Origin of the sequence: Agromyces tropicus, from assembly GCF_039531345.1 — a bacterium.
GTDB classification, from domain to species: Bacteria; Actinomycetota; Actinomycetes; order Actinomycetales; family Microbacteriaceae; genus Agromyces; species Agromyces tropicus.
On record NZ_BAAAPW010000001.1, the window covers coordinates 628,683 to 744,025 of the forward strand.

Consider the following 115,343-nt stretch of genomic DNA (forward strand, 5'->3'; position numbering starts at 1 on the left):
GCCGGCGCGCACGGCTCCGCGGACTCCGGCCGGCAGCAGCAGGATCAGCGCGACGCCGAAGCCGATGAGCCCGACCTGCAGCCACTGGGCGGCGACGGTCCGCGCGCCGGCGCCCGGCCCGAGTCGGGCGTCGGGGTCGCCGTCGGGACGCCCGGTCGCGCCCGGCGTCGCCGCGGGCCCCGTCGGGATCACGCCCTGGGTGTCCTGGCCGGCGTTGGGTCGCGAGTAGTCCGGCACGCTGCCGCGTCCGGGTGTGGGCTCGAACGGCACCCAGCCGACGCCCTCGAAGTACAGCTCCGGCCAGGCGTGCAGGTCGTGCGAGTCGACCTCGATCACGACCTCGCCGTCGACGCGCCCGTCGCCCGGCGTGCCGGAGGTGTACCCGATCGAGATCCGCGACGGGATCCCGACCTCGCGGGCCAGCACCGCCATGGTGGAGGCGAAGTGCACGCAGTAGCCCTTCCCCTGCTCGAGGAACGCGGCGATCGCGTCGAAGCCGGCGCCGTCGTAGCCGTCGACGACGGGGGCGCTCTCGGAGTACTCGAACGCGGAGGACCGCAGGTAGCGCTGGATGGCCACGGCCGCGTCGTAGCGGGTCGCCGCCGACGCCGTCACCTCGGCGGCGGTCTCGGGGATGATCGGCGGGAGGTCGTCGGGCAGGCTCCGGGTGTCGTCGGCGACCGCGCCGGGCGCGGGCGGCGGTGCCGCGCGCAGCTGGCCCACCTCGGGCCGGATGTCCAGGTGCACGAGCCGGTAGTCCTGGCCGAGCGTCGTCGCGTCCACGCTGCGCACGTTGAGCGTGCCCTGGTCCCAGAACCACGAACCGTCCACGCCGTCGACCTCGGTCGACGGGTACGGCAGCGGGAGCCACGCCGTGCGGACCTGGTCGACCTGCACCGCGATCCGCTTGGCCTCCGCCGGCACGTCCGCGGCGAGGCCGTCGGGCGTCGGGATGCTGCCGAGCGTGTGGTCGCCGTCGACCGCTCGGTCCGTGCCGGACCAGACCTGGCCCTCGAGCCGCTCCACGGTGAGCAGCGTGAAGTACGGTCGCACGCCGTCCGGTGAGACGTACGAGAACGCCGGAACGGGGTCCGGCCGGCGCAGGTCGCGCCCGAGGTCGACGTACGGGCTCACGCCGCGCGCGAAGAGCGTGCCCGGTCCGCCGGTGCCGATCAGGAAGCTCGTCGACACGCTCGGCGTCGCGGCCGCGATGACGGATGCGGCGACGAGGCCGACCGCGGCGAGCCCGAGCGACGCGCCCATGGTCGACACGAGCGGCGCGCGGTGGGGAGCGCTCACGATGGGCGCGTCGGCGCGATCGTCCTCCTGCAGCAGCTCGGAGGCCCTCCGGACGCGCACGTCGACGCGCAGCAGCAGCAGGTACACGGCCGCGGTGAGCACGATCGCGGGCGCCTCGGCGCCCTCCTCGATGAAGAGCCCGGGCACGAGCACGGGCACGATGACCGGGATCGCGGCGAGCGCCGGCACCCGCACGGTCTGCACGAGCAGGTCGAGCAGGGCCGCGATCAGCCCGACGCCGACGGTGATCGCGAAGACGAGGGCCGGCACCGGGATGGCCGGCACGGACTGCTGCTCGATGGTGCGCTGCGCGCCCTGCGCGAGCTCGCCGAACACCGCGAACGTATCGAAGGTCGGGATGACCAGCGCGATGCTCGTCGATCCCCCGAACAGGAGCGTGAGCGCGAGCAGCATCGCGACCAGCTCGAGCGGCGGCACCAGCGACGGCGGCGTGCGCACGGCGCGCAGCGCCGCACCGCCGCCGATGACGGCGACCGCGACGACCGCGCCGGCCCACCACCATCCGCTCCCCGCGATCAGCGGGCCGAGTGCCGTGGTGGCGACCAGGATCAGCAGGAGGCTGGCGCCGGAGAGCGCGAGCGACTGCGGACGGCTGAGGGGGAAGCGTTCAGGCACCGCGACGGCCCCCCGATCGGACGGACTCCCGCGCGGACCGCCAGGCGTCCTGCCACGCCGCGGGCAGGTCGGCGGCGCGACGGAGGCGGAGCACCCGCCAGTCGGCGTCCTCGAGCCGCTCGACGAGCTCGCGGGAGACCGTCTCCGCGGCGAACGCGATCGCGGGCTCGACGGACGTGCGGAGCGCCACGAGCGTCTCCGCCGCGGCGTCCGACGGGTCGACGATCACCGCGATCGCCGGCATCCGGGCGTCGCGACGGGCGGCGGTCGGCGCCACGGATCGCACCGGCGGAGCCGTGCCGCGGACCGGGTCGCGACGCGGCGGGTCGAGGCGCGCGAGGTCCTCGAGCAGCGCGACGTCGCCGCCCGCGGCGCGGTAGCCCCCGGCCTCGGGCGTGATCGGCTCGACGACGCCGCCGGGATCGTCGATGGGATCGACGCGCACGCGGAAGCCGCGCGCGAGCAGGTGCACGCCGAGCGAGGCGGCGACCTCGACGCCGAACTCGAACGCCGGGTCGAGCGGATCGGCACCGTCGCGGGCGGAGCCCGCTCCGGGATGGTGCAGCCGCCCGCCGAGCGTCGTGTCGAGCAGGATCCGGAGCTCGGGATCGCCGCGCTGCTCCTCGTCGCGCACCATGAGCTCGCCGCGGCGGGCGGTCGCCGCCCAGTGCACCCGACGGAGCGGGTCGCCGTAGCGGTACTCGCGCGCGATGAGCTCGTCGCTGTTCGGGTGGGTGCGGCGCTGCAGGGCGTGCACCGTGCCGTCGACGCTCGCGACGAGGCCGACGGCGGGCTCGAGGGCCGTGATGCGCGGCGTGACCACCAGCTCCCGGGCGCCGCCCGCGACGCGCGCGATCCGGGCGAGCCCGAACGGGTCCGTCACCGACACCCGGAGCGGCCCCACCTCGAACACCCCGCGTCGCGGCGTGCGGAGACGGTACTCGAGGCCGACCTCGTCGTCACCCGACCGGAGCACGCCCTCGGCGCGGCCGATGGCCGGCATGATCGCCTCGGCCGGGGTCCGGAGCGCCGTCGACGCGAGGTCGCGCCAGTGGGCGCCGTCGAACGCTCGGCGGCTGCGGTTGCGCACGCGCAGGCGGACCGAGGCGGAGTGCCCGGCGCCGACGACCGGCGGCTCGAACGTGCGATGCACGGTCAGCGCGGGCGGGCGCACGGCGAGGTAGCCGAGGGCCGCGATCGGCATCGCGAGGCCCACGGCGGCCAGGAGCAGGATGTCGCGCAGGTCGTACCACAGGGCCACCCCGAAGAGCACGCCGCCGAGGACGAGGAGGGCGATGCCGCGCGTCGTCAGGCGCGGACGCGCCGGGTGGCGTGCGCGACGGCTGCGCGGCATCCCGATCACTCCCTCCGAGCGCTGCCGACCGGGACCGGCGTCTCCGCGAGGATGCGGCGCACGATCTGGTCGATGAGCGGTCCCCCGTCGTGGTCGTGGCCGCCGACGGCGCGGCTGGTCGGCACCAGGCGGTGCGCGAGGACGGGCACGGCGAGCGCGTCGACGTCGTCCGGCAGGACGAAGTCCCGGCCGTGCATGGCCGCGTGCGCCTTCGCCGCCCGGATGAGCTGGAGCGTCGCGCGCGGGCTCGCGCCGAGGCGGAGCTGGCGGTCGTCGCGCGTCGCGCGCGCGAGCTCGACCGCGTACTGCTTGACGGGCTCGGAGGTGAACACATGCTGGACCGCGACGATCATGGCGCGCAGCTCGGCGAGCGAGACGACCGGTTCGAGGGTGTCGAGCGGGCTCGCGGTCTCGCGGTGCGCGAGCATCGACAGCTCGTCGGCGGTCGCCGGGTAGCCCATCGAGATCCGGGCCATGAACCGGTCGCGCTGCGCCTCCGGGAGTGGGTAGGTGCCCTCCATCTCGACGGGGTTCTGCGTCGCGACGACCGTGAACGGCTGCTCGAGGCGGTAGGTGGTGCCGTCGGCGGTGACCTGGCGCTCCTCCATGCACTCCAGCAGCGCCGACTGCGTCTTCGGGCTCGCGCGGTTGATCTCGTCGCCGATGACGAGGTTCGCGAACACCGGTCCCGGCTTGAACTCGAACCGGCGCGACACCTGGTCGAACACGGAGACCCCCGTGACGTCGCTCGGGAGCAGGTCGGGCGTGAACTGGATGCGGCTGACCGTGCAGTCCACCGAACGTGCGAGCGCCTTCGCGAGCATCGTCTTGCCGACGCCGGGCACGTCCTCGATGAGCAGGTGGCCCTCGGCCAGCAGCACCGTGAGGGAGGCGGTGACGGCCTCGCGCTTGCCGCTGATCACGGCTTCGACGTTGCGGACGATGTCGGCCGCGCGGGCGCCGACCTCGTCGATCCCCATCGCCGGCGCGGTGCCGACCAGGCCCTCGGTCTCGCTCACGGACGCATCGCCCCCTGGAGGTACCGGGCGACCGGGCGCGGCACGTACGGCGCGACGTCGCCCCCGAGCGCGGAGACCTGGCGGACGAGGGAGCTCGACACGTGCGCGTTCGCCGGGTCGGGCAGCAGGAACACGGTCTCGACGCCCGCGAGGTGCCGGTTCACGATGGCCATGGGCGTCTCGTACGCGACGTCGACCTGCGAGCGGATGCCCTTGACGAGCACCGAGGCGCCGACGTCGGTGCAGTAGTCGACGAGGAGGCCCATGCTCCACGAGGCGATGACGATGTCGCCGGTGATGCCGGCGTCGGCGATCGACTCCTCGATGAGCGCGACGCGCTGCGCGATCGGCAGCAGGGCCGACTTGTCGGGGTTGTGCACGACGACGACGTGCAGCTGGTCGTAGAGGCCGGCGGCCCGCTCGATCACGTCGAGGTGGCCGCGCGTGACGGGGTCGAATGATCCTGGGACGACGGCGATCCGCTGCATACGAGCCAGCGTAGTGCCGGATCCGGCCTCCCGGACGGCTGCCCGAGAGTCTCAGCCCCTGCTCAGGAACTCGCTCGTCTCGTCATCGAGCCGGCGACGCACCGCGGCGGCGAGGGCGGGGTGGGCGGCGAGCCTCGGGTCCTCGGAGAGGACGGCCGCGGCGGCGTCGCGGGCGTCGGCGATGAGGTCGCCGTCGCGCGCCACGCGCAGGAGCTTCAGCGACGAGCGCCCGCCCGACTGGATCGCGCCGAGCACGTCGCCCTCCTGCCGGAGCTCGAGGTCGACGCGCGCGAGTTCGAACCCGTCGAGGGTCGCCGCGACCGCCTCGAGTCGCTCGCGGGCGACGCTGCCGGGCTCGGCGTTCGTCACGAGCAGGCACAGGCCGGGCACGCTCCCCCGGCCGACGCGGCCGCGGAGCTGGTGCAGCTGGGAGACGCCGAACCGGTCGGCGTCGACCACGACCATCGTGCTCGCGTTCGGCACGTCGACGCCGACCTCGATGACGGTCGTGGCGACGAGCACGTCGAGCTCGCGCGCCGCGAACGAGCGCATGACCTCGTCCTTCTCGTCGGCGCCCATGCGACCGTGCAGCGGCGCGATGCGGGCGTCGGCGAGCACGGGCAGCTCCCGGAGCTCCGCCAGCACCGAGGCGACGGATGCGGCGGGGCCGGCCGCCGGGGCGGACTCGCCCTCCGCCGGCTCGCCGTCGTCCTCGACGGCCTTCGGGTCGATCGCGGGGCAGACCACGAACCCCTGCCGGCCCTGGGCGAGCTCCTCCGCGAGCCGCTCCCAGACCCGCGCTCGCCACCCCGGGCGCTCCGCGAGGGGCACGAGGTGCGTCTCGATGCCCGCGCGGCCCGCGGGCAGCTGCCGGATGGTGCTGACGTCGAGGTCGCCGAACACGGTCATCGCGACCGTCCTGGGGATCGGCGTGGCCGTGAGGACGAGCACGTGCGGATGCCGCCCCTTGAGGCGCAGCGCCTCGCGCTGCTCGACGCCGAAGCGGTGCTGTTCGTCGACGACGACGAGGCCGAGGTCGGCGAAGGTCGTCGCGTCGCCGAGCAGCGCGTGGGTGCCGACCACGATGCGGGACTGGCCGGCGGCGACGCGCAGCGCGGCCTTCCGCCGCTCGGCGGCCGCAAGCTGCCCCGTGACGAGGGTCGGCATGACCTCGGCCGACAGCTCGGGCCCCAGCATCTTCGCGATCGAGCGCAGGTGCTGGGCGGCGAGCACCTCGGTCGGCGCGAGCAGGGCCGCCTGGCCGCCCGACTCGGCGACGGCGAGCATCGCGCGCAGGGCGACCACGGTCTTGCCCGAGCCGACCTCGCCCTGCACGAGGCGGTTCATCGGCACGGCCGCGGCGAGGTCGGCGAGGATCTCGCCGGCGACCTCCTGCTGGTCGTCGGTGAGCGCGAACGGCAGGGACGCGTCGAAGCGCTCGAGCAGGCCGCCGGGCCGGGGCTCGCGCCGCACGGCCTCGTGCGCGCGCGACGCCGCCCGGCGTTCGAGCAACGCGGTCTGCAGCACGAACGCCTCCGTGAAGCGCAGCGTGCGGCGCGCCGCCTTCCAATCTTCGTCCCGTTCAGGGCGATGGGCGTGCTCGAGCGCGTCGCGGTGACCGAGCACGCCACGCTCGCGGCGCACCGACTCCGGCAGCGGATCATCGAGGGGGCCGAGCCCGTCGAGCACGACCCCGATCGCGGTCTGCAGCTGCCAGCTCGAGAGCGACCCGGTCGCCGGGTAGATCGGGATGGGCGCCGTGGCCCAGCGGACGGCCGCGGCATCCGCCCCCGACGTCGGGGCCGCATCGTCGAAGAGCTGGTAGTCGGGGTGCGCCAGCTGCCGCGCCCCGCGGTAGTCGGAGACCTTGCCGGCGAACATGCCGCGTACCCCCGGGGTCAGCTCCCGTGAGCGCCACGCCTGGTTGAAGAAGGTGAGCGTGAGCACGCCGGTGCCGTCGGAGATCTTGGCCTCGAGGATCGAGCCGCGCCGGGAGCGCATCGTCCGCTCGCGCACCTCGAGCACCTCGGCCACGATCGTCACGTTCTCGTCGAGCGGGAGCGACGCGAGCGCGGTGAGCTCGCCGCGTGCGGCGTAGCGGCGCGGGTAGTGCGCGAGCAGGTCGCCGACGGTCGCGTAGCCGAAGGCGCGCTGCAGCGCCTGCGCCGTGCGGCCGCCGAGCGCACCGGTGAGCCGGCTGTCGAGGGTCAGCGCGCCCTCGGCCGCGCGTTCGGCCGTCATGGCTCGATCGTAGGCTCCGCCTCCGTCGCCGACGGCGCGAGCGCCTCGAGCTCGGCCCGCACGTACGGGTCGTCGGGGCGCGCGAGCGCGAGCTCGCGCTGGATCTCGAGTGCCTCGTCGGTGCGCCCGAGCGTGCGCAGCGCGCGACCGACCGACCAGCGCGCGACGTGCTGCTGCCCGGGCGTGCCGTAGCGGTCGGCGGCTTCGACGGCCTTCTGGAAGTGGTACAGCGCGGCCTGCGCGTCGGCGCCGTCGTGCTTGGTCCAGCCGAGGTTGTTGTGCAGCGCGACGCCCCAGCGCTTCAGGCGCGGATCCCGCACGCCCTCGAGGATGTCGAAGCCCTCGGCCGCCCACTCCTCCTCATGCCCCACGTCGTTCAGGGCGAGCATGTGCAGCGCGTCGAGCACGAGGAACGTCGAGCCGGCCACGGCCGCCTCGCGCACCGCGCGCGTGAACTCGGGCACGGCCTCGTCGCGCCGGTCGGCCGAGGCCGCCATGCGTCCGCGCTCGAGCGAGATGCGGGCCCGCAGTTCCGCCGCCTCCTCCTCCGAGTCCTCGCGATCGGCGGACTCGAGCTCGTCGAGCACGGCGAGCGCGTCGGCCTCACGCCCCTGGAGCCCGATCGCACGGGCCAGCTGGGTGGCCATCACGGCCCGGCCGTGCGTGCTCAGCGTCTCGTCGGCGGCGGCCGCGCGGAAGCGCTCCTCGCTCACGCCGGGATCGGCGAAGTCCCACATGCGGTCGATGGCCTGCTGCTCGTGCCCCCCGTGGTGGGCAGGATCGGCGTGCAGGGCGTCGGTCGTGTCTTCCACCAGTCCATCATGGCAGCGCGCGAGGACCGGCCGTTATGCTCCCGAGACATGACGCGCATCATCGCCGGCTACGCCGGCTCGCTCTCCCTCGCCGTGCCCCGCTCCGGCACGCGCCCGACGAGCGACCGCGTGCGCGAGGCGATCTTCTCGGCGCTCGAGGCCCGCGACGCCGTCCACGGCGCGTCGGTGCTCGACCTCTACGCCGGCTCCGGCGCGCTCGGGCTGGAGGCGGCGAGCCGCGGCGCGGCCGAGGTGGTGCTGGTCGAGAAGGCGCGTCCCGCGGCGGACGTGTGCCGCCGGAACGCCGCGGCGCTCGCGAAGGCGGCGCGCGGCCGGCCCGCGCCGCGCATCCGGGTCGAGGCGCGCAGCGTCGGCGCGTACCTGGAATCGGCGGCGGCGGGCGTCGACCTCGCGTTCATCGATCCTCCGTACGACCTCGGGGAGCGCGAGCTCGCGCGCGACCTCGAGCTGCTGGCGCCGCTGCTCGGCCCGGATGCGGTCGTCGTCGTCGAACGCAGCAGCCGCTCCCCCGAGCCGTCATGGCCCGAGGGCATCACGCCGGAGCGTCGTCGCGACTACGGCGAGACGACGCTCTGGTGGGCGTCCGCGACGGCATCGGGCGAGGACGACCCGGACTCCGGGGAGCCGGACGGGGACTGAACGCAGCCGACCCCGCGTCGACCTCGACTCACCCCGCTCCGCCGTCCCAGCCCGTGTAGGGGTCCCAGCCGCTCGTGTCGACGGGCTCGCCGTCGAGCGTCAGGCGCCCGGCGTGCCCGTCGACGACGCCGATCACCTCGAACGGCCGGGGCGGGACCGTGCCCGGCGGGAACGCCGCGAGCAGTCCGTGGTCCTCGGCGCCCGCGAGCGCGGTCATCGGGTCGTCGCCGAGCGCGTCGCGGCGGAACGCGAGCCCCACGCCGCTCGCCTCGGCCAGGCGCCGCGCGTCGCGCGCGAGGCCGTCGCTCACGTCGAGCATCGCCGTCGCGCCCGCGGTCGCCGCGAGCACGCCGGCCGCGACGGGCGGCTCGGGCGCGAGCTGGGCGCCGACGAGGTGCGGATGCCGTGCCCGCACGTCGTCGGCGAGGGCGGCGTCGGGCTCGCCCGACCCGTCCCTCGCCTGCGCGAAGAGCAGCGCGAGCCCGCGGGCCGCGTCACCGCGCGCCCCGGCGTGCGCGAGCACGTCGCCCGGTCGGGCGCCCGAGCGGAGCACGGGTGCGCGCCCCTCCAGGTCGCCGAACGCGGTCACCGCGATCATGAGCACGGACGACGCCGACAGGTCGCCGCCGACGACGCCCGCGCCGGGCGCGAGCGCGACGAGCGCGTCGCGCAGGCCGTCGGCGATCCCCTCCAGCAGGTCGACCCGGGTCGTCGGCGGCGCAGCGATCGAGACGACGAGCGCCGTCGGTCGCGCACCCATCGCGGCGACGTCGGTGAGGTTCGTGGCGGCGGCCTTCCAGCCGAGGTCGTGCGGGCGCGACCAGGCGAGCCGGAAGTCGGGCCCGTGGACCATGAGGTCGGTCGTGACGACGTAGCGGCCGTCTGGCGCCGCGACCACGGCCGCGTCGTCGCCCGCGCCGAGCAGCGCCGAGTCTCCCGGGTCGAGCCGCGGGAGGATGCGGGCGAGCACCGCCGACTCGCCGAGCGCTCCGATCGTCTCCGCGGAGGGCTCGCGTGCAGGGTGCTCCATGGCTCCCACGGTAGCCTGATCGACGATGTCCGCTCCCCGCTCCGGTCGCCCGCCGCACCGGCTCGCCCGGCGCCTCGCCGCGGCCGCCCTCGTCGCGTTCGCCGCGCCCCTGCTCGCCGCCTGCACGCCCGCCGTCCCGTTCGACCCGGCGCCCGATGCGACCGACCCGGACTGCGCGTCGGTCGTCGTGCGGCTCCCGGACCAGGTCGCGGGCCTCGACGCCCGCGAGACCAGCGCGCAGGGCACGGGCGCGTGGGGTTCGCCCGCCGCAGTGCTCCTGCGCTGCGGGGTCGAACCGCCCGGTCCGACGACCCTGCGCTGCGTCAGCGTCGACGACGTCGACTGGATCATCGACGAGTCGGACGCACCGCGCTACCGGTTCCTCACCTACGGTCGCACGCCGGCGGTCGAGGTCGTCGTGGACAACGACGCCGTCTCGGGCACCACGGCGATCTCCGACCTCTCGGGCGCCGTCGGCGCGATCCCCGCCGACGGCGGCTGCACCGACTTCGAGGACCTGGGCGGGCTCACGGACGAGGGCTGAGCGCCCCGCCCGCGAGCCGCGCGTGCGGCGCCGCTATCGCGACCCGCGCGCGACCCCGAGCTCGATGAGCTCGGTGATCAGGTCGGGGTAGGTCAGTCCGGAGTTCATCCAGCACGTGGGGAACATCGAGATCGGCGTGAAGCCGGGCAGGGTGTTCACCTCGTTCACCACGAACCCGGCCCCGTCGAAGAACACATCGACGCGCGCGAGTCCCTCGCCGCCGATGGCCTCGAACGCGCGCTGCGCGACGCGCTGCAGCTCGGCGCTCTCGCCGTCGCCGAGGTCGGCCGGGCAGACGAGCTCGACCCCGGGGGCGTCGAGGTACTTGCCGTCGAAGTCGTAGAACTCGCGGTCGTGCAGCACGATCTCGCCCGCGACGCTGACGCGTGGCGCGCCGCCGTCGCGCGACTCGAGCACGCCGCACTCGATCTCGCGCCCGGCCACGGCCGCCTCGACGAGCACCGTCCGGTCCTCGGCGAACGCGACGTCGAGGGCCGCGTCCAGGTCGCCCCAGTCGGCCACCCGGCTCACGCCGACGGACGAGCCGCCCCGGGCCGGCTTGACGAACGCGGGAAGCCCGAGGCCGCGCACGCGGCGCTCCCACAGCTCGCGGTCGCGGTCCCAGGCCGCACGCGTGAGCGTGACCCAGGGCGCCACGGCGATGCCGGCGCCCTCGAGCACCGTCTTCGTCACGTGCTTGTCCATGCCCATCGCCGAGGCGAGGACGCCGTTGCCGACGTACGGGAGCCCGATGAGCTCGAAGAGGCCCTGGACGGTGCCGTCCTCGCCGAACCGGCCGTGCAGGATCGGGAAGACGACGTCGACGTCGCCGAGCGACGACGTCTCGCCGCCGGCGGTCGCGACCGTGAGCTCGCGCGACGCCGCGGACTCGGGCCAGTGCACGCGCGTGCCGTTGTCGTGGACCTCGGGAAGGTGCTGCGGGTCGAGCGCGAACCGCTCCGGATCGTCCGCCTCGAGGACGACGGCGCCGTCGCGGGTGATGCCGACCGGGATCACCTCGAAGCGATCACGGTCGATCGCCCGGAGCACTCCCCCCGCTGTGGCGCAGCTGATCGAATGCTCGCTTGACCGCCCGCCGAAGAGCAGAACCACCCTGAGCTTGTCCATCCATCGTCCTTTCGCCCTGGGGCTCGTCATCGGTCGTGAGGTGCGGCGCGATGTCCTTCGGCTCGAGCGTGCCGGCCAGCACCTGGCGGACCTGCTCGACGATCGGCATCTCGACGTCCTTCGCGCGCGCCAGCTCGAGGATCGGCCCGACGGATGCGAGCCCCTCGGTGGTCTGCTGCATCTGGTTGACGACCTCGGGCAGCTTGTAGCCCTGGCCGAGCAGGCGCCCCGCGGTGTTGTTGCGCGAGAGCGGCGACTGGCACGTCGCGATCAGGTCGCCGAGGCCGGCGAGGCCCGACAGCGTGTCGCGGTGCGCGCCGTACGCCACGGCGAAGTCGGTCATCTCGACCAGGCCGCGCGTGATGATCGAGGCCTTGGTGTTCTCGCCGTAGCCGGCACCGTCGACGATGCCGATGGCGACGGCGATGAGGTTCTTCAGCACCCCGCCAAACTCCGTGCCGATCACGTCGGTGTTCACGAAGGAGTGGAAGTACCGGTTGCGCGAGACGGAGGCCACCGACTGGGCCGTCTCGAGGCTCGTCGAGGAGACCACGGCGGCCGTCGGCTGCTCCCGCGCGATCTCGAGGGCCAGGTTCGGGCCCGAGATGACCGCGATCTTCGACTCGGCGACCGGCAGGATCTCGGCGATGACCTCGCTCATGCGATGGCCCGTCGACTTCTCGACGCCCTTCATGAGCGAGATGATCGTCGCCTCGGCGTGCAGGTGCGGCTCGGCCGCGATGAGGTTCTGCCGAAGCGTCTGGCTCGGCACGCAGACGTACACCTGCTCGGCCCCTGCGAGGACCAGGTCGAGGCGGCTCGAGGCCCGCAGCCCGATCGGCAGGTTGATGCCGGGCAGGTAGTCGCTGTTGCGCTTGGCCTCCTGGATCTCGCGCGCGAGCTCGGGGCGACGGGCCCAGAGCATCACGTCCGCGCCGCCGTCGGCGAGGATCTTCGCGAACGTCGTGCCCCAGCTGCCGGCGCCCAGGACCGCCACGCGCTTGCCCGGCGGGCGGCGTCCGGCCCTAGCCATCGAGGCGTCCCGTCTCCTTCTGGCCGTGGGCCAGCGGGTCCCAGCGCTCCGCGGGCGGCTGCTCGCCGCGGAGTTCCCCGACCAGCGCCGCGATGGCGTTCATGAGGTCGTTGGTCGCGGCGGTCAGCGTGGCCTGGTCGAGCGGCTTGCCCTCGTAGGGCGAGAGGTCGAGCGGCTCGCCGATGATGACGTCGACGGTCTTGCGCGGGAAGAAGCTGACCTTCTTCGCGTAGCGGGGCATGATCTGCTGCGTGCCCCAGTGCGCGGCGGGGATCACGGGGATGCCGCGCTCGAGCGCGATGCGCATCGCGCCCGTCTTGCCGCGCATCGGCCACATGTCGGGATCGCGCGTGAGCGAGCCCTCCGGGTACACGATGACCATGCGGCCCTTCTCGACGAGGTCCTCGGCGGCGCGGAGTGCGGCGTGGCTGCGGTTCCCGGCCCGCTCGACCGGGATCTGGCCCGACGTGCGCAGGAACCAGCCGAGGACGGGGTTCTTGAACAGCGACGCCTTGGCCATGAAGCGCGGCAGGCGACCGAGGTGCCAGGACGCGACGCCCATGACGAGCGGGTCGATCTCGCTGTAGTGGTTCGGGGACAGCACGAAGGCGCCGGCCTGCGGCATCCGTTCCGGGTGGTGGAAGCGGTACTTCACGCCCAGGCTCCACAGCGGGAGGATCAGGGCGGCGAGCAGCCAGAAGAAGGACGGGCGGCGCTTCTCCGCGCCGTGCTTGACCTGGGGCGCGGCGGAGGGGTCACGTTGGGGCACTGACCCATTATCCTTCGAGCGCGAAGTCCGCTCCGAGCAGCTCCAGCTTGGTGATGAAGTTCTCGTAGCCCCGCGCGATGATGCCGACGTTCGAGACGGTCGAGCGGCCCTCGGCCGTCAGCGCCGCGATGAGGTGGCTGAAGCCGCCCCGCAGGTCGGGCACCTCGATGTCGGCGCCGTGCAGCTGCGACGGGCCGGAGATCACCGCGGAGTGCTTGAAGTTGCGCTGGCCGAACCGGCACGGGCGACCGCCGAGGCACTCCTTGTGCACCTCGATCGATGCGCCCATCTCGACGAGGGCGTCGACGAAGCCGAAGCGCTGCTCGTAGACGGTCTCGTGCACGATCGAGACGCCCTTGGCCTTCGTCAGCGCCACGACGAGCGGCTGCTGCCAGTCGGTCATGAAGCCGGGGTGCACGTCGGTCTCGATGATCACGGGCTTCAGCTCGCCGCCCGGGTGGAAGAAGCGGATGCCGTCGTCCTCGATCTCGAACGCGCCGCCCACCTTGCGGAAGATGTTCAGGAACGTGAGCATCTCGGGCTGACGGGCGCCGCCGACGAAGATGTCGCCCTCGGTCGCGAGCGCGGCGGCCGCCCAGCTCGCGGCCTCGTTGCGGTCGAAGAGCGCACGGTGCGAGTAGCCCTGCAGGCGCTCGACCCCTTCGATGCGGATCACGCGGTCGGTGTCGACCGTGATGATGGCGCCCATCTTCTGCAGGATGTTGATGAGGTCCATGATCTCGGGCTCGATCGCCGCGCCCGAGAGCTCGGTGATGCCGTCCGCGAGGACCGCGGTGAGCAGCACCTGCTCGGTCGCGCCGACGCTCGGGTACGGCAGCGAGACCTTCGCGCCCTTCAGCCCGTTGGGCGCCGACATGCGGATGCCGCTCGGCAGCTTCTCGACGATCGCGCCGAAGTTGCGCAGCACCTCGAGGTGGTAGTCGATCGGGCGGTCGCCGATGCGGCAGCCGCCGAGGTCGGGGATGAAGGCCTCGCCGAGGCGGTGCAGCAGCGGCCCGCAGAAGAGGATCGGGATGCGGCTGGAGCCGGCGTGCGCGTCGATGTCGGCCATGTGCGCGGTCTCGACCGCGGACGGGTCGAGCACGAGCTCGTCGGGCTCGGCGCCGGCGGTCACGGTGACGCCGTGGACCTCGAGGAGGCCGCGGACGATGCGCACGTCGCTGATGTTCGGCACGTCCTTCAGGACGCTCGGCGTGTCGCCGAGGATCGCCGCCACCATCGCCTTGGTGACGAGGTTCTTCGCGCCCTTCAGTTCGATCCGGCCGCGAAGCGGCTTGCCGCCGTTGATCGTGATCCGGTCGACCGGAAGGCCGACCGCCGTGCCATGCTGCTTCGCGTCATCCACGAGTGTGTTCACTCAGTTCCCTGTCTCTGCCGGCTCCCTGATGGGGAGTGTCTTCGGGCGCCACGCCTCACGACGCGACTCGAACTCGGCGATCGCCGGCTCGTCCCGGAGCGAGAGCCCGATGTCGTCGAGCCCTTCCAGGAGCCGCCACCGAGTGTAGTCGTCGATGTCGAACGGAACCGTGAGATCGCCGATGCTCACCGTTCGTGCAACCAGATCGACGGTCGCCGCTATTCCCGGCTGCGCCTCGACCTCCGCCCACAGGCGCTCGATGTCCTCGTAGGCGACGAGCGCCGCCAGCAGGCCCTGCTTGCCCGCGTTGCCGCGGAAGATGTCGCCGAAGCGGCTCGAGATGACGACCCGGAAGCCGTAGTCGCGCAGCGCCCACACGGCGTGCTCGCGGCTCGAGCCCGTTCCGAAGTCGGGACCGGCGATGAGCACCGAGGCGCCCTCGTGCGCGGGGTGGTTCAGGACGAACTCCGGGTCCTGCCGCCACGCGTGGAAGAGCGCGTCGTCGAACCCCGTCTTCGTCACCCGCTTGAGGAACACCGCGGGGATGATCTGGTCGGTGTCGACGTTCGACCGGCGCAGCGGGACCGCGACGCCGTCGTGCGTGCTGAACTTCTCCATCACTCGCCACCCTTCGCGCCGGCGCCGACCGGTTCGGCCGCGGCATCCTGTTCGAGGTCCCACGGGCTCGAGAGCGTGCCGCGCACCGCCGTCGCGGCCGCCACCAGCGGCGAGACCAGGTGCGTGCGGCCGCCCTTGCCCTGGCGGCCCTCGAAGTTGCGGTTCGACGTGGACGCGCAGCGCTCGCCCGGGGCGAGCTGGTCGGGGTTCATGCCGAGGCACATCGAGCATCCGGCGAAGCGCCACTCCGCACCGAACTCCTCGAACACCTTGTCGAGGCCCTCGGCCTCGGCCTCCAGGCGAACGCGCGCCGAGCCGGGCACGACCATGACGCGCACGCCGTCGGCCTTCGTGCGGCCCTTGATGATCGACGCGAACGCGCGGAGGTCCTCGATGCGGCTGTTCGTGCACGAACCCATGAACACCGCGTCGACCGGGATCTCCTTCAGCGGCGTGCCCGGCTCGAGGTCCATGTACTCCAGCGCGCGCTCTGCGGCGGCGCGCTCGTGCTGGTCCTCGATGGCGGCGGGATCGGGCACGCTCTCGCTGAGCGAGACGCCCTGGCCGGGGTTCGTGCCCCACGTGACGAACGGCTCGAGCTCGTCGGCGTCGATGAACACCTCGGCGTCGAACACCGCACCGTCGTCGGTGGGGAGGGTGCGCCAGTACTCGACGGCCGCGTCCCAGTCCTCGCCCTGCGGCGCGTGCGCGCGGCCCTTCAGGTAGTCGAACGTCGTCTCGTCGGGCGCGACCATGCCCGCGCGGGCGCCCGCCTCGATCGACATGTTGCAGATGGTCATCCGACCGTCCATCGACAGGGCGCGGATGGCGCTGCCGCGGTACTCGAGCACGTAGCCCTGGCCGCCGCCGGTGCCGATCTTCGCGATCACCGCGAGGATGATGTCCTTCGCGGTCACGCCGGGGCGGAGCGTGCCCTCGACGGTGATCGCCATGGTCTTGAACAGCTTGAGCGGCAGGGTCTGCGTCGCGAGCACGTGCTCGACCTCGCTCGTGCCGATCCCGAACGCCATCGCGCCGAATGCACCGTGCGTCGAGGTGTGGCTGTCGCCGCAGACCACGGTGATGCCGGGCTGGGTGAGGCCGAGCTGCGGGCCGACCACGTGGACGATGCCCTGCTCCTTGTCGCCCAGCGAGTGGATGCGGATGCCGAACTCCTCGGCGTTGCGCCGGAGGGTCTCGATCTGCGTGCGGCTCGTCGGGTCGGCGATCGGCTTGTCGATGTCGAGGGTCGGGGTGTTGTGGTCCTCGGTGGCGATCGTGAGGTCCGGGCGCCGCACCGGCCGCCCGGCCATGCGGAGGCCGTCGAACGCCTGCGGGCTCGTGACCTCGTGCACCAGGTGCAGGTCGATGTAGATGAGGTCGGGGGTGCCGTCCTCGCCCTTCTTCACCAGGTGGGCGTCCCAGACCTTCTCGGCCAGGGTGCGCGCGGGGGCGGGCTCGGTCGGGTACTGCTCAGTCGCTTCCGCGGTCATCAATTCGTTCTTCCTCGAGACGGGTGTGGCAGCCGACGACGGACTCCGCGACGGGGAAGGCCGTCAGAACGAGGCCCCGTCGCGGCGGAGAAGAAGAAGCCGGCCGCTGAGCACGTGGCAAGGCTACCATCCCGCCCGATGGCCGACCGCCGCGTGACGCCGCACGGCGCCCCGCCGGTCACCCCCGCGGGCGGGGCAGGCGCTCGGCCAGGAACGCCACGTCGCCGAGCAGCACGACCGCGTCGCGCGGGACCTCGGTCGGCACACCCGGCTCCAGGTCGATCGGCTCCGCACCCTCCGGCCACACGCGCACGCCGTTCGTGGAGTCCAGGTCGGTGGCGACCAGGCGACCGCCGTCGGCGGCCTCGAGCAGCGCGTGGGTCTTCGACATCGACCGCGACGGGTCGTCCACGACGACGGGCGTCGCTCCGGAGAGCCAGTTCGGCGGTCGCGGGTCGCGGCCCGCGACCACCCGCCCGTCGACGGGGATCTCGACGCCGTCGGCGCTGCGGAGCTGCCAGCGCTCGTCGACGCGGGCCGGCGGCGGCGAAGCCGACGGCGGGAGCGGGAGGGCCGACGGCGGGCGGATGCCGATCGGCGAGTGGAAGGACGGACGGGAACGCTCGGCGCGGACCGTGCCCTCGGGCTCCGCCGCCGCGGGCTCGGGCCGGTGGTCGGGCGCCTCGGGCTCCCGCGTGCGCTCGGACCGCCCCGCAGCGCCGGGCTCGCGGGCGGTCTCCGGCTCGGACGGGTCGTGGCGCGCCCGGTCGGCTCCGGGCTCACCCGGCACCAGCCCCGGAGGGGGCACGATGAACTCGGGCTCGCTCACGCCCCCAACCCTAGCGCCGGCGCCGGAGGCGGTACCGTGCGACCAGCCGCCGCAGGCGACCCGCGGCCGCGGCGACGACGGCGGCGGCGGCATCCGCCTCGGTCCACCGCCGGTCCACGGTCGAGTCCGCCACGTCGGCCTCGCCGAACACGTCGCGGTCCACCGTGGCCGCGAGCATCGAGAGCGGTGCCCCTCCCCCGGCCCGGACCGCACCGAGGCCCTGCTCGTCGAGCTGGCGTTCGAGCGCCCGCGCCGTCTGCAGCCGCGACGCGCGCTCGGGCGGCTCGAACCCGAGCTCCGCGTAGCGGTCGACGAGCTCCTCCCACGCCCCGGCGACCCTGCGGTCGGCCGGCCCACGGCGACGACGGCGGCGGCGGCGGCGCTTCGCCATCGCGACCACCAGCACGGGCAGGAGCGCGAGCACGGCGGGCACGCCGACGGACGCGATCACGACCCACGCCCAGCCCGGCAGCCGGAACGGCCGGTCCCGGTCGTCGTCGTCGGTGTCGTCGATCTCGGTCGTCGTGAGCAGCTCGTCCTCGGCCTGCTCGGCGCGCGGAGGCTGGCGAACCTGCGGCTGCGGCTCCGACTTCGGTTTCGGCGTCTGCTCCTGCGGGACGTCCGTGTCGTCCGGCGTCGGGTGGAAGGCCACCCAGCCGACGCCCTCGAAGGGCACCTCGACCCAGGCGGTCACGTCGGACCCGACGACCTCGACGGCATCCGCCCCCTCGGCGACCTCGGGCGCGTAGCCCATGACGACGCGCGACGGGTAGCCGAGGTGCCGCGCCATGAGCGCCATCGCGGCCGCGTACTGCTCCTCGTCGCCGACCATCTGCGTGCGCGTGAAGAGCTCGATCAGGCGGTCGGCGCCGTGCCCCGCCCGCGACGCCACTGCGTCGCTCGCGAGGCCGTGGCTGAGGAAGCCCTGCGTCTTCAGGCCGCGCTCGATCGCGCGCAGCTGCTCGACCGGACCGGCCGCATCGCCGGCGAGCTCCTCCGCCTTCGCCGCGACGACGTCGGGCAGGTCCTCGACGACGGGCAGTTCCCGCTGCGCCACCGGCACGTCGGCGAGGTCGGCGTCGTCGGGCTGGCGCTGCACGCGAGACTCGAGCCGGTAGCGCGTGCCCTCGCTCGCACCGCTCGTGAGCACGGCCGTGCCGGCGGCGGGGTTGTAGCGGACGTCGCCCGCCCGCTCGGCCGAGCCCCGGTCGAGGAGGTCGAGCTCGCTCCCGTAGCCCACGGTCGGCAGCCACACGTCGTCGTACGCCTCGACCTCGACCTCCACGGACCGCGCCGAACCGAGTTCGGCGAGGTCGGGAGGCGGCAGCGTCCCGCCCACGATCGAGTAGCCGCCGTCCGCCGACGCATCGCCCGGCCCGGCGACGTTCCAGAGCCGGCCGGTGTACGAGTCCATCGCCGCGAGGCGCAGCGTGTCGCCCGGCTCGAGCCCGGTGACGCGGAACAGCGGTGCGTCGGCCAGCGCCTTCGTGTACGCGCGGAACCCCGCGAGCGGGCTCGGGAACTCGACCGGATCGAACGGCGGCACCACGCGCTCGCGCAGCACGAACCGCTCGGGGGCCACGGGGGCGACGGCGAGACCGGCCAGGGCGCCGGCGGTGACGGCGCCCGCCACGACGACCGCCGATCCCGTCAGCCGGCGGCGACGCAGTCGGGCCGCGCCCTCGCCGCCCGCGCGCACGTCCGCTGCGCGGCGCCACGCGATCCACGTGAGCGCGATCGCGGCGAATGCGACCCCGCGGACCGCGGCGAGGAACGCCTGGTCCGTGCCGAGCAGGATGCCGGCGAGGAGCAGGAGCACCGGGCCGACGAGCACCGTGGCCGCCCGCCGCGGCGTCCGCCGGCTCGGCAGCCACCGCAGCACGAGCATGCCGCCCACGAGCGAGACGAGCCAGGCGGCGACGTAGGGCACCGCCGCGACGTGGTCCGGCGCCTCCACGGGGGCCGAGATCGTCAGGATGTCCGCCCAGCCGTGGACGGCACCGATGGCGAGGCCCGCGAGCGACCCGAGGGTCGGGAGCACCACCGCGTTCGCCGCGCCGGGCATCGCGACCGGCGTGCCCACGAGGAAGTAGCCGACGACGCCGAGCAGCGCCGTGACGAGCACGTTCAACCGCAGCAGCGTCCCGAGCACGGCCGCCGCGGTCCCCACCACGATGCCGGCCGTCGCGGCGGCGAGGAAGTCGAGGCCGCCGAAGCTCGTCTCGAACCCGGCGATGGCGAGCAGCGAGAGCAGGGAGAGCACGCCGAGATCGACGAGCGAGCCGGCCGGGATGCGCCTCACGGTCGGATCCTCCGCACGAGACGGGGCAGTTCCTCGAGCGCGCCGACCGTCGCGATCGTCGACCCGCCGAGGCGCGTGATGCGCGAGGATGCGCCGACCTCCGCACGCAGCGCGATGAGCTGCGTGTCCGAGCCGAAGACCGTCTCGACGGCGCGGAACTCGGCGAGCGGCGCGCGCGACCCTCCGACCACGACGACGACGCTCGGCGCTCCCGCGCGCCGGGACGCCTCGCGGACGACGTCGCGCATCGGGACCGCACTGCCGTCCAGCGACGCGATCCGGCTCGTCGCGTCGAGCAGCGCCGTCGGCGTCGCCGTGCCGAGCCGGCGGTCACCGGCCGCCGCCTCCAGGCGGGTGGCGTCGCGGACCACCTGCACGCCGATCGACGCGAGCACCGACACGGCCAGCTCGAACTCGTCCTCCGACGCGTAGTGCTCGGACGCCGTGGCCTGCACGAGGAGCAGCTGCGACCGCCGGGTCTCCTCGTACTGCCGCACCATGAGCTGCCCGGTCCGCGCCGACGTCCGCCAGTGCACGTTGCGCAGCGCGTCGCCGGGCTCGTACGCGCGGAGGGCGTGGAAGGAGATGTCGTTGTCGGTGATGGTGCGGGTGACATCGCCCTCGAGGTCGCGCACGAGGCCCGCGGCCGACGGTTTCAGCCGGGCGGTGACGGGGTGGACGAACAGTTCGACCGGCTCCGTCCAGCGGATCTCCCGCCGCAGCAGCCCCAGCTGGTCGCCGCGCACCGAGACCGCCGGCCCCGCGACGATCACGGCGCGACGCCGGGTCGGCACGGCGAAGAGCTCTTCGTGCTCGCCGCCGACGGGGATCGACGGCACGACGAACTCGGCGAGCCCGCGGCCGACGGGCAGCTCGAGCTGCGACGGCACGGCTGCCGCCTCGCCCGCGTTGCGCACGACGAGGCGACCGAGCGCGCGCTCGCCGGCGACCACGCGCCGCGGCTGCAGCTCGATCCGCACCTCGTACCGCATCCGGCCGAAGGCGAAGGGCACGGCGACGAGCACTGCGGCGAGGAGCGTCGCCCCGACGAAGGCGAGCTCGATCCAGCCGAGGAGCCACGCGAGCGACAGGGCGACGACGCTCGCCGCGAGCACGAGTCGGCCCGCCGGGGAGACGACCGAGGTCACCGGCGACGCGGCGTCGGCGACCGCGGCGCCGGCCCTTCGCAGCGCCGCGCCCGCGGAGGCGGCCGTCGCCGCCAGCGACCGGCCCGCGGAGCGCAGCGCGAGGCGCGCCTGCGAGGGCGGGGCTCCCGAGGGCGCGGTCGAGCCGGCCACGGGGGACGCCGAGCCCTCCACGGATGCCGCGGGCGGCTCGGTCGACGCCGACGCGGGCGCGTCGAGGCCGGAGCTCATGCCGCCCGGTACGCCGGCGGCGCGATCTCGACGACGACCGCGCGCACGATGTCCTCCGGGGTCACCCCGGCGAACTCGGACTCCGGGTCGACGATGATGCGGTGCGCGAGCACGGGCACCGCGAGCTCGCGGACGTCGTCCGGCGTCACGTAGGTGCGCCCGCGCGAGATCGCCCAGGTCTTCGCGGCCCGCGCGAGCGCGAGCGCACCGCGCATGCTCACGCCGAGTGCGGCGTCGCGGTGGTCGCGGGTCGCCGAGACGAGCTGGTTCAGGTAGCCGAGCACCGACGCGTCGACGTGCACCTCGGCGGCCAGGTGCGCCATCGTCGTCACCGAGCTCGCGGCGATGATCGGCGCGACCTTCGAGGCGCGCGCCCGGTTGGCCGAGTCGAGCAGCAGCGTGACGGCCGTGTCGTGGTCCGGGTAGCCGAGCGACGTCTTGACGAGGAACCGGTCGAGCTGCGCCTCGGGCAGCGAGTAGGTTCCGGCCTGCTCCACGGGGTTCTGCGTCGCGATGACCATGAACGGCGCGCCGACGTCGTACCCGACGCCGTCCACCGTGACCCGGCCCTCCTCCATGACCTCGAGCAGCGCGGACTGGGTCTTCGGGCTCGCCCGGTTGATCTCGTCGGCCAGCACGATGGACGCGAAGATGGGCCCGCGGTGGAACTCGAACTGCCCCTTGCCCTGGTCGTAGATCGTGACGCCGGTGACGTCGGACGGCAGCAGGTCGGGCGTGAACTGGATGCGCGAGTGCGTGCCGTCGAGCGTGTTCGCGAGCGCCTTCGCCAGCACCGTCTTTCCCGTGCCCGGGTAGTCCTCGAGCAGCACGTGCCCCTCGGACAGCATGGCGGTGACGACGAGCTCGATGATGTCGCGCTTGCCGAGGATCGCACGGTCGACGTTGTCGACGAGCTTGGAGAAGGCGTCCTGGAACCAGAGCGCCTGGTCTTGGGTCACGGTCATGGTGTGTCGTCCTCGTGGTGGTGGATGGTCAGAGCTGGCCCCAGTTCGCGACCTGGCTGTACACGGTGCCGCTCGGGCCGACGAACCTGATGCGGACCGCGGGGAACTCGGAGGGGTTCACGGTGCCGAGTCCGCTCAGGGTCTGGACGCTGCCGTTCCGCGACAGGGAGTACGTCGACGTGGACAGGTTCTCCCAGGGGTTGCTGGTGCTCCAGTGCTTGTACTGCACGGTGATCGAGTAGCTGCCTGCGGTGAAGTCCTGGTAGTCGCCGATCACGTACTTGCAGCCGTTGCAGTACGGCGCGTCGCCGCCCTTCCGGACCGTCGCGCTCGGGCTCGGCGGCGGCGGGTTCGAGACGCTGAACGACTTCGAGACCGCGGTGCCGGCCTTGCCGCTGCCGAGGTTGACGGCGCGGACGGCGACCGTGTGCGACCCGGCGCCGACGCCGGTGAAGCGGTGGGTGCGGTCCTGGCCGGAGTTCTGCCACGATCCGCCGTCGATCCGCACGTCGTACCGGACGGCGCCGCCGCCCGTGTTCGACGGCGCGTTCCAGCTCACGTCGACGCTCGTCGGCGCGTAGCCGTTGACCTGCGCGCTCAGCCCGCTCGGGGAGCCGGGCGTGCCGTACGGGGTGGCCGACGCGGACGCGGCCGACCACTCCCCCCAGCCGATGGCGTTGTGCGCGCGGACCGCGAAGCGGTACGCGGTGCCGTTCGTCAGCCCGCCGATCTGCTGGTTCACGCCCGCGGCGCCGGCGCCGAACGATCGGACGGCGCCGTTCACGTCGACCTCGTACCCGTCGATGGCCGAGTTGTTGCTCGCCGGCGCGGCCCAGCGGATGGTCACGGTCGCGTCGCCGGAGTTCTGGATCGTCGGCGCCACGGGGCGGTCCGGGGCGTCGCGGACGATCACGGTGACCCTCCCCTGGGTCTCGCGGGCCGGGTCACCGGTGCCGTCCTGCACGCGGTAGACGACGCTGAGGGTGCCGGTGAACGCGGCGCCCGTGTTCACGGCGAGGTCCGTGGCGGTGTGCGACACGGTCGCGTTCGCGCCGACATCCGCCTGGTCGATCTGCGCGGAGACCACCGTCAGCGGCGTGTCGGGCGCGAACGGGTTGAAGTCGTTGGCGAGCACGTCGACCGTCTCGGAGTCGCTCCGCGTCATCTCCACCGGGCCGTCGTCGTTCGCCTTCGGCAGCGCGCGTGTGGACGAGACCACCTCGACGTCGACGTACCCCGGGACGGTGAACCCGTTGAAGGCGACGTCGAAGGAGACCCGCGCCGTCGTCCCCGGCTGCACCCCGAGCGGCGCCGAGAGCCGGAGGATGGAACCCTCGACGACCTGCGCCGAGATGTCGGACGTCGCGCCCTGCAGGTTCCGGTACTCGACGCGGTCGATGTTGTCCGGGTTCGGGTGGTCGGTCGAGGAGCGCAGGTCGACGTCGAGCGGCGCCTCCCCGGCCTCGATCGTCTCGCTGCGCGGCGTGAACGTCGGCGGGGTGTCGTTGAAGTCGGGGTCGCCCACCGTGATCGGGACGGTGAGGATGGCGGAGCGGCCGACCGGGTCGTCGGCGCCCGCCCCGTCGGTGACCTCGAACGTCACGGATGCGGCGCCGCGGTAGTCCGCCGCCGGCACGTACTGCAGCGCGGTGCCGGAGACGAAGGCGGGCTCGGCGGAGTTCGTCGCCGATGCGGAGAGGATGAGGGCGGGGTTGCCGGACGGCACGACGACGAGGTCGTCGACGTTCCAGCTGATCCGGCCGTTCATCGGCACGACGACCTCGCCGAGGTCCTTCAGGTACGGCGCCGGGAACTTCGCCTTCTCCTCCTCGAGGAGCTCCTCGGGGGTCTTCGGCCGGGCGGTCTCCTCGACCGTGTCGTCGCCGCTCGGGACCGGCGGGACGATGACGAAGGCCATCGCCGAGAGGTCGTCGAGCTCGTTCGTGAGTCGGTACGCCACCGCGTAGCGCTCGCGGCCCGGTGTCACGGTGATCGTCCCGTCCGCGCCGACGTCGGCGCGACCCGCGTTCGGGCCCTCGGCGGCCACGGCGAGGTCGTCGACGAGTCCCCCGGGATTCGTGGCATCCGCCAGCGGGTCGATCGTGATCGGCTCGCCGTCGACGACCTGCTCGGGTTCGATGACCTGGTCCTCCGCCGTCGGCGGCTCGATCACGGCGTCCTCGGTGACGGCCACCTGCAGGAACGCGGTGTCCGCACCGCCGTGGCCGTTCGAGATCTCGTACCGGATCGTGTACGCGGCCTCCTGGTCCGGAGCCGTCACCACGACCCGGCGCCGATCGCGGACCTCGGCCTCGATGCCGTCGTCGACCTCGGGGAGGCCCGCGACGTGCAGCTGGTAGCCGCTCGGGTCGGAGTCGTTCAGGAGGACCTCGACCGACGCGGTGCGACCGGGCTTCATCTCGATCGCGTCGTCGACGGCCGTCGGCGGCAGCTGCACCTCGGGGCGCGGGATGACGCCGATCCGGATCGCGCCCTCGGCGGTGGCGCCGAAGGTGTCGCGCACCTCGTAGGCGAACGCGTCCGTCCCCGCCGAGCCCGCGAACGCCTCGTAGGTGAACGAGGTGCTGGTGCGCTCGATGATCCGGCCGAGGGAGGGCGCCGCGGTGATGCCCGTCAGGGTCACGGAGTCGCCGTCGGGGTCGAGCCGGTCGAGCGGGACGTCGACCTTCACCGCCGATCCTGCGAAGGTCCGGGACGTGAGCGGGGTCGGCAGGGGCGCACGGTTCTCGCCCGCGTCGCGGGCGACGACGGTGAAGCGCACCGCCGCGCGAGCCGTCTGCTCGTGGTCGTCGCCGATGGTGTACACGGCGGTGTAGACGCCGGGCTCCTCGGGCGCCTGGAACCGCACGGCGTCGCCGTCCACGAAGGCGAGCCCGTCGGGGGCGTCCACCTCGACGAGGTCGGGCAGCACGTGCAGCGTCGCCGCGTCGGGGTGCGTGTCGTTGGCCAGCACGTCGACCGTCACGATGTCGCCGGCACGGACCACGGCGCCGTCGTCGACCGCGATCGGCGGCTGGTGCTTGACGAGCGGCGGCACCGGCACGATCGTGACGCTCGCGGTCGAGGCGTTCACGCCGTCGGAGACGGTGTAGGCCACCTGCAGCTGCTCGTCGAGCGCTTGCGAGGCCGTGATGCGGAGCACGGTGTTCGTCAGGATCTCGACCGACACGAGCCCGTCGGCCGCGGCGTCGTCGACCGACTGCACGGCGAGCACGCGCCCGGAGGGCGACACGTCGTTCGCGAGCACGGGAACCGTGAGCGGCTCCCCGGCGCGGAGGTACGCGGTGTCCTTCACCGCGATCGGCGGCTGCGCGTCGGCGGGCTCGTCGACGACCTGCACCCGGACGAGACCGCGGCTCACGGCGGCGCCGGCCCCGAGCGAGTAGAGGAACACGTACTCCCCCGGGGTGCTGCTCGAGAACGCGATCGTGCCGCGGTCGGGGTTCGGGGTGATGGCCGCCCCCTCGGGCGCCTCCTCGATGCCGAGCAGCTCGAGGCCCGCGCCCGACGGCGACAGGTCGTTCGCGAGCGGCTCGATGAGCTCGGTCTCGCCGACGAACACGCGCGCGAAGTCCGGCGTGCCGACGGGGTTCAGCGTGCCGGTCGGCGAGACCTCGACGGTGAGGGTGCCCGCGGCCGTGGTGCGGCCGTCGGAGACGGTGTACTGCACCTCCTTCGTGCCCAGCTCCGCGGAGCGGTGCTCGAACGTGATCGTGCCGTCGGGACTCGACCGCACGGCGTCGCCGCCGGTCGGCGACGCCGACACCAGGTAGAGGTCGTCGCCGTCGGGATCGACCCAGTCGGCGAGCAGGCGGTACGTGAGCTGCTGCCCCTGCTCGACCGCGATGGCGCCCTGGCGGATCGCGACCGGGGGCGCGTTCTCGGTGTCGAGCACGATGCGGACGTCGACGGATGCCTCCGCCACGCCGCCGCGACCGTCGTCGACGCCGTACCGGAAGGACACGCTCCCCGCCGCACCCTCGGCGGGCGTGAACTGCAGCGCCCGGCCGCCGTCGATGCGCTCGAGCCGACCGGCCGCCTCCGGGACGTCGGACGTCGAGACGATCGTGAGGACGTCGCCGTCCGGATCCGTGTCGTTCGCGAGCACCTCGAGGATCGTCGTCCGCGCCGGCCGCACGCCGAACTCGTCGTCCCGGGCGACCGGCGGGCGATTGGCATCCGTGCGCTCGGCGAGGGTGTCCTCGAACGTCTGCTGGCTGGAGGTCTCGTCGCCCTCGAGCTCGTCGCTCTCCTCGGGGGGCGTGACCTCCTCCCAGTCGTCGATGAGGCGGAGGTCGGAGTCCACGAGCCACGAGTCGCCGTCGGTGAGGTCGTTCAGCACGATGACGTCGCGGTTGACGCGGAACTCGAGGCGCGACCCGGCCGTCGGCTGGTCGATGGCGATCGAGCGCGGGTCGTCGCCATCGCAGGCGAGCACGTAGCGGCCGGCCGCGCCCGCCCAGGCGCCGTGGGCGCAGGCCCCGAGCCGGACCGGGGCCGCGACCTCGCTCGCATCGGCCGCCGCCACGTCGCCGCCGTCGGGGATCGATCGAACCCCGCCGCCGTCGAGCGGCACGTCGAGCAGGCCCGTCGCGGTCGCGAGCAGGACGCGATCGCTCTCGGGCCCGGACTGCTGGAGGCGCAGCGCCGGCTCGGGCAGCTCGATCGCCCGTCCGTCGACCAGCACGGACTGCGCGTCGAGGTCGAGGACGACCGCCCGCTCCCCGACCGCGGCCACCCGATGCTCGCCCACCCTCGGCAGCTCGGCGGTCGTGGGATCCGTGCTGAGCCGCTCGAGGGTGACGAGCTCTCCCTCGCCGGGCGAGGTCGCGAGGACCGTGCCCTCGCGCGAGACCGCCACGTGGGCGCCCGCGCCGAGCTCGGCCACGGGGTCGGTGCCGCGGAAGTCGAAGGCGAGGTCGCCGTCGGCGGGCACGCGCCAGAGCTCGCCCTCGGGCGACAGCACCGCGAGCACGCCGCCGCCGTACGCCACCTCGGCGGCCGGCGGCACGTCGATGCGCTGGACGAGGGTCGTGAACGACGGGTCGATCCGCTCGATGGTGCCGGCGCCCGGATCGAACAGGAACGCGTCCTCGCCGTCCTGGAACACGTCGACCTCGCTCGACGCGGTCGCCACGGCCGCGTCGAGCTCCTCGATCTGCCGGTTGAGCCGGCCCGCGAGCAGGTCCTCGGCGTTCGTGACCCAGACGTCGCGCGCGCGGAGGTCGGGGTCGGTCACGGGGAAGCCCTCGTGCGCCACCGCGATGCCCACGGGCACGCCGGCCAGCACGGCGAGCGCGGCGGCCGAGGCGATGCTCCGGCGCGACCGCGCCCATGACCTCAGCGTGACCACAGCTCGTCTCCCCCGGGTGCGTTCCGTCGGTAGGGCGTCGGATGTCGCCGCCGGAGGACCGGCGGTCGCGGATCACGCTAACACGCCCCCGGAGCCCCCACGAATGGGGAGTGCTCCCCACGCGGACGCGCGCGTCGAGGGGCTCAGTCGCCGGGCGATCCGCCGGCGTCGGCGTCGAGCAGTTCCAGGTCGTCGGGGCTCACGAGACGCGTCGCGACGGCGTACTCGACGAGCCGCGTCCGGCGGTTGACGGCGAGCCGCCCGCGCCCGCCGCGCAGCCCGTCGACGCCGATCTTGTCGAGCTTCTCGCACACGTTGTCGAGCTTGCGGTTGAACGTCGTCATGCTCCAGCCCAGTCGCGCCGCGGCCTCGGCGGAGGAGGGCACCGTCGCCCGCCCGGCGGTCGGCTGCGAGAGCACGTGCTCGGCGAGCGCGACGATGAGCAGCCGCTGGCTCGTCGTGAGCGTCACCGGGAGGATCGTCGTGCCGCCCTCGGCGGGCGCGGCCGTGAGCGACGTGTTGTAGAAGTCCTCCTCCGCGTGGACCGTGAAGTCGTACGTGGTCGCGCCGGCCGAGAACATCACGTGCACCGTCTTGAACACGAGCGGCAGCTTGGCGCCCGGGGCCACCCACGACTGCACGCTGCCCGTGGCGTCCGACACCGTCGCCGAGAGCAGCTGCCCGACGTTCGACAGCCACCACAGCCCGAACTCGCTCGACAGCGTCAGGAAGGTGCGGTGCAGGTACGGGTTGTCGTCGATGGTGAGATCGGATTCTCGGCCGATCGTGAACGTCCGCTCGGGGTCCACGTCGTACCACTCGCCGCAGTACTCCACCCGCAGCGGCCTCACGACGCGCACCCCGTCACGGGCTCCGACGTCTTGCTGCCGCGCTGCACGCGGACCTCGATGCAGACCGTCTGCCCGGCGGCGACGCCCTCGACCACGATCTCCGGACCGTCGCCGACCGCCGTCGACCCGGATCCGTCGGCGCGGTGCCAGCGGTAGCGGTCGCCGTCCTCCGCCCCGTCGTGGTGCACCTCGAACACGGCGCGACCGTCGTCGACCGTGCCCGGGTCGACCTCGGGCGTCGGGACCGTCGCCGCGACGACGGCGTCCTCGGGCGCCTCAGGTGCGGGCTGGGGCCCTGCGGCCGGGACGCCGAGCACCCCGCCGGAGAGCAGCGCCGCGCCGACGGCCGCGACGACGGCCAGTCCGGCCGCGACGACGATGCCGGCGGTGAGCGCCCGACGCGCTCGTCCTCGGGGCGCCGGCAGCGAGGCGGACGTCCGGACGTCGTCCGCGGCCGACCGGTGCGCCGAGGCGGCGACCGCCCGCCCGTGGATCGGGTCGTCCGGGGCCATGCGCACCGGGGCGGCGCCGCGCAGCACCGTCCCGTCGTCGACGAGGCCGGACGGCGGGCCCGAGACCTGCGCCGCGACCTCGTGCACGCCGCGCGCCCGGGTCGGATCGGCCTCCGGCGCGTGGGTCGCGACGGGCCCGGTCGGGGCGGCCCCGCCGACCTGCGACGGCGTGGCCGCCGGCCCGGGCGGGAGGTCGACCGCCACCACGCGGACGGCACGGGCGCGGGTCGCGGGCTCGTCGCCCGCGTCGGGTTCGGCGACCGGCGCGTCGCGTCGGCCGGCCTCGGCGAGGTTCGGCACCTCGATGCCGGTCACGGCGTAGCCGAGTTCGAGCTCGATGCGCTGCAGCGCGCGGCCGAGGTCGACGGCGCTCTGGAACCGGTCCTCGCGACGCACGGCCATCCCGGTCGCGAGCACCGCCTCGAGGCCGGCGGGAACGTCGTCGCGGCCGATGGGCGTGATCCGGCCCCGCTCGATGCGGCCGATGAGGTCGAGCGGTCCGTTGGGCCGCCCCGGCACCTCGAACGGCGTGCGCCCGGCGAGGAGGGTGTGCACCGTAGCCGCGAGTGAGAACACGTCGCTGCGCGTGTCGGGGCGGGGGTCGTCCTCGAACATCTCGGACGGCGACCACGGCACGCTCAGGCCGATCGCGGCCCGGTCCGACCCCGTCCCCGAGCCGGTGGCCGCGGCATCCCCCGCGAAGGTCATGGTGTGCACGGGGAGGTCGCCCTCGAGGTCGCTCGAGATGCCGAAGTCGCTGAGCGCCGGCCAGCCGTAGTCGTTGGTGAGCACGTTGGCGGGCTTGATGTCGCGATGCAGGATGCCCGCCGCGTGCGCCGTCGCCACGGCCCCGGAGAGTCGGATGCCGGTGCGCAGCGCGTCCTCGACGGCGAGCGGCTGCCGCTTGTAGCGCTCCGACAGGCTCGGCCCGGAGCAGTACTCCATGACGAAGTAGGGTCGGCCGTCCGCGGCGACGTCGGCGTGGAAGATCGTGACGATGAACGGATGCGCCGACAACCGTGCCATGAGGTTCGCCTCGGCGACGAACTGGGCGCGCGTGGGCTGGTCGATGTCGTCCGCGAGCAGGACCTTGACCGCGACCCGGCGGCGGGGCAGGCGCTGCTCGTAGAGGAACACGTCGGCGAAGCCTCCGGACCCGAGCAGTCCGACGTGGGTGTACCCGGGCAGCTCCGGCGGCAGGGAGGGCGGTCGCCGCATCAGCGCGTCACCACCTGGATGCTCCAGCCGCCGCCGAGGTCGATCACGGTCTCGGGAAGGACGGGCGTCGGCTCGGAGGGACGCAGGCGCACGGGCGGCTGTCCGGGGGCCACCACCTGCGTGCCGTTGCGCGAGTCGAGGTCGGTGACGACGGCGGTGCCGCCCTCGACGCCGACGCGCAGGTGGGTGCGCGAGATGTCGGGGTCGCCCGCGCCGACGACGACCGGCCGTGGGACCCGGGTGCCCGTGACCCGGCCGATGGCGGGAGCACGGCCCAGCACGAGCTCACCGACGATCGGCTCGATGGACCCGTCGGGCATCCGCAGCGCGAGCGCGGAGTCGACGTGCCCCGCGAGGGGCGCGTCGGACGCGTCGTCATCGCGTCCGGCACGCAGCCGCCGCAGGTCGGCGCGCGCGACCGTGAGCCCGTCGTGGTCGCCGAGGCCGGTCGTCGTGGCGTGGTCGAGGAGCGCGGCGAGGCCGTCCTCGGGTTGCGCGGGTGCGGGCGGACCGAGTTCCGGCGGGGCGGAGCCGAAGTCCGGCGGGACGATCAGCGCGGATGCCGCGGGCTCGTCGGACGCCTCGTGCACCGTCGCGACGGCGGTGCGCTCGATCCGCGGCCGCTCCGTCCGGGAGACGCCGACGACGGTGTCCTCGGGCACCATCGTGACCTCGGCCGCGGTGGCCCGATCGTCGTCGGCGACCGCGTCGCCGGGCGTGCGCCCGAGCACCGCGGCATCCGCCTCGGACGCGGGTGCGACCGGGTCCCCGGCGACCTCCGCCGGCCAGTCGAGCGCGACCACGGCGACCACGCCCGCGACGATCGGGAGCGCGTCGCCTCCGGACGTGCTCGCCGGGGTCTCGACCCGCACGTCCGGCAGGCCGTCGAGCACGCGCTCGTGCCAGGTCGACACGTCGTCGCCCGACACGACGGCGTCGACCGTGCGGATCCGGATCGGGCCGCGCACGAGCACCTGCGTGCTGCCGCCCGCGCGGTCGCGGCGCACGACGGCGAAGCTCGGGGCGGCGGTGATCCCACCTGCCGCGAGTCGGTCGATCACGGCGGCGGCGGCCCCGGCGTCGCCGAGCACCGGCCACAGCGCGCGCACGTCGTCGGCGCGGTCGCCCGGGAGCACGAGGAGCGCGTCGTCGCGCACCGCCGCCAGCCAACGGCCGTCGTGGTCAGGCAGGTACTCCGCCACCCTGGTCCCCCTCCCGCGGCCTGGTCTGCTCCGCCGCGGCCGCGAGCCCCGCCTCGCGATCGCGCGTCGTCCCGTCCTCCTCGGCGTCGCCGCCGAGATCGGACTCGACGACGATCGCGGTGACGTTGTCCCGTGCCCCGGCCTCGAGCGCGGCCTCCACGAGGTCGCCGGCGAGCCCGGCGTCGTGCGCGCCGTGGCCGGCGAGGATGCGGCCGACGCCCTCGTCGTCGACCTCCTTCGACAGCCCGTCCGAGCACACGAGGAACACCTGGCGACCGGATGCCGGGATGAGCCACACGTCGGGCTCCACGTGGGCGTCGGCGCCGATCGCCCGGGTGATCACGTTCCGGTCGGGATGCCGCTCGGCGTCGTCGACGCTGATCATGCCCGCATCGACCATCTCCTGCACGGCCGAGTGGTCCACGGTGACCTGCTCGAGGCGCCGGCCGTCCCACGCGTACACGCGCGAGTCGCCGACGTTGAACACCATCCAGTGCACGCCGCGGCCGTCGCCGGCGTCGACGAGGGCGATGCCCGCGACGGTGGTGCCGGCGACCGCGGTGCCCTCGTCGCCCTCGTCGGAGAGCGCCCGCACGACGTCGTTCGAGCTGTGGATGGCGTCGAGCACCTGCTCCGGCGTCGACGGCGCTCCCTCGTGCAGGTGCCGGCGGAAGGTGTCGACGACGGCCCGGCTCGCGGCGTCGCCGCGCGCGTGCCCGCCCATGCCGTCGGCGACGAGGTACACGGGCGGCTGCGCGAGCAGCGCGTCCTCGTTCACCGAGCGCACGTTGCCGACATGGGTCCGGGCGCTGTGGACGATCCGCGCCGACCCGATCGGGGTGGGCACGACACCGCTGCCGTCACTCGTCACGGGCTTCGGGTCCTCTCTGGGCAGGGCAGGAGTCTGTCCGCGCAGGGCGCAGTCGCTCCACGCTAGCAAGCGTTCGCCCCGCCCGGTGTCCGCGACGGCGGACTGGGGACGGCGCGGCCGACCGTGAGGACGTCGGCCGCCTGCGACGATCGTCAGCGGTCGACGGACGTGCCGTCGGGGTCGCGCTCGGCCTCCTCGGTGAAGTGCGGGATCTCCTCGCCCAGCGTGTGGCCGCGACGACGCGCGTCGACGTTGGCCTTGACGAGGCTCGCGACCGTTGCGACGGCCATCGCCCCGAGGATGACCGCGAGCGACGTCCAGGTCGAGATGTCGGGCGCCCACTCGATGTGCTCGCCGCCGTTGATGAAGGGCAGCTCGTTCTCGTGCATCGCGTGGAACACCAGCTTCACGCCGATGAAGGCGAGGATGAACGCGATCCCGTACTTGAGGTACTCGAGCCGCTCGAGCAGGCCGCCGAGCAGGAAGTACAGCTGGCGCAGCCCCATCAGCGCGAACACGTTGGCGGTGAACACGATGAACGGGCTCTGCGTGATGCCGAAGATCGCCGGGATCGAGTCGAGCGCGAAGATCAGGTCGGTCGTGCCGATCGCCACGAACACAATGAGCATCGGCGTGAAGAAGCGCCGGCCGGCGATCGTGGTGCGCAGGCGCACGCCGTCGTAGTCGTTCGTGATCGGCAGGCGCCGGCGCAGCACCCGGATGAGCGCGGAGTCGCCGCCCTCCGCCTCGTGGTCGCCGAACGCCTGCTGGGCCGCGGTGTAGAGGAGGAACGCGCCGAAGATGTAGAAGATCCAGCTGAAGTTCGCGATGAGCTGCGCGCCGAGCAGGATGAAGATGCCGCGGAGCACCAGCGCGAGGATGATGCCCACCATCAGCACCTCCTGCTGGTACTTCCGGGGCACGGCGAACCTCGCCATGATGATCACGAAGACGAACAGGTTGTCGATCGACAGGCTGTACTCGGTCAGCCAGCCGGCGAGGAACTGCGCGCCGTGCTCGGCGTCGCCGATCACGAACATGAGCCCGGCGAAGACGAGCGCGAGCGTGATGTAGAAGACCACCCAGAGGGTCGACTCGCGGAACGACGGCACGTGCGGTCGCTTGATCACGAGCAGCAGGTCGGCCACGAGGATCAGCGTCAGGACGACGAGCGAGCCGACTTCGAACCAGAGGGGCAATGCGGTCACGCGGGAGCCTTTCGGAGGGGTGCGGTCACGGACCGAAAGTCTCTCCCCGCGCATCGTCTGCGCCGCCACGCCCGGAGCGGCATCGACGGCGCTCGTATTGACGATCGTGGCCCGGAACCTTCGGCTCCGGCGGGATACTCCCCTTCGCTCGGACGAGTCTAGCGACTCCCCCCGGGAAACGACGAACGCCCTCGCATGAGTGTGAGGGCGTTCGCCTGTCGTGGTGACCCCAGCGGGATTTGAACCCGCGCTACCGCCGTGAGAGGGCGGCGTCCTAGGCCGCTAAACGATGGGGCCTCGTTGCGACGTGTACGAGTATGACATACGTCTCGCGGGCATTCCAAATCGAGGCGCCCGGGCCCCGATGACTGCCGCTCAGGCGAAGACGGAGAGCGCGCCGGGCACCACCTCGACGTCGATGGGGAGCGGGCCGACCCGCTCGCCGTCGGCGTACGCGATGATGTCGTCGGCCTCCAGCCGCACGCGGCGCGCGCGGGTGAACTCGACCGCGGGATGGTCGACATGCTCCCCGGCGAATACGCGCGGGAAGACGCCGAGCAGGCCGATGCGCGAGAGGGGATGGACGATGAAGACGTCGAGGACGCCGTCGGCGAGGTCCGCGTGCGGCACGATCCGCATGCCGCCTCCGAGCGACGGCGTGTTCGCGACCGACACGAGCATCGCCGGCTGCTCGCGGCGCACCCCGTCGACCGTGATCACGTAGCGGCGGGGGCGGAAGGTCGCGAGCTCGCGCAGCAGCGCGAGCGTGTACCGGCTCGGACCGCGCGGGCGCGACATCCGGTTGGCCCGCTCGTTGACGACCGCGTCGAAGCCCGCCGACAGCACGCAGGCGAAGTACGTCCGCAGCCCGCCGTGCTGCATCGCCCCGAGGTCGATCGACTGCGGCGGCCGCCGGAGCGACTCGACGAGCGCGTCGATGCCGGCCTCCGGGTCGTCGTGCGGAAGCCCCAGCGCCCTGGCGAGGTCGTTCCCGGTGCCCGCGGCGACCAGCCCCATCGGCACCGGCGTGCCCGCGAGCACGTTCACGCCCAGCGAGACCATCCCGTCGCCGCCGACGACCACCAGGCCGTCCGTGCCGCGCTCGAACGCGGCCTGCACCTCGAGCCGGAGCAGCTCGAAGTTGTCCGCGCGCAGCTGGGTGACCTCGTAGCCCTCGGCCTCGAGTCGCCGCGCCGCGGCGGGTCCCACCGAGCGATTGCGACCGAACGAGGCGCTCGGGTTCACCGCGAGCAGGATGCGACGGGGGCCACGCGACATGGAGCGATCATGGCAGGGCAACCCGGTTGCGCGCACGACGCACGCGGTGTTGGCTCGGAACATGCGCGTCACGAAGCTCGAGCACGCCGCCCTCGTGGTGGAGCACTCCGGGGACCGGCTGTTCATCGACCCGGGCAAGTTCACCACCCCCATCACCGAGGCATCGGGGGCGCTGGCGGTCGTGATCACCCACCTCCACGACGACCACTGGACGCCCGAGCAGCTCGGCCGGATCCGCGATCGGAGCCCGGGTGTCCGGGTGTTCGGCCCGGAGGGCGTCGTGGCCGCGGCGGCCGAGGCCGGCCTCGAGGTCGAGCGCGTCGCCCCCGGCGACGAAGTGGAAGTCGGTCCGTTCCGCCTCCGGTTCTTCGGCGGCCGGCACGCCGTGATCCACCCGTCGATCCCGGTCATCGACAACGTCGGCGTGCTCGTCGACGACGCGCTGTACTACGCGGGCGACTCGTTCGCGGTGCCCGAGGGCGTCGAGGTCGACGCGCTCGCCGCGCCCGCCGGGGCACCGTGGATGAAGATCGCCGAGTCGATGGACTACGTCATGGCCGTGCGACCCAAGCGCGCGTTCCCGACGCACGAGATGGTGCTCTCGCGGGCGGGCAAGGACCTCTCCAACGTGCGACTGGCCTGGGCGACCGAACAGGGCGGCGGCGAGTACCTGCCGTTGGAGCCCGGCGACTCGTTCGACCTGTAGCGGGCCGCTCGCGGCATCCGTCGCCCTCGCGGGCGGCACCCGTCACCGCACGGGTCAGCCGCCCGGCTGACCGCCGTTGCCGTTGCCGTTCCCATTCCCGTTGTTGCCGCCGCCGGTCGTGCCGCCGTCGCCGCCGTTTCCGCCGCCGTTGCCCTGCGGTTCGGCGGGCGTACCCGGCTCGGGGGACGGCGTCGGGTCGGGCTCCGGCTCGGGCCGCACGAGGCGGCCGTCGGGGAACGATCCGGGTCCGGCGACCGGGCCGAGACCGGCGGTCGTGAACGCCTTGCCGCCGTACTTCGCCGACGCGACCGACATCACCTCGGGCCACATCCGGTGCCGGGCCTCCGCGGCGCGGCCGGTGTCGAAGTAGATCCCGCGCTGGTTGGCGTCGCCGTTCACGCTGACCACGGCGACCGCGGTCGCGACCTCGGTGCTGGCGCCCACCATCCAGGTGTCCTTGGCGCCGTCGGTGGTACCGGTCTTGCCGATGAGCGGCACGCTGGGCACCGTGCCGGCGTTCGATGCGACGCCGGTGCCCTGGGCCATCACCTGACCCATCGCGGTGTGCATCGCGGCCGCGACGGGCTCGGGGACGGACTGGCTGCACGTCGACTTCGGCGGCGGGATCTCGTTGCCCTCGCGGTCGAGGATGCGGTCGATCGCAATCGGGGTGCAGGTCTTGCCGTTGTTCGCGATGCCCGCGAACGCGACGGCCATCGAGATCGGCGCGACCTCGTTGGTGCCGATGACCGACGACGGACCCTGGACGAGCGGATCGCCGTCGGCGCGGTGCACGTCGAACGCCTCGGCGGTCTTGCGGATGCCGCAGAGGTCGAGCTCCTTGGCCATGCCGATGAAGCCCGTGTTGATCGACCCGATGGTGGACTCGAGCGCGCTGTAGTTCGAGCCGGACTCGTTCGCGTCGTTGCGCGGATTCCAGTCGCCGGCGAAGTGCGGCCCGAGGCAGCTGTCGTTGAACACGCCCCAGTTGCTCTTCGGCCGCGAGTCCACGCGCTCGGCGAGGCCGTGGCCCTCCTTCAGCCACTCGGCGAGCGTGAAGACCTTGTACGACGAACCGGGCTGGAACCCGCGCGAGCCGCCGTAGTCGAAGTCGGTGTTGTAGTTGATGCTCGTGTACTGCGGCCCGCGCTTCAAGACCTCGGGATCCTGGCTGTAGGCGCGGTTCTGCACCATCGCGAGCACGCGGCCCGTGCCGACCTCGACCGACGTGATCACGCCGCCGACGTCCCACCCCGGATACGTCGCGGGCACGTGCGTGGTGACCGCCTTGTAGGCCGCCGACTGCAGGTCCGGATCGAGGGTCGTGTACACCTCGTAGCCGCCTCGGCGGAAGTTGAGCAGCCGGGACGCCTCGTCCTCGCCGAAGACCGGGTCGTTCTGGAGGATGTGCTTGACGTAGTCGCAGAACCAGGCGCTGCCGCCGGCCGTCTGGCATCCGGTGCTCGGTTCGGTGATCGTCGGCTCGACCGGGGTCGCGATGGCCTCGTCGAACTCGGCCTGCGTGACCTTGTGCTCGCTGAGCATGCTGCGCAGGATGTAGTCGCGCCTCGCCTTGTTGGTGGCGTACCCGTTCTCGGCGCCGTTGTCCTCGCTCTCCGGCCGGTCGAGCCGGAACTTCGCGGGGTTGTTCACGATCGCGACGAGCGAGGCGGCCTGCGCCAGCGTCACGTCCTTCGCCGACGTGTCGTAGTAGTAGTTGGCCGCCGCCTCGATGCCGTAGACGGTCCCGCCGAAGCCCGCGATGTTCAGGTACCCGAGCAGGATCTGGCTCTTCGAGTACCGCTTCTCGACGCCGATCGCGAGCCGCATCTCCTTGAGCTTGCGGTCGATCGTGGTCTCGGTGACCGCGTCGTAGCACCCGTCGCGCTCGGTCTCGTCGACGGCGAGGCGCTCGCATTCCTGCACGCGCACGTTCTTCACGTACTGCTGCGCGATCGACGACCCGCCCTGGGTCTCACGACCGGTCGCCGTGGTGATCGCCGCGCGGATGGTGCCCTGCAGGTCGACGCCGTTGTGGTCGTAGAACCGCGGGTCCTCGCCCGCGATCGCCGCGTCCTTGACGTACTGGCTGACCTCGTCCCACGCCACCTCCACGCGGTTCTGGTCGTAGAAGGACGCCATGAGCCGGGGCTTGCCGTCCGGGCTCATGTAGTAGATGTTGCTCTTCAGCGACAGTTCGCCGATCTTGAGGTAGCTCGGCAGGTTCTCGAACAGCGAGATGGTGCCGGACGCCGCGACCCCGGCCGTGGCCAGCGCGGGCGTGACGGCGGCCGCGACGAGCACGGCTGCCGCGGCGCTCACGGCGACGAGACCGAGGAGTCCTCCGAGGACTCCGCCGAACGAGCGCGGCCGGGTCACCGCGCGATCGTGCGTGTCGCCGTACTCCATCGAACACCGGACCTTCCTGCGCCGCCCCCACGCGGGACCGGAGGCAGGGTGCCGGTCCGCGACGGCATCGCATTCCATCGAACCTCAGCGATGGCCCGATGTAAAGCGACCCTCCGGTTCGTTGCGCGACCGGTACGTCGCATGGCAGCGGACCGCGATCGCCCGCGGGTCCGAGCCGCCCGGGCCCACGCCGCGTCCCGCGTCGCGCCGTCGTTCACGCGAGTCCGGCAGGCAGCGGCTGCACGGTGCGGCTCCACTGCTTGGCGAGGCTCCGAAGGTGCGCTTGAACTCCCTGCTGAACTGCGACGGGCTCGCGGACCCGTGGTCGCCACACCGCTCCCCTCGCGGGAGTTCGTGCGACTCGCGAGGGTCGGCATGCGCGGGCGAGTCCTCGCCGTGTCGCACCATCGCGCTTCAGTGAATGCCTCGGCCGGCGAGCGGCGCAACGCCGTCACGATGATGCCGCGCGGTCGCCACGCCCGCCACCTCCACGACCAACTGTCGCAGCCACCGCTGGGCCGGGTCCGCATCGAGCCGGGGATGCCAGTACATCCCGTACGACAGGCCGGTGATCTCCGGGGGCGCCTCGGCGATCCGGATGGATGCGTCGGCGTGCCGCTCGGCGAGGCGGCGGGGCAGGACGGCGATGAGCTCGGTGCGACGTACGGCGGCGATCGCGGCCGTGAAGTACGGCACCCGCACCTCGGTCGTCGCGTGGACGCCGAGCCGCTCGAGCTGACCGACCACGATCGTCTGCTGCGGGAACATGCCCGCAACGGTCGCGTGCGGATGCTCGCCCAACTGGGCGAGCGTCAGGCGATCGGCCGTCACCGGATGGGACGCCGAGAGGACGCAGACGAAGTCCTCCGTGAAGAGCATCCGGCGGCGAAGGCTGCCGGGCGCGACGAGCGGCGTGAGCACGAGGTCGAGGCGCCCCTGGTCGAGATCATCGAACGTCGACGGCGCCATGGATGCGATGGAGAGCGACATGCTCGGGGCCGCTCGAGTGAACCGCGGAAAGAACTCGTCGCCGAGGATCGTGACCGCGAAGTCCGACCCGGCGATGCGAACGGTGTCCGCAGCGGTCGCGGGATCGAACGCACCGCCCTCGAAGAGCGCACGGAGTGTCGGCATCACGGTGGCGAGCTCGTCCTGGATCACCCGTGCGCGGGGGGTGAGCTGGTAGCCCGTCGGCGTGCGAACGAGGAGTTCGTCGTCGCACGCGACCCTGAGCCGTGCGAGCGCGCGACTCATCGCGGACTGGGTGAGGTTGGCTCGTGCCGCCGCACGCGACACGTGACGTTCGCGGAGGAGCAACTGCAGCGGCCGCAGCAGGTTCAGGTCGACCGCATCGATATGCATGCGCATCATAATAGTCGTGCACTGATATGCATTGGACACCTGTTTACCGCCATGCGAGCCTGATGCCACCCGAAAGAACGGAGCAGGTCGATGGTGACCGAGTCCCCCGTGATCGCACGCACGATCTCCGAGCGCACCCTCCTGGCACTGGCGTTCGCCCTCCTGATCCTCGAGGGATACGATCTCGCCGCGCTCGGCGTCACGCTGCCGTCGATGCTCGCAGACCCCGGTCTCGGGCTGTCGACGACTTCCGGCGGCATCGCCGGTGCGGTGACGGCGCTCGGCATGCTCGTCGGTGCGGCACTCAGCGGCATCCTGTCGCATCGCGCCGGCCCGCGACGGCTCCTCGTGGTCGCGATCGTGCTCCTTCCACTCGGCATGCTGACCTGTGCGGTCGCGCCGTCCGCCGGGATGTTCATCGCCGGGCGCGCCGTCGTCGGAATCGGGATGGGCATCGTGCCCCCGACCCTTCTCGCGCTCGTCACGGACCTGTCCGTGGTCGGGCGCCGGTCGCGCAACGTCGGGATCGCGATGGCGGGGATCGCGCTGGGCGGACTCTCGGCTCCCCTGATCGCCGCGGCCCTGCTGCCCGCCGCGAGCTTCCGCTGGATCTACGTCGTCGGCGCCATCCCCGCGCTGCTGGTGATCCCGTTCGTGATCAGGCTCCTCCCCGAGAGCCCCGTGCACCTGATCCGGGTGGGCCGGATCGACGAGGCGCACGACCTGACCTCGGCGATGGCCCTCCCCCTGCCGATCCTCGACGACGACGGTCCGCGCGGGTTCGGACTCCGCGCCCTGTTCCGCCCCGGGCTGCGCGCGGTCACCGTCCTGTTCTGGCTGATGGCGGCCTGCGCGCTGCTGCTCGTGTTCGGGGTCACGGCCTGGCTGCCGACGATCATGCAGACGGCCGGCTTCGAGCTCGACTCGGCGCTCCTCCTGACCGCCGTGGTCGCGGTCGGAGCCGGGGTCGGGATGGCGGTGGGAGGCAAGGTCGCCGATGCCGTCGGTCCGAAGCTCGTGACCGTCATCGCGTTCGGCGCAGGAGCTGCGAGCCTGGTCCTCATCGCCCAGGGGCCGCCGCTGTGGGCGCTGTTGCCCCTGATGCTCGTGTGCGGGTTCGGATTGAACGGGACGCAGGCACTGATCAACGCGTTCGTGCTGGCGAGGTACCCGGCAGCCCTCCGGGGAACCGGCTTGAGTTGGACGCTCGCGGTCGGGCGCACCGGCGCGATGCTGGGACCGATCATGGGCGCCGCCGTGCTGTCGTCCGGCATCGCGGTGCAGTGGAACTTCTACGCCTTCGCGATCGTCGGCGTCATCGGGGCGGGCCTCGCGCTGGCGATCCCCGCCACTGCTCGGGCCGACGCATCGGATCGGCCGTCCGCATGAGGGTCATCGCGCTCGAGGAGCACATGTTCCCGCGCGACGTCATCGAGTCCGCCGGCCTCGACTTCGGCCGCCGCGCGAGCGCGCGCATTCCACAGCTCGACGACCTCGACGAAGGTCGGCTGCAGGCGATGGACGATGCGGGGGTCGACGTCCAGGTGCTGTCCGCACTCGCCTGGACGGTGCAGGATCTCGCCCCAGCGGAGTCGGCCGACGTCAGCCGCACGCTGAACGAGCGTCTCGCCACCGCGGTCGCGAGGCATCCGGATCGGTTCCGCGCGTTCGCCACGCTGCCGATGTCCGACCCTCTCGCCGCGCGCGACGAGCTCGTGCGGTGCGTCGAGGAGCTCGGCTTCCTCGGCGCGATGATCCACGGCCAGACCCACGGCGTCTTCCTCGACGACCCGTCCGTGCGCCCCATCCTCGCCACCGCCGAGCATCTCGGCGTGCCGATCTACCTCCACCCGGCACCACCGCCGCCGGCCGTGCGGGCGACCTACTACTCCGGCCTCGACGCCGACGTGGCCGAGTGCCTGTCGACCTCGGGCTGGGGTTGGCACTCGGAATGCGCCATGCACGTGCTGCGCATGGTCGTCGCCGGCGTCTTCGAGGAGCTGCCGGGGCTCGAGCTGATCGTCGGGCACATGGGCGAGGGCCTTCCCTTCCACCTCGAGCGCATCGAGGACATGCTCACGCCAGTCGTGAAGCGTCATTCGCTGACCGTCGCCGAGACCCTGCGCCGCAACCTCTGGCTCACGACGAGCGGATACGACCACGACGCGCCGCTCCAGTGCGCGCTGTCGGCGTTCGGCGTCGAGCGCATCCTGTTCTCGGTGGACCATCCGTTCGCGAGCAGCAGCCGTGCGACCGCCCGCCTGCGTTCAGCGCCCCTGACGGAGCACGACCGCGCGCTCATCGCCCACGGCAATGCCGAGGCGCTCCTCGGAATACGATCCCCGCAGAGAAGGACAGCATGACCATCACCGACGCGGCGCACGCCCCGATCGCGACCTCCCACTTCATCGACGGACGCTGGTCGGATGCCTCGGGCGCGACCTTCCCGGTCCGCAATCCGCTCGATGACGCGCTCGTGGCCGACGCCGCCGCCGGCGGACGCGCCGAGGCCGAGGCGGCCGTGGCGGCGGCCTCGGCGGCGTTCCCCGCGTGGGCCGCACTGCCGCCGGCGCGGCGACAGCAGTTGTTCCTGACCGCCGCGGACATCGTCGATCGCCGCCAGGAGGAGATCATCCGGCTGATGGCCGTCGAAGGCGGCTCGAGCCGTGCGTTCGCCGCGTTCCAGATCCGCCTGTCCGCGGCGATGCTCCGGCAGGCCGCCGGTTGGGGCTACCTGCCGTACGGGGACGTCCTGCGCAGCGACGTACCGGGCCGCACCGCGACCGTCACCCGCGCGCCCCTCGGCGTGGTCGCCGGATTCACGCCGTGGAACGGCGCCTTCTACCTCGCCTGGCGCACCTTCCTCCTGCCGATGGCGTTCGGCAACACGACCGTCGTGAAGCCGTCGGAGGAGGCGCCCCTGACCGCCGGGCTCCTCCACGCCGAGATCCTCGCCGAGGCGGGCTTCCCACCGGGCACGTTCAACGTGGTGACCCACGCCCCCGGCGAGGCATCCGCCGTCGCCGATGTCTTCTTCGAGAGCCCGGCCGTGCGCTGCATCAACTTCACCGGTTCCGACCGCACGGCGCGCATACTCGGAGAACGCGCGGGCCGAGCGCTGAAGCGCATGGTCCTCGAGCTCGGCGGATTCAACCCGGTGCTCGTCCTCGACGACGCCGATGTCGAGGAGGCGATCGAGGCGGTCACGTTCGGCGCGTTCCTGCACCAGGGACAGGTGTGCATGAACACGCGCAAGGTGTACGTCGCGCGAGCACTCCACGACGAGTTCGTCGCCGGCCTGGCGTCACGCGTCGACGCGTTGAAGGTCGGAGATCCCACGGATCCCGAGGTCGTCATCGGGCCGCTCATCAACGACCGCGCTGTGGCCCAGGTCGAGGGGCGCGTGCGCGACGCCCTCGACCGCGGGGCGACGCTCGTCACGGGCGGAGAGCGCGACGGACGGCTGTACCGGCCGACCATCCTCACCGACGTCCCGAGCGACGCGGTGTGCACCACCGGCTGCGACGAGACCTTCGGCCCGCTCCTGGTGATCGAGGCGTTCGACGACCCCGAGCGGGCGCTCGCCGACGCGCAGGACACGCCGTATGGGCTCAGCGCGGCGATCATGACCCGGGATCGCGCGCGCGGCCTCGACCTCGCCGAGCGACTCCATGCCGGCATCGTCCACGTGAACGCGCCCACCATGGCCAGCGAAGCCGCGCTCCCCGTCGGCGGCGTGAAGGACAGCGGCTGGGGCCGGTCCGGGTACTACTCCGTGGAGGACTTCACCGAACTGCGGTTGCGGACGGTCAGCAGTCAGCCGGGTCGCTACCCGTTCTGACCCGCTGCGGCGCGGAAGGCGCCCCACTCCCGCCGGACGAACGCGGCGAACGAGGTCGGCTCGCGTCCCAGGAGCCAGGTCAGCACGTTGGCATTGCCGACGAAGTCGCTCGCGCTGTAGCGGGTGCTGATCGAGCGCAGCACGCGGAGTTCGTGCGTCGCGGTCGTCGGGTCGCGATCCCCGAGCCATGCCTCGGCGTAGGTGTCCGCACCGATCCGGCGCACGTCGATCGGCCGGCCCATCACGTCGCCGATCGTCCCGGCGAGTTCCACGGCCGTCCACCGGCCGGGTGCGACCAGCTCGTACGTGGCCGCGGCGTGGCGGGCGGAGTCGGTGAGCGCGGCGACGGCGACATCGGTGACGTCGTCGAGGTCGACGAGGCTCTGCCGCCGCTCGAGCGACCACGACAGCTCGAACACCCCGCGCGTGAAGGCCGGGCGGAGCTTCAGGGGCAGCATGTAGTTCGACGGCTGCAGGATCGTGAACTCGAGCCCCGAACCGAGCAGGTGCTCCTCGACGTCGCGCTTGATCTCGTGCTGCACGAGGTCGGTGATGATGGAATGCAGCACCGAGCTGAACACGAAGTGCTCCACGCCCTCGGCGCGCGAAGCGTCGACGAGGCCGATCCCCATCTCGCGCTCGCCCGGGCTGAGCGTCGCGCCGACGTGGTAGACGCGGTCGACGTCGCGGACGGCGCGACGCTGCACCGCCGGGTCGGCGAGGTCGCCGACCACGACCTCGTCGATGCCGAGTGCGCGCAGGCCTGCCGCGGAGGACTCGGACCGCACGACGGCGCGGACCGGCAGGCCGGCGCGCAGCAGCTTCGGGATGAGGAGCCTGCCCTGGTTGCCCGCCGCGGCGGTGACCAGGATCACGCGACGCCCACCACGAGCTTCCCTGCGATCCAGACGCCTCGGATGCCGCGCGTCGCGGCGATGTCGATCGTGGGGTCGGCGTCGAGCAGCACGAGGTCGGCGCGGAGGCCGGGCGCGATGCGGCCGCGATCGTCGAGCCCGAAGTGGTCGGCGGCCGTCGAGGTGGTGGCGCGGAGGGCCTCGACGGGGCTGAGGCCTGCCTCCACGAGCAGCGCGAGTTCCTCGTGGAGGCTCGTGCCGTGCGTCGGCGAGGCCGGAGCCGCCGGCGTCTCATTGGCGTCGGTTCCGGCGACGATCGGGACCCCGGCCGCGTGCAGCGCACGTACCGACTCGCGAGCCGGCTCGTAGGACGGACCCGGCGCGCCCGACGCCGCGAGCCGATCGACGATCCCCCGCATCATCGTGAGTGTCGGCACCACGACGCGGCCGTCGGAAGCCAGGCGCGCCGCCTGCTCCGCCCCGATCGGCCGGTCGAGGGGAACGTGCGTCAGTACGTCGACTCCGGCGCGTTCGGCCATGTCGACCGCATCCGATCGCGACGCGTGCGCCACCGTTCGCAGCCCGTGGTCGTGCGCGACCGCGACGAGGGCGTCGACGGTCTCCTGGTCGAATCCGGGGAGGTCGACGACGATCTTCAGGTAGTCGGCTCCCTGCGCGAGCCGACGCGCGACGGCGTCGGTCGCCTCGGCGGCGCCGGGTACATGGGTCTCCGCGGCACCGGGCACCGCCGACATCCGCTGCGCATGCGCGCTCGTCGGCGAGGTGAGTGCGAGCATGCCGCTGCGGATGTCGGTCACCCCGGTGCGTCCGCGCATCGCGGCGACGAGCGGCGGCGGCGAGCTCATGTCGAGCGCCGTCGTCACGCCCGAGGCGGCGAGCAGCTCCTGCGTCTGCGGACCGGCGAGGTGGATGTGCGCGTCGATGAGGCCCGGGATGAGGAAGCCGCCCTCGGCGGCGACCTCGGCACCGACGCCGGCCTGCGCGGCATCCGCGATCCTGCCGCCGATGATCACGAGGTCGGTCGGCTCGCCGAACCCGTCGCCGTCGAACACACGGACGCCGCGCAGCACGGTGGCCATGTCAGGCGACCGCGGCCTTCGCGACCTCGCGGGCGAAGTCGAGCTGGCCCTGCTGGAATTCGGCGCTCGGCGAGTGGAAGTCGATGCAGTGCCCCGAGCCGAGCTGCAGCTCGATGTCGACGGTCGGTGCAGCCGTGAATCCTGCGCGATACTGCTCGACCTCCCCCTGGTCGGTCACCCAGAGCGCATCGAACTCGCCCTGCCGGTGGTACACGGGAACGTCGACCTGCGCGCACATCTCGGCACGGCGCCCGATCCACCCGCCCGTGATGTCGAGCAGCTCGACCTTCGGCACCAGCGTGTTGGAGGGGTGGCTGGCCGCCGGCATGTCGTCGGCGAACGTGCCGGCGGGCCCGAACATGACCTGGTCCTTCATGGGAACGGGCAGGTCGATCATCGGGATCGGCGGCAGCGACTCCCAGGCGCCGCGCGATTCCTGCGGGACGCGCACGAGGCAGCCCGAGGTCGCCAGGCCGAGGAGGGGCCACGACGGGGCCGATGCGGCGATCGCCGTCGCCACTGCGCCGCCGATCGAGTGGCCGAGCAGGACGATGCCCGGGGATGCCTCGCCGTACTGCTCCCAGATGGAGCCGATCGCGTCGCCGAGCACGGCGGCGTTCGCGAGGATGATCGAGTCCTCGCTCTCGAGCGGGCTGGAGTCGACGTAGTTCGGGCGGTCGAGCGCGATGACCGGGATGCCCCGCTCGGTCGCGCGATCGAGCAGCGAGTAGCCGGGGATGTCGAAGTACTCGGAGGTGTAGGTCCCGCCGTGGAGCGCGATGACGAGCGGCGCGCCGTCAGCGCGCTCGACGCGGTCGAGGTTCGAGCGGCCGCTGTAGCGGCGGTCGCCATGGGTGTGGGTGAACGGAATGGACATCGTCGTCCTCTCGGGTTGTGGGTGGGTGGTCGATTCAGGCGGATGCCGTCGCCCGGTCGCGGGCGAGCGCCTCCCGCAGGTCCGCTGCGACGCCGCGAGCGAGTGCGGCGTCTCGGTGGTCGGACCGGAGCGTCAGGATGGACGCGCCCGCCAATGCCGGGTCGAGGTCGGCCGGGCGAGCGATGACGAGGAAGTGGAAGTGTCGGTGGTTCTCCCCGAAGCTGAGGAAGTAGACGCTCGGCGCGCCCGTCGCCGCCGTGAGCGCGGTCGCGAGCCGTTGCGACACCGGGCCGAACTCCGCGGCATCCTCGACGGTGAGGCCGTCCCAGCCTTCGGCGTGCCGTCGCAGTCGCAGGACGAACCATCCCGGAACGTCGTAGCCGGGGGCGACTTCGCACGCCCAGCGCTCGTCGCGGTAGGCGATCGCGGATGCCTCGGCGTGCTCGAGCTCGCAGGGCAGGCAGCCGCTCACGCGATCACCTCGGCGGGCTCCAGCACCTCGTCGAGGAACGATTCGATCGTTCGGGGCGGGCGTCCGAGTACCCGCTCGACCGTATCGGTCACGAACTCGGACTCCCCCGCCCGGAACAACTCGTACATCTCCGCGAAGTGGTCGGCCTCCCACTCCTCGGTGCCGCGCGCGATCAGCGACGCGCGCACCTGCCCCGGTGCGACGTCGACGACGTCGACCGGCATGCCGGTGCGCGCGGCGACGAGGTCCGCGATCTCGGCGTAGGTGACCGCACGGGGGCCGGTGAGCGACAGCGTCAGACCGTCCCATTCGTGGCTCGCGATGACCCGTGCCGCCACGGCGCCGACGTCCCGCGCGTCGATGAGGCTGATCCCGGCGTCGCCCAGCGGGTTCATGAGCGTGCCGCCGGCCTTCAAGCCGGGCAGCATCAGACGCTCGACGAGTACCTGGAGGAACGAGTTCGGCCGCAGGATGACGAACGGCTGGCCGCTCTCCTGCAGGACGCGCTCCACTTCCCAGTGCTGACGGCAGGCGTGGGGTCCGTCGGGGGTGATGGCAGAGCTCGTGCCCGACAGCTTGACGATGCGCGCCCCGCTGCGGCGCAGTTCGCGGATGACCCGCAGTTGCGCATCGGCCATCGCGAACGCGTGGGGCGAGAGCAGGAAGACCGTGTCGATCCCTTCCGCCGCGGCGTGGAGCGCCCCGGCGTCGCTCATGTCGCCGCCCACGATGTCGAGGTGTTCGCCCAGCTGATCGCGTGCGCGCTGCACGTCCCGGACCATCACGCGTGGAGCTTCGCCGGCGCCGACGAGCGCCGAGACGACATGCGGGCCGACGTTTCCGGTGGCGCCCAGGATGAGTGCAGACATCATTGTCCTTCGCTATTCGCTACGATATATCCTGCATGCTAGGCATCCGACCGTCTCGGACACAACCCCTGGGTTCAGAGTCGCTCGAGCGCCGCGATGTGCGTGCGGATCTTGGCCTCGTTCGCGGCGAGGTGGGCGCGGAGCAGTTCGACCATCGCATCCGGGTCGTCCGCCAGCGCCGCGTCGAGCAGCACGCGATGGGTCTCGTACCGCCTCGCCCGTTCCTCCTCGGTGATCTGCGTCGGGTCGAACACGAGGTGGGTGTAGCGCTCCGCAGCCATCCAGACGGTGTGCAGGATCCGCTCGTCCCACTCGTTGGCGGCGGGGTGGACCAGTGCCTCGTGGAAGTCGTAGTGGGCCTGCCAGGCCACCTCGGGGTCGTGGTCGCGGCTTCCCTCGAGCAGCGCTTCGAGCCGTGCGACCTCGGTCGGGGTCCGCTTGCCGGCCGACTCCCCCGCGAGTGGGAGCTCGATCACGTAGCGCAGTCGATAGATCGCCGCGAGGTCCGCACTGCTCAATGGGGCGACGCTCGCGCTGCGCGCCTGTCGGAGGATGATCAGCCCCTGCGATTCCAGACGACGCAGTGCTTCGCGGATCGGGATGTGACTGACACCCAGCTGGTCCGCGAGGTCGCGGATCGAGAAGTTCGCCCCGGGCGCGAGCGCGCCGGTGAGCACCGCGCGACGCACCTCCGAGGTCACGAGGTCCACCGCCGAGGCGTTGGCGCCCGCCACCGAGCGGACCTGGCGTTCCATCGTCATCGCACCCTCCACGGCGTCTCGACGTCCGCCCGGATCACATCGTGCCACGCGCGGCACCCGTCGCTTGCGATTCGAACGAACCCGTCGCTAGTGTATAAGATATATTCTAGTCGGAACAAGGAGGTCGCCGAAGTCGATGATGACGCGAGAGCCCGGGGTTCGTCGGCTCGAGACACTGCAGGCGATCGAGCGCAAGGTGTTGTGGCTCTCGACGGCGATCATCGACGCCGCGAACGCGGCGGGTCGCAAGGACCCCGACGGCCTGAAGGTCGGCGGTCACCAGGCCTCCAGCGCATCGCTGGCCACGATCATGACCGCCCTGTGGTTCACGACCCTCACCTCGGAGGACCGCGTCTCGGTGAAGCCGCACGCCTCTCCGGTGCTTCACGCGATCAACTACCTCCTGGGCGAACTCGACGCCGACCAGCTCGGCACGCTGCGCGCGTTCAAGGGGTTGCAGAGCTACCCCAGCCGGTCGAAGGACCCGGACACCGTCGACTACTCCACCGGTTCGGTCGGCATCGGCGCGACCGCGCCGGTCTGGGGCGCGATCGCGCGACGCTATGCGGCCGACATCGCCGGGAACCCGCGCAGCATCGGACGGCAGTACAGCCTGGTCGGCGACGCGGAACTCGATGAGGGGGCGGTCTGGGAGGCCGTGCTCGACCAGACCGTGTCGGAGCTCGGCGAGATCGTCTGGATCGTCGACTTCAACCGGCAGTCCCTCGACCGCGTGGTGCCCAACATCTCGGCGACCCGGCTCCAAGCCATGTTCCAGGCCGCCGGGTGGCAGGTGCTCACGCTGAAGTACGGGAGCTTCCTCAGTGCGCTGTTCGATTCCCCCGGCGGCGGCGCGCTCGAGCAGCGCATCGATGAGATGTCGAACCCCGAGTACCAGAGACTGCTCCGCTGCTCCGCGACCCAGCTCCGCGACCGGCTCCCCGGGGATGGCCCGAACGCCGATGACATCCGCGCCCTGCTCGCTCGCCTCGATGACGCGGAGGTCATGCGCGTGATCCGCGGCCTCGCCGGGCACGACATCCCGAGCCTCGTGACCGCGTTCGAGGAGATCGACGACACACGCCCGACCGTCATCTTCGCGTACACGATCAAGGGGCACGGCCTGCCGACCGCCGGGCATCCGCAGAACCACTCAGCGCTCCTCAAGCCGGAGCAGTTCGCACAGGTCGCTGCCGAGCTCGGCGAGAGCGTGGACGACCGGTGGCGACGGTTCGACGAGGGATCGGATGCCGCGGCGCTCTGTTCGCTCGTCGCCGAGCGCCTGCAGCGGCCGATCACGGCGCCTCCTGCGCGGGTCGACGTGCCCCGCGACTTCGGGCGCGGCATCGGCGGTCACGCGTCGACGCAGCAAGCGCTCGGACGGCTGCTGCTCGATCTCACGCGACGCGCGCCCGAAGCGGCGCGACGGGTCGTGACCGTCGCCCCCGACGTCGCCTCGAGCACGAACCTGGGCGGCTGGGTCAACAAGGCGGGTGTCTGGTCGCCGAGCGAGAAGCGCGACTGGTTCGCCGACGACGCCGAGACGATCCTGCACTGGGACGAGCGTCCGACCGGCCAGCACATCGAGCTCGGCATCGCGGAGGTCAACCTGGTCTCGCTGCTGGGCGAACTCGGAACCACCTGGAGCCGTTGGGGTGAACCCGTGCTCCCGATCGGCACGTTGTACGACCCGTTCGTCACGCGCGCCCTCGAGCCCTGGTCGTTCGGCGTCTACGGCGGAGGGCAGTCGATCCTCGTGGGCACGCCGTCCGGGGTGACGCTCGCCGCGGAGGGCGGCGCGCACCAGTCGATCATCACGCCGTCGATCGGCATCGAGCAGCCGGGCGTGGTCTCGTTCGAACCCGCCTTCGTCCAGGACTTCGAGTGGTGCATGCTCGATGCCCTCTCGCGCCTGGGTCGGCCCGACGGGTCGTCGAGCTACTTCCGGCTCACGTCGCGCGTGCTCGATCAATCGCTCGCCGCCGTACCGGTGGACCCTGCGGCACGCGAACGTCGGCGGCGTCAGGCGGTCGCCGGCGCCTACGCGCTGCGCCGCGTGGAACGGCCGGCCGTCACCCTCGTGGGCATGGGAGCGCTCGTGCCCGAGGTGCTCACCGCGGCGGACCGCCTGCACGAAATGGGCGTCGCAGCCGATGTCGTCTGCGTCACGAGTGCCGATCGCCTCTACCGGGCGGTGCGCGCCAGGAGCGGTCATGGCGACGGCGACGCGTCGATCATCGAGCAGGTGTTCCCCGCCGATCGAGCCACTCCCGTCGTCACCGTCCTGGATGGCCATCCCCACACGCTCGCCTTCATCGCCGGCATCCGGGGTGTCCGCAGCGTGAACCTCGGGGTGACCGAGTTCGGCCAGACCGGCACGCTGCAGGAGCTCTACCGGCTCCACGGCATCGGCCCGGACGCACAGGTCGCCGCGGCCCTCGATCTGGTCGACCCGTCGCCGGTAGGGTGACACGCGGAGGCTCCGCGATGAGGAATTCGCGTCTGGCGACGTCGCCGACGGTCCCGGCCGCGCCTGCCGTGCCGTGGCTGCGATTGCTCACGCCGAGCGCCGCCCAGCACTCGCTGGTCCCGGCCAGCAGCGGTGCGCAGTACGCCCGTGTCGTCGGTGAAGTCGGGACCGATGCCGCCCAATGGGCGGTGGAGGTCGGCCTCGAGGTCGCGGAGCGCGTGGCGGCCGAGATCCCGGGGCACATCGCCGAGGGCGGTCTCGATGTGCTGCGCATGGGCACCGAGTCCACGACGATCCAGCTGCTGCTGCTCCTGTCCGGCGCGGAGGTCGAGGGACCGGCGACGTCGGAAGCGCTCGGCGGCATCCCGGACTTCGTGCGGCGTCGGGTGAGCCTGGACGAGCTGCTCCGCGGCATCCAGCTGGGTCATTCGGTCATCGCCGGCGCCTTCCTCGCCGAGTGCGCGCGTCTCGGCGATCCCGAGCAGCGTCACGAGCAGATGCGCACCCTGTCGCAGCGCATGTTCGCGTTCTTCGACGCCTTCTCCACCCAGATGGCGTCGTCGTATCGCGAGGAAGAGGCCCGCTGGGTGAAGAGCGATGCGGCCTCCCGCCTCGCCGTGGTCGAGGACCTCCTGCGCGGCCATGACCAGCCCCTCGCGGTCGTCTCGCGGCGACTGCGCTACGACCTCGCCCGGAGCCACGTCGCCCTGGTGGTGTGGAGCTCCGCCCGGACGCTCGACGCCGATCAGACGGCCCTCTACGAGGCCGCCCGCGACCTGGTGCGCCACAGCGGCGCCGAGCAATCCCTCGTGCTCGCCGTCAACCTCGGAATGGTCTGGGCGTGGGCGACGCCGCGCAGCACTCCGGAGGAATTCGTGGACCGCCTCGCATCGATGACGCTGCCCGCCGACACGCACGCGGTCATCGGCGGCACCGGACGAGGACTGGCGGGATTCCGCGCCTCGCACGACGATGCACTGGCGGCATTCGGGCTGCGATCGTCGTCGACGTCGACGGCATCCGTCACGCCCTACCGTGATCTCGACCTCATCTCCCTGCTCCTCGCCGACCGCGACCGCGCGATCCGGTTCGCGCGTGCGGAGCTCGGCCCGCTCGCGGCGACCGATCCGGCCGCCGCCGACCTCCGCCGCACGGTGGCCGCGTACCTCGACCTCGGCGGAAGCCCGCAGGCCGCCGCGCAGCGACTGAGCGTCTCGCGCAACACGGTCACGTACCGCGTGCGCCGCGCCGAGGAGCTGCTCGGCCGGCCCCTGAGCGAGCGCAGGCAGCACCTGCAGGCCGCACTCGCGATCGTCGCCGAGACCGAATCGTTGGGCTGAACGCTCGTCGTGCGAAGTACATTGCGCACGCCGCACGGTTCACCCTCCCGATTTGTGCTGCCCGCACTATGCACCTGGTCTCGGGTCACGTTGAATCGTGATGGCTCGGAACGCCGCAGGCATCACGGCCCGCGGCATCCGCTCACACCCGAACGCCCGATCTCAAAGGAGAGACCCACATGCCCGAGAACCAGGCCACCCACTGGCCGGCGAACCCGCCGAAGCTGCACCACACCACATTCACCACATTGCGGATGAAGGAGATGGTGGAGTGGTACGGCCTGGTCTGCGGGCTTCGTCCGGTGTTCCAGAGCGACGAGGCGTCCTGGCTCACCAATGACGAGGCGAACCACCGCATCGCCCTGCTCTCCCCGCCCGGCCTCAAGCACCCGACCGACAAGGGCCACGAGACCGGCATCCACCACACCGCGTTCGAGTTCTCGACGTTCGACATGTGGCTGAACAACTACGTCCGGCTGCGCGACCACGACATCCTCCCGTTCCTGACCCTCGACCACGGCATCACCATGTCGGTGTACTACCAGGACCCGGACGGCAACGGCGTCGAGATCCAGGTCGACGGCTTCGGCGACTGGGCCGACTCCAGCGAGTGGATCGCCAACGCGAAGGAGTTCGCGGAGAACCCCATCGGCACCTACTTCGACCCCGAGAAGCTCGTCCGGGCTCGCGACGCGGGCCTGTCGTTCAAGGACATCCACGATCGCACCCGCGCCGGCGAGTACCTGCCAGCGGTCATCCCCGAGGACATCTTCCTCCCCGAGGTCTGGTGAGCACTCCGGCGCCCCGACCCGACCGGCCCGTCGCCGTCATCGGCGGCGGCCCGGTCGGGCTCACCCTCGCCCTGGAACTGGCCCACTACGGCGTGGCCTCGACGATCATCGAGCCGCGGGTGAAGGTCGAGCACTCCCGACCACGCGCGAAGACCACGTCCGCCAGGTCGATGGAGCTCTTCCGGCGCATCGGCGCGGCCCGGGAGATCCGCACGCGCGCGTCGATCCCCGTGTCCTGGTCGAAGGAGGTGCGCTTCTGCACGTCCGTCGCCGGACGGGACATCACCTGGATCTCCGACGTGCTCGGGCTCGAGCTCGAAGGATCGGCGCTGACCTCGGAGGCCGGCCAGCAGGTGACCCAGCCGGTCGTCGAGGAAGCGCTGCGCGCGCTGCTCGCGACCTCGCCCCTCGTCGAGACGCGGTACGGCAGCCGCGGGCTCGACGTCGACCTGACCGGCGACCGACCGAAGGTCACCGTCGAGGACGAAGCGGGCGAGGTCTCCACGCTCTCCGCCGAGTACGTCGTCGGCGCCGACGGGTCGCGCAGCATCGTGCGCGCCGCACTCGGCGCGCACTACGAGGGCGCTCCGGGCGGAAGACCGAACGTCAACATCACCTTCCGCTCGAGGACACTGGGCGCGATGGTTCCCGCCCGGAATGCGGTCCATCACTGGGTGCTCGACCCCGGCGCGCCCGGAATGGTCGGCCCGATGGGACGCGACGACCAGTGGTTCGCCATCTCGACGGGTACCGAGTCCGTCGCCGATGACGACGAAGCCGCGTCGATCGTGCGCGCGCTCGTCGGGGCCGACATCGACGTGGAGGTGCTCGCCACCGATCCGTGGCAGGCGCGGCTCCTGCTCGCCGACTCCTACGGCGCCGATCGCGCCTTCCTCGTCGGCGACGCGGCCCACCAGAATCCGCCGTGGGGCGGCCACGGCTTCAACACCGGGGTCGGAGACGCCGTCAACCTGGGCTGGAAGCTCGCCGCGGTCCTCAACGGATGGGCGCCCGACTCGCTCCTCGACAGCTACGAGGCCGAGCGCCGGCCGATCGCCCGGCAGACGATCGAGCTCGCGGCGAACAACATGAAGCACCTGTCGATCGAGCTCGCCTCCCCCGACCTCGTCGCCGAGGGCGCCCACGGCGATGAAGCCCGTGCGGCCGCCGCCGAGCGCATCCAGGCCACCAAGCGCGACGAGTTCCACGCTCTCGGGCTCGTCCTCGGCTACGGGTACGGACCGAGTGCGGCGGCGCAGGCGCCGACGACGCGGGAGTACATCCCGATCGCCGCACCCGGAAATCGACTCCCACACTCCCGGAACCCGGAGGGCGAGTCGCTCTTCGACCTCCTGGGCGCGGAAGTCACGCTCCTCGGCGCCGCTTCGTCGGCGTGGGCGGATGCCGCAGCCGCCCGCGGCATCCCCCTCGTCGTCGTCGACCCCGTCGCGCACGGCTTCCCCCCGGTCGCCGGCGACGACCTCGTCCTCGTGCGGCCCGATCAGCACATCGCGTGGCGAGGTCCGGTCTCGGCCGATCCGGGTGCCGCGCTCGACCTCGCCGTGCGCGGCTTCGCCGCGGCATCCTGAACCCTCGAAAGGCCCACCATGCGCATCGCCAACCTCGCCGACCGACTCGTGCTGATCAACGATCACCTCGCCGTCGATGTCGAGTCCGCCAGCGGCGGACGGTTCGGCCCCGATCCGGCCGCGGTCTTCGCCGCCTGGGGCGAGTTCGCCGCCTGGGCGTCGGCGATCGACGTGACGGCCCACCCCGACGCGACGTCGTTCCCCGACGAGGAGCTCGGCGCACCGTCGCCCCGGCCGCGCCAGGTCGTCGGCGTCGGGCTGAACTACGCCGACCACGCCGCCGAGGCCGGGCTCCCGATCCCCGATGAGCCGGTCGTGTTCACGAAGTTCGCCTCCGCCGTCACCGGGCCGGATGCCGACGTGACGCTGCCGGGGGCAACCGTCGACTGGGAAGCGGAACTCGTCGTCGTGATCGGGACCGGCGGTCGCGACATCCCCGAAGCCGAAGCGCTCTCGCGGATCGCGGGCTACACCGTCGGTCAGGACCTGTCCGAGCGAACCGTGCAGTGGCAGGCCACCCCGGCGCAGTTCAGCATGGGGAAGTCCTTTCGGGACTTCGCCCCCACGGGGCCGGCGATCGTCACCCTCGACGAGTTCGCGGACCCGGCGCGATTGGCGATCTCGGCGACCATCGTCGAGGTGGACGGCACCGAGACGCGGGTGCAGGACGGCTCCACCGAACAGCTGATCTTCGGCGTGGCCGAGCTCGTGTCGCGGCTCTCACGCGTCCTGGAACTGCTGCCCGGCGACCTGATCTTCACCGGAACGCCTCCGGGGGTGGGCGCCGGCATGGATCCGAAGCGCTTCCTGCGCGACGGCGAGACGCTCGTGACCGAGATCGAGGGCATCGGCGCGATCACCCAGCGGTTCCACGCATGACCGCGTGGACGGCGTTCGTCGACGTCGCGGTCGGCGGCATCGTCCTGGAACGAGATGGCTGACGACGTCCCGCGTCGTGGCGGACGCCCCACGGCCGGCGAGCCCCTGCTCGATCGGGCGTTCCGCCTGCTCGGTGCGTTCGACGACGCCGGCGGCGCACTGACGCTCCGCCGGCTGAGCGAGCGGTCCGGCATCCCCACGAGCACGACGCTCCGCCTCGCGCAACGGCTCGTGGCGCTTCGCGCCCTCGAGCGACGCCACGACGGCACGTACACCATCGGGCTGCGCATGCTCGAACTGGCGGCGCTCGCGCCGCGCGGTCACGGTCTGCGCGCCGTGGCGCTCCCGCACCTCGAGGAGCTGCACCGCGTCACGGGACACCACGTGCAGCTCGCGGTCCGCGACGGAGACGCCGCGGTGATCATCGAGCGACTCACCGCACGCGACGCGGCACCGGTGCTGTACAGCGTCGGCGGGCGTGTGCCGCTCTGCGCGACGAGCCTCGGGCACGTGCTCCTCGCCTACGCCCCGGCCCCGTTCCGCAACGCCTACCTGGCTCGCGAGCACGTCCTCGAGCCGGAGGGCGAGGTGATCGCCGCCGCCGCGCTGCGGTCGGGCATCGCCTGCGTGCGCCTCCGGGGTGCCGTCCAGTTCACCCGCCCGCTCCCGACGCCGGCGACCTCCGTGGCGGCACCGATCCGCGACGCGCCGGACGAGGTGGTCGCCGCACTGTCGGTGCTCGGCCCGGGACGCGGACGCATCAGCGCCGCGCTCGAGGAGACCGTCATCGCCGCCGCCCACGCCGTCTCACGCGACCTCCGGGCCTCGCGCTCGGCCGCATGACGTGGACGCCGCGACCCGAGGGTCGCGGCGTCCCGGTCGTCGGGATCAGGCTTCGACCGTGACATCCGGCTCCGGCTCCGACGCCGCCTGCGGCGCCGGATCGCCCGCCGTCCGGCGGATGACCGATCGGAAGACGATCGCCGCGACGAGGCCGAGGACGATCGATACCGGCCCGTAGACGGCCGCCGGGACCGCGATGACCGGGTTCGCCAGCACCACCTGGCCGATGACGAGCGCGATGGTCGCGTTGTGCAGCCCGATCTCGAGCGAGCTCGCGAGGGACTGCGCCGGGCTCACGCGGAACAGCCGCGGCACGAAGAACCCGACCAGCAGGCTCATCACGCAGATGAGGAGCGCGAGCAGCAGGAGCGGCCCGAGGTTGGCCGCGAGCACTGCGAGGTTCCCGATGACGGTGAGCGTGATCACCGCGGCAAGGATGATCATCGAGACGATCCGAACCGGCTTGTCCATGGCGAGCGCGAAGCGCGTCGCGAAGCGACGGATGAGCATCCCCAGGACGACGGGACCGAGCACCATCACCGTCACCTCGAGCGTCTTCTGGAACTGGAGTCCGATCTGTCCGCCGGAGGGGTCGAAGTAGGCGATCGACAGGTTGACGATCAGCGGGATCGTGAAGATCGCCGTCACCGAGTTGACGGCGGTCAGGCTGATGTTCAGCGCGACGTCGCCGCCGAAGATGTGGCTGAGCACGTTCGCGATGGCGCCGCCGGGTGCGGACACGATGAGCATCATGCCGATGGCCAGCAGCGGAGGCAGTCCGGACAGGGCGACGATGCCGAACGTCAGCAGCGGCAGGACGATGATCTGGCACGCGAGGGCGACGAACACCGCCTTCGGGAATCGGACGACGCGGGTGAAGTCGGCGAGGGTGAGAGTCAGGCCGAGTCCGAACATGACGATCGCGAGCGCGACCGGGAGGAGCGTTGAAGCGAGTGGCATCGAGGTCTCCTTCGACCTTGGGAATGCGGGACTCCCACAGCAGACCACCGCCGGACGCGGGCTGAGCCGCCGATTTCAATGGATGGCATCAACGAGCTGATCGGGGTCAGGGGACGACGAGTCGCAATGCCTCGGTGCGCCGCGACGCGGCCGCACGAGTACGTGACATCTGAGTTGGCGTGTCCTGCTTCCACGCACGGTGGCGGTCAGTCGGCGGCGGCCGCCTCACGGTCGCTGCCGATGACGAAGGGCTATGCGTCGCACGGAACGCCGGCCGCGACGAGGGTGATCGCGACGTCGACGCGCCGACTCACGATCGGGGCGGGGAGGGCGTCCATGGCGGCCGAGCGTTGGGGTGAGTTCAGGTAGGCCTGCTCGGCCCCCGCGAACTGCTCGGGCTCGCCCGGCGTGGAGACGGCCCATACGAATTCCCCCGTCCCCGGGAGCGCGCAGGCGAATTCGATCTCGAAGCCTGCCGCGCGGCGGGCAGGGACGAGGTGCTCGCGCCACCAATCGACGAAGGCATCGAGCGCGTCGGCGCCGACCTCGTACCGGCGCAACTGGACGGTCATCGTCCTGCGCCCTCCGCCATCGGTCGCACGCTGAGGCTGGGCCGATCGTTGAGCAGCGACGGGTCGAAGCCGGCGGCCTGCTTGTACTCGGCCGCGATCCGCTGCCGCTCGGCGAGTGGCACGACGTGCTCGATGTCGTCGAAGCCCTGCGGGGCGCGTTCGTAGGCGAGTTGCATGACCCGTTCCGGTCCGAGGGATCGGTTGCTGAGCGTGAGCGCCGCGGTGACGGGACGCCGAGTGTGCTCGTAGGCGGCGAGCGCCGCGGACGCATCGGCGGTGGTGGCGAGTTCGCGGGCGAGCGTGCGTGCGTCGAGGATCGCCTGGGAGGCGCCGTTCGAGCCGATCGGGTACATGGCGTGGGCGGCGTCGCCGAGGAGGGTCTGCGTCCCCCAGGTCCAGCGATCGACGGGGTCGCGGTCGACCATCGGGTACTCGAGCACCTGGTCGGATGCCGCGATGAGGCCGGGCACGTCGAGCCAGTCGAATCGCCAGTCGGCGAACATGTCGATCACCCGCGAGGGGTCTACGGCTCGGTTCCAGTCGGAGATGCCCGTGTCGTCGTCGCTCGCGCGGTACTCGGCGATGAAGTTGATGCGGGCGAGCCCGTCGGCGCGCGGCGTCTCGAGCGGGTATGCGACGAACTTCTGCAGTCCGTCACCGGCCATGATCATCGTGCGGCCGTCGAGGTAGGCCGGCGCGATCGCGGTGCCCCGCCAGAGGATGAGCCGGTTCCAGACCGGGTCGCCCTCGTCGGGATACCGCTGCTTCCGCAGTGCGCTGTGGATGCCGTCGGCGGCGATGACGACGTCGGCCGTGAGCGTCCGTTCCTCGCCCGACGCATCGCGGAAGGTGACCGACGTGACATCCGTCCGCGGGTCGGACGAGACCGCGGCCAGGCCGAGACGGACCCGCTCGGCGCCGAGTCGGCTTCGCACCGCCGCGAGCAGCAGCATCTGCAGTTCTCCGCGGTGCACCGAGTACTGCGGCCAGCGGTAGCCCGCGTCGAGGCCCCTCGGCTCCGACCAGATCTCCTGGCCGAATCGGTTCGTGTAGGTGAGCCGGCTGGTGGGCATGCCGATCCGGGCGACCTCGTCGCCGAGGCCCAGTTCGGTGAGTTCGCGCACGGCGTGCGGGAGCAGGTTGATGCCGACCCCGAGCGGGCGCAACTCGGGGACCTGCTCGATGATCGTGATGTCGCGGATGCCGGCGTCGTGGAGCGAGAGCGCCGTGGCGAGGCCGCCGATGCCGGCGCCGATGATGAGGACCTTCATGGTGGGGACTCCGTTGTCGTGGGATGTGCGGTGTGCTGGTTGGACGTGGCGAGGTCAGTTCTCGTGGACGACCTCGCCGGCGACCACCGTCACGGCGGTCGCCAGCGAGGCGATCTCGGCGGCGGGCAGTTCGAACGGATCGCCCGTGGCCACTGCCAGGTCCGCCCGTTCGCCGACCCGGATGCGACCCGACCGCCCGAGCACCAGTTCGCTCGATCCGCTCGTGTACGCACCCAGTGCCTGCTCGAGGGTGAGGGCCTGGTGCGCCGCGTCGAGGTTCGGCGGCTCGGCGCCGTCGGCGACGACGGGCCGGGGCGCACCGGGAGGAGGCGGTGCCCAGCGGTTGACGACGACGTGGATCGCGAGCCACGGGTCCGGCGGGGAGACCGGCCAGTCGGAGCCCATCGCGAGGTCGGCACCGCCGTCGGCGATCGTGCGGAACGGGTACCCGCGCTGCATCCGCTCTTCGCCGATCAGGTCGATGACGAACGGGTCGGGTGCGGCCCATAGGCCCTGGATGTTGGCCGTGACTCCGAGCGGCCCGAAACGCCGTGCATCCTCCGGCTGCACCATCGACAGGTGGGCGATGTGATGGCGCGGGCCTGGCCCGTCGGCCGCCCGCGCGGCCTCGATCGCGTCGAGTGCCACGCGGATGCCGCGATCGCCCATGACGTGCAGGTGCAGGGCGAATCCGGCGGCGTCGAGTGCGGCGACGAACGCGCGGATCGTCGGTTCGTCGAAGTGCAGCTCGCCCGTGAAGCCGTCGTCGCCGTGGTTGCAGTACGGCTCGAGGAGCGCGGCGGTCTGACCGTGCGGCACGCCGTCGATCATCGCCTTCGCCGTCGTCGTGACGAGCCCGGCGGCGGCGTTCCGTTCGCGGAGCGCGATGAACCGGTCGACGAGCGCGGGCACGTCGGCCTCGCGCAGTCCGGGCGCGATCCACAATGCGCCGGAGGTCTCGCTCCGCAGTGAGCCGTCGGCGATGGCGCGCAGGTAGGCGGGAGTGCAGTCGGCCTTTCCGTTGTATTCGCCGAGGATCGCCTCGTGCCAGCCGATCACGCCGAGCGACCAGAGATGCGACTGCGCATTGAGGAGTCCGGCGTGGATCTCGTCTTCGGTCGCCGGCGGGATGACGCGCCCGACGAGCTCCGCTGCGGTCTCGTTGAGGTAGCCGGTCGGGTCGCCCCGCTCGTCGAGGTGGATCCGTCCGTTGTGCGGCTGGGGGGTGTCGCGATCGACCCCGGCGAGTTCCAGTGCCTTCGAGTTGACCCAGAGGGTGTGGTGACCGGCGTCGCTCAGGGCCACGGGGCGGTCGGGCACGATCTCGTCCAGTTGCTGTCTCGTCGGCATGGGGAACAGCTCGTGGCTCCATCCTCCGCCGGTGAGCCAAACGGCGTCGCTCTGCTCGGCGCCGTCGCGGATGAGGTCGAGCGTCTGCTCGACGGTGGACGCCGGGGTGAGGTCGAGGCTCAGGCGTTCGACGCCGGCGAAGGCCGCGTGCACGTGCGCGTCGACGAAGCCGGGGTGGATGACGCCGCCGCCGGCGTCGATCACGCGGGTCGTCGCACCGCGCAGCTCGAGCACGTGCGCGTCCGACCCGACTCGGACGATGCGGTCGGCCGCGACCGCGACCGCCGTGCTCGCGGTGCGCACGCGCCCGTCGAACACGCGGCCGTTGACGATGAGGAGGTCTGCGGGGGCGGTCATGGTCGGCCTGCCTTCGATACTGGGAGCGGATGAGGTCGGTTGGTGCGGAGGTCACGCGAGACGGAACACGCGGATGATCACGTACCCTGGCTCGGCCCGGGCGTACCCGACGAACTGGGACTCGGTCAGCCAGCGGAGCTCCGGGTGATCGGTCCGGAACCGGAACGCCGTGCGGTAGTAGAGCTCGCGCTCGTCCACCGCCTCCCCCGCCACGATCCGAGCCCACGTCGCGTCGTCGGTTCGCCAGACGCCGCGGTTGACGACCTCGACCCCGGCGGTGCCCGTCTCCACCTCGGCCTCGATGACGTAGCGCGCGTCGAGTTCGACGGTGAGACCGCGGCCGTTCCACCAGTCGCCGCCGCCGTCGAGGACGGTTCCCCGGAGCCGGGGGCCGTCGAACGTGCCGCCCGACACCCGTGCGAAGTGCAGTCCCTCGCCCGGTGTCGTGCCGCCGAGCTGCAGCGGGTCCTCGACGCGGCACCGCAACTCGAAGCAGTACTCGAAGGCGGGTTCCATCAGCGGGATCGACATGCTGGTCCGTTCGGTTCATTCCGGGATCGAGGCGGTCGAGCGCGTGACCGTGGGCAGGGACTGCGTACGACCGAGCCGGCGCCGGGGCGTCCAGCCCTCGCGCGGGATCGAGTCGAGCAGTAGGCGGGTGTACTCCGCGGTCGGCGCATCGAGGATCTGCGCCGCGGTGCCTCGCTCCTCGATGCGCCCGTGGCGCATCACCACGACCTCGTCGCACAGCCGGCGGATGACGGTGAGGTCGTGCGTGATCATCAGGAGGGCCACGCCCGTCTCGCGGCGGATCGTGTCGAGGAGGGTGAGGATCTCGACCTGGGTCGTGACGTCGAGCGCCGAGACCGCCTCGTCGAGCACGAGCAGTGCCGGATCTGCGGCGAGCGCCCGGGCGATCGCCACGCGCTGTCGCTGGCCGCCCGAGAGCGCGCGTGGCCGGCTCGCGGCGAGCCCCTCGTCGAGCCGGACCTGCCTCATGAGCTCGCGGACGCGCCCGTCGACCACCTCCGCCGATTGGCGCGGTCGGTGCACGCGAACGGCCTCGGCCAGGCACTGCCGGACCGTCTGGCGCCGGTCGAGGGACTGGTAGGGGTCCTGGAACACCATCTGCGCGATCTTCGCCCGCACGCGCCGGTCGGCACTGCCGCGCGCCGGCCGGCTCCAGTCCTGGCCGTCGACCACGATCGTGCCCCGATCGGGGCGCTCGAGCCCGAGCAGCATCCGGGCGGTCGTGGACTTTCCCGAACCCGACTCGCCGACGATGCCGAGCGACCCGCCCGGGGGCAGCTCGATCGAGAGGTCGTCGACGGCGACGAGTGTCTCCCGCCTGCCGGTCGCGCCGCGGACCTGGTAGGTCTTGCGGAGGTGCTCGATGGTCACGAGGGGCCGAGGTGACTCGGTGGCCGGCTCGAGGGGCGGTGCCTCGTCGAGCGACGCGGACATGAGGACCTTGGTGTACTCCTCGCGCGCGTTGCGCCGCATCGACCCGGCTCGGAGCGTCTCGAGGATCCGGCCGCGCTGCATGACGTTCACGCGGTCGCAGACTGTCCCCGCGAGCGCGAGGTCATGGGTGACGAACAGCAGTGAGAGGTCGCGGTGCGCGCGGAGGTCGGCGAGCACGGCCATCACCTCCTCCTGCGTCGTCACGTCGAGGGCCGTCGTGATCTCGTCGGCCAGCAGGATGTCGGGATCCATCGCGAGGGTCGCGGCGATCATGACGCGCTGCAGGAGGCCGCCCGAGAGTTCGGCCGGGTACTGGCGCATGCGTCGGTCGGGGTCGGTGATGCCGACCTCGTCGAGCAGGTGCCGTGCGCGGGTCGCGGCGACATCCGGCCGCTCACCCGCGACGTGCACGAGCGCCTCGGTCATGAAGTCGCCGATCGTCCGCAGCGGGTTGAGGTGCGCACGCGGGGTCTGGAAGACCATGCCGATCCGCCGCGCGCGGAGGGCGCGCAGCGCGGTCGCGGTCATCCCGCCGAGGTCCTGGCCGTCGATCCGGATCGTGCCCTGCGTCGTGAAGCCGTCGGGCAGGAGGCCCGCGACCGCGCGGAGCGTGAGCGTCTTGCCGGAGCCGGACTCGCCGACGAGACCCACCGCCTCGCCGCGGACGACGGACAGCGTGGTGTCGGAGACGAGTCGGCGGGGGCCCTCCGGGCTCGGCGCGAGGATGTCGAGGCCCGATACTTCGAGGACGGGTGCGGTCATCGCTCCTTCTCCTCTGCCCAGTCAGTGACCCTGGCGCCGATGATGCCGACTGCCAGCACGGTGATGACGACGAAGATCGCCGGGAAGACGGACTGCTCGGGCGCACCCGCCAGGATGCCCGCCTGACCGACGGCGATCATCGACCCCCAGTCCGGGGCCGGTGGTTGCTGGCCGAGTCCGAGGAAGGAGATCGCTGCGAGGTCGAGCATGGCGTAGCCGAATCCGACGGCCATCTGCGCGGCGACGATCGGGATCATCGCGGGCACGAGGTGCCGGAAGCAGATCGCCGGGCTCGAGACGCCCTGCACCCGGAGCGCGGCGATGTATGGCTTCGCGAGTTCGCGGGCGGCGGCGGTGCGGGTGAGTCGGGCGATGATCGGGATGTAGGCGATGGCGAGGGCGATGACGGGCGCGGCGAGGCCCTTGCCGAAGATCGTCACGGCGAGCACGGCGATCACGAGGCCGGGGATGGCGAAGATGACGTCGACCAGACGGGCGATCCCGCCGCTCACCCATCCCCCGAACCAGGCCGCGGCCAATGCGAGCCCGACGCCGAGGATCGTGGAGAGGACGACCACGACGGCGGGCGCGAACACGCTCGCCGCGGCTCCGACGAGCACCCGGGAGAGGATGTCGCGCCCGAGGTCGTCGGTGCCGAATGGGTGCTCGAGGCTGGGGGCGCCGTTCAGCGATCCGACGTACAGCTCGTTCGGGTCGTAGGGCGCCAGCCACGGCCCCGCCAGGGCGACCATGCTGATGACGCCGAACGCGATGACGGCGACGAGGAACGTCGGGTCTCGCCTCGCGACCCGCCTGGCCGCGGCCGGCACGGTGCCGTTCGCGATCTGGGCGACGCTCATGAGGTCCTCCCTCCGCCGACGCTGGACGGGTCGATGATCGAGCTGATCAGGTCTGCGACCGCGTTCAGCACCACGAAGATCGTCACCAGCAGGAGCGAGACGATCTGCACGACCGGCAGGTCGGCTCGTGCGGCCGCCTGGACGAGCAGCGAGCCGATGCCGCCGAGGCCGAACGCGACCTCCGCGATCGCGGATGCGGCGAACAGCCCTGCGATGGTCGTGCCCGCGATGGCGAGGATCTGCGGCGAGGCATTGCGGAACACGTGCACGCCGAAGATGCGACGCCGCGGGATGCCGCGCACCCGTGCCGTGTCGACGTGCTCGCTGTGCAACTGGGCGACGAGCGAGCCGCGGGTCACCCGGCTGATATACGCGATGAAGAGCACCGCGAGCGAAATGGCGGGCAGGACCAGGTGCCAGAGGCGGTCCCACACCCCCTCGCCCTCACCGTAGACGGGGAACCAGCCGAGGCTCTTGGCGAAGATCCAGATCAGCAGGATGGCGACGACGAAGGTCGGCAGCGCCATCCCGAGCGAGGTCATCGCCGCGATGGTGCGGTCCACCACCCGACCGCGGGTGGCGGCGAGGATGCCGGAACCCACGCCGAAGACGAGGATCAGCAGCACGGTCAGCAGCACGAGCTGGAGGGTGATGCCGAATCGAGGGCCGACCAGGGAGACCACCGGCGTCTTGTAGACGAAGGATCGCCCGAAGTCCCCCTGGATGGCGCCGGTGAGCCACTGCCAGTACCGCGACCAGACCGGGTCGTCGAGATGGTACTCCGCCCGGATCTGCTCGACGAGCTCGGGCGTCGGCTTCGCACCTCCGGCCAGAGCCGCGATCGGGTCGCCGGTCAGCAGCACCGCCGAGTAGATGACCATGCTGGCGAGGATGAGCGTCAGCAGCATCCCGCCGAGTCGTCCGAGCACCGTTCGAGTGAGCGCGTTCACGCCGTCCTCTCCTCTCCGCATCGTCGATCGGGAGACCCGGCACGCTGGCCGCCGGGGCCGCAGGACCCCTGTGAAGGGTGGATCCTACGGCTCCGACCGGCCGGCGTGTCCATCGGGCTTCCGATCGTTCCGGTCACTTGCCGCCGAGGTGCAGCGCCCAGGGGCTGCTGTACGCGGCGATGGACGTGGTGACTCCACTGAGCTCGTCGTTGAGGTACGTGAGCTGGTAGGTCCCGGCGAGCGTCACCTGGAGCATGTCGGGGGCGAAGATCTCCTGCGCCGCCGTGAACTCCCGTGCGGCCGTCTCGGGGTCGGTGGCGTTCCGGGCCGCGAGCAGGTGCTCCGTCACCTCGGGGTTCTCGTAGCCGCTCCAGTTGAAGATGCCTCCCATCTCGGGCGGCAGCATGAACAAGGACGGGTAGCCGAGCACGCCGGGTGTCTCCAGGTAGCCCTGCGTGGCCACGAAGTCGACGCCCTCGCGCTTGCTGGGGTCGTAGAACAGCGCACCGAAGTCGGAGGCCTGCATCTCGTCGATCCGGATGTCCAGGCCGATCTGCTTCCCGGCGCTCTGGATGATCGCGGCGGTCTGCTGGAACTCCTTGGCGCCGGCCGGAACGGCGACGACCAACGGCCGGCTCACGTCCTCACCGCTCTCCTCGACCAGTGCCGTCGCGGCCTCGAGGTCGAGCTCGGGCGCGGCGAGCGCGTCGTAGCCCTCCTGGTAGATGCCGGAGGCCTCCATCGACTGGAACGAGAACTCGGGCACGATCGTCTTCTGGACGTAGCCGAGACCGTTCACGACGGTCTCGAGGTACTGGTCGCGGTCGATCGCGAGGTTCAGGGCCTGCCGGATCTTCGGGTTCGCCGCCGCGCTCGTGGCCGATGCGGGCCCGAAGCTGTACGACGCGGTGGAGTGGCCGATCGTCAGCGATCCTGCACCGTCGCCCTGGAACACCGCTCGTGATCCCGGCGAGACGTTGATGGCGCCGTCGATCTCGCCCTGCGTGAGCGCGGTGGCCAGGGTCGACCCGTCGCTGACGAAGGTGTACGTCATCGTCCCGACGAGCGGAGCGCCGTTCCAGTAGTCCTCGTTCGCGATGGTGACGATCTCGCTGCCCGGCGTCCACCCGCCGTCCTGGAGCTCGAACGGACCGGTGCACATCAGGCCCGCGTCGGGCGTGCCGACCGCGTCGCCGTTCGCCTCGCCGAACGCCTTCTGCATGACCGCACCGCCCTGGCCCGCGAGCGCGTCCCGGAAGGTGGAGTCGGGCGCCACGAACCGCACGGTGACCTCGTTCGGTCCGGTGGCGACGATCCCGGTCGCGGGGTCGGGGTCGATCAGGGCGAACGCCCCGTACCACTGCGATGCGGGGTTCGTGTTCTGCTGCAGGCTGTACACGACGTCGTCGGCCGTCACCGGGCTTCCGTCCCAGAACGTGACGTCGTCGCGGAGCGTGATCACGAAGGTGACCGGATCCACGAACTCGGCCCGTTCGGCGACGCCCGGTTCGATCGAGAAGCCGGGCTGCAGCGAGAGGAGGTTGTCGCAGAGGTTCGGAATGATCAGGTTTGCGGAGGCGGCCGGGTTCAGCGTGGCGGGCTCGCCCTCCACGATCGCCCAGGTCACCTCGTCGACGGGCTCGGTGCCCGCCGGCTGGGCGTCGACGATCTCGATGTCTTCACCGTCGACGTCGGCGTTGTCGGTGTCGCGAGGGGTGCAGGCGGTGAGCGCCAGCAGCGCGGCGCCGGCGATGGCGCCGACCGCGAGTGCGGTTCTCTTCATGATGTGTTCCGTTCGATCCGTACGGTCGGGTCGGGATGCAGCCCGACCGCGGGTTGGGTGAGGTGGATGGTGCGGTCCTGCCGGTGTTCGGTTGTCCTGTGGTGCTGGCGTTGCGCGGCGAGCCGTTCAGGCGAGCAGGTAGACGCGGATGCAGACCTGGCCGTCCTCGTCGCGGGCGAGTCCGATGAACTGGTGTTCGGCCAGCCAGCGGTGCTGCGGGGCATCCGTCTGGAAGACGGGCGCGGTGCGGAAGTAGAGGCCGGGTTCGTCCTCGGGAACGTTCTCTCCGCGTTCCATCCGCGCGAGCACGTCGGGGGTCGCCCGGAAGTAGCCGCGGTTCAGGACATCGATGACGGCGCCGTCGTCGGCGCGGATCAGGTACCTGGCCTCGAGCTGGGCGGTGCCGTGACGCTCGACCGCCCAGTCCCCGCCGCCGGGCAGTACCACGCCGTTCAGCCGGGGACCGGCGACCGTGCCGCCCGAGATCGGGGTGAACGAGAGCCGCTCCTCGGGGCCGCGGCCGATATGGAGATCGGAGTCGATCGTGGCGCGGATCTCGAAGGCGTACTCGAGGACGGGGTCGATCACGGCAGTTCTCCTTCGAGGACGGGCAGAGTGAGCGAGAGGCCGTCGCGACCACCAACGGCGAGGAACTGCGTGTTGGAGCGGGTCTCGCCCCACGTCCAGGGGTCGGCGCCGGTGCCTGTCTGCGGCAGGAACTCGGGGTAGTCGCTGCTGGAGACGTGTACGCGGAGTCGATGGCCCGCCTGGAGGCGGTACCCGACGTGACCGAGGTCGATCTCGAGGGTCTCGGGTTCCGTCGCCTGCAGCAACTGCTGCTGTCCGCGCGCGATTCGCAGTGCCGTACCGTCCGGGGCGACGTCGAGCAGCCTGACGAAGCAGTCCATGACCGGTCCGTCGGACCGGACGCGGAGCCGTGCGGTCACCGGCCCGGCCAGGTCGACATGACCCGGAGCGGGCGGCGAATCGAATCGGAGTACGTCCGAGCGCTCGCCGATCGGAGCCTCGTCAGGGTGAGACAGCAGGAATGAGAAGGCGTCCGGAGCGCTCGACGGCACGAGGTCGGCGGGATCGTGGGTCCACTGCATGGTCGCCTCCGTGGCGGTGCCGTCCGCGACGAGCCCGCCGTCGACGGTCGCATGGCGGGTGACGGCATGCACGTCAGCGGGCGGCCACGTCGACGCCTCCCGCATTCCCTCGGTACCCGCGAGGTTCCAGCTGACGCGGGGGATGTCGCCCGGTGCGCCATTTCCGCGCACGAACACGTCGAAGAAGGCGATCGCCGGATCGAGGGTGCGGGGCAGCAGATCGCGGATCTGCTGCTCACTGCGTTCCCACACCCGATCGCGCTCGGCATCGAGCAGTCGGTAGCTCTCGTGGTCGATCGACTCGATCCGCAGGTAGTGGTGGGCGTCCCAGTTCGGATGGCGCCCGATCTCATCGACATCGGCCCACGAGAGCGGCGCGCAGTTGTCCCACCATCCGATCGTGTGCAGCACCGGCACGGACCGACCTGCGAACGGGTCCCCGCCCGGGAAACGCTGCAGATGCACCGGATTCGGGTACCACTGGTCGTAGGAGAGCCCGCGTGCGCCGACCTGATGCATGAACTCCTCGGCTTGGGTTGCGAAGTCGCGACGCGACCAGTCGGGCTCCCAGTGCAGTGCATCGTTGGCGAAGAACTGCGTGAGCGGGTACATGTACGTCACGCCCCACTCGACGCGGCGAGTCCGTCCCGGCGAGTTCCGATGCACGGGCTCACCCAACTGCGTCCCGGTCACCCGAGGCGAGATCGCCTTGAGCGCCGGATGCCCGCTGGCGGCGGCCGCCCATTGGGTGTAGCCGTAGTAGCTGTCCCCCCACATCGCGACCCGGCCGTTCGACCACGGCTGCCGGATGATCCAGTCGATCGTGTCGTAGCCGTCGTCGACCTCGTTGACGAAGAGGAGCGCGTCGCCTTCGGAGCGGAACTTGCCGCGAACGTCCTGGGCGACGACGCGGTAGCCATGCCCCATGAAGTACTCCGCGATCTGCGGAATGAAGCAGTAGCGGCCCGACTTGTCGTAGGGCAGCCGGATGAGGATGGTGTCGCCCGGGCTCGTCTCGGCGTCGTCTGGTGCGCCGGGCAGATACACGTCGGCCGCGAGTCGCACCCCGTCGCGAACCCGCACACGCGCCGGGAACGACAGCACACTCTCGGGCGCCGGCGGGGTTCGAACGATGTCGAGCATGTCACTCCTCTACGAGGCGCATCGCCGATCGATGCGGTGAGGTCACGCTACGGATCCGTTCGTAATTAGTCAAGTCCGACTAGACTAGAATTTATCGCGCCGTTACACTCGCATCGGCGGAACGCGCACCAGCGCACGAGAGGAGTACGAGTCGATGGGTCGCCCCTCTGTCGCCGCCGAGCGACGCGCGCAGATCCTGGATGCCACGATGGCGACGATCGCCGAGCATGGCATCCACGCAACCACGCTCGACCGCATCGCCGACGCGGCCGGGATGTCGCGCGGCCACGTCCGGCACTTCGTCGGCAATCGCGACCGGCTGCTCCTCGACACCGCAATCGCGGTGTTCGCGGACGGGAACGGTCGGGTCGGCTCCATACTGCCGTCCGAGGTGGACGACCTCGATGCCGCACTGGACTATCTGTTCGGGCCCGAGTTCAACTCCCCCGATCGGGAGAACGCCGTGGTGCTCGGACTCGTCGAGCTCGCGCGCGTGACCCCGGATATCGCGGACGTCCTCACGACGGCGTACACGGCGACGCGTCTGCAGATCGCCGACCTGATCGCACGTTCGCACCCTCAGGCATCGCAGGAGTCGCGACTGACCGCGGCGTACGGCGTGCTCACCTGCGCCCTGGGCTCGGTGTTCCTCGGCGACTTCGACCGGGATCCGGCGCTCATGGAACGGACACGTGCCGCGGCGGAATCGCTCCTGGCCGCCCTCTGACACGCGGCAGGAGCGAGCGCGTTCACTCTCACCAAGATCCCGAGGACCGTCGACCTGAAGCACTCGCAGCTGAGCACGTTCATTGCCTTGGCTCGCTGGAATGGTGAGCGCGGCCGATCGATAGGGAGCTTCGCAGGCTAGCGGGAATCAGGCGTGCGCATCAGTGGGGCAAGAACACAGAACCCCCGCCTGAGCGGGGGTTCTTCACTGCTGGGGTACCTGGACTCGAACCAAGAACAACTGAAGTCGATCTCGGCGATTCGGGGCCGGCCCGCGAGGGGCGGAATACCGCGGGATTCCGCGGATTTCATGCGCCCAAGTCTACGTGCTGCTACGGAGTGATACGGGCCGAATCTGGTCTCCGAGGGCGTTCTCGGCAGGTTTCTGGTCAAGTGTGACGCCGGTGATTCACGGCGTGCACCCGCAGCTCTCTCGAACGACGAGTTCGTTGTCGAACGTCCAGTGGATGACCTCGGTCGGCTTGTCGATGAGGTGCTGCACCGCGGCGTCCGCCATCGGCCCGATCGCCTGCGCCACTGTGGTCAGGGGCGGATTCATGTAGGCCGAGGCTTCCGTGCCATCGATCGAAACCAGGGCGACACCGTTTGGGACCGCCAGCCCACCGGCTCGGAACGCGCTCGCAGCCCCCACGGCCTGCACGTCCGAGGCCGCTAGCGCAGCTGTGAACGGGATTCCGATCTCGAGCAGGCGCCGCGCGGCTTCGTGCCCTCCGTCGAAACTGAATTCGCCACGAGCGATCGGACCCTCGGACAGACCGTGCTCGGCGAGGGCGCGGCGCCATCCGGCGGCGCGATCGTCGGAGACGCCGCGACCCGGTCCTGCGATCAGCCCGATCTCCCTGTGTCCGTGTTCGATGAGGTGCGACGTTCCGATGTACGCGGCGTGTTCGTTCTGCGTTCGGATGGTGGAGATGGGGACCTCGTCGGGCGAGCGGTCGAGCGCGACGACCGGGATGGACAGACCGGTGAGGCCGGAGACGTCCTGGTCCTCGACGGCGCTGACGAGGATGAGCCCGTCGATGCGGCGCTCGGCGAGGTTCTCGATGTACGAGCGCTCGCGCTCGAGGTCGTCGGCGCTGTTGCAGACGAGGACGGCGTATCGGCGGCGGTACGCGGCATCCTCGATCGCTCGGGCGAGTTCGGCGAAGAACGGATTCGTCGCGTCGGGCACGACGAGGCCGATCGTGTGCGTGCGCCCGACGCGCAGTGAGCGTGCCAGGCCGTCCGGTCGGTAGCCCAGCCTGGCCACGGCGTCGAGCACGCGGGTGCGAGCGGCGACCGAGACAGGTCGAGGCCCGTCGTTGAGCACGTATGACACGACGGCAGGTGAGACGCCCGCTTCGCGTGCGACCTCGTTGCGTGTCACTGCCATCGCCACACCACCTCCCCCATCGGCCGCAACCGACGTCTCGTCGGTCGCCGTTGCGCCGAGCGCACCGGGGTGCGGAGCGCGCTCGATGGCGCGCCCCGCCCCCCGGCTCGGATCACTTGCCCGCGCCCTGGAACTCGGACTCGAGCCGCTGCGCGACCTTCCCGTTCTTCAACAGCTCTCGGAGCTTCTCCCCGTCGGGCGCGTAGGGGTGCGGCGGCACGCTGAAGACCGAGCGGGTGCTCTCGCTCTGCGGGATGCCGAGTACGTCGAACAGTGCCGAGCGGGCGACCTTGTCGCCCTCGGACTCCTGGATCGCGTAGGTGAGCACGTCGTCGATGAGCTCTTCGGGGACGATGATCGCGCCGTCGCCGTCGGCGACGACGAGGTCGTCGCGGCGGACGAGCTGTCCGCCGATCTCGACGGGCATGCTGTGCCCGCCCCACTCGACCCGTCCCTGGTACATCGGCTGGACGATCCAGCGCGACCAGATCGGGATGGCCTTCTGCTCGAGGGTCTCGTCGGAGTCGCGGGTGCCGCCGTTGGTGAGCACACCGCGGGCGCCGAGTGCGGCCCAGATCATCGAGTCCATCGAGCCGACAGCCGGCGTCTGCGTGCCGGCGGTGTCGATCACGAGGAACGAGGTGTCGTCGATCTGGTCGGCGAGGTCGTTGGCGAAGACCTCTCCGTACCAGTACTCGTAGGCCCACTTGGTGTAGTCCTGCGGTGTCATCGTCGGCACCTGCTGCTGGGTCGGGATGTGCCGCATGGTGAGCGCGAAGCCGGCGGCCTTGGTGCGCCAGAGCGGGCGGATCTCGGGCGAGACGGTGCCGAAGTGATGGCGGCCGACCCAGTCCATCCCGTCGCGGACGTCTGTCACGCGGAGGTGGGAGACCGTCTCGAGGATCTCCTTCTTGCGTTCGGTGGAGAGTGACATTTCTTGTACCTTTCTGGTGGTTGCTACTGCAGGTCTCGTCGTCATCTGGCCATCTCGACGAGCGGATGGTGCGGGGTGGTCGTCGTTATCGACCACCCCCCGCCGGTTCCAGACGTGCGGATGCCGCGGCGGCGGCCCGCTCCATCTCGGCGAGTTGCGCGACACGTCGTCGGAAGTCCGGGTCGGTGCTGAACTCGGCGTCGAGGTAGGCGATGACCGCGTCTTCGGCGATCTTGCGCCCGACGATCCAGGCGCCGAGGCAGGCGACGTTGACGTCGTCGTGTTCGACGCCCTGGCGGGCCACGTGGGTGTCGTGGATGACCGCTGCGCGAATGCCGGGAACCTTGTTCGCCGCGATGGCGGCACCGACGCCGGTGCCGCAGACAAGGATGCCGCGGTCGGCCTCCCCGGAGGCGACGAGCGACGTCACCCGCTGGGTCATGACGGGGAAGTCGACGGGCGAGTCATCCGTGGTGCCGACGTCGATGACGTCGTGCCCGAGTCGCCTGAGCAGGTCGAGTACGAACGGCTTGAGCTCGTAACCGGCGTGGTCGTTCGAGAGTGCGATGCGCATGGGCTGCTCCGATCATTTGAGGCCGGTCGTGGCGATGCCGTCGACCAGGAGTTTCTGGAAGGCGATGAAGATGCCGAGCACGGGCAGCAGGGACACGATCGACATGGCGAACAGGGCGCCGAACGCCGAACTGGCGGTCGTGTCGATGAATGCACGCAGCGCGAGCGGCACCGTGTAGAGGTCGGGGTCGGTGAGGTAGATCAGCGGGGTGAAGAAGTCGTTCCAGCTGTAGATGAAGGTGAAGATCGCGGTGGTCGCGAGCGCGGGCTTCGACAGGGGCAGGATGACGCGGAGGAAGATCCCGAGGTGCCCGCACCCATCGATACGCGCCGCCTCATCGAGCTCTCGGGGAATGGCGCGGAAGAACTGCACGAGCAAGAAGATGAAGAACGCGTCGGTCGCGAGCACCTTCGGCATGAAGAACGGCAGGTACGTGTTGATCCAGTCGAGCTCGCGGAACAGGATGTACTGCGGGATCAGGATCACGTGATGCGGCAGCATGAGCGTGCCGAGCATGATCGCGAACCACACCTTCTTGAACTTGAAGTCGATGCGCGCGAACGCATACGCCGTCACCGAGCACGCGATGAGGTTCGCGATGACGCAGAGCGTGGCGACCAGGAACGAATTCGCCATGAAGTGCCAGAACTCGATGCCGGAGATCCCCTCCCAGCCCGTGACGTATCCGTCGAGCGTGAAGTCGTCACCGGGAAGGATGCCCGGGTCCGAGATCGCACTGTCGTCACGGAACGATGCTCCGAGCATCCAGGCGAGCGGATAGAACATCACTGACAGGAGCGCGATGAGCAGCACATGCCGGTAGAACTGGTGGCGTCCGAGGGGGGCATCGGGCCCCCCGCGGCGGTTGCGCCGGCGCTGCGTGGGCGGGACGACGATGTCACGCGTCGGAGGTGCGGTGGTGAGGGTCGACATCATTCGTCTCCGTAGAACACGACTCGGCGGCTGAGTGCGAAGAGTCCGGCGGCGACGGCGCCGCAGATGACCAGCAGCACCCACCCGAGTGCGGACGCGTAGCCCATGTCGAAGTCGACGAAGCCGCGCTGGTAGAGGTACAGGGTGTAGAAGAGCGTCGAGTCGGCCGGGCCGCCGGTGCCGTTGCTCACGATGTACGCGGTATTGAACGCCTGGAACGCGGCGACCACGTTCATCAGCAGGTTGAAGAAGATCACCGGACTGAGCATCGGGAGCGTGATCGACCAGAACTTGCGGAGGCCCCCAGCGCCGTCCACGGTTGCCGCCTCGTACAGCTCGGTCGGGATCTGCTTGAGCCCGGCGAGGTAGATGATCATCGCGGCGCCGAACTGCCAGATGTTGAGGATCACGAGGGTCGAGAGCGCCGTCTCCGGCATGCCGATCCAGGAGTAGTCGGTCGGCAGGCCGATCGCGGTGAGGAAGTTGTTCAGCAGGCCGTTGGCCGAGAAGATGAACCGCCAGAGGATCGCGATGGCCACACTGCCACCGATCAGTGACGGCACGTAGAACAGGGCCCGGTACGCGGTCAGGCCGCGGATGCCGCGCACGAGCAGTGTCGCGAGACCGAGCGCGAAGACCTGCACGAGAGGCACCGACACGATGAGGTACGTGAAGGTCACCCGCAGCGCGGCCCAGAACCGCTGATCCTCGGTGAACATCTTCTGGTAGTTCTCGGTGCCGACCCAATCGGCGTCACCGAGGATGGAGTAGTCGGTGAATGACAGGTACAGGGAGACCACGACCGGGCCGCCGATGATGGCGACGAAGCCGATGAGCCAGGGCGTCATGAAGAGGTAGCCGGCGAGGTTCTCTCGGCGGCGGCGAGCCGCCCCGCGGCGGGGGCCGGCGGCCTTGGCCGCCGTCCCCGTCGCGGTCGGTGCGATTGTGGTGGCGCTCATCGCGACATCCGTTCTCTCGCGAGTGGTGGTGGACATGTCGGGTCCGATCAGTCCAGGGCGTCCTCAGCGGCGGTGAAGAACGCAGCTGCCGCTTCATCGACGCTCATCTCGCCGAAGGCGACCTGCTGGTAGAGGCGCTGCAGCTCAGCGGTGAGCGTGGGCAGGCCCGCGGGGTATGCGGTGGTCGTGAGGTCGCCCGACTCTGTCAGGCCCTGCAGGATCGTCACGTTCTGCTTCACGCCATCGGGGGTGTCGGCGTCGTCGAGCAGTGCGTCCTGCGCCGTCGTGTTGGTGAGGATGCCGTTGTCGGATTGGAATGCCAGCGCGGCGTCCGCATCGTTGGCGAAGAAGTCGATCCATGCAGCGGCGGTCGCGACGTTGTCGCAGCTCTCAGGGATTGAAATGCCGTTCGAGCCGAGGATGTTCGCCGACTCGTCGGGGTCGTCGCTCGGGTTCGAGACGGCCTCGACGGCGGCCCTCTTGCCGGCGCCGGCGAGCGCCTGCTCGGTGATGTACAGGTGCGGGATGTCACGGGTGCCGGATGCCGCGATCCCGTTGGCCATCGGCGTGAGCTCGAGCGCGCCGAGCTGGTCGGGAATGGACGCGGCGGGGATGGCGGCGCCATCATCGGTGAGATCGAGCCAGAACTCGAAGTAGTCCGCGAGCGTGTCCTGGTCGAATGCGAGCTTGCCGTCCTCGACGAACGTGCCGCCGTGGCCGGCGACCCAGGACATGAAGGTGAACATGAGGCCACCCTCGTTCTCGGTCGCGTAGACGCCGTCGGGCAGGCCGTCCTGCACCTCGCGCAGCCAGTCGCCGTACTCCTCCCATGTCAGGTCATCGGTGGGCGCGGGCGCACCGGTCTCCGCGACGAGGTCGGCGTTGTAGGCGAGCAGGCGCACGAAGGTGCCGGTCGGCAGCATGTACTGCTTCCCATCGACCTGGCCCGCGGCGAGCACGTCCTCCGGGATGTCGGAGACGTCGATCTGGCCCGACTCGATGAGGTCGTCGAGCGGCCGGAGCGCACCGTTCTCGGCGTACTGCGCGAGGAACGTGGACTGCGTGCCGGTCGCGCAGGCGAGGTCGTTGCCCGCGGCGCGCACCGTGAGGCGCTCGATGTAGGCCATGTAGTCGGCGACCTCGGGCGACACGGTCGCCTCCGGGTTCGCGTCCTCGAACACGCCGATGACGTCGTCGACCTTCTCAGCGCGGGCCGGATTGCCCCAGAACGCGTAGCTGATCTCGCCGGCGATCTCGCCGTCGGCGGTGCTGTCACCGCCGCCACCGCCGCAACCGGTGAGCGCGAGCGCGCTCGCAGCGGCGATGGTGATCCATCCGAAGGTGCGTCGGGTGGGGTTCGTCATGGTTCCTTCTCCTCTTCGTCGAGTGTCGGCGGTGCTGTGGTTGAGCGGTGGTGCTCGGTCGGATATCTCTCTGGGTTGGGTTGGGCGGTGATTGCGTGGGTCAGGTGCGCTGGTATTCGGTGCCGGATGCGGCGGCCACCGGAGCCTGGGCGCCGCGGCTGGCAACGCTCTCGGCGGCTCGACGGGTCGCCACGGTCATCGCCGCGCGGAGGGTCGCGCCACCCGCGAGCGATGCGGCGAGCGTGCCGGCGTACACGTCGCCGGCGCCCGTGGTGTCGACGACGTGTTCGACGGTGTCGGCGGGGATCACCGTCACGCCGTCGGCATCGGCGAGCACGGAACCCCGCTCGCCGAGCGTGACGATGGTGCCGCACCCGATCGCGCCGCGAACCGCGTTCGCGAGCTGCTCGGGTTCGGTGCGACCGTCGCCGCCGAGGACCCCGCGCGCCTCCCCCTCGTTCACGACGAGCAGGTCGACCTGGCGGAGGACGTCGGGCGCGAGCTCGACGTAGGGGGCGAGGTTCAGCACGATTCGGGCACCGGATGGCGCTGCTCGACGGATCACGTGCTCTACCACGTCCGCCGGGATCTCGCATTGGATCAGCGCGACATCGCCGCGTTCGAGCTCGTCGATCGCGGCATCCACCGTGCCGGAGCCCAGGGCTCCGTTCGCGCCGGACGCGACGACGATGAGGTTGCCTCCGTCGGCGGCGACGACCACGACCGCGAGACCGGTCGGCTCGGAGAGCCGGCTCGTCGCGCTCACGTCGATGCCGTGCGCCACGAGCGCCTCGATGATGCGACTGCCACGCTCGTCATCGCCGACGGCGCCGACGAACGCGACACCCGCGCCGGAACGGGCCGCCGCCACGGCCTGGTTGGCACCCTTGCCTCCGGGACCGGTAGCTGAGGAGGAGGCGAGCACCGTGGCGCCGGCCACGGGGAGCCCGGCCACGTTCAGCACCAGGTCCTCGTTCGCGGAACCGAAGACCACCACGCGATGGGTGGTCGGCTCGTCGTGCGGCATGCGTTGCTCCTCGTTGATCAACTCGTGTAGACAACTCGAGTAGACACATTATCTACACGAGTTGATCCCGTGCGCAAGAGGAAACGGAGATCTTCTCGAAATCCATCATCCGCCGACGGAACGCCCCCGCGAAGGATCAGGCGCGCGCGGCCTCCTGCGCATTGCACCCGCACGATTCGCGGAGCACGAGATGGAACTCGTCATCGGTCAGTCGCCGGAGCCCGGGCGGCCCCCCCGCGAGCGCGAGGTCGAGCGCGCCCGCCGCGAGCCGGGCGATCGGCTGCTGGATCGTCGACAGGCGGGGCACCGCGAACTCGGCGAGCTCGGTGCCCTCCGAACTGATAACGGCGAGATCGCCGGGAACCCCGATGCGGAGGTCGACGGCCGCCCGGATCATGCCGATGGCCTGCGCGTCGGCCTCGACGAAGACGGCCGTCGGCCGGTCGCGCTGTCGCAACATGCGCATCGCCGCCTCGAATCCTCCCGCGCGGCTCGGGGGTGCGCCGAACGATCGCCCCTCTGTGGTCAGCCCGTGCCGTGCCAGCTCATCCGCCCACCCCTGCATTCGCCGTCGGCTCACGACCGGGAGCAGGTCGTTCGTGACGATCGCGATGTTCTCGTGCCCGTGCACGGTGATGAAGTGCTCGGTCGCGACCGCGGCGCTTCGCACCGCGACATCCGGCCGATCGATGACGACGACCGGGATTCCGAGTTCTGCCAGCGATGCGAAATCCTGCGAGGGATCCACGCTCATGAACACCATGGCGTCGACCCGGCGCTCGACGAGCGCCGCGATCTGGCGCCGCTCCTGTTCGAGGGCCCAATCGGTGTTCGCGATGAGCAGCTGATGGTCGATGCGGTAGGCAGCGGCCGAGATCGCCTTGGTGAACTCGGAGAAGTACGGCAACCCGAGGTCCGGCAGGACGAGTCCCACGGACTTCGTCTTGCCGGTGCGGAGGTACCGCGCGACGCCATCGGGCTTGTATCCGAGCTCGTCGATCGCCGTGAGCACCCGGGCACGCGCGCCCGCCGAGACGGGCCTCGGCCCGTCGTTCAGGACGTATGACACCACCGCGGGCGAGACCCCCGCGGCCCGGGCGACATCGTTGCGAGTCACTGCCACCCTCGCATCGTATCCGGGCACTGCTCGGCTCCGACGCAAGAGGCGATCCCCTCCGATGCGGCGTCGCGGACGAGATGGCCGTGCGACGACAGCGCCATCGCCTGCGCTGAGTCGCTGCCTGGGGTGCATTCTCCTGTTGGGCGGTCGGAATCGCGGTTGTGCGCTCCCCACAGTCGGCGGAAGGTGTCGCTCTGCGACACCTGGGTCCCGCCCGATGCAGGCCATCCGCTTGACTCGTGCCGGCGCCCACGTCGGCGATGTCGGCGTCTCGCACGGCGTCCCCCTCGATGGCCAGGAGCTCTACTTCTCCGGAGTCATCTGCACGGCGTGCCGGCCCCCGTTCGCCGATTCCTGCCCGACCTGATCGACCAGATAACTCCAGGCGACGTATTCGATCTCACGCTGCCGATCGAGCAAGCCGCCGACGGCTACCGCGCCATGGGTGAGCGTCGGGCCATCAGGGTGCTCCTCACGTTCTGACCCGTTGGCCTGGGGGACGCTGGGTCCAACACATCACCGAGACGATGCGCTCCGCGCACACGCCGAACGGCTACTGGTCAGGCTCTGACTCGCCGCCCGGGTCGTCGAGGTTCGCTCGATCGATCAGAGCATCCGCCGCAGTGCCTACGGGGCTTGCATCTCCCAGAGCTCGCGGTACCGGCCCGCCCGCTCGACCAGCTCGTCGTGCGAGCCGATCTCCACGATCCGACCGCGGTCGAGCACCACGATCCGATCCGCCTGACGGATCGTCGACAGCCGGTGCGCGACCACCAGCGTGGTCCGACCGACCATGAGCCGCTCGAGCGCTTCCTGGACCTTGCGCTCCGATTCGACGTCGAGCGCGCTGGTGGCCTCGTCGAGGATGAGCAGTCGCGGGTCGCGAATGAGCGCCCGCGCGATCGAGATCCGCTGCCGCTGGCCGCCGGACAGCCGCGCACCGCGCTGTCCGACCGTCGTGTCCCAACCCTGCGGCAGCGCGTCGATGATCTCTTCCGCGTTGGCCCGTGCAATGGCGACCTGCACACGCTCGTCGGGGACGGGATCGAGCCCGTAGGTGATGTTGTCCCGGATGGATCCCTCGAACAGGACTGAGTCCTGCGGCACGACCGAGACCCGCCGCCGCACCGATCGCAAGTCGAGAGTGCTCATGTCGGCTCCGTCGAGCAGGACTCGACCGGAGGACGGGCGCACGAAGCCGAGAGCGACGTTCATCATCGTCGATTTCCCCGACCCGGACGCACCGACGAACGCGATCGTCTCGCCGGGAGCGATCGTCAACGACACGGCGGAGAGCGCAGGGGGTTCGTCGCCGTACCGGACGGTGACGTCCTCGAATCGGAAGCCTGCCTCGATGTCCGGCACCTGCCGCTTGCCTTCGTTCTGCTCCAGGTCGGGCTCGCAGATCACCTCTGCGATGGATCGGATGGACTCGCGACCTCGGGCGATGACCGGCATGAAGCTGAGAACGGTCATCACCGTTCCGGTCAGGGTGGTGAAGTACGTGCCGAGCAACACCACCTCCCCCGGCGTGATGTCGACGGTCTCGGAGACCGAGAGCGCGCCGGCACCGAGCAGGCATCCGATCGCGAGCAACTGCATCAGCACCCAGCTCAGCGCGCCGAAGTGGCCGTTCACCATGTCGAGGCTCAGCCCGCGGCTGCGGACCCCTTCGGCGCGCTCCGCGACACGGGTGAAGGAGTCCTGCTCGAGCCCGTGGGCGCGGGTGATCGGCATCAGCACGGCCATGTCGCCCACGGCCCGCGAGTACTGCTCCATCTCGATGCGGAAGTCCTCGTTGCGGCGGTGGGACCTCTTGCGAAGGAGTGCCCACACCCCGACCCCCAGGGGGATGGTCAACGCGTACACCGGGAGGAACTGCGGCACTGAGAGCGCGGTCATCGTGATCGCACCGAGGAAGACCACGATCGCGGATCCGAGGGGGTTGCCGATCTGGCCGAACATCAGCTCGATGTTCTCCACATCGCGGACCACCTTGCTCTGCATCACCGCGGCGCTGGTGCGTCCGAAATACCCGATGGAGACCGTCTGCAGTCGCGCGACGACGGCATTGCGCAGGGTCACGGCGATCCGCCGAACGATGCCCATGTAGGCCCGGGTGAAGAGGATGTGGGTCGGGTAGACCTGCAGGAGCAGGGCGGCCGCGATGATCCCCAACACTCCGAGGGCTGACAGGGGACCGCCGGCGACGACGTAGTCGATCGCCGCGGCGGTGATGACGGGCAGGAGCCACAGCGGGCTGTCCTTGACGATGAAGATGGCGGAGATCCCGACGAGCCGCGCCCGGTAGGGCCGAAGCAATCCGAGCAGGGACCGCAGGGGGCGTCCGGGGTCGAGTGTCAGGGGCTGCTCAGGTTGCATGTCTTCCGAGATTTCGATCGAGTTCGCGCGAACCCGGGATCGGCGCGGTGGGAGTCGGCCGGCTCCTCGGCCGGCTTCAGGGTCTCAGCGGGGCTCGCTTCGTGACTCATCCCTTGACGCCGGAGCTGATGCCCGAGCCCATGAAGTAGCGCTGGGTGAAGAGGAAGATCACGATGACGGGCAGGATGTAGATGAGGGCGCCGGCCGACTGGAGCGTGATGATGCCGGATCCGCGGGGGTCGAGATATCCGATCGAGGTCGCGACGGCGAGCGTGGTGTTGTTGTAGTTGAGGAGGAGTGCGGGCGCGAGGTAGTCGCCCCACGTCCACGTGAACGTCAGGATGAGCGACGTGAGGATCATGGGTCGCGACAGGGGGAGGAATACCTGCCAGAAGATCCGCCACCAGCCCGCGCCGTCCATGATGGCAGCGTCCTCGAGTTCGAGCGGGATCGCCGTGAAGAACTGCCGGAACAGGAAGATCAGGTACGGGGTGCCGGCGATGCCCCACAGCACCCACGGCCAGTACGTGTTCACCAGGCCGAGGCGCGCGAAGAGGATGTAAGTCGGGATCAGGGTCGCGATCGACGGGATCATCATCGTGGCGAGGATGATCGTGAACAGGGCGTTCTTCCCCCGGCCCCGCAAGCGCGCGAAGGCGAAACCGACGAGCGCGCTGCTGAACGTGGTGAGCACGGACACGATGACTGAGAGGAAGAGCGAGTTCTTGGCATAGTGGAGCCAGTTGATCCGGGTGACCGCCTCGACGAAGTTCTGCCACTGCGGGTCGAACTGCAGGAGCGAGAACGCACCGCCGGAGACCTGTGCCGGCGTCGCGAGCGCCACCAGCACGATGTACAAGAACGGCACGAGGAAGATCGCGGCCGCGATGACCACCGCGGCGTACACGCCGATACCGGCTCGGTTCGCCGACGGATCGTAGCGTCGGCGCGGGCGGCGGGGGGTGGCCGTCGGACTCTCGTCCACGAGGGGCGGAGTGATGGCCCCGACCGCTGAGTTGACCGTGGTCGACATGGTGCTGCTCTCAATCCTGGTCGACGGCGACCTGGTAGAAGACGAAACGCTTGCTCAGCCGCTGGAGGATGAGCGTGAGTGCGAGGACGAAGACGAAGAACACCCAGAGCATCGCGGTGCCGTAGCCGAAACGGTTGTACAGGAAGAACTCCTTGTACACCTGGACCATGTAGAGCGTCGTGCTCTGCGGGATGTTGGACGCCGTGGAGAGGTTGTTGGTCTCGGCCAGGAGCATGGGTTGGACCAGCACCTGGAGCGACGCGATGATGCCCGTGATGACCTGGAAGTACAGGATCGGGGAGATCATCGGCACGGTGATGCTGCGGAACACGCGCCAGGAGCTCGCGCCATCGATCTTCGCGGCTTCCTCCAGTTCGACGGGAACGTCCTGCAGCGAGGCGAGGATCACGATCATTCCGCCACCGAGACCCCAGAGGGTCATCACGATGAGGGCGTAGAACGCGTACGGATCTGCGAGCCACGTCGTCTGATCAGGGCCGCCGAAGAACTCGAGGATCCCGTTGAGGAGGCCGGCATCGCGGTTGAAGATGAGCCGCCACATGATCGCCACCGCGACGATGGGCACGACGGACGGCACGAAGAAGATGGCGCGGACGACACCGCGCGCCCGGATCCGCCGGTTCACCAGCACCGCGAGGAACAGTCCTCCTCCGACGCTCAGGGGAACGGCGATGACGACGTACGCCAAGGTACGCACCAGGCTCGCCCAGATCTCGGGGTCGGAGGTGAAGATCTCGATGTAGTTGCGCAGGCCGACGAAGCGCCAGATCGGCGACTGGCCGTCGTAGTTCGTGAAGCTCGTCCCGAGAGCGAATCCGATCGGAACGATGGTGAGGAGTACGAATCCGAAGATCCACGGAGAGGCGAACAGGTAGAACGTGGAGCTGCGGTAGCGCCGCCACCCGCGGCCGCGGGCATCACTGCCCGCGACCGCGACCGACGTCGCCGTGGAACGGCTGGTCATCCGAGCTGGTCCTTGCCCTGGGCGAGGGTGTCGTTCAGCTCCGCCTCCAGGTCGGCGAGTGCCTGCTTCACGGTCTTCTCACCCTTGATGGCCGCGACCGACTCGCGATCGAGGGCGCTGACGAACACGGCACCGTCCATGTAGGGCGAGGTGGGAAGCGTCGTGACGGCGTCGGCCTCGAGCTTCGCGGTTTCGGCAGCCTCGACCTGGAAGGGGTACTCCGAGGGCAGGTTGCCCCACAGCGACTCGAGCGCGGGCAGGCCCCAGCCGCTCTCGGAGCGCTCGACGGCCGGCTCGCCGCCCATGAAGTACTCCAGCACTCGCCACGCCTGGTCCTTCGAGTCCGACGCGCTCGGGATCCAGCCGCCCACGCCGCCGGCGACCGATGCGATGCGCTCACCGAACGTGGGAGTCGGCACGAGCTGCGCGGTGTCGCGCACGGCCGCGCCGTCGTCGCCGACGAGCATGCCGCCCATCCAGTACCCGGTCATCGTCATCGCCATGCGCCCTGACTGGAAGGCCGGCCCGTCCTGGCCGTCCGGCAGCGGATTGAGGCTCGTGACTCCGACACCGCTCGTGCCGTAGTCCACCAGCCACTGCATTGCGCGCTCCGCCTCGGGCGTATCGAAGTCGACCGCGGTGAGGTCATCGTTGTAGATCTCGCCACCCTGCTGCGCGATCATCGTCGTGAACAACGTGGTCGTGCCCCACTGCCACTCCAGCCCCAGCGGGTACTCCACACCCGCGGCCTTGAGTTCCTCGGCCTTGTCCAGGACGGTGTCCCAGTCGGAGACCTCCGTGGTGCTGAGCGGCTCGACGCCCGCCGACTCGAACAGCGCCGTGTTCTGCCAGAGGGAGGTGTCGGCGCTCCAGTCCTTGATGACGCCGTACAGGTCGCCTTCGCCGCTCGTGCTCCCGTCCCAGCGCCAGAGGTCGTTGACCGGCAGGAGATCGTCCTCGCTGATGACCTCGCTGTCCGCGACGTAGTCGTCGAGGGACGTCGCCAGGCCCTTCGCGAACAGGTTCGGGTTCGGCGAGCCCCGCACGAGGTCGGGCGGATCCCCGGCCGTGAGCGAGGCGTTCAGGCGGGTCTGATCGAATTCGATGAAGTCGATCGTGATGTCGGGGTTGTCCGCTTCGAACGCCTCGATCATCTCGGGGGTGAACTCGTTGCTCTGATACATCACCGTGACGGTCGTGACGCCGTCGGCCCCGCCGTCCTCAGCGGCGGTGCACCCCGCGAGCATCAGAGCAGGAACGGTCAGCGCGGCGAGCGCGACGAGTCCCCTCTTGGCGGGGGCTGTGTGTCGGGACATCTCTGTCGCCTTTCTTCCGGGGTCCGGGTTCATGTCTGGCTTCCCCCGACACTGAGCGGGCCGGATGTTCCGGGCTCTGCGTCGAGCGTGCCACAAGAGTACGTCCGCTCCCGCCGGCCTCACGATGGCCGATCGAACGGGATTCATGGATGAAACGATGGCGTCTGCGGGCCACTGCACGAGTCCTGCTCACCCGCGAACGATCTCTCGATCACGGAGTGATAACGGACGATGTCGCGGATTTCCCCACGTTTCGGTGAGCTGGCGTGGCTCCGCGTTGAGCATCCTGCATGGACGATGACGGGAGTCGCAGGATTCGCTCGTCCTGCCATCGGTTAGGCGAGTCCGCGCACGCGCCAGGCGAATCGCATCGACTCGCCCGGGGCGATCATGAGCAGGTCGCGGCCGGAGTTGAGCGCATCCGGCGGGCAGCTCTGAGGCTCGACGGCAACGGCGTGACGCCGGTCCGCGCCGATGGACTCGTCCGCGGTGTAGATCTGGACCCAGTCGCAGGATTCGTCCCACGTGATCTCGGTCCCCGTGCCGTCCGAAGCGGTGAGGCAGGCTCGTGCGACCCCGTTGCGGTCGCGAGCCAGCCCGGTGAACGCGTGGTTCAGGACCGTCTCCTCGATCATCCGGCCCTCGCGGAAGTCGTAGACGCCACCGCGATGCTCATCGACCGGCACGAGCTCGGTGGGGAGCGAACGCGAGTCCGTGAGCAGGACCTCCGCGCCGGGTGCCTGCAGCGTCCACTGGTCGACGGCCCTCCGCTTCGCATCGCCGGCGAGAAGGTACGGGTGGATGCCGATACCGAACGGTGCGTGCGTCGCACTCTCGTTGGTCGCTTCGACTTCGAGGAGCAGGCCATCCGCGCCGATCGAGTAGGTCGCGTCGAGTCGCACGCGCCATGGGTAACCGGGTTGCGGCTCGATCCACCCGCGCAAGGTGACGGCGCTGAGGTTCTGCCGGATCGCGTCGAAGCGGAGCCAGGCAGCGAGTCCGTGCGATGCGCTGTTCGTGTCGATCTCGTTGATGACGAGCTGGTGGTCCTGCCCGGCGATGCGATAGCGGCCCTCGGCCGTGCGGTTGGGCCACGGGGCGAGGATCGCGCCGCGCATCGCGGGTCGGAGCTCATCGGCCCCGAACGGCACGACGAGGTCGCGTCCGCGGTAGGTGAGCGAGCGCAGGGACGCTCCGACGCCGGCGATGTGCGCGACGTAGTACCCGGCGCGCAGCGTGTGCTGCGCGCCGGACAGGGGGTCGAGCGACATGGGTCAGTCGTCGCCGTTCTCGCGAGAGAACAGGAGCAGCTCGGGGAGGCTCGTGGCGAAGTAGTCGGTGACACCGTCGTCGCGGCGCGCCACCGGCGCCACGTACTGAGCCCGAGCCTCGCCGAGCGAGGCGGGCGGGTCGGTGAGCGGGAGTCCGTTCGCGGTGAGGGTCGCATCCCACGCCGCGATGGCCTGTCCTTCCCCACCCTCCCAGGGGTGGAACGGCCGGGTGACGAGGATCTGGTAGGCAGTGCCCGCGTCGCCTTCGGCCACGAGGAGGCGGACGTACTCGATCGTGAAGTCATCTCGGGTCAGGACGAGCGCCTCGATCGGACGCAACCGCGCCAGTCGGTCCGAGGTCGAGTGTCCGAGCCGGAGGGCGAGTTGGTCCTGCTCGTAGCGGATGCGCGCATCCTCCGGCGCGACCTCGACCGCTCGGGCGTATCGGGCCCAGGCGGCGTCATCGTCGTGCTCGATGTTGTACGCCGCCAACGCCGCGTTGCGGAGCAGGACGGCGTCCGTGCTCCCCGCGTCGATGGCCGTGTTCCAGTGTTCGCTGGCTTCGACGCGGCGCCCGTGCGCATAGAGCAGCATGCCGATGAGGGCGTGCGCGGTCGCGTCCCCCGGTTCCGCCCGCAGCGCGGCCTCGAGCGCGTCGAGGGCGTCGAGTCCGTGCGGGAACGCCCAGGTCTGATCCGCTCGGCGTGCGAGATCACGCTCTCGCGATGCATCCGCGTCCCGGCCGAGTTCGTCGAGCACCTGCGCGGCGAGGTAGTGCGCAATCGGACGCACATTCCCAGCCGGGGTAATCGGCGCGGTCTGCGCGCGCGCGAGGACCCCGAGGGCACCGGACAGGTCACCGGCGTCGCGGAGGTCGAGCGCGATGTCGATGAGCAGCCCTGCCTCAGCCGCGACATCGACCCCGGCCAGATGCCGCAGCGTGGCGTCGAGCGGGTCGACGGTGAGCGCGTCGCTGACGAGCGCCGCAGCCTCTTCGCCACGGCCGACTCGTTCCAGGAGGATCGCGCGCACGGCGATTCGGCGTGTGTCATGGCCGACCACGCCGTCGAGCGTGTCGAGGGCCCGCAGCGCGGCTCCGTTCTGACCGCGACGACTGAGGGACTGCGCCAGGGCGAGTCCGGCTGCGGGCGCCCAGGTGCCGTCCCATCCCGCCTTGCCGAACGCCTGCTCCGACTCGATGACGCGACCGAGGCGGCGCAGCGCCAGCCCGAGCAGGTAGAAGGCCTCGGCGTCCTGCGGGTTCGCGTTGCGGCGGGTGAGGCGGGCGAGGGCGACGTTCGCGCGCTCGACGGCCCGCTGGTAGCGCCCGGCCCGGTAGTCCCGGTCGGCGAGGGCGAGGTTCGTGCGAACGTCTCCCGGATCGCGCTGCAGTGCCTCGTTCCAGTACGGGAGGGGCGAGCGCGTCGGGTGGCGGTACTGATCGAGGTGGAGCCCCGTGAGGTAGAGCTCCTCCACCGACTCGATCGCCTCGGGCAGCGGAGGCTCTTCCGCGACCCATGGCTCCTCGTCGTCGGCGACGGTCGGCGTCCAGCGGACGAGCAGCCGACCGTCCTGGTCGACGAGCTCGGCGGTGACCGTTCCGTCCTCGACGATGGGGGCGTCGAGCGCGGCCGGGATGCCCGGGAGGAGGTCCTGCGTGCGCGAAGCGATGACCTCACCGTCCCGGACGATCCGCAGGACCGCAGCTGCCTGCGGGGCGGTCACCGCGAACGTGGCGGACACGCCTCCCGCTCGCTCGACGTGGACGGCGGCGTCCGGCGTGGCCTGGTGGGCTGCGCCGATCGCGGGAATCGGGTACCAGTACTGGGTGAACACCTTGGTCTCACCCGGAAGCAACCAGCTGAAGTCGGGCTGGTTGTCGGTGTAGACGCCCGCCATGAGTTCGACGTACGGACCGTCCGAGTCGGTGAGCTGGGCATCCCAGGCGTGGCCGAACGGGGCATCGCCCCACGTCCACTGCTTCTTCCCGGGCGAGACGCGGCGCTCGGCCCAGTGGACGAATCCCGCTCCCGCAGCGTGGTCGTAGCCGCCGAAGAAGTCCTGCTGCGAGTCGACGATCATGTACGAGGTCGGCACCGGGATGTTGCGGTAGAAGTCGATGCGGTCCGCGCCGGCCGTCTGGGCCGCGAGCGCCGGGTAGTCCACCCCGTAGTACGGGCGATCGGCTTCAGGGAACGCGGTCAGCGCGCGCCTGGCGTGGTCGGCGACGTAGCGGACATCCTCGGGGAAGAACGACTGGTAGTCGTCGTGCACCCGCGCGGCGACGTTCGCCCACCAGAGGAAGGTCTGTCGTTCCTCCGTACGGTTGTGGAGGCGCACGGCGAGCTCGACCACCGAGCTGTTCGGGCGGAGTCGCACCCCATGCTGTGCGGACATGCGGGCAAACGGGTCGTGGTCGTGGCACCAGACGGTCACCGTGCCGTCGTCGCCGTACTCGATCGACGTCTCGACGGGGAGGTAGGTCGCGGGACGGTGGTGCTGCGGCCAGTTGAACTCGACGCCGCCGCTGATCCAGGGGCCGGCGAGCCCCACCAGTGCGGGCTTGATGACGTTGTTGCGGTAGAAGAAGTCGTAGCCGGTGGTCTTGTCGTAGCCGATGTGGATGCGCCCGCCGAGCTCGGGGAGCACGACCAGGCGCACGTAGGCGTTCTCGAGGTGGATCGCTCGCCAGTCCCGGGGCACTGCCTCGTCAGCCACGTTCTCCGTGAACGGGATCGGATAGACCTTCCCGCTGGAGCCCTGGTAGACGCGGTGGTCGAGGTACATCGGGTAGGGACTCGGCTCCCCCGCCTCGTACGTGCGGATGGTCATCGGCTCGCTCCACGCCACGGCCCCGCCTGCGGCGATGACCGCCTGGAGGTCCGCCGGCGCCTCCGGCAGTTCGAGCTTGTCGTCGGCCTCGGGCGCGGATGCGTCGACGGCGACGTCCAGGACGTCGGAGTGAGTCGGTTCAGCGGTCATCGCTGACCTCCAGTGGAGTATCGGCCCGCGCTGCGGGGAGTGGTTCTCGGTACGAGGGCGACAGGCAGGCCCACTTCGAAGTTAGACGGGGTCGCGACGACTGAGTATGGTGAGATCGAGGATGATCATGGACGAAACAGTGATGCACACCCCGCCGCACTATCGGATGGACGGGTTCGAGCACCAGCGGCTCTGCGTCATTCCCCGCCCGCAGGTCGAAGCGGCGCTGGACCGTCCGGTGACGCGTCGGCTGATGGTGACCGATGCGGGCTACTTCCCGGCAGCGAGTGGGCACCGTCGGGTGCGCAGCAGGGGTGCGAACGAGACGATCGTGATCCTCTGCGTCGCGGGCGCGGGCACCGTCCGGATGGGGGCGGACAGTCATGCGCTCTCCCCGGGATCGTGCCTGGCGATCCCCGCGCACCGCCCGCACGAGTACCAGGCGTCGTTCGAGGATCCATGGACGATCTGGTGGTTGCACGTTCGGGGCACGGACGCCGCCGAACTGACTGGGACGCTGCTCGGAAACGGGCAGCCGATGGTCCGGCTGAGGTCGCTCGATCGCGTGATCGCACTCTTCGACGAACTGGTGTCGCTGATGGAGCGCCGCCTGTCCCCGGCACAGTTGCTGGCGGCGTCGGGGGTGGCGTGGAATCTCTTGACCCGCATCGCCGCCGACAGCGTGCTTCCTGCGGACGGGTCGCCGTTGGAGCGGGCGATGAGGTACCTGGAAGCGCGCGTGGACGGGAGCATCCAGGTGGCCGAGCTCGCGTCGATCGTGGGGATGTCGCCGTCGCACCTGAGTGCGCTCTTCCGCCAGGCGACCGGGGGTGGGCCGGGAGCGTTCCACACGTCGCTCAAGATGGCGCGGGCGCGGTCGCTGCTGGACACGACGAACCTGACGGTCGCCGAGGTCGCGGCAGCCGTCGGGTATGCCGATCCGCTGTACTTCTCTCGCCACTTCCGCCGCGTCCACGGCGTCAATCCGACGACGTACCGGGCCCACCACAAGGGGTAGGCGGGCCCGGCACGACGCACTACGCGAAGGTTCGAGTCCGGATGGGACGCAACGTCGCGGAGCGGATCGCGAGCGTCGGTTCGGTGACGGCGGGACGCACCCGAGGGTCGACGTACACGCGGGTGCTCGGGGACCATGCGAAGGCCTTGAGCTCGAGCGGATGCTCGGCCAGCGCCGCCCGGTGCGGCGCGAGGTCGATCTCGAAGGCACGGCCGTACCAGAACTGGTCGGCGATGAGCTCGCCGTCGATATAGGCCCGGATGACATCTCCGGTCCAGTCGAGCTCGAGGATCGCGTGCTCCGCACCGCCGAGATCGGTGTCGCGAACGCGGATCTCCACAGGGGAAAGCGCAGCGAAGTCGTCGTCGATCGGTGCCGAGAACCGCTGCGACGAACCCGCGCGCCGGACCGGAACGAGAGGCGCCTCGGAGAAGGCCGGGGCTTCGAGCTCGATCCGGGTCGTGCCGGCGGCGACGTCGTACCGTGCGAAGACGGGGTCGCCCACCTCGGATTCCGTGCCGGCGATCGCGGGGATCGTGATGAGCTCGGCATCCGCCTCGGGCAGCTCGACGCGGAATCCTTCGTGGTCGAACCAGCCGCTGCCGTGCCAGATGACGACGGTGTCGCGTCCGCCGACCGCTCCGCGCCACACCGCTTCCGCGGTCGGCGCATCGAGGAAGACGAGCGTGGTGTCTCCGATGCGCACGCGGCAGTCGAGTCCCGGCACGCCGTGCGGGGTGACGACGACGCGACTGCCGACGCTCGATGCATCGCCGCCGGAGATGTCCGACTCGTCCACGCCGTCGATCTGCAGCTCCACCGGGACGCCTGCGGTCGCGGCGAACAGCACGACCGGCCCGGCGGGCGTGACGATCTCGGTGATCGGCTGCGCCGTGGCCGTGACCGCTTCGATCGTGCCGAACCGCTGACGGAGCGGCCATGCGAAGTAGGTGCCCGATTCGAGTGCGAATGGCGCACTCGGCACCGTGACCGTCGAATCGTCGAAGTCGACCGTGAACTGCACGCCGTCGACGGCCGGCAGAGCGGCGATCGCCGGTTGGTGGTTGTTCGCGAACAGGAACGCGCGCTCACCGTCGCCGCGCACCGCCCATCGGGGGGCACCGGGTGCGGCCTCGGGGATCGTCGTCGCACTGGTCGCGAAGGCGTCGCCGAAGGCGTCGAGCATGAGGTGCTGCTGCCGCAGCTTGTGGAAGTGCGGGCGTTCGGTTCCCTCCGCGCCCAGCGGTGCGAAGAAGTCGTAGTCGCGGACCGGCATGTCGTTCGGGTATCCGGTCTCGTGCGACTCCTGCGTGGTCGACAGTTCGCCGATCACCTGGTGACCGCCGTGGTACATGTAGTACCCCTGCCATGCCGATCCGCTTCCGACCTTCGTGAGCGCGAGTGCGGCGATGTCATCTGAGTCGACCAGCGGGCGGCGGTGGTAGGCGATGGCCATCCCGCCACCGAGCTCGCAGGTGACGAACGGCCACGGATCGTCGGCTCCGAGACTGGCCTTGGAATCCACGTCGACCGGAGCGTCGCGAAGATCGGCGCCGACGGTGAGATCGTCGCGAACGGTGTTGTACGTGAAGTGCATCACGCCGAAGGCGGGCCAGCCGGTGTCGGATTCCTCCCAGAACCCGTCGGAGTAGCCGGCGTAGACGGGCAGCACGCGTCCACGCGGTAGCTCCGCGCCGCCCCAGCCGGTCGCAGTCCAGAGGCTGGCCTTCATGCCGGTGGCCTCGGCGATGCTGCGGAGGGTCGCGAGGTGGGGGCCGTTGTCGTACAACTCGTTGTCGACCTGGATCCCGACGATCGGGCCGGCGGGGTTGTCCGCCGAGTGGAACAGGCCGCGCACCTGCTCCTCGATCGCGGAGTACCACCGACGCGCGAGGTCGAGGTATCCGGGGTCGTTGGAGCGATGCGCGATCGGAAGGTTCTGCAGCCAGTCGGGGAATCCGCCGTTGCGGCCCTCGCCGTGCGCCCACGGCCCGATCCGAATCATGACCTTCAGGCCCACGCGATCCGCGGTTTCGATGAAGCGACGGATGTCGCGATGGCCGTCCCAGCGGACCCGGCCTTCGATCTCCTCGTGGAGGATCCAGATGAGGTAGGTCGCGACGACGTTGATGCCGCCGGACTTCATCTTGCGCAGTTCGGTCTCCCAGCGCTCGGGGAGGTCGCGGCTGAAGTGGTACTCCCCCATCACCGGGATCCACGGCGTGCCGTCGACGGTCACGTACCGAGTGGTGAGCTGAATGCGGTGGCCCACGTCATCGTCGTCTCCCATCTCGAGCGGTGCGACGCTCACGGGTGCGGGTGCGGAGACGCGTACGCGATTCGTGGGTCGGGCGCTGGGATCGGTGATCAGGACACCGGAGGCAGGCTGTTCGCCTTCGAACTGGTCATTCACCCCATCGACGCTACGAGACGGGGAGCCCCGTCCCAAGAACGATCGGATGGCGGATCTGGACGATCCGACGATCGCTCGAGGCCCATGCGCTGAGCGCACCACACCGAACCTTCGTCGGATCGTGCATGCCGGGGACTGGATCGTCCTGCCACGCGCGTCCCGGAGTTCCGTAGGTTCGAGCGTTGGGGCTCGAGTTCTCGGAGCCTACCGAACAGCCCGAAGAGGAGTACTCAGCGCGGTGGCACACTTCGATCTCCCCCTCGACCAGCTTCGCTCCTACCGGCCCGACGTCGCCGAACCAGACGACTTCGACGACTTCTGGGGCGGGACGCTCGAGGAATCGCGCTCGCTGGCTTCTCCGCCCGTGCTCGCGAGGGTGGACACGAAGCTCCGCACGGTCGAGGCCTACGACATGACGTTCTCGGGGTTCGGTGGCGAGCCCGTGAAGGCATGGCTGTTGCTCCCCGCCGGGACCTCCGGACCCTTGCCCGCGATCGTGGAGTACAACGGCTACGGCGGGGGCCGAGGCCTGCCGCATGAACGCCTCACCTGGGCCTCGTGCGGGTACGCCCACCTGTTCATGGACACGAGAGGTCAGGGCAGTGCCGGGTCGGCGGGCGGTGCGACCGCGGATCCCCACGGCAGCGGCCCATCCGTGCCGGGATCGATGACGAAGGGCATTCTCGATCCCCACGACTACTACTACCGCCGCGTCTTCACGGACGCCGTCCTCGCGATCGACGCGATCAAGGCGCTCGATCGAGTCGATCCCGCACGCGTGACGGTCACCGGCGGCAGCCAGGGCGGTGGGATCGCCCTCGCCGCCGCGGGCCTGGTCCCCGACCTGGTCGGGGCCATGCCGGATGTCCCCTTCCTCGCCCACTTCCAGCGGGCGGTGGCGATGACCGATGCCGATCCGTACAACGAGGTCGCCCGCTACCTGGCGGTGCACCGCGGCGACGACGCAGCGGTGTTCACCACGCTCTCGTACTTCGACGTGGTCAACTTCTCCAAACGTGCCACCGCCCCGGCGCTCTTCTCCGTCGGGCTGATGGACATCATCTGCCCACCCTCGACGGTGTTCGCCGCCGCGAACCACCACGCCGTCGGCGCCGAGGTCGTCGAATATGCCTTCAACGGCCACGAGGGTGGCCAAGGCGTGCATTGGCTGCGGCAGAGCGCGTGGCTCGCCGACAGGATCGGGTGACGCAGCAGCGCTGGCGGGAGCACGGTTCGGACGGCCGGCGAGATGAACCCAGGTGTTCCTGACACGACTCGGGCGTGCGGCGTCGAGCGAGGTGAGCTCGATGCCGCACGCCCTCGTCTCCGTCGTCAGGGCAGCATCCTCCAGGCGTTGCTGTCACCCGGCTCCTTGTTCCGGCTGGTGCGTGCCGCTTCATACGTCTGCCCCTCGTGGGTGACGACGTCTCCGGAGGAGAAGACGCGGGACGGCGTCCACACCGACCGCCCCTCGGCCCCGGTCACGATCTCCTGCCATGCCCCGTTCGGCTTCGAGCCGGGGACCTCGTCGCTGGTGCGCCGGAGCGTCTCGTACATGCTCCCCTCGTAGCCCACCCGATCGCCGCCGACGTAGACGACCGACGCGTCCCACTGCGGCGGCACGGCGGGGACCATCGACGCGTCGCCGAGATACCCCACGGTCACGAGGTCGATGACCGCCCAGTCCCCTGCCGCCCCGTCGATTTCGAAGCCTACGGAGAACGAGGGTCCGCTCACCTCGGCGGAGACCTCCGCCGGCTGGGGACCGGAGGTTCTCGGGAGTTGCTTCTCTGCGATGACCTGACCGTCAGCGTCCTTGATGTGCATGGTCAGCGTTCCCGTCACTCCGGAGTACACGTAGGCGCGAGCCGTGTACGTTCCGGTCGATCCCGCGGCCACCGACTGCTCGAGTCCGGCGGTGAAGGCGGAGTCGAGCCAGAACGCCGCCGCATACCGTCCGTCGACGGTGCCGCCGAAGTACTCGCGGTCTTGACGGATGACGGCACCGGCCGGGTCGCTGGTGAACGTCCAGCCCTCCGCCGTCGCCTCACCGCCCGCTCCCGCGCTCTCGAAGCTGCCGTTGTTGATGTCGACCGCGAGCGGGAGCACGACGGTCACCTCCGACGTCGTCCGGCTGTGTTCGACGGCGAACGGCGCTGAGAACGTGTCGAGATAGCCGGCCTGCGTGATCGTCGCGACGATCCCCTCGCCGGATGCCACACCCGTCAGAGCGAACGAGCCGTCGTTCAGCGTGGTCGTCTCCTGATCGCCGATGCGGACGGTGGCACCGCTGAGCGGCAGTCCACCCGGGGTGAACACGTTCCCGGTCACCGTGCCGACATCGGCGACGAGGTCGATCGGCTGTGAGACATCCGCCCCATCGATGTCGACCGCCAGCGAACGCGTCACGTAGCCGGCCTGGCTCGCCGAGAGCGTGTACGTGCCGTCAGGAACCGCGGCGAACTCGTAGCGCCCATCGGCGTCCGCGAGACGTGGAACGCTGTACCCGTCGCCGCTGATCTTGACCAGGGCACCGGCGATTCCCTCGCCGTCCTCGTCGCGAACGATGCCGGATACCGACCGCAGCGCCTGCTCGCCGGAGACCTGGATGTCGGCCACGACGCGGCTTCCCGCCGAGACGGCGACCGGCGCCGGGGACGAGTCGCCGAGCCCGTCCTTCGTCGCCCCGATGGTGTGATTCCCTGGCGTGGTCCGGGCGAAGTAGTAGTCGCCGTACTGGTTCGTCACGCTGACCCGGTCGGCGGCACCGTCCGTGCTCAGCGTCACCCGCGCTCCCGCGACCGGCTGGCCTGCGGCATCCGTCACCGTACCGCCGACGGTGCCGGTGTCGGAGCCACGGGTGTTCAAACGGTAGGCGTCCAGGGCGGGAAGGGCCCTGCCGTCGAAGTCGAACAGCGTCGTGTTGTCGATGACGTTCTCAGCCGCGGCATCCGTGGATTCGAGGTAGGCCCAGCCGGTCTGGCCTCCGGCGTAGATCTCGAGCGGGTCCCAGTAGAGGTCCCCGATCGCCATGCCTCCCGGCACGCCCTGCAGTTCGTTGAACAGCTCGATCAGGAAGTCGCGCTGGAGTTCGGGCGTGCTGCTGTCCGCCCCACCGTATGGACCGTTGTGTTCCAGTTGGCCGGGCAGCCCCGCGCCTGTGGTGGCGTTCCAGTTGAATCCGGTCTCCATCACCATGACCGGCTTGTCGAACCGCTGCGAGACGGTCGTCGCGAACTCCGCGAACTGACGCGCCGACTTGTTGGTCCAGTACGGGTAGTACGAGGTCCCGATGATGTCGTAGTCCACCCCTGAGTCCTCGGCGTTCGTGAAGTGGGTCGTATAACTGCTCGTGTTCCCGCCGTCGTCGAGGTGGATGATCACCTTGGCATCCGGCACGGCTTCTCGAACCGCATCGGCGCCCGCGTCGTAGAAGCGCGCCAGGTTGGGCCAATTGCCCGTGGTCCCGTACGGGAACAGCATGCCGGATCGGGTCTCGTTGCCGATCGAGACGTACTGGGGCGCAGTGCCCTGTGCGACCATGCGGTCGAGGAGGTCCTTCGTGTACGAGTGAACCTCGCCCTCGAGGATCGACACGGCGTCGGCATCGCTCTTGCCGTCGATGAGTTCCTGCCAGGCATGGGGAATCGTCTGGAGGCCGGGGTTCGTCCAGTAGTCGCTGTAGTGGAATGACAGCTGGATCTGCAGTCCGGCCGCCGCGGCGCGTCGAGACAGCTCGAGCACGTCCTCCGCGTCGCCGTACCCTCCGGGGAGGTAGTACTTGCCGTCGCCGTGACCCTTGCCCGGGTCGTTGTACACCCGGATCCGGACGATGTTCCACCCGCTGTCGGCGAGGATCTGCAACGGATCGCGCTCACGGCCGGCGGCATCGGAGTACCGCCCGCCGTGGTCCTCGGTGTAGGTGAGGAGCGAGATGTCACCGCCGACGAGCAGCTCGTAGGGCTCGTCGTCCTGGACGAGGGCGAGGTCATCGATACGCACCGTCCCGACGGAATCGCCGTCCGTGCGAAGCCCGACCTCGAGTCGGCCGCTGCTCACGTGGACGCCGCGAATCGTCGTCTTCTTCCACGTATCGGCCGGGTCGTACGGGAAGTTCGTGCGCGGGACCGCCGTCCTGGCCTCTGAGGAGCCGCCACCCGAGGCGAAGAGGAACGCCTCGTCGTAGCCGCCGTCGTTCTGCACCCACGCCGTCAGCCGGTAGTGGCCATCGGGCAGGCCCTCGACGACCTGCGAGGTCTCCACCAGCCCGGTCGCCGAGTGCACGACCGAGTGCGAGGATCCGTCGTGGCCGCCGTCGACGAGGTCGCCGCCGATCGTCCACGCAGCACCGCCCTCTTCGAAGCCGGGCTCCGTGAGGAACGAGTCGGCGGGGTCGGGGTCTTCGCCGCCGGCCGCCGACGGGACCACGGTCACGTCGTCGATGAACCCGGTCAGCGTCGGCGAGGTGAACGCGTCGAGGACGATCTGGATGTCGAGCGCGCCGTCGGACCCGACCGGGACGTCCGCGACCTTCACCTCGTCCCAGGTCTTCGACCCATCGATCTGCGTGGCGCCGCCGCTGGCGATCGGCGCCGACATCCCATTCGCGACGAGTTCGCTTGCGCCGAGGCTCTCGTTCGCCCAGACGAAGAGCGAGACGTCGTACGTACCCTCCGGCGCCGGCACGGTCTGCGAGAGCGTCGTCGCACCGTTCCACTGATTCAGCGCCTGGGAGTACGTCCCGCTGTGCGCAGCGGCGTTCGTGACCCAGACCGTCGACGTCATCGACCAGCTCGACGCCACCCAGCTGTCCGCGCTGGTCCACTCCTCGAATCCTGCGTTCGGAACCATCACCTCCGCGGGAGCCGCGGCGGAGGCGGGTACGGCGATGAGGCCGGAACCGATCACCCCCACCGTCGCCATCGCCGCGCCCCATGAACGCGCGCGCATTCCCCATCCCATGGACTCTCCAATCAGTCTGCCCCGACGTCTCTGTCGTGCTTCGGGGATGTATGCCGGCATCGCGTCGGCGCTGGCTCGACCTGCGACGACGTCGTCACCGACGAGGGAATGCTAGGGACGCCCGACCGGCCGCCTCTCGAGAGCGACCGCATCCTCCATCGGGTCCGGCGGATCATCCATGCCGGTGAGGAAGTGCCCTCAGGAGCGACCCGCATCCCGAGGGCACTCGCGGTCACCAGGTGGAGAAGGCGTCGAGCCCGCTCGTTGCCCGGTGCTGATTCGAGTAGTCGAAGAGCGCGGTGTCCTCGACCTGGTTGTCGCCGCCGACGATCCAGCCGTTCGGGTCGGGGTCCCCGAGGTCGATGGCGATCGGGTCCCAGTACGTGATCCCAACCACGCGTCCGGTGAGCTGCATGGCTCGGAAGTACTCCCGGAGGTAGCGCAACTGGCCTGCCTGCGTCGCGCCGTAGTTCTCCGGACCATCGGGGTCCAGGTTGTTCGACTGGATGAGCGTGGTCCCGCCGGCATCGGCCGAGCTGGTCGTCCACGGGTATCCGACCTCGACGACAAGCGTCTCCTTCCCGGCGAGGTTGCTGACCCAGGTCGCGAAGTTGGCCAGCGAGGCGATCGACATGTCGGTCCAGAACGGGTACAGGGAGAGACCCATGATGTCGTAGTCGAGTCCGTAGGTGTTCGCCTGAGTGATCCAGTCGTCGTACAGCCACTGGCCGGGCGTCGTCAGGTGGATGACGACCTTCGTCGTCGACGACACCGATCGGACTCCGGCTGACGCCGAATCGAGGAAGGCGTAGTATCCGGCCGGGTTCGCGTACCGGTCGATGCCGGCCACGGCATTGTTGATCTCGTTCCCGATCGAGAGGTAGTCCGGGGTGACGCCGGCCGCCTGCAGCGCCGTCATGACCTCGCGCGTGAAGTCGTAGGCCGCGGCCTCGAGCTGCGACTGCGAGTATCCGGCCCAGGCCTCCGGCACGATCTGGAGCCCGGGATTCGTCCAGAAGTCGCTGAAGTGCAGGGAGATGAAGACCTTCATGCCCCGTGCCTTGGCCGCCTGGGCGTTCAGCACGGCGTCGTCGAGGTCCTGCCAGCCGCTCTGGAGCTGCACCGGGCTTCCGTCGATGCTGACGAAGTTGCCCGGCTCGTTGTAGATGCGGATTCGAGCGAGATTGAAGTCGTCAGCATCGAGGATGTCCAGGACGTCCTGTTGCGTTCCTGCGGATGTCGACCAGACCCCGCCGGCGGCCGCGGTGATCCGCCGATAGGTGATGTCACCCCCGACGTCCATCGTCCGCGCCTCGGTGTGGATCAGCCGACTGAAGTGGAAGGAGTCGGCGAACACCTCGGCGTTGCGTCCCACGCTCCAGAATCCCACCGTGCAGGACGAGGAGAACACGGAGACCAGGAGCGTGACCTGCGTCCACGTGCTCGCGGTCGGAAGGTCGAGGGTCTGGCTCGAGTCACCGCATGAGTAGGCCTGGACCCCGGCGGAGACCCCGTTCGGGTTGCGCACCCAGGCCGTCAGGACGTAGGTGCCGCTGGTCAGGCCGGAGACGGTCTGGACCGTGTTCACCGACCATTTGCCTCGGGCGCCGTGCCGGAGGCTCGCGGTCCCGGCGTGGGCGCCGCCGGTCGGCACCGACACGGCGGTCGTCTGCCCTACGTTGGTCCAGCCGGTGGTTCCACTCTCGAATCCCGGATTCGCGAGCAGGTTCGCACCGACGGCTTCGGCCGGCCCCACGTCGAGTGGAGCCGCGACGAGACCCACGCCGATGGTGGCCGCGGCCACGAGACCGGCAAGCACCCTCCTCAGGCGGCTCCGCCTGACGGATGTCGCAGATGTTCGGTCGACTGGGATTCCCATGTGTTCTCCTTTGAACGGCGCCATCGATCGATGGCGCGGCGAACACCGCGAATCGCGACGCGTCCTTCACGAAGCGCGCAGCGCGAAAGTCGGGGGTGACCCCTGCCTACCCACCACCGAACCCCTCCCCGGTGGATCGGGCTCACCCCCTCGCGGCTCGGCGAAAGCCTAGGGAGGGCGATCCGACCGCCGGAATGCAAGATCGTCTGGATCCGATGGACATTTCGCCGGGACGGGTGTCGGGCCGCTGCATGCGTTCGCGGAATCGCGGCATCCGAACGTCCGGGGCTCAGGCCTGGACACCGAGACCACGAACGAGACCAGCCTCTCGGCCTGTCTCACGGACAGGAGTCGAATCCGCCGGCAGCGCAGAATCGGCTGATCAGGATGACATTACGGCGTCATCGCACGCCGCGAGTTGAGCGACGGCCGGCCCGGATGGGCGCAGGATCGCACGAGTTTCGCCGAGTTGACATCGCGGATCGACTGCAATACCCGCGCACACTCGAACCACCTCCTCCCAGACTTCGCGACCGCGATAGTGCGAGCTCCCCGGAATTCCGGGCGAGAAGACCTCAGGTGCGATCTCGAGCGCTGGGAGACCAGCGGAAATCAGACACGCGCATCCCGAACGCCGGAAACACGAAAACCCCCGCTGAACGGGGGTTCTTCACGCTGGGGTACCTGGACTCGAACCAAGAACAACTGAAGTCGATCTCGGCGATTCGGGGCCGGCCCGCGAGGGGCGGAATTCCGCGGGATTCCGCGGAATTCATGCGCCCAAGTCTACGTGCTGCTACGGAGTGATACGGGCCGAATCTGGTCTCCGCACGGGGTTCTCGGCAGGTTTCTGGTCATCGGCGTCGACGGCCGACGTACCCGTTCCAAGGAGCTCATCGCGGCGAGACGCCCGCCCGGACGCGAAGAGACCTACATCGCGGGTGGGGCGTAACCGCGTTGCCGTCTCCGGGGCATATCTTGAGAATGCCCCGATGATTGTCGTGTGCGCCCGCCCGGCGACAGCGCCATCACGGCGGCGCACTGGGCGCATCGATGGGGTGGTGCCGGGGTCTCGCGCCGCCGACCCCGGCGGGGGCGGAGCCGGCGGCGCGAGTGGACGTCCTACTTCTCCTTCTTGCCGATCGAGAATTCGAGCACCGTGGTGTCACCAAGCGAGTTGGTCGCCTCGATGACGTTGACGCCGCGCACGACCCCCGGGTAGTCGGGCGTCAGCTGGTCGAGATCGAACGACGTACCCGTCGCGGGCCCCTGTTCGACCCCGTTGAGCAGGATGCTCGTGAGTTCGCATGCGGACGTCTCGATCACGTACGACGCCTTGCGGTACACGCCGTCCTCGCCGACGGTCCACTTGGCTCCGTCCTTGACGGTGATCGTCGGGGCGACCGGGACGATCATCCATTCCTGGGTGCCGTCATCCGCACCGAGACGCAAGGCCACGTCGCCGTCGGCCGTGCCGGTCAGGTACAGGTCATCGCTGCCGGTCGCGAGGAACCGTACATGGCCGTCGTCGGCGTCCTGGATGGTCCAGCGGCCGCCGTCGTTCTCGTCGACCCACTGGGCGATGTCCTGTCCGTCGTACGCGCCTCCGCCCCACATCGCCACGGAGCGACCACCGGAACGGTTGAGGAGTTCGACCGTCCCGTCGCCCTCGTCGATGACATGCCAGTTCTGCGTGTCCTCACGTTCGGAGCACTGGTCTTCGAGCTGGATGTCGGGCACCCACTTCGGGAAGTCGAACTCGGCGTCGCTGATGTTGCCGCCGGTGCCGAGCACCTTCCCGGTGGCACGGTTGACGACCTGGTAGTAGTCACCTTGCGAGTGCCCGAGGTCGACCTCGCCGTAGCGGATGACTGCCCCGGTGAAGGGGCCACCCCAGGTGCCCTGCAGGATGACGATGCGGCCGGTGCCCTCGACGTACTGGAGGTTGCGGCTGTAGCCGGAGCCCATCGTCGTGTTGTACTGCTGCCAGAGGCCGTCGCTCGCGCCGGACTCGTTGACCCAGACGTCGCCGTTGCCGGCTGAGTTGTACACCAGGCGGCCGTCGGGCAGCGCGATCACGACCGGGCTGCCGCCCCACGAGAGTCCTTGGGCGCCGGGGTAGAAGGGCAGGCCCTCCGCCATGTCCTCGTTCCAGCGACTGATCTGCTCGCCGGTGTCGTCACCATCGGAGAAGAAATCGAGCGGATCCGCCGAGAGTTCGAAGCGTACGTTCGCCTCTGCCGGCCAGCCCCAGGTCTCGGAGCCGAAGTACTCGTAGGTGAGCATGTAGAGCCCATCGGTCGTGGGCACGACGTTCGTCATGCCGGGTCGACCGTGCCCGATCTGGGGCGAGCCGTTGAAGTCGACGGTCTCGCCGGCCACGTCCACCACGGGTTCGCTCCACTCCCCCTCGCCGTCCCATGTCCGGTGGACCAGGATCTGACGGCCGGAGTCGGGACCGGTGTCGTTGTCAGGCGTGAGCTCGGGCACACCCGTCACCGGGTCGTAGCCGACGTAGTCGTTCTCGTCGGAGTAGTACGTGACGAGAAGACCGTCGTGGACGTGCAGGTGCGGTTCCCAGAGCGGATCGATCTGAGCGTGCTCGTTGGCCTCGGCGATGGCCGAGCCGATGTTGCCGGCGCTGCCACCCTGCCATCCACCGGTCGCGATGATGTCGACCACGTCCCAGCTCTCGGCCTCGTCGGTGCTGGCGAAGAGCGCGATGGCCATGTCGCGGCGGTCGCCGTCGTTGGTGGGCACCCACTCCGGGTCGGCGGCCTTCTGTTCGCGGTAGAACTCGTCCTCGCCCGACACGACCGTGGCGAGCAGCAGCGTTCCGGCCTCGAGGTCGCCGACGTCCTCGGGCAGCACGTACAGGTACGGGTTCGTCCAGTTGCTGGTGTACGGATCGAACTCGGAATCGTCCGAGAGGAACGCCGGCGCCTGCACTTCCGAAAGGGGCTGCCAGCTTGACCCGAGGTCGTCGCTCGCGTAGATCGGCATGGTCTGGCCGACCGCACCCGTCGTGCCGTCGTCGTACTCGACGACGGTGGACCGCTCGAAGGCGGCGACCAGCCTCCCGCTCGGGAGCTGGGCTGACTTGGGGTAGACGGCGCAGTTGCCGAGTCCCTTGAGGCAGTCCTGGTCGCCGACCTCGTACAGGATGCCGCCTTCGGGGTCGTAGGCCTGGGCTGGTGCGAGTGGGGCGATCAGGAGCACGGATGCGACAGCCCCGGCCGCGATCCCCTTCGTCTTCCACGACGACATGAGTTCTCCTTCGACGAGTGATGTGTGCATGCCCGGGAACCACGGCTGTTCGAGTCGTCCCCAGTGACGGTACGGGCCACGCTAGCAGGAATGTTGCCGGAAACATACCCTTCTCTGGACAGTTCGCGACCCCTGCTTGCGAGGTCGGCTCAGCGCGGGTCAGAGGGCCCGGATTACCGGGCCCCCGACCGTTTCCGCCGCGGCGAACGTGGGCTATGGAATGGTGATGGTCGCCACTGCCGACACGTTTCCGGCCCCGTCGGTCGCCCGGTACTGGACGTCGACGCTCTTCCTGCCGTTGAACTTCACCGGCGCGGTGTACTGGGTCCAGTTGGTGGCGCCCGCGGTGCGGTACTGGATCGAACTCACGCCGGAGGCGTCATCGGTGGCCGTGATGGTGAGGGTTCGTCCGTCGACGGACGCGGAGACGACCGGCGGCGTGGTGTCGGCGGGAGGAGTGATGCCTTCCGCGTACAGCTTCCATTCCTGCGTGCCGTTGTCCGCGTACGTCGCGAGGCTGAGCGGTGCCCCGTTCGAACCGCCGGTGAGGTAGAGCGACGAGTTCGCGGTGGACTGGAAGCGCACGTGGTCCCCCGTCGTCGGCACGATGTTCCAGAGCCCGCCGGCCACGTCGTCGACCCACTGCCCGATCGAGGCGCCGGCGTATGCATCGCCGCCCCAGATCGCGGCCGCGCGGCCGCCCGACTTGTTGAGGAGCGTGGCGGCGCCGTCGTCCTTGGTGACGACGTGCCAGTACTGGGTGTCCGCAACGGACGTGGCGCCGAAGGCCTCGAGGCGAACGTCCGCGGCGTCGCCGTTGCCGATGTTGGCGTCGGTGATGTTCCCCCCGGTGCCGATCACCTGGCCGCTGGCGCGGTTCACGACGCTGTAGTACGGCCCTGCGGAGCGACCGAGGTCGACGTGGCCGAAGCGAATGGTCGACGGGGTCGTCGCCCCCTCCCACGCCGCCTGCAGGATGACGATCCGCCCGGTGGCCTGGTCGTACTGGAGGTTGCGCGAGTACCCGCCCGGCATCGTGGTCTGGAATTGCGTCCACACGCCGTCGCTCGCACCTGACGTGTTGACCCAGATGTCGCCGCTGCCTGCCGCGTTGTAGACGAGCCTGCCGTCCGGCAGAGCCTTGAGCACGGGGCTGCCGCCCCAGGTGAGGCCCCGTGATCCTGGCGCGAACGGGAGATCTCCCTGCTGGCCGTTGGCGAGGCTGATCTCCCGGCCGTTCGGGTCGCCGTCGGCGTAGAAGGCGAGCGGGTCGTCGACCATCTTGAATCGGACATTTGCTCCGCCCCCGAAGTACTCGAAGGTGAGCATCCATCTTCCGTCGGTCGTCGGGGCCACGTAGGCCATGCCGGGCCGACCCCCGCCGATCTGCTGTGCGCCGTTCCAGTTGAACGTGTCGCCTGAGACGTCGACGATCGGTCCGCTCCATGCGGCGCTCGCGCCATCCCACGTCCGGTGCGCGAGGATCTGCGCGCCCGAGTCGGGAGCCGTCGCGTTGTTCGGGTCGAGCGTGGGGACGCCGGTGCCGGCATTCATCCCGACGTAGTCGTTCTCGTCGGAGTAGTAGGCGATCAGCTGGCCGTCGCGTGCCATCAGGTGGGGCTCCCACACGGGGTCGATCTGCGCGTACTGGTTCGCGTCAGCGATGTTCGTGCCGGTGGCCCCGGCCGAACCGCCCTGCCATCCGCCCTTCGCGATGATGTTCTCCAGCTCCCACGTCGTGCCTTGGTCGGTGCTGGAGTACAGCGCGATGGCGATGTCCGAGCGGTCGCCGTCGTTGTTCGGCACCCAGTTCGGATCGGCGGCCTTGTGCTCGAGGTAGTAGTGGTCGTCTCCGGAGACGACGCTCGCGAGGAGCAGCGTGCCGGCGGCGAGGCTCCCGACGTCCTCGGGGAGCACGTACAGGTTGGGGTTGGTCCAGTTGCTGATGTAGGGGTCGTACTGGGGGTCGCTCGAGACGTAGGCGGGCGCCTCGACCTCGGTGAGGTGCTGCCAGCTGTCTCCTTGGTCGTCGCTGACGTAGATCGGCAGCGTCTGGCCGTCCGCACTTCCCGAACTCGGGACGATGGATCGCTCGAACGACGCGACGATGCGGCCGCTGGGAAGCTGGACCGACTTGGGATAGATCGCGCAATTGCCGAGGCCCTTCAGGCAGTCCGTCCCGCTCGGCAGTTGGTACAGCACATCCGGGGTCGGGGTGTACGCCTGGGCGACGACCGGGGTGAACAGCAGGGCGGATGCGACTGCTGCGACTGCGCCTGCCCGGAACCGTTTCATCGTCTTCGATGACATGAGCTCTCCTTTGAGTCCGACTCGTTCGGGCAACGTAGCATCAATGTTGCCGGAAACATAGCGTGTTTCGCCGAGTAGCGTCGCGCTCGAATGAGTAAGGCTCGGCCCGGTCGCATGACGTGACGCGGCCCTGCGCGGGCACGGGTACCGTGGGGTTCGAGGACAGCACGGAGGAGCGATGGCCATTGAGGAGCCCGGAAGCGTGCCGGAGGCCGTTCCCGGCGGCGAAGCGACCACCGGGCCGCGAGTGGCGCGCTCGACGCTGCGGAGGGTCTCGGCCGGTCGCGCAGGTCGAGCGGCGACCATCTACGACGTCGCCCTCGCCGCCGGAGTCTCGCATCAGACCGTGACGCGGTACCTGAACGGTTTCGCCGGGATCCGGCCCGCCACCCGGGAACGCGTCGAGAAGGCGCTCAAGGAGCTCGACTACCGACCGAACCTGGCGGCACGAGCCCTGAACTCGGGCCGCTCGCAGCGCGTGGGTGCGATCACGCACGAACTCGACCAGTTCGGCCCGAGCAAGATTCTTCAGGGTGCGACCGCAGCAGCACGAGATGCGGGGTTCGTACTCGACATCGTGACGGTCGACCTCGCCCGCCCTGACGTGCTGAACGAAGCCATCGAGATGCTGCGTCGCCACGACCTCGCGGGCGTTCTGGTGATGTCATCGACCGACACGATGTCCGAAGCGCTGGCGACGGCGGACTTCGGAGTGCCGGTCTATCTCGGTGCCGAGCCGGACGACACGAGCGGCACGGACCCCTCCGAACTGACCCAGTTCGGGTTCCCGGCGCTGTTCGATCACCTGGTGGGTCTCGGACATCACACGTTCCTGCACATCGCCGGCCCGGCGGAATGGTCTGCCGCGCGAAACCGATCGCGTGCCTACTCGACCGCACTCGCCGCCCGCGGGCTCTCGTCGGCCGGCGTGCTCCAGGGCGACTGGTCGGCGCGCTCGGGCTATGAGGCGGTGATGGCTGCTCCCGACCTCGCCGGTGCCACCGCCATCGTCGCAGCGAACGACCAGATGGCGCTGGGCGCGATCCTCGCCCTCACAGAGCGAGGTCTGCGGGTCCCGGAGGATGTCAGCGTCGCCGGCGTCGACGACATCCCTGAGGCGGCGTACTTCTCGCCTCCGCTGACGACGCTCCGCGTCGACTTCGCAGCGCAGGGGCGGGCGGCGTTCTCGACACTCCTCGACAGGATCAGGGGCGAGGCGCACGCACTCGAACCCGCCTTGCATGCCGACCTGATCGTGCGCCGGTCGACGGCGCGAGCACCTGCCTCCGGCTGATCACACCGGGCGGGCGAGGCCGCCGTGCGCATCCCGCACGCCGAGCGCTTCCAGGTACTCGTTCGAGAACACGCCGGTCGGGTCGAGTTCCCGGAAGAGGGAGCGCGCGAGCGGAAGGCGCGGGTACGCAGCCGCGATCCGGTCGGCGTCGAACGCGTGCCACTTGCCCCAGTGCGGGCGGACGTCGAAGGGAGCGAGCACCTGCTCGATGCGCGGCAGCAGGGAGCGGACGGCGTCCTCGTCCCGGGCCCAGGTGAAGTGGATGGCGACGCTGTCGCGCCCCGAGGCGGGGCCGAGCCAACTGTCGTCCGCGGCGATCGTGCGCACTTCGGTGATGATCAGGTGGGGGTCGATCTCGGCCGCGAGTCCTCGCACCGCTGCGATCGCCGCCGCCGCGCGCGTGCGCGGCACGAAGTACTCGGACTGGATCTCCTCACCGAACGACGGCGTCTCCTCGAGGCGGAAATGCGGCATCCGCAGCAGCCACGGCCCCTCACTGCCGTCCTGCGGCGTCCAGCTCCGCTGATCGAACCGCTCGTCGGGCTCGGCCTCCCGCGTGGTCGCCAGCACGGAGTCGTCGAACGAGGCGTCCGTACGCTCCTTCACGAGGACCCTCTCGACCGAGGGCGAACCCCAGTGCGTGAACAGGCTCACACTGGTGCCGCTCGCCGTGACCTCGTCGAACCGCTCCGCGAGCACGCCCCAGTCCAGGCCGATGTGAAGCCGTTGACGGACCCGGTACGACGGCTGCACCGCGAGTTCGATCCTCGTGACGATGCCGTAGGAGCCGAGCCCGACGACGAACCCTCCGAATCGCCAGTCGTCCGATTCGACGCGCTGCAGCGCGCCCGCGGCATCCACGAACTCGATCGCCCGCACGGCGTCTGCGAGCATCGGGAGCCGGTCGCCTGAGCCGTGCGTGCCGGTGGACATCGCCCCGGCGACCGAGATGTGGGGCAGCGAGCCCATGTTGTGCAGCGCCAGTCCGTGCTCCTCGAGCCAGAGCGCGAGCTCCCCGTAGCGGACGCCGGCGCCGACCGAGACGCGGTCACCGCCGCCGAGCACGCGCGGCGCCGGCGGGACGTCGAGGACGGAGACGAGCGTCCCGGCGGAGTCGGCGATCTCGTTGAACGAGTGCCTCGTGCCGAGCGCGCGGACGGGGCCCGGTCGGCTCCGGAGGACTTCCTGCACCTCCGGCACGGACCGCGCCGCGATGAGGCGGCGTGCCCCGAAGCGATGCGTCCCCGACCAGGTTTCGCCGACTTCGCTCATCCGTCCGTGTCCGTCGCGACGATCGCGACGCCCTGCGGAGGGAGGACGAGCCCGGGGGCGTTCGAGCCGGAGAGCAGGTCGGTCCCCGCCAAGGTCAGTTCGGCTTCGTCGCCGCCGTGGTTGATGATCACGACGTACTCTCCGCGACGGACCACCTCGAGCGCTCCGCCCGTGCCGACCGGGTCGGGGCGTGCGATGCCGGCGTCCTCGAGGATGGCGGCGGCCAGGCGCGCGAGCGCGTCGGGCTCGGGCAGCGTCGCGACGTACCATCCGGTACCACCGTCCGAGGCGCGCCGGGTGATCGCGGGCCATCCTGCCAGCGCTCCATCGGTGAACGTCGACACCGCCTCCGCGTCGTCGAGGCGGACGAACTCGGCCCATGTCGCGCCGAGCGCATCGCCGCCGAGTACCTCGCCCGTGATCGGGACGGGCGGGGCCTCACCCTCCCCGGTCGCTCGCAGGTCGGGCGCGGCGGGTGGCGCGAACTCCTCGATGCGGATGCCGAGCGCTTCGCGAAGCGGCGCGCCGAGGTACCCGCCGAGGCGGATGTGCAGGTGCTCGTCGGTGATCGCCGTGCCGAAGCCGGCGACCAGCGTGCCGCCGGCTCGGGCGAAAGCGGCGAGGTTCTCGACCTGCGCGTCGGTCGCCACGAAGTGGGCGGGCGCGACGACGAGTCGGTAGCCCGACAGGTCGGCCTCGGCTCGGACGAAGTCGACCGTCACGCCGAGCGAGCTGAGCGCACGGTGCCACGCGAAGAGGACCTCGAGGTACGAGACGTTGGTCGGCGAGGCCGGCTGCTCGATCGCCCACCAGCTGTCCCAGTCCATCGCGATGGCGACCTGGGCCGGCACGCGGCTGCCCTCGAGGCCGACCTGATCCCCGGAGAGCCGCTGGAGCTCGGCGCCCAGTGCCTCGATCTCGCGCCACACGCGGGTGTCAGTGCCGCCGTGCGGGACCATCCCGGAGTGGAACTTCTCGGATCCCGCCTCGGACTGCCGCCACTGGAAGAAGAGCACCCCGTCCGCGCCGCGAGCGACCGCTTGGTACGACCAGGCGCGCATCATGCCGGGCGCCTTCGGGGCGTTCCGTGTACGCCAGTTCACGGCGCTCGGAGACTGCTCCATGAGCAGCCACGGCGCGCCGTCGCCGAGCGAGCGCATGAGGTCGCGGACCATCGCGGCGTACGCCGCGGAGTTCGGATCCGCCGGATCCGGATAGGTGTCGTCCGAGACGACGTCCACCTTGGGCGCCCACTTCCAGTAGTCGACCGGCTTGAAGAACCCCATGAAGTTGGTGGTGATCGGCACGTCCGACGCGGGGCGGATGACCTCGACCTCGGCGTCGTAGCAGGCGGTCAGTTCGTCGCTGGAGAACCGGTCGAAGTCGAGCAGCTGCGTCGGGTTGCGGAAGGTCGGCGCGGCGCGCGGTGGCTCGATCTCGTCGAACGCGTCGTACCGTTGCGACCAGAAGGCGGTGCCCCAGGCCCGGTTGAGCTCCTCGATGGAGCCGTATCGCGCTTCGAGCCAGGTGCGGAAGGCCGCGGCGGAGACGTCGCAGTAGCACCGGCTCACGTGGCATCCGTACTCGTTGTTGACGTGCCACAGTTCGAGCGCGGGATGGTCGGCGTAGCGTTCCACCATCCGCTCGACCAGCCGCCGCGCGTGCTCGCGGTAGACGGGTGAGCTCGGGCAGTACTGCTGGCGGCTGCCGACCGCCAGGCGCACGCCGTCCTCCGTGACGGGGAGCGTCTCCGGGTGCCGCTTCGCCAGCCACGGCGGCGGCGACGCGGTGGCCGTCGCCAGGTCGACTCGGATGCCGCCGGCGTGCAGGGTGTCGAGCACGTCGTCGAGCCATCCGAAGTCGTACTCGCCCGGGCGTGGTTCGAGTCTCGCCCACGAGAACACGGCCACCGTGGCGAGGCTGATGCCGCCGCGCTGCATGAGCTGGACGTCGCTGTCCCAGACGTCGCGAGGCCACTGCTCGGGGTTGTAGTCGCCGCCGTACCAGATGGTCATCGTCGCGTCTCCTCGTATGCAGGTTCCGGTTGTCTTGGCGAAGTCCGCGGCGTCATCCCTTCACGCTCCCTGTGGCGAGGCCCGACTGCCAGTAGCGCTGCAGGAACAGGAAGGCGATGATCAGCGGCACGATCGAGATGAACGAGCCGGTGATCACGGTGGAGAACAGCGCCTGGGACCCGCCGCCGGCGTTCGCAGCGGCCTGCAGCTGGGCGAGGCCGACCGTGATCGGGTAGAGATCCGAGCTGTTGAGCATGATCAGGGGCAGGAAGTAGTTGTTCCAGGTCCCCACGAGCGCGAACAGGAAGACGGTCACGAGCGCCGGGCCGAGCAACCGCAGTCCGACCTGCCAGAAGATGCGGAACTCCCCCGCGCCGTCGACGCGGGCCGCCTCGATGAGTTCGTCGGGGATCGCGTCGGCCGAGTACACGCGCATCAGGTAGACGCCGAACGGGCTCACCAGCGAGGGGATGATGATCGCCCACGGGGTGTTGGTCAGTCCGGCCTGCGAGAACAGCAGATAGGTCGGCAGCGCGAGCGCGGTCAGGGGGATCATGATCGCACCGAGCGTCGCGCTGAACAGTGCCTTCCTGCCGGGGAAGTCGTACTTCGCGAACGCATAGCCCGCCATGGCCGACAGCAGTGTCGCGCCGACCGCCGCAGCACCGGCGTACAGGACGGTGTTCAGGAGCCAGCGGGTGAAGATCCCGCCGCGAACCGTGAACAGGGTCTGCAGGTTCTCGAAGAACGAGAAGTCGCCGCCGAACCAGAGCCCGAACGTCGTGAACAGCGCCTGATTGTCCTTGGTCGATGAGACGAGGAGCCACCAGAGCGGCAGGATGAAGTACGCCACGCCCAGCCAGAGCAGCACCGTGAGCAGCGAGCTCCGACGCTTCTCCGGGTCGAAGGCCTTGGCACGGCGGGCTCGCTTCGGGGCGCCGACGGTGACCGCGGCGCGGGTCTCGAGGGAGGTCATGAGGGGGTCTCCGTCTCGGTCAGTGCCCGTCGTTCGCGTCGCTCGGTCGCCAGCTGGAACGCGTAGGACAGCACGGCGATCACGATTCCGAGGAGGAACGCGATCGAGGCGGCGTAGTTCAGTTCGCGGTTCTGGAAGGCGAGGTTGTAGGCGTAGTAGTTCGGGGTGAACGATCGGGTGATCGCGTCGGGTGCGATCGCGTTGAGCAGGCTGGGCTCGGCGAACAGCTGGAACGTGCCGATGATCGAGAAGATCACGGTCAGGATGATCGCCGGGCGGATGGCGGGGATCTTGATGCTCCACGCGATCCGGAACTGTCCGGCACCGTCGATCTCGGCCGCCTCGTACAGGTCGCTCGGAATCGCCCGGAGGGCGGCGTACATGATGATCATGTTGTAGCCGACGAACTCCCACGTGACGATGTTCATCATCGAGCCGAGGATGTTCCCAGCGGAGAGGAAGTCGGGCGTCCCCCAGCCGACCGCACGGGCGACCTGCGCGAGGGGCCCGAAGTCCGGCCCGTACAGGTAGCCCCACATGAGCGTGGCAACGACCGCGGGAACGGCGTACGGCATGAATACGAGCAGGCGGACGCCCTTCGCGCCGCGCGCGCGGCCGCTGTCGAGCGCGAGCGCGAAGAGGAGGGCGAGGCCGAGCATGATCGGGACCTGCACCATGAAGAACAGGCCCATGCGCAGGAGGCTTCCGATGAACGCGGAGTCCTGGATGGCGCGGATGTAGTTGGCGAACCACGCGAACTGCTCGCCGCCGATGAGCTTGCTCTCGAAGAGGCTCAGGTAGCCGGCGTACATGAGCGGGATGACGAGCATCGTGAGGAAGACGAGGAAGAACGGGAGGATGAACAGGTAGGCCGCGCGGTTCTGCCTGCGCTTGTTCGCGTTGCCTCGTCGAGCTGGAGTTGTTGGGTGGCGCTCGGCGGCGAGCGCCGGTGACTGCGACACGGTGGTCCTCACTTCGCTGTGATCGGACCGGCGGTTCCGCCGGCGGGGTGGGTCGGGGCGCCCGTCGTGGGGGGTCGACGGGCGCCCCGCGGGCTCACTCGACGGTGAAGCCCTGGTCTTCCGCGTAGCTGACGAGCTGATCCTGCCACTCGTCGAGCGCAGCTGCGATGTCGCCCTTCTCAGCGACGACCGAGCCGATCGTCTCCTCGTAGGTCGAGTAGACATACTCCATGAACGGCACCCACTGGAAGTCGGTGTCGACCGTCTCGGAGATGTCGGCGAACAGCTTGTTCACCTGCTGGCCGCCGTAGAACTCCGACTCCTGGTCGATGAACTCCGGGTTCTCGAGCACCGAGAGCTGCGGCGGGTAGAGGAACTGCTCGGTCGCGAGCTTCATCGCCGACTCCTCGTCGTGGTTGATGAACTTCGCGAGCTCGTACGCGGCGATCGGGTTCTCGCTGGTCGCGAGGACCGCGTCGGACGATCCGCCCCAGTTGCCCGAGACCTGCTCGCCCGCGCTCCACTGCGGGAGCGGGGCCGCACGCCAGAGGCCAGAGGTGCTCTCAGCCGTGCCCTGGAGGAAGATCGGCCCCCAGGCTGCAGTCAGCCAGCCGGCGTACTTGCCGTTCGCGAGGCCCTGGTACCACTGGTCGGAGAAGTCCGTGTCGACGGAGATCAGGTCCTGCTGGATCAGTTCGGTCCAGTAGTTCGCGACCTCCTTCGCCGTGTCGTTGTTCACGTCGATGCCGACCGTCTCGGCGCCGTCGTAGGTGAACGGCTGCACGCCGGCCTGCCACATGAAGCCGATCATCTGGCCGGCCTGCGTGGCGCCGAGGTTCGAGATGTAGGAACCGGTCTCGTCCTTGACGGCCTTGGCCGCCGCGGCGTAGTCGTCCCAGGTCTCGGGTGCCTCGGTGATGCCGGCCTCGCTCAGGATGTCCTCCCGGTACAGGTTGCCCATCGGGCCGACGTCCTGCGGGACCGCCCACACCTCTTCGTTCGGCGACACCTGGTTCCACGCCCAGCCGACGTAGTCGTCGGCGATGTCGTCTGCACCGTAGGGGGTGAGGTCGAGCAGGGACTCCGTCAGGACGAACGACGGGATGTACTGGTACTCGACCTGTGCGACATCCGGTGCCCCCTCGCCGGCCTCGAGCGCGCTGCGCAGCTTCTGATAGTGCTCGAGGCCCTGGCCGACGTTCTCGACCGTGACGTTGATCGCGGGGTACTTCTCCTCGAACAGTGCCACCTCGTTCTCGATGTCCGGGACCCAGGTCCAGAACGTGAGGTCGGTCGGCGTGTTGAGGGCCTCCTCGCGCTGCTCGTCGGTGATGGCGTCGCTGGTCGTCCCACCGTCACCGCCTCCGCTGGGTGCGCAGCCGGTCAACACGAGACCGACGGTGGCAGCGCCGGTGACCAGCGCCAGTGCTGTCTTACGTGCCTTCTTCATCATTGACTCTTTCTGTGGTTGGAGGATCGCACGATCCCTTGGTGCTCACCGGATGAAGGTCCGCGCCGACCAGGCGTCCAGTGAGACATCGGTTCCCGCCGCCAGTTCGGCTCCGGTGGCGGGTTCGGTGACGGACGCCGCGAGCGTGATGGTTCGCGGCTCCCATCCCCAGTTGAAGACGAACCAGGCGCGCCGACCCTCGGGGAGCGAGCCGGATGCCACCGTGATCGGCTGCTCGACCTCCCCCGCGAGTGCGTCGGCGTGCCCGGGTCGGTCCGTCGCCCAGCGGACGATGCCGCGGGCCAATTCGGGGTCGGGCACGCAGCCGACGACGGTGACGCGTCCGTCGCCGACGGCGTGGCTGGTGACGGCCGCGAAGGCCGAGAATCGGGGGTGGTCGTATCGGGCGAGCACATCGGCCTCGTCGGCGATGAGTCCGTCGATCCAGAGCCGGGCCGAGGCGCCGTCGACTGCGAGGCCATCCGGCTCGGCGACAACCGCGACCGGGTGATCGAGGTTGGAGTACTCCTCGTAGCGGGCACCCGCGAGATCCGCGAGGCGCGGCGGGGCGATTTCGACGCGCGCACGCGCCTCGTCATCCGCGTAGGCGGTCCTGGGGCCGAGCACGAGGTGACCACCGTTCGAGACGTAGTCGCGGAGCAGCTCGAGCTCTGCGTCGGAGGTCACGTAGGCCCCCGCCGCGATGAGCACGGGGAACTGCTGCGCCAGCTCGGCCGCGCCGAGGTCGACGGCCTGGTCGAGGTGCAGCAGCCGCGACTGCCGCCCCGACTCGATCGTCCCCCGATGGAACGCGTCCACGATCCGCTCGTACGACTGGACGTCCGGCTCGCCGTCGAGGCGAAGCGGCGGCATGAACTGCAGCGCGAACCGGCTCGGGTTGGACCAGAGGATCGCGACGTCAGCGTCGGGCTCGAACCCGTCGAGCACGTCACCCAGATTCGTTAGTTCGGCGCCGAGCTCTGAGATCTCGCGGTAGACCCGACCGGGGACGAGGCTGTGCGGGAGCACGCCTCCCCAGTACGTCTCGAAGCCGTACGGGAGGGTGTGCCAGTGCCAGTACTCGATCATCGCGGCGCCGCGCGAGATGAACGTGAACGCGGCCTGCTTGAGCTGGCCGGGGTACGGGGGGAAGTTCGTGTCGGGGGTGCCGATGGACTGCGCGTTGGTCTCGGTGACGAGGTACCGCCCCTGCTTCGAGGCGTACATGCGATCGGCCTGCCGGAAGAGGCCGGGAACGCCGGTCGTCGTCCAGTGGCTCAGCTGCGGGAGCTCGCGCGATGCGTCGAGGTGGTCCTGCATGCCGTAGTACGGGTTCCCCGCGATGACGTCGAGGTCCCGTGCGAGCCGCTCGTCGTCGAGCGCCGGGCGGCCGTACTGCAGGCAGGTCGTGACGAACTGCCCGGGCCGGCGGTACTCCCGCACGAGGTCGGCCTGCCAGGAGATGAACTCGGTGGTGAGCTGAGCCTGGTAGCGGCGCCATGCGAGGTCGTACTGGGGGAACGTGTTCCCATCGGGTCGCCAGAGCTCGGACCAGTCGCTGAGGCGGTGCGACCAGTAGGTGAGCCCCCACTCGCGGTTGAGGGTGTCGACGTCGCCGTATTCCGCGCGGAGCCGGTTCAGGAACTCCGCAAAGACGTGGTCGTTGTGGAAGATCTCGAGTCCGGGCTCGTTGTCGACCTGGAAGCCGATGACCGCGGGATGGCCGGCGTACCGACCGACGACGGCCCGGATGATGCGCTCGGCGTACCGTCGGAACACGGGGTGCGAGTAGTCGACTTCCTGGCGCGCCCCCCACGGGATCGGCTCGCCGGTGCGGCGCTCGGCCGCGATCTCCGGATGCGCGACCTGCAGCCAGGGCGGCACGGCGTAGGTCGGCGTCCCGAGGATCACCCGGATGCCACGCCGATGAGCGCCGTCGAGCACCGGCTCCAGCCACTCGAGGTCGAACTCGCCGTCGCGCGGCTCCCACGTGGACCAGACCGACTCGCCGACGCGGATGACGTTGATGCCCGCCTCCACCATCAGGTCGAGGTCGATCTCCGTCCGCTCGCCACGGTGGTACTCGGCGTAATACGCGACGCCGAAGAGCAGGCCGCTCATCGGCTGGACGGGGGTACGGGATGTCATCGGTGCTACTCCGTTGTAGTTCGGGCGATTCGATCAGGTCGTGTCGAACCTTGGCGATCTCGTCGATGTTGTCGGAAACATCTTTACGACACAAGAATGTGGTCGATAACATCGATCTGTCAAGTCACATTTGTGTGAAGCTGCGCAACCCGTTCCTCGTCGTTGCCGCAGGGCTCACTCCAGCGCAGAAGGACCCGCGACATGGGCGAATCCACGGAATCGATCGACGCCGACCCGGCGATCGCGACGCCGCCTCCCGACCCGTCGTCCGACCCGAGCGCGCCCCGCGAGGTGCCGGCACGGGCCGCGACGATCTACGACGTCGCGACCGCCGCCGGCGTATCGCACCAGACGGTGAGCCGGTTCCTCAAGGGCTTCGAGGGCATCCGACCAGAGACGCGTGCGAAGGTGGTGAAGGCACTCGACGAACTCGGGTACCGCCCGAACCTGACCGCGCGCTCGCTCAAGTCGGGACGCTCGCATCGCATCGGCGCGCTCACTCATGAGATCTCGCAATACGGTCCGAGCCGCATCGCCGAGGGCGCGAGTGCGGCCGCGCGCGAAGCAGGGTACGTCCTCGACCTGGTCTCGCTCGATGCGCACAACCCGAGGGCGATCGAGGAGTCGCTCGAGCTGATCACCCAGCACAATCTCGCCGGGATCCTCGCCCTCGCCTCCACGGACGAGATGAAGAGGGCATTCGAGACGACCGCGTTCCGTGTTCCGGCCTTCATCGCGGCGGAGTCCGACATCCTCACCGACGCGGAGCCGGCCGGGTCGACCGGAGCGGGAATGCCGGCACTGATCGGGCACCTCGCCCTGCTCGGCCATCGTGACGTCGTCCACATCGCCGGTCCGCAGACGTGGTCAGCCGCTCGGAACCGGCTCCGCGCCTACACGGCGGCAATCGAACATGCCGGCCTCCGGTCACGAGCGGTGCTCCGCGGCGACTGGTCCGCGAAGTCCGGATACGACGCGATCGCTGCCCTCGAGGAGCTGCCTGAGGCGACCGCCTATGTGGCCGCCAACGACCAGATGGCACTCGGGGCCATGCTCGCGCTCAAGCAGCGAGGACTGCACATCCCGGACGACGTCAGCGTCGCAGGGGTCGATGACACCCCGGAGGCGGCCTACTTCGACCCGCCGCTGACGACGCTCCGCCTCGACTTCGAGGCTCAGGGCCGCGCCGCGATCCAGGCGCTGCTTTCGCGAATCGAGCCTGACGTCCGGACGGCCGCCCCACTAGCCGCGCCAGGGTTGATCGTGCGCAAATCGACCGGGACGGCGCCTCCGTCCTGAACCAATCCGCTGACCGGCGCGAGGCGCGTCGGCCAGCGCGTGCCGCAGCCGGAGTGCGGCAGCCCGCACCTCACGCTGGCCGGGCCAGATCACCCCGACGGCGTGACGATCAGCTCCGCCCGAGGCCCTGCATCACCGCGCAGTCGCGGCGGCCCCGGCAAGCGCCTCGTCGGCGGCGACTCGGACTGGCATGCCCGTCCGCGCCGACTCGAGCACGGCCTCCGTCAGGTGCGCCGCACGAAGGCCGTCGGCGAAGGTCGGCAGCGTGTCGGAGACCTGGCCGGCGAAGGCCGCGTAGGCGTCGGCGACGAAGTCGTTGAAGCACTGCTGGTACCCCTGGGGGTGGCCCGCCGGAACCGGCTCGAGGCCGACCGGCGTGGCGACGGCCTTCGACGGGTTCCGCGTGATGAGTCGGCTCTCGTCGCGGCGACCGACCCAGGCACGCTCGGGCAGCTGCTGGTCGAATTCGTAGCTCTCGTCGGGTCCGTCGAAGGAGAAGTAGAGGCGGTTGTCGCGCCCGGCGCTGGCCTGGCTGACGACGAGGGAGCCGAGCGCACCCTGGTCCGTCGTGAAGGTCAGCACGGCGCCGTCCTCGGTGAGGTTCTGCGCAGCACCGCCCTCGCGCTCGAACGCGTTGCCGACCAGGGCGGTCACCGTCGTGATGCGATGACCCGTCACGAACTCCATGAGGTCGCACCAGTGCACGCCGATGTCGCCGAACGCGCGACTCGCGCCGCCCGCGGCGGGGTCGACCCGCCAGTTCGTCTGGTCGGCACCGCCGAGCCAGTCCTGGAGGTAGCTGCCGTGCAGCATCCACAGGCGATTCCCGGGGAGGTGCCGGATTCGC

Annotated in this window: 86 protein-coding genes, 1 tRNA gene and 1 pseudogene (2 of these 88 cut by a window edge); 18 read left to right on the forward strand and 70 right to left on the reverse strand. The window is 70.6% G+C overall.

From position 1 onward, the window contains the following. The 6 genes in view from ABD230_RS02960 to ABD230_RS02985 are tightly spaced (at most 51 nt apart) and all read right to left on the reverse strand, a layout consistent with a single transcriptional unit that may run on beyond the window. Nucleotides 1–1,935: the 5' portion of a transglutaminase TgpA family protein gene (locus tag ABD230_RS02960; RefSeq protein WP_344369318.1), read on the reverse strand. 474 nt of this gene lie to the left of the window's left edge; only the first 1,935 of its 2,409 coding nucleotides appear in the window; it begins with the start codon at nt 1,933–1,935; its stop codon lies beyond the left edge, outside the window. Further along, nucleotides 1,928–3,289, reverse strand: a complete 1,362-nt coding sequence (locus tag ABD230_RS02965; RefSeq protein WP_344369319.1) for a DUF58 domain-containing protein — start codon at nt 3,287–3,289, stop codon at nt 1,928–1,930. Before ABD230_RS02965 ends, ABD230_RS02960 begins: the two co-directional genes overlap by 8 nt. 5 nt (nt 3,290–3,294) lie before the next feature. Beyond that, the gene (locus ABD230_RS02970) at nt 3,295–4,269 is read right to left on the reverse strand and encodes an AAA family ATPase (protein ID WP_344370109.1); all 975 of its coding nucleotides are present in this window, start codon (nt 4,267–4,269) and stop codon (nt 3,295–3,297) included. A 35-nt stretch (nt 4,270–4,304) separates the two neighbouring features. Next, entirely contained in the window at nt 4,305–4,796 is a 492-nt protein-coding gene (coaD, locus tag ABD230_RS02975; RefSeq protein ID WP_344369320.1) for a pantetheine-phosphate adenylyltransferase, read from the reverse strand. Between the two features lie 51 nt (nt 4,797–4,847). Next, on the reverse strand, nt 4,848–7,037 hold the full coding sequence (locus tag ABD230_RS02980) for an ATP-dependent DNA helicase RecG (protein ID WP_344369322.1): 2,190 nt from the start codon (nt 7,035–7,037) through the stop codon (nt 4,848–4,850). Further along, a complete protein-coding gene (locus ABD230_RS02985) occupies nt 7,034–7,849 on the reverse strand; it encodes a tetratricopeptide repeat protein (RefSeq protein WP_344369324.1) in 816 nt (271 codons plus the stop codon). Before ABD230_RS02985 ends, ABD230_RS02980 begins: the two co-directional genes overlap by 4 nt. A 48-nt stretch (nt 7,850–7,897) precedes the next feature. Here ABD230_RS02985 and ABD230_RS02990 point away from each other — a divergent pair, with 48 nt between their 5' ends. Beyond that, a complete protein-coding gene (locus ABD230_RS02990) occupies nt 7,898–8,509 on the forward strand; it encodes an RsmD family RNA methyltransferase (protein ID WP_344369326.1) in 612 nt (203 codons plus the stop codon). 28 nt (nt 8,510–8,537) lie between these two features. Here the strand turns inward: ABD230_RS02990 and thiL are convergent, their stop codons facing one another. Continuing rightward, nucleotides 8,538–9,539 (reverse strand): thiamine-phosphate kinase, encoded by a 1,002-nt coding sequence (gene thiL / locus ABD230_RS02995; protein WP_344369327.1) that lies wholly within the window; start codon nt 9,537–9,539, stop codon nt 8,538–8,540. Between the two features lie 25 nt (nt 9,540–9,564). On the opposite strand from thiL, the gene ABD230_RS03000 reads away from it, so the two are divergent. Continuing rightward, nucleotides 9,565–10,083, forward strand: coding sequence for a DUF3515 domain-containing protein (locus ABD230_RS03000; protein ID WP_344369329.1), 519 nt, complete (start codon nt 9,565–9,567; stop codon nt 10,081–10,083). Between the two features lie 33 nt (nt 10,084–10,116). Here ABD230_RS03000 and ABD230_RS03005 read toward each other — a convergent pair whose 3' ends face one another. From ABD230_RS03005 to ABD230_RS03090, 18 genes are all read right to left on the reverse strand, one after another. Next, complete coding sequence (locus tag ABD230_RS03005) at nt 10,117–11,211, reverse strand: D-alanine--D-alanine ligase family protein (RefSeq protein WP_344369331.1); 1,095 nt, start codon at nt 11,209–11,211, stop codon at nt 10,117–10,119. Next, entirely contained in the window at nt 11,111–12,244 is a 1,134-nt protein-coding gene (locus tag ABD230_RS03010; protein ID WP_344369332.1) for an NAD(P)H-dependent glycerol-3-phosphate dehydrogenase, read from the reverse strand. The genes ABD230_RS03005 and ABD230_RS03010 overlap by 101 nt, the downstream gene beginning before the upstream one ends. After that, entirely contained in the window at nt 12,237–13,013 is a 777-nt protein-coding gene (locus ABD230_RS03015) for a lysophospholipid acyltransferase family protein (protein WP_344369333.1), read from the reverse strand. Before ABD230_RS03015 ends, ABD230_RS03010 begins: the two co-directional genes overlap by 8 nt. Nucleotides 13,014–13,020: 7 nt before the next feature. Next, nucleotides 13,021–14,391, reverse strand: a complete 1,371-nt coding sequence (gene murA / locus ABD230_RS03020) for a UDP-N-acetylglucosamine 1-carboxyvinyltransferase (RefSeq protein ID WP_344369334.1) — start codon at nt 14,389–14,391, stop codon at nt 13,021–13,023. Then, entirely contained in the window at nt 14,392–15,009 is a 618-nt protein-coding gene (leuD, locus tag ABD230_RS03025; RefSeq protein ID WP_344369336.1) for a 3-isopropylmalate dehydratase small subunit, read from the reverse strand. Further along, the gene (gene leuC / locus ABD230_RS03030; RefSeq protein WP_344369338.1) at nt 15,009–16,502 is read right to left on the reverse strand and encodes a 3-isopropylmalate dehydratase large subunit; all 1,494 of its coding nucleotides are present in this window, start codon (nt 16,500–16,502) and stop codon (nt 15,009–15,011) included. The genes leuD and leuC overlap by 1 nt, the downstream gene beginning before the upstream one ends. A 178-nt stretch (nt 16,503–16,680) precedes the next feature. After that, nucleotides 16,681–17,331 carry an FHA domain-containing protein gene (locus ABD230_RS03035; RefSeq protein ID WP_344369341.1) on the reverse strand — a complete coding sequence of 217 codons (651 nt, stop codon included), beginning with the start codon at nt 17,329–17,331 and terminating at the stop codon, nt 16,681–16,683. A gap of 10 nt (nt 17,332–17,341) precedes the next feature. Further along, nucleotides 17,342–19,633, reverse strand: coding sequence for a transglutaminase TgpA family protein (locus tag ABD230_RS03040; RefSeq protein ID WP_344369343.1), 2,292 nt, complete (start codon nt 19,631–19,633; stop codon nt 17,342–17,344). Beyond that, nucleotides 19,630–21,009: a DUF58 domain-containing protein gene (locus ABD230_RS03045; RefSeq protein WP_344369344.1), complete on the reverse strand. Its 1,380-nt coding sequence runs from the start codon at nt 21,007–21,009 to the stop codon at nt 19,630–19,632. Before ABD230_RS03045 ends, ABD230_RS03040 begins: the two co-directional genes overlap by 4 nt. After that, nucleotides 21,006–21,974, reverse strand: a complete 969-nt coding sequence (locus ABD230_RS03050) for an AAA family ATPase (protein ID WP_344369346.1) — start codon at nt 21,972–21,974, stop codon at nt 21,006–21,008. The genes ABD230_RS03045 and ABD230_RS03050 overlap by 4 nt, the downstream gene beginning before the upstream one ends. 28 nt (nt 21,975–22,002) lie before the next feature. Next, a complete protein-coding gene (locus ABD230_RS03055) occupies nt 22,003–27,348 on the reverse strand; it encodes an Ig-like domain-containing protein (protein WP_344369348.1) in 5,346 nt (1,781 codons plus the stop codon). Between the two features lie 143 nt (nt 27,349–27,491). Further along, on the reverse strand, nt 27,492–28,199 hold the full coding sequence (locus ABD230_RS03060) for an FHA domain-containing protein (protein ID WP_344369349.1): 708 nt from the start codon (nt 28,197–28,199) through the stop codon (nt 27,492–27,494). Continuing rightward, a complete protein-coding gene (locus tag ABD230_RS03065; protein WP_344369350.1) occupies nt 28,196–29,929 on the reverse strand; it encodes a serine/threonine-protein kinase in 1,734 nt (577 codons plus the stop codon). The genes ABD230_RS03060 and ABD230_RS03065 overlap by 4 nt, the downstream gene beginning before the upstream one ends. After that, the gene (locus ABD230_RS03070) at nt 29,929–31,131 is read right to left on the reverse strand and encodes an FHA domain-containing protein (RefSeq protein ID WP_344369351.1); all 1,203 of its coding nucleotides are present in this window, start codon (nt 31,129–31,131) and stop codon (nt 29,929–29,931) included. The genes ABD230_RS03065 and ABD230_RS03070 overlap by 1 nt, the downstream gene beginning before the upstream one ends. Next, nucleotides 31,112–32,002: a PP2C family protein-serine/threonine phosphatase gene (locus ABD230_RS03075; protein ID WP_344369353.1), complete on the reverse strand. Its 891-nt coding sequence runs from the start codon at nt 32,000–32,002 to the stop codon at nt 31,112–31,114. Before ABD230_RS03075 ends, ABD230_RS03070 begins: the two co-directional genes overlap by 20 nt. Nucleotides 32,003–32,154: 152 nt before the next feature. After that, nucleotides 32,155–33,264: a TerC family protein gene (locus tag ABD230_RS03080; RefSeq protein WP_344369355.1), complete on the reverse strand. Its 1,110-nt coding sequence runs from the start codon at nt 33,262–33,264 to the stop codon at nt 32,155–32,157. A 167-nt stretch (nt 33,265–33,431) separates the two neighbouring features. Continuing rightward, nucleotides 33,432–33,507: transfer RNA gene (locus ABD230_RS03085), tRNA-Glu, on the reverse strand. A gap of 78 nt (nt 33,508–33,585) precedes the next feature. Beyond that, a complete protein-coding gene (locus tag ABD230_RS03090) occupies nt 33,586–34,488 on the reverse strand; it encodes a diacylglycerol/lipid kinase family protein (protein ID WP_344369357.1) in 903 nt (300 codons plus the stop codon). A 61-nt stretch (nt 34,489–34,549) separates the two neighbouring features. Between ABD230_RS03090 and ABD230_RS03095 the strand changes: the two genes are divergently transcribed. Further along, on the forward strand, nt 34,550–35,194 hold the full coding sequence (locus ABD230_RS03095; protein ID WP_344369358.1) for an MBL fold metallo-hydrolase: 645 nt from the start codon (nt 34,550–34,552) through the stop codon (nt 35,192–35,194). Between the two features lie 54 nt (nt 35,195–35,248). On the opposite strand, the gene ABD230_RS03100 is transcribed toward ABD230_RS03095, so the two are convergent. After that, nucleotides 35,249–37,573 carry a transglycosylase domain-containing protein gene (locus ABD230_RS03100; RefSeq protein WP_344369359.1) on the reverse strand — a complete coding sequence of 775 codons (2,325 nt, stop codon included), beginning with the start codon at nt 37,571–37,573 and terminating at the stop codon, nt 35,249–35,251. A gap of 444 nt (nt 37,574–38,017) precedes the next feature. Further along, nucleotides 38,018–38,965 (reverse strand): LysR family transcriptional regulator, encoded by a 948-nt coding sequence (locus ABD230_RS03105; protein WP_344369362.1) that lies wholly within the window; start codon nt 38,963–38,965, stop codon nt 38,018–38,020. A gap of 93 nt (nt 38,966–39,058) precedes the next feature. Here ABD230_RS03105 and ABD230_RS03110 point away from each other — a divergent pair, with 93 nt between their 5' ends. From ABD230_RS03110 to ABD230_RS03120, 3 genes are read left to right on the forward strand one after another with little or no spacing between them, the layout of a single operon-like run. Continuing rightward, on the forward strand, nt 39,059–40,354 hold the full coding sequence (locus tag ABD230_RS03110; RefSeq protein WP_344369364.1) for an MFS transporter: 1,296 nt from the start codon (nt 39,059–39,061) through the stop codon (nt 40,352–40,354). After that, nucleotides 40,351–41,328: an amidohydrolase family protein gene (locus tag ABD230_RS03115; protein ID WP_344369366.1), complete on the forward strand. Its 978-nt coding sequence runs from the start codon at nt 40,351–40,353 to the stop codon at nt 41,326–41,328. The genes ABD230_RS03110 and ABD230_RS03115 overlap by 4 nt, the downstream gene beginning before the upstream one ends. After that, nucleotides 41,325–42,806 carry an aldehyde dehydrogenase family protein gene (locus ABD230_RS03120; protein ID WP_344369367.1) on the forward strand — a complete coding sequence of 494 codons (1,482 nt, stop codon included), beginning with the start codon at nt 41,325–41,327 and terminating at the stop codon, nt 42,804–42,806. The genes ABD230_RS03115 and ABD230_RS03120 overlap by 4 nt, the downstream gene beginning before the upstream one ends. Here ABD230_RS03120 and ABD230_RS03125 read toward each other — a convergent pair. From ABD230_RS03125 to ABD230_RS03150, 6 genes are all read right to left on the reverse strand, one after another. Beyond that, the gene (locus ABD230_RS03125) at nt 42,794–43,681 is read right to left on the reverse strand and encodes an NmrA family NAD(P)-binding protein (protein ID WP_344369370.1); all 888 of its coding nucleotides are present in this window, start codon (nt 43,679–43,681) and stop codon (nt 42,794–42,796) included. The genes ABD230_RS03120 and ABD230_RS03125 overlap by 13 nt on opposite strands. Beyond that, the gene (locus tag ABD230_RS03130) at nt 43,678–44,760 is read right to left on the reverse strand and encodes an amidohydrolase family protein (RefSeq protein ID WP_344369372.1); all 1,083 of its coding nucleotides are present in this window, start codon (nt 44,758–44,760) and stop codon (nt 43,678–43,680) included. Before ABD230_RS03130 ends, ABD230_RS03125 begins: the two co-directional genes overlap by 4 nt. Before the next feature lies 1 nt (nt 44,761). Next, the gene (locus ABD230_RS03135; RefSeq protein ID WP_344369373.1) at nt 44,762–45,637 is read right to left on the reverse strand and encodes an alpha/beta hydrolase; all 876 of its coding nucleotides are present in this window, start codon (nt 45,635–45,637) and stop codon (nt 44,762–44,764) included. A 34-nt stretch (nt 45,638–45,671) separates the two neighbouring features. Further along, nucleotides 45,672–46,109 (reverse strand): hypothetical protein, encoded by a 438-nt coding sequence (locus ABD230_RS03140; protein ID WP_344369374.1) that lies wholly within the window; start codon nt 46,107–46,109, stop codon nt 45,672–45,674. Further along, nucleotides 46,106–46,981: an NmrA family NAD(P)-binding protein gene (locus ABD230_RS03145; protein ID WP_344369375.1), complete on the reverse strand. Its 876-nt coding sequence runs from the start codon at nt 46,979–46,981 to the stop codon at nt 46,106–46,108. The genes ABD230_RS03140 and ABD230_RS03145 overlap by 4 nt, the downstream gene beginning before the upstream one ends. A gap of 71 nt (nt 46,982–47,052) precedes the next feature. Beyond that, entirely contained in the window at nt 47,053–47,739 is a 687-nt protein-coding gene (locus ABD230_RS03150) for a GntR family transcriptional regulator (protein WP_344369376.1), read from the reverse strand. A 139-nt stretch (nt 47,740–47,878) separates the two neighbouring features. Between ABD230_RS03150 and ABD230_RS03155 the strand changes: the two genes are divergently transcribed. From ABD230_RS03155 to ABD230_RS03180, 6 genes are all read left to right on the forward strand, one after another. After that, the gene (locus tag ABD230_RS03155; protein ID WP_344369378.1) at nt 47,879–50,209 is read left to right on the forward strand and encodes a transketolase-like TK C-terminal-containing protein; all 2,331 of its coding nucleotides are present in this window, start codon (nt 47,879–47,881) and stop codon (nt 50,207–50,209) included. Nucleotides 50,210–50,226: 17 nt separating this feature from the next. Next, nucleotides 50,227–51,549, forward strand: a complete 1,323-nt coding sequence (locus ABD230_RS03160; protein ID WP_344369379.1) for a PucR family transcriptional regulator — start codon at nt 50,227–50,229, stop codon at nt 51,547–51,549. A 179-nt stretch (nt 51,550–51,728) separates the two neighbouring features. After that, nucleotides 51,729–52,340, forward strand: a complete 612-nt coding sequence (locus ABD230_RS03165; protein WP_344369381.1) for a VOC family protein — start codon at nt 51,729–51,731, stop codon at nt 52,338–52,340. Continuing rightward, nucleotides 52,337–53,929: an FAD-dependent monooxygenase gene (locus ABD230_RS03170; RefSeq protein ID WP_344369383.1), complete on the forward strand. Its 1,593-nt coding sequence runs from the start codon at nt 52,337–52,339 to the stop codon at nt 53,927–53,929. Before ABD230_RS03165 ends, ABD230_RS03170 begins: the two co-directional genes overlap by 4 nt. A gap of 18 nt (nt 53,930–53,947) precedes the next feature. Beyond that, complete coding sequence (locus ABD230_RS03175; RefSeq protein ID WP_344369384.1) at nt 53,948–54,808, forward strand: fumarylacetoacetate hydrolase family protein; 861 nt, start codon at nt 53,948–53,950, stop codon at nt 54,806–54,808. Between the two features lie 54 nt (nt 54,809–54,862). Beyond that, complete coding sequence (locus tag ABD230_RS03180) at nt 54,863–55,651, forward strand: IclR family transcriptional regulator (protein WP_344369385.1); 789 nt, start codon at nt 54,863–54,865, stop codon at nt 55,649–55,651. Nucleotides 55,652–55,696: 45 nt separating this feature from the next. Here the strand turns inward: ABD230_RS03180 and ABD230_RS03185 are convergent, their stop codons facing one another. The 11 genes from ABD230_RS03185 to ABD230_RS03235 all read right to left on the reverse strand — a co-directional run bounded on the left by ABD230_RS03185 (nt 55,697) and on the right by ABD230_RS03235 (nt 68,232). Beyond that, nucleotides 55,697–56,659, reverse strand: coding sequence for a bile acid:sodium symporter family protein (locus tag ABD230_RS03185; RefSeq protein ID WP_344369387.1), 963 nt, complete (start codon nt 56,657–56,659; stop codon nt 55,697–55,699). A gap of 203 nt (nt 56,660–56,862) precedes the next feature. Further along, the gene (locus tag ABD230_RS03190; protein WP_344369388.1) at nt 56,863–57,183 is read right to left on the reverse strand and encodes a hypothetical protein; all 321 of its coding nucleotides are present in this window, start codon (nt 57,181–57,183) and stop codon (nt 56,863–56,865) included. Further along, a complete protein-coding gene (locus tag ABD230_RS03195) occupies nt 57,180–58,454 on the reverse strand; it encodes a flavin-dependent oxidoreductase (protein ID WP_344369390.1) in 1,275 nt (424 codons plus the stop codon). Before ABD230_RS03195 ends, ABD230_RS03190 begins: the two co-directional genes overlap by 4 nt. Before the next feature lie 54 nt (nt 58,455–58,508). Beyond that, the gene (locus ABD230_RS03200; RefSeq protein WP_344369392.1) at nt 58,509–60,161 is read right to left on the reverse strand and encodes an amidohydrolase; all 1,653 of its coding nucleotides are present in this window, start codon (nt 60,159–60,161) and stop codon (nt 58,509–58,511) included. Nucleotides 60,162–60,212: 51 nt separating this feature from the next. Then, nucleotides 60,213–60,692, reverse strand: a complete 480-nt coding sequence (locus tag ABD230_RS03205; RefSeq protein ID WP_344369393.1) for a DUF3237 domain-containing protein — start codon at nt 60,690–60,692, stop codon at nt 60,213–60,215. Nucleotides 60,693–60,707: 15 nt separating this feature from the next. Then, nucleotides 60,708–62,387: a nickel ABC transporter ATP-binding protein NikE gene (nikE, locus tag ABD230_RS03210; RefSeq protein WP_344369394.1), complete on the reverse strand. Its 1,680-nt coding sequence runs from the start codon at nt 62,385–62,387 to the stop codon at nt 60,708–60,710. Then, nucleotides 62,384–63,247 carry an ABC transporter permease gene (locus tag ABD230_RS03215; protein ID WP_344369396.1) on the reverse strand — a complete coding sequence of 288 codons (864 nt, stop codon included), beginning with the start codon at nt 63,245–63,247 and terminating at the stop codon, nt 62,384–62,386. Before ABD230_RS03215 ends, nikE begins: the two co-directional genes overlap by 4 nt. Beyond that, on the reverse strand, nt 63,244–64,197 hold the full coding sequence (locus tag ABD230_RS03220) for an ABC transporter permease (RefSeq protein WP_344369397.1): 954 nt from the start codon (nt 64,195–64,197) through the stop codon (nt 63,244–63,246). The genes ABD230_RS03215 and ABD230_RS03220 overlap by 4 nt, the downstream gene beginning before the upstream one ends. Before the next feature lie 133 nt (nt 64,198–64,330). Further along, nucleotides 64,331–65,980 carry an ABC transporter substrate-binding protein gene (locus tag ABD230_RS03225; protein ID WP_344369399.1) on the reverse strand — a complete coding sequence of 550 codons (1,650 nt, stop codon included), beginning with the start codon at nt 65,978–65,980 and terminating at the stop codon, nt 64,331–64,333. Between the two features lie 126 nt (nt 65,981–66,106). Beyond that, nucleotides 66,107–66,568 carry a DUF3237 domain-containing protein gene (locus ABD230_RS03230; protein ID WP_344369402.1) on the reverse strand — a complete coding sequence of 154 codons (462 nt, stop codon included), beginning with the start codon at nt 66,566–66,568 and terminating at the stop codon, nt 66,107–66,109. Next, nucleotides 66,565–68,232: a CocE/NonD family hydrolase gene (locus tag ABD230_RS03235; protein ID WP_344369403.1), complete on the reverse strand. Its 1,668-nt coding sequence runs from the start codon at nt 68,230–68,232 to the stop codon at nt 66,565–66,567. The genes ABD230_RS03230 and ABD230_RS03235 overlap by 4 nt, the downstream gene beginning before the upstream one ends. Nucleotides 68,233–68,386: 154 nt before the next feature. On the opposite strand from ABD230_RS03235, the gene ABD230_RS03240 reads away from it, so the two are divergent. After that, nucleotides 68,387–68,959, forward strand: a complete 573-nt coding sequence (locus tag ABD230_RS03240; protein ID WP_344369406.1) for a TetR/AcrR family transcriptional regulator — start codon at nt 68,387–68,389, stop codon at nt 68,957–68,959. Nucleotides 68,960–69,367: 408 nt separating this feature from the next. Here ABD230_RS03240 and ABD230_RS03245 read toward each other — a convergent pair whose 3' ends face one another. The 8 genes from ABD230_RS03245 to ABD230_RS03280 all read right to left on the reverse strand — a co-directional run bounded on the left by ABD230_RS03245 (nt 69,368) and on the right by ABD230_RS03280 (nt 77,265). Next, a complete protein-coding gene (locus ABD230_RS03245; protein WP_344369407.1) occupies nt 69,368–70,351 on the reverse strand; it encodes a LacI family DNA-binding transcriptional regulator in 984 nt (327 codons plus the stop codon). Nucleotides 70,352–70,463: 112 nt separating this feature from the next. Further along, nucleotides 70,464–71,285 (reverse strand): RraA family protein, encoded by an 822-nt coding sequence (locus tag ABD230_RS03250; protein ID WP_344369408.1) that lies wholly within the window; start codon nt 71,283–71,285, stop codon nt 70,464–70,466. A gap of 85 nt (nt 71,286–71,370) precedes the next feature. Beyond that, nucleotides 71,371–71,859, reverse strand: coding sequence for an RpiB/LacA/LacB family sugar-phosphate isomerase (locus ABD230_RS03255; RefSeq protein ID WP_344369409.1), 489 nt, complete (start codon nt 71,857–71,859; stop codon nt 71,371–71,373). Nucleotides 71,860–71,871: 12 nt separating this feature from the next. Further along, nucleotides 71,872–72,792 (reverse strand): carbohydrate ABC transporter permease, encoded by a 921-nt coding sequence (locus tag ABD230_RS03260; protein WP_344369410.1) that lies wholly within the window; start codon nt 72,790–72,792, stop codon nt 71,872–71,874. Continuing rightward, nucleotides 72,792–73,751 (reverse strand): carbohydrate ABC transporter permease, encoded by a 960-nt coding sequence (locus tag ABD230_RS03265; protein ID WP_344369411.1) that lies wholly within the window; start codon nt 73,749–73,751, stop codon nt 72,792–72,794. Before ABD230_RS03265 ends, ABD230_RS03260 begins: the two co-directional genes overlap by 1 nt. A gap of 47 nt (nt 73,752–73,798) precedes the next feature. Continuing rightward, entirely contained in the window at nt 73,799–75,115 is a 1,317-nt protein-coding gene (locus ABD230_RS03270; RefSeq protein ID WP_344369413.1) for an ABC transporter substrate-binding protein, read from the reverse strand. Between the two features lie 100 nt (nt 75,116–75,215). Continuing rightward, entirely contained in the window at nt 75,216–76,142 is a 927-nt protein-coding gene (locus ABD230_RS03275) for a ribokinase (RefSeq protein WP_344369414.1), read from the reverse strand. A gap of 136 nt (nt 76,143–76,278) precedes the next feature. After that, the gene (locus tag ABD230_RS03280) at nt 76,279–77,265 is read right to left on the reverse strand and encodes a LacI family DNA-binding transcriptional regulator (RefSeq protein WP_344369415.1); all 987 of its coding nucleotides are present in this window, start codon (nt 77,263–77,265) and stop codon (nt 76,279–76,281) included. A gap of 214 nt (nt 77,266–77,479) precedes the next feature. On the opposite strand from ABD230_RS03280, the pseudogene ABD230_RS03285 reads away from it, so the two are divergent. Then, nucleotides 77,480–77,745, forward strand: a pseudogene (locus ABD230_RS03285) (IMP dehydrogenase); the annotation flags it as partial. Nucleotides 77,746–77,889: 144 nt separating this feature from the next. On the opposite strand, the gene ABD230_RS03290 reads toward ABD230_RS03285, so the two are convergent. The 6 genes from ABD230_RS03290 to ABD230_RS03315 all read right to left on the reverse strand — a co-directional run bounded on the left by ABD230_RS03290 (nt 77,890) and on the right by ABD230_RS03315 (nt 87,231). Then, nucleotides 77,890–79,644 (reverse strand): ABC transporter ATP-binding protein, encoded by a 1,755-nt coding sequence (locus ABD230_RS03290; protein ID WP_344369417.1) that lies wholly within the window; start codon nt 79,642–79,644, stop codon nt 77,890–77,892. 106 nt (nt 79,645–79,750) lie between these two features. Next, nucleotides 79,751–80,677, reverse strand: coding sequence for a carbohydrate ABC transporter permease (locus tag ABD230_RS03295; protein WP_344369419.1), 927 nt, complete (start codon nt 80,675–80,677; stop codon nt 79,751–79,753). Nucleotides 80,678–80,687: 10 nt separating this feature from the next. Next, nucleotides 80,688–81,662, reverse strand: a complete 975-nt coding sequence (locus ABD230_RS03300; RefSeq protein WP_344369420.1) for a carbohydrate ABC transporter permease — start codon at nt 81,660–81,662, stop codon at nt 80,688–80,690. Beyond that, the gene (locus tag ABD230_RS03305) at nt 81,659–82,978 is read right to left on the reverse strand and encodes an ABC transporter substrate-binding protein (RefSeq protein WP_344369422.1); all 1,320 of its coding nucleotides are present in this window, start codon (nt 82,976–82,978) and stop codon (nt 81,659–81,661) included. The genes ABD230_RS03300 and ABD230_RS03305 overlap by 4 nt, the downstream gene beginning before the upstream one ends. Before the next feature lie 335 nt (nt 82,979–83,313). Next, nucleotides 83,314–84,249: an aldose 1-epimerase family protein gene (locus ABD230_RS03310; RefSeq protein WP_344369423.1), complete on the reverse strand. Its 936-nt coding sequence runs from the start codon at nt 84,247–84,249 to the stop codon at nt 83,314–83,316. Between the two features lie 3 nt (nt 84,250–84,252). Next, nucleotides 84,253–87,231 (reverse strand): DUF5107 domain-containing protein, encoded by a 2,979-nt coding sequence (locus tag ABD230_RS03315; RefSeq protein ID WP_344369424.1) that lies wholly within the window; start codon nt 87,229–87,231, stop codon nt 84,253–84,255. Between the two features lie 127 nt (nt 87,232–87,358). Between ABD230_RS03315 and ABD230_RS03320 the strand changes: the two genes are divergently transcribed. Beyond that, nucleotides 87,359–88,249, forward strand: coding sequence for an AraC family transcriptional regulator (locus ABD230_RS03320; RefSeq protein ID WP_344369425.1), 891 nt, complete (start codon nt 87,359–87,361; stop codon nt 88,247–88,249). A gap of 19 nt (nt 88,250–88,268) precedes the next feature. Here ABD230_RS03320 and ABD230_RS03325 read toward each other — a convergent pair whose 3' ends face one another. Next, complete coding sequence (locus tag ABD230_RS03325; protein ID WP_344369426.1) at nt 88,269–90,521, reverse strand: beta-galactosidase; 2,253 nt, start codon at nt 90,519–90,521, stop codon at nt 88,269–88,271. 379 nt (nt 90,522–90,900) lie between these two features. On the opposite strand from ABD230_RS03325, the gene ABD230_RS03330 reads away from it, so the two are divergent. Continuing rightward, nucleotides 90,901–91,869 (forward strand): acetylxylan esterase, encoded by a 969-nt coding sequence (locus ABD230_RS03330; protein WP_344370110.1) that lies wholly within the window; start codon nt 90,901–90,903, stop codon nt 91,867–91,869. Between the two features lie 125 nt (nt 91,870–91,994). On the opposite strand, the gene ABD230_RS03335 is transcribed toward ABD230_RS03330, so the two are convergent. From ABD230_RS03335 to ABD230_RS03350, 4 genes are all read right to left on the reverse strand, one after another. Then, the gene (locus tag ABD230_RS03335) at nt 91,995–95,612 is read right to left on the reverse strand and encodes a glycosyl hydrolase 53 family protein (protein WP_344369427.1); all 3,618 of its coding nucleotides are present in this window, start codon (nt 95,610–95,612) and stop codon (nt 91,995–91,997) included. A 244-nt stretch (nt 95,613–95,856) separates the two neighbouring features. Then, nucleotides 95,857–97,428, reverse strand: coding sequence for a glycosyl hydrolase 53 family protein (locus tag ABD230_RS03340; RefSeq protein ID WP_344369429.1), 1,572 nt, complete (start codon nt 97,426–97,428; stop codon nt 95,857–95,859). A 1,197-nt stretch (nt 97,429–98,625) separates the two neighbouring features. Then, nucleotides 98,626–100,800 (reverse strand): RICIN domain-containing protein, encoded by a 2,175-nt coding sequence (locus ABD230_RS03345; RefSeq protein WP_344369431.1) that lies wholly within the window; start codon nt 100,798–100,800, stop codon nt 98,626–98,628. Between the two features lie 183 nt (nt 100,801–100,983). After that, a complete protein-coding gene (locus ABD230_RS03350) occupies nt 100,984–103,080 on the reverse strand; it encodes an RICIN domain-containing protein (protein WP_344369432.1) in 2,097 nt (698 codons plus the stop codon). Nucleotides 103,081–103,258: 178 nt separating this feature from the next. Between ABD230_RS03350 and ABD230_RS03355 the strand changes: the two genes are divergently transcribed. Continuing rightward, a complete protein-coding gene (locus ABD230_RS03355; protein WP_344369435.1) occupies nt 103,259–104,374 on the forward strand; it encodes a LacI family DNA-binding transcriptional regulator in 1,116 nt (371 codons plus the stop codon). Here the strand turns inward: ABD230_RS03355 and ABD230_RS03360 are convergent, their stop codons facing one another. From ABD230_RS03360 to ABD230_RS03385, 6 genes are all read right to left on the reverse strand, one after another. Continuing rightward, nucleotides 104,375–105,646, reverse strand: coding sequence for a D-arabinono-1,4-lactone oxidase (locus ABD230_RS03360; RefSeq protein WP_344369436.1), 1,272 nt, complete (start codon nt 105,644–105,646; stop codon nt 104,375–104,377). Then, the gene (locus ABD230_RS03365) at nt 105,643–107,661 is read right to left on the reverse strand and encodes a beta-galactosidase (protein ID WP_344369438.1); all 2,019 of its coding nucleotides are present in this window, start codon (nt 107,659–107,661) and stop codon (nt 105,643–105,645) included. Before ABD230_RS03365 ends, ABD230_RS03360 begins: the two co-directional genes overlap by 4 nt. A 52-nt stretch (nt 107,662–107,713) precedes the next feature. After that, entirely contained in the window at nt 107,714–108,637 is a 924-nt protein-coding gene (locus tag ABD230_RS03370) for a carbohydrate ABC transporter permease (RefSeq protein ID WP_154347764.1), read from the reverse strand. Next, on the reverse strand, nt 108,634–109,599 hold the full coding sequence (locus ABD230_RS03375) for a carbohydrate ABC transporter permease (RefSeq protein ID WP_344369440.1): 966 nt from the start codon (nt 109,597–109,599) through the stop codon (nt 108,634–108,636). Before ABD230_RS03375 ends, ABD230_RS03370 begins: the two co-directional genes overlap by 4 nt. Before the next feature lie 94 nt (nt 109,600–109,693). Next, on the reverse strand, nt 109,694–111,049 hold the full coding sequence (locus ABD230_RS03380; protein WP_344369441.1) for an ABC transporter substrate-binding protein: 1,356 nt from the start codon (nt 111,047–111,049) through the stop codon (nt 109,694–109,696). 45 nt (nt 111,050–111,094) lie between these two features. Beyond that, the gene (locus ABD230_RS03385) at nt 111,095–113,197 is read right to left on the reverse strand and encodes a beta-galactosidase (RefSeq protein ID WP_344369444.1); all 2,103 of its coding nucleotides are present in this window, start codon (nt 113,195–113,197) and stop codon (nt 111,095–111,097) included. A gap of 201 nt (nt 113,198–113,398) precedes the next feature. Between ABD230_RS03385 and ABD230_RS03390 the strand changes: the two genes are divergently transcribed. After that, entirely contained in the window at nt 113,399–114,496 is a 1,098-nt protein-coding gene (locus ABD230_RS03390) for a LacI family DNA-binding transcriptional regulator (RefSeq protein WP_344369445.1), read from the forward strand. Nucleotides 114,497–114,628: 132 nt separating this feature from the next. On the opposite strand, the gene ABD230_RS03395 is transcribed toward ABD230_RS03390, so the two are convergent. After that, nucleotides 114,629–115,343, reverse strand: partial view of a Gfo/Idh/MocA family protein gene (locus tag ABD230_RS03395; RefSeq protein WP_344369447.1) — the 3' portion only. Its footprint extends 395 nt past the window's final position; the window shows 715 of its 1,110 coding nt (coding positions 396–1,110); the start codon falls outside the window, past its right edge; its stop codon occupies nt 114,629–114,631.

What these genes read in the sequence shown, in the direction of transcription:
- ABD230_RS02970 (WP_344370109.1), bottom strand. Translation starts at nt 4,269, where the DNA reads ATGGGGATCGACGAGGTCGGCGCCCGCGCGGCCGACATCGTCCGCAAC.
- ABD230_RS02965 (WP_344369319.1), bottom strand. Translation starts at nt 3,289, where the DNA reads ATGCCGCGCAGCCGTCGCGCACGCCACCCGGCGCGTCCGCGCCTGACG.
- coaD (WP_344369320.1), bottom strand. Translation starts at nt 4,796, where the DNA reads ATGCAGCGGATCGCCGTCGTCCCAGGATCATTCGACCCCGTCACGCGC.
- ABD230_RS03080 (WP_344369355.1), bottom strand. Translation starts at nt 33,264, where the DNA reads ATGCGCGGGGAGAGACTTTCGGTCCGTGACCGCACCCCTCCGAAAGGC.
- ABD230_RS03115 (WP_344369366.1), top strand. Translation starts at nt 40,351, where the DNA reads ATGAGGGTCATCGCGCTCGAGGAGCACATGTTCCCGCGCGACGTCATC.
- ABD230_RS03300 (WP_344369420.1), bottom strand. Translation starts at nt 81,662, where the DNA reads ATGACCAGCCGTTCCACGGCGACGTCGGTCGCGGTCGCGGGCAGTGAT.
- ABD230_RS03245 (WP_344369407.1), bottom strand. Translation starts at nt 70,351, where the DNA reads ATGGCAGTGACACGCAACGAGGTCGCACGCGAAGCGGGCGTCTCACCT.
- ABD230_RS03365 (WP_344369438.1), bottom strand. Translation starts at nt 107,661, where the DNA reads ATGACCATCTGGTACGGCGGCGACTACAACCCCGAGCAGTGGCCTCGC.
- ABD230_RS03275 (WP_344369414.1), bottom strand. Translation starts at nt 76,142, where the DNA reads ATGCCGCACGACGAGCCGACCACCCATCGCGTGGTGGTCTTCGGTTCC.
- ABD230_RS03290 (WP_344369417.1), bottom strand. Translation starts at nt 79,644, where the DNA reads ATGCAACCTGAGCAGCCCCTGACACTCGACCCCGGACGCCCCCTGCGG.
- nikE (WP_344369394.1), bottom strand. Translation starts at nt 62,387, where the DNA reads ATGACCGCACCCGTCCTCGAAGTATCGGGCCTCGACATCCTCGCGCCG.
- ABD230_RS03145 (WP_344369375.1), bottom strand. Translation starts at nt 46,981, where the DNA reads ATGATGTCTGCACTCATCCTGGGCGCCACCGGAAACGTCGGCCCGCAT.
- ABD230_RS03310 (WP_344369423.1), bottom strand. Translation starts at nt 84,249, where the DNA reads ATGTCGCTCGACCCCCTGTCCGGCGCGCAGCACACGCTGCGCGCCGGG.
- ABD230_RS03345 (WP_344369431.1), bottom strand. Translation starts at nt 100,800, where the DNA reads ATGCACACATCACTCGTCGAAGGAGAACTCATGTCGTCGTGGAAGACG.
- ABD230_RS03225 (WP_344369399.1), bottom strand. Translation starts at nt 65,980, where the DNA reads ATGAAGAGAACCGCACTCGCGGTCGGCGCCATCGCCGGCGCCGCGCTG.
- ABD230_RS03250 (WP_344369408.1), bottom strand. Translation starts at nt 71,285, where the DNA reads ATGTCACTCTCCACCGAACGCAAGAAGGAGATCCTCGAGACGGTCTCC.
- ABD230_RS03350 (WP_344369432.1), bottom strand. Translation starts at nt 103,080, where the DNA reads ATGTCATCGAAGACGATGAAACGGTTCCGGGCAGGCGCAGTCGCAGCA.
- ABD230_RS03010 (WP_344369332.1), bottom strand. Translation starts at nt 12,244, where the DNA reads ATGGCTAGGGCCGGACGCCGCCCGCCGGGCAAGCGCGTGGCGGTCCTG.
- ABD230_RS03215 (WP_344369396.1), bottom strand. Translation starts at nt 63,247, where the DNA reads ATGAGCGTCGCCCAGATCGCGAACGGCACCGTGCCGGCCGCGGCCAGG.
- ABD230_RS03305 (WP_344369422.1), bottom strand. Translation starts at nt 82,978, where the DNA reads ATGTCCCGACACACAGCCCCCGCCAAGAGGGGACTCGTCGCGCTCGCC.
- ABD230_RS03095 (WP_344369358.1), top strand. Translation starts at nt 34,550, where the DNA reads ATGCGCGTCACGAAGCTCGAGCACGCCGCCCTCGTGGTGGAGCACTCC.
- ABD230_RS03240 (WP_344369406.1), top strand. Translation starts at nt 68,387, where the DNA reads ATGGGTCGCCCCTCTGTCGCCGCCGAGCGACGCGCGCAGATCCTGGAT.
- ABD230_RS03005 (WP_344369331.1), bottom strand. Translation starts at nt 11,211, where the DNA reads ATGGACAAGCTCAGGGTGGTTCTGCTCTTCGGCGGGCGGTCAAGCGAG.
- ABD230_RS03190 (WP_344369388.1), bottom strand. Translation starts at nt 57,183, where the DNA reads ATGACCGTCCAGTTGCGCCGGTACGAGGTCGGCGCCGACGCGCTCGAT.
- ABD230_RS03360 (WP_344369436.1), bottom strand. Translation starts at nt 105,646, where the DNA reads ATGAGCGAAGTCGGCGAAACCTGGTCGGGGACGCATCGCTTCGGGGCA.
- ABD230_RS03335 (WP_344369427.1), bottom strand. Translation starts at nt 95,612, where the DNA reads ATGCGCGCGCGTTCATGGGGCGCGGCGATGGCGACGGTGGGGGTGATC.
- ABD230_RS03175 (WP_344369384.1), top strand. Translation starts at nt 53,948, where the DNA reads ATGCGCATCGCCAACCTCGCCGACCGACTCGTGCTGATCAACGATCAC.
- ABD230_RS03090 (WP_344369357.1), bottom strand. Translation starts at nt 34,488, where the DNA reads ATGTCGCGTGGCCCCCGTCGCATCCTGCTCGCGGTGAACCCGAGCGCC.
- ABD230_RS02990 (WP_344369326.1), top strand. Translation starts at nt 7,898, where the DNA reads ATGACGCGCATCATCGCCGGCTACGCCGGCTCGCTCTCCCTCGCCGTG.
- ABD230_RS03255 (WP_344369409.1), bottom strand. Translation starts at nt 71,859, where the DNA reads ATGCGCATCGCACTCTCGAACGACCACGCCGGTTACGAGCTCAAGCCG.
- ABD230_RS03130 (WP_344369372.1), bottom strand. Translation starts at nt 44,760, where the DNA reads ATGGCCACCGTGCTGCGCGGCGTCCGTGTGTTCGACGGCGACGGGTTC.
- ABD230_RS03200 (WP_344369392.1), bottom strand. Translation starts at nt 60,161, where the DNA reads ATGACCGCCCCCGCAGACCTCCTCATCGTCAACGGCCGCGTGTTCGAC.
- ABD230_RS03390 (WP_344369445.1), top strand. Translation starts at nt 113,399, where the DNA reads ATGGGCGAATCCACGGAATCGATCGACGCCGACCCGGCGATCGCGACG.
- ABD230_RS03370 (WP_154347764.1), bottom strand. Translation starts at nt 108,637, where the DNA reads ATGACCTCCCTCGAGACCCGCGCCGCGGTCACCGTCGGCGCCCCGAAG.
- ABD230_RS03260 (WP_344369410.1), bottom strand. Translation starts at nt 72,792, where the DNA reads ATGTCGACCCTCACCACCGCACCTCCGACGCGTGACATCGTCGTCCCG.
- ABD230_RS03355 (WP_344369435.1), top strand. Translation starts at nt 103,259, where the DNA reads ATGGCCATTGAGGAGCCCGGAAGCGTGCCGGAGGCCGTTCCCGGCGGC.
- ABD230_RS03320 (WP_344369425.1), top strand. Translation starts at nt 87,359, where the DNA reads ATGGACGAAACAGTGATGCACACCCCGCCGCACTATCGGATGGACGGG.
- ABD230_RS03180 (WP_344369385.1), top strand. Translation starts at nt 54,863, where the DNA reads ATGGCTGACGACGTCCCGCGTCGTGGCGGACGCCCCACGGCCGGCGAG.
- ABD230_RS03120 (WP_344369367.1), top strand. Translation starts at nt 41,325, where the DNA reads ATGACCATCACCGACGCGGCGCACGCCCCGATCGCGACCTCCCACTTC.
- ABD230_RS03195 (WP_344369390.1), bottom strand. Translation starts at nt 58,454, where the DNA reads ATGAAGGTCCTCATCATCGGCGCCGGCATCGGCGGCCTCGCCACGGCG.
- ABD230_RS03155 (WP_344369378.1), top strand. Translation starts at nt 47,879, where the DNA reads ATGACGCGAGAGCCCGGGGTTCGTCGGCTCGAGACACTGCAGGCGATC.
- thiL (WP_344369327.1), bottom strand. Translation starts at nt 9,539, where the DNA reads ATGGAGCACCCTGCACGCGAGCCCTCCGCGGAGACGATCGGAGCGCTC.
- leuC (WP_344369338.1), bottom strand. Translation starts at nt 16,502, where the DNA reads ATGACCGCGGAAGCGACTGAGCAGTACCCGACCGAGCCCGCCCCCGCG.
- ABD230_RS03050 (WP_344369346.1), bottom strand. Translation starts at nt 21,974, where the DNA reads ATGACCGTGACCCAAGACCAGGCGCTCTGGTTCCAGGACGCCTTCTCC.
- ABD230_RS03270 (WP_344369413.1), bottom strand. Translation starts at nt 75,115, where the DNA reads ATGACGAACCCCACCCGACGCACCTTCGGATGGATCACCATCGCCGCT.
- ABD230_RS03105 (WP_344369362.1), bottom strand. Translation starts at nt 38,965, where the DNA reads ATGCATATCGATGCGGTCGACCTGAACCTGCTGCGGCCGCTGCAGTTG.
- ABD230_RS03295 (WP_344369419.1), bottom strand. Translation starts at nt 80,677, where the DNA reads ATGTCGACCACGGTCAACTCAGCGGTCGGGGCCATCACTCCGCCCCTC.
- ABD230_RS03150 (WP_344369376.1), bottom strand. Translation starts at nt 47,739, where the DNA reads ATGACGATGGAACGCCAGGTCCGCTCGGTGGCGGGCGCCAACGCCTCG.
- ABD230_RS03065 (WP_344369350.1), bottom strand. Translation starts at nt 29,929, where the DNA reads ATGCGGCGACCGCCCTCCCTGCCGCCGGAGCTGCCCGGGTACACCCAC.
- ABD230_RS02980 (WP_344369322.1), bottom strand. Translation starts at nt 7,037, where the DNA reads ATGACGGCCGAACGCGCGGCCGAGGGCGCGCTGACCCTCGACAGCCGG.
- ABD230_RS03135 (WP_344369373.1), bottom strand. Translation starts at nt 45,637, where the DNA reads ATGTCCATTCCGTTCACCCACACCCATGGCGACCGCCGCTACAGCGGC.
- ABD230_RS03045 (WP_344369344.1), bottom strand. Translation starts at nt 21,009, where the DNA reads ATGAGCTCCGGCCTCGACGCGCCCGCGTCGGCGTCGACCGAGCCGCCC.
- leuD (WP_344369336.1), bottom strand. Translation starts at nt 15,009, where the DNA reads ATGGAGAAGTTCAGCACGCACGACGGCGTCGCGGTCCCGCTGCGCCGG.
- ABD230_RS03160 (WP_344369379.1), top strand. Translation starts at nt 50,227, where the DNA reads ATGAGGAATTCGCGTCTGGCGACGTCGCCGACGGTCCCGGCCGCGCCT.
- ABD230_RS03235 (WP_344369403.1), bottom strand. Translation starts at nt 68,232, where the DNA reads ATGCTCGACATCGTTCGAACCCCGCCGGCGCCCGAGAGTGTGCTGTCG.
- ABD230_RS03165 (WP_344369381.1), top strand. Translation starts at nt 51,729, where the DNA reads ATGCCCGAGAACCAGGCCACCCACTGGCCGGCGAACCCGCCGAAGCTG.
- ABD230_RS03315 (WP_344369424.1), bottom strand. Translation starts at nt 87,231, where the DNA reads ATGACCGCTGAACCGACTCACTCCGACGTCCTGGACGTCGCCGTCGAC.
- ABD230_RS03265 (WP_344369411.1), bottom strand. Translation starts at nt 73,751, where the DNA reads ATGAGCGCCACCACAATCGCACCGACCGCGACGGGGACGGCGGCCAAG.
- ABD230_RS03000 (WP_344369329.1), top strand. Translation starts at nt 9,565, where the DNA reads ATGTCCGCTCCCCGCTCCGGTCGCCCGCCGCACCGGCTCGCCCGGCGC.
- ABD230_RS03380 (WP_344369441.1), bottom strand. Translation starts at nt 111,049, where the DNA reads ATGAAGAAGGCACGTAAGACAGCACTGGCGCTGGTCACCGGCGCTGCC.
- ABD230_RS03205 (WP_344369393.1), bottom strand. Translation starts at nt 60,692, where the DNA reads ATGTCGATCCCGCTGATGGAACCCGCCTTCGAGTACTGCTTCGAGTTG.
- ABD230_RS03385 (WP_344369444.1), bottom strand. Translation starts at nt 113,197, where the DNA reads ATGACATCCCGTACCCCCGTCCAGCCGATGAGCGGCCTGCTCTTCGGC.